The following is an 85449-nucleotide window of genomic DNA, read 5'->3' on the forward strand; positions in this document are numbered from 1 at the left end:
CGTTATTATATGAAATCATTTTTTCACCTCCTTTCAATGCATTTTTCTTCTATATAATAGGAGCAGGCTGCCGCCTTACCCTCTATTAACCTTGTAAGCGTTATTTCTGCTGGCTGGAAGTTCCCACATTATAGACCTTTGCCAACTCTTCGGTCACCTTTGCAGCAAAATCCGGAGTCATTTCAGTCAAAATTTCGGCTGTTGTCTCCTTTTTGAGATTTTTCATTATCTCAATTATCAAAGACATCTTTCCTGTTCCCATCTGTTCCATAACTCCAGCTACAGCCGATGCATCCATATTTTCATAAATAGATACATATTTCTTCACTTCATCGTTCATTTTCTGATCCTTGAGCACCTTTTCATATAAATCGGCAGCTACCTTGGGATCAATCTTGTCAAAGTAATCCTTATATGCTTTCGGATCTCCTTTAGCTATAACGGCCGACATCTCATCGTAGTCTTTCTTTAATGCTTCATACTCGGCGGCCTGTTTCTGCTGGGCTGCTTCAGCTGTCTGTCTCTGCTGCTGCAGAAGTGATGAATCGGTGTCCTTTGCGGATAGCTGGCTGCTCAGTTTTTCAACCTGGCCATTCAGTTCATCCACCTGCTTTTCAAGTGCTGATTTATCAGCTCTTACCTGGGTATATTTCTGTCTTACCTGCTCTTCAGTCATATTTTTTTCGTCTTCAGGTTCCGGCTTGTCCGGAAGCGCCAAATTCATTACCGGTATCTTTTGTATGGTATCTCTCATATTGTCGGCAATCCCGTTAACATTGTTCTTAATGGCAAAAAAGAATGCGCCTCCCACAATCAAAAAAACAAGTAATAAAGCTGCCACAATGGATAAAACATAAAACAGAATACTGTTCTTCTGAGGACCTTCCTTATCAGTAACCGGCTTTTTATTTAATTTTTTTGAACTTTCTTCAACTTCCGGTATTTCGGCATTTTTTTTATCGGGCATTTTTCTCTCCTGAACCGTCTTTGAATTTATAGCTGTTTAATTCATCTATTAAAAGCTGTTCTGATTTATTTTCTTCTTTTAAATATTCCTCATATTTTTTTTCTTTCAGTTTCTCTATGATTTTGCGTTCCTGCATTGCCTTGATGAGAGCTCCTCTATTTATATCGACATCATTTTGTGCATTATTTACATTTTCTTTCTGTGATACAATCTTATTTTTCATCAAAGCAAAGAAACCGTTATAATTCTTCACCTGGTATACGGGAATCCCCTGATCAACTGCCGAAGAAAGACTAGTCATTGATGCTTCTTTAATATCCTCCAGTTCATTCAGGCATTCCCTCTGGTACTCCAGTTCTCTTGCGGCCCGGGCAAGGTTGTTTTTTGCATTGTCTTCAATTTGAGTTCTGAGTTTAAGCACTGATTCAAGTCTGAAACCAAATTTCTGCACTCCCACACCTCCCGGCAATTCCGCTCTTCTAAATTCCAAGCTTTAATATACAGCAGATATTGTTTGTGATCACTTAAGCAGATTCAATATATTTTCATGTACTTCATCAAAGGACACCTTGTGATCTGTTTCCTGCTGCAAAAAAGCAGTTATATCATCAATACATTCTATGGCATAGTCAATCTTGTCATTGCTGCCTTTTACATAGGCTCCGATGTTTATGAGATCTTCCGCATCCTTGTGGATGGCCATGGTCTTTTTTATATCCGAAGCACTTTTTTTATGCTCTTTATCGATAATATCACCCATTACCCTGCTGACGCTGGCCAGCACATCTATTGAAGGATAGTGATTTTTATTGGCAAGGGCTCTCGACAGCACAATGTGACCGTCCAATATTCCCCTTGCTGTATCTGTAACCGGCTCTGTCATATCATCACCGTCAACCAGAACGGTATACAGGCCGGTAATGGAACCCTTCTCATCAGTTCCCGCTCTCTCCAGCAGTTTGGGGAAAACTGAAAATACCGATGGAGTATACCCACGCGACACAGGAGGTTCTCCTATGGAAAGCCCGACTTCCCTCTGGGCCATTGCATATCTGGTCAGGGAATCCATCAGGAGCAGTACATCCTTTCCCCTGTCCCTGAAATATTCGGCTATGGCCGTGGCAACCATTGCGCCTTTCAGTCTTATGAGTGCAGGCTGATCGGAGGTTGCAACCACTACTACAGATCTTGCCAAACCTTCTTCAGTCAGATCTCTTTCTATAAATTCCCGGACTTCTCTTCCTCGTTCCCCTATAAGTGCGATTACATTGATATCGGCTTTGGTATTACGTGCTATCATACCCATCAGAGTACTTTTACCGACGCCGCTGCCTGCGAAAATCCCCACTCTCTGACCCTTGCCGATTGTAAGGAGTCCATCTATCGCTCTGACCCCTAAAGGCAAAGGTTCGGTTATTCTCTTCCTTGTCATGGGATTCGGAGGCTTATTGTCGGTCCTGTAAAAATTTTTGGTGTTCACAGGGCCCTTATCATCCATAGGTCTGCCAAGCCCGTCCAGAACTCTGCCTATAAGTTCTTCTCCAACTGCTACCTTCAGGATGTCACCATTTGCGGTAACTGTACATCCGGGGCTTATTCCCGTCATGTCCCCCAGTGGCATGAGAAGTACCTTTTCCTCCTTAAACCCTACTACTTCCGCCTTAAGCGGTCCGCCCTTCGACACGTGTATATGGCATAAATCGCCGATACTGGCCTGGGGACCATCAGCCTCTATAGTAAGACCTACAACCTTTGATACTTTACCTATATAGTCAATATAATCTTTAGTCTCTAACGCATCTCGGTACTTTTTAAGGTCTATCACTATAATCGTGACCTCCCGGACAAAAGTTTAGTAAATAGTTCAAGGTACACATATGCGTACCTTAACCGATTTTTTCTTCCAGCAGCTCTTCAAAATCATCAACAATTTTCTCAAATTTTGTATCGGCGCCGGCATCTATGCTTCCAAAAGGTGTTTCTATGACACAGCCGCCTTCCTTTAAGGACAGATCTTTTTTTATCTCAATTTCTTCAGATCTCTGAAGCATGTTGGCAAGCTGCTCCTTATTTTCATCGACATAATCAAAGTCCTGCTCGGATAACTTAAGCATGGCCTTATGATCCTTTGAACACTTTTCAAAGGCCTCCTTCACCAGCAGCAGGATATTTTCCTTACATTGAAGTTCTTTGCTTATGACTTTTCTGGCAATATCAATGATTGTATTGACCGCATCTGACTCCAACGAATCCAATACCTGTCTGTATTCCATTCCTGCCTGCTCTTTTATTTCCCTTGCCTCCCGGAGCAAGCCCTCATACTCTTCCTGAGCCTGGGCAATGCCGGCATTATAACCTTCTTCTCCGGCCTCCTGTAATGCCTTATCCCTTAATTCCTGCACTTCAACCGAAGCTTTTGATATAATATCCTTAGCCTCCAGAAGTGCTTCCTTTATTATGTAATCTGCTTCGATTTTTGCTTTATTTAAGATTTCTTCTCCCATAGCCTGGTAATCCACTTTCGGAAGCTCTTCCTGCCGTGCCGGACCGATCTCCCTGCCGGGATTATTTACCCGTAAAACCGGAGGCTGATAGGTTACAGGTGATTTTACTAAAAATGGGATTCCCAAATTAACCTGATTATTTTTAAATATCTTGTTATTAGACAATTATTTCATCTCCTCCGCCTCTGGAAATAACTATCTCACCTGCATCCTCTAACTTACGGATGATATTGACAATCTTCTGCTGCGCTTCTTCAACATCCTTAAGTCTAACAGGTCCCATAAATTCAAGGTCTTCCCTTATCATTTCACTCAAGCGCTTGGACATATTTGCAAATATAAGCTTCTGCACATCGTCGGTGGCACCCTTGAGAGCAACTGCAAGCTGATTGTTGTCAACTTCTCTGAGAAATCTCTGAATTGATCTGCCATCCAAGGTGAGTATATCTTCGAATACAAACATACGTCTTTTAATTTCTTCGGCCAGATCTGTATCTTCAATTTCAAGAGTTTCCATAATAAACTTTTCAGTACCCCTGTCAACAGAGTTCAATATGTCGACTATGGATTGAACACCGCCGGCAGCTGTATAATCTTCGGTTACAAGTGAAGACAGCTTCTTTTCAAGTATTCGTTCCACTTCCTTTATTACATCAGGTGAGGTTCTGTCCATTGTTGCGACTCTTCTGGCAACATCGGCCTGCTTGTCCTGCGGTAAGGCCGAAAGGACAACGGATGCCTGGTGCGGCTTTAAATATGCCAATATCAGCGCAATTGTCTGCGGGTGCTCACCCTGAATAAAGTTTAAAAGCTGGGATGGGTCGGTTTTTCTTACAAAATCAAAAGGCCGGACCTGTAAGGAAACAGTGAGTTTATTTATAATATCAACAGCTTTCTGAGTACCCAACGCCTTTTCAAGTATATCCTTTGCGTAGCCGATACCACCTTCGGCAATATACTCCTGAGCAAGGCATATCTGGTAGAATTCATCCAGAATCCTTTCTTTTTCATCAGGAGTTACCGCACGTATATTGGCTATTTCCAGTGTAAGCTGCTCTATTTCGTCTTCCTTTAAGTGTTTAAATATCTCGGCAGACTTTTCAGGTCCTAACGAAATCAGCAGCATGGCCGCTTTTTCCTTGCCGGTATATTCTGTCTTGGTGCTATTTCTCGTCAAGTTTTCCACCCCACAAATAATAGACTCAATTATTCATAATCATCAGTTAACCAATTGCGGAGTAATTGAGCAACCGCATCAGGTTTTTGCTTGACAAATTTCTCAAGCTGCTTCTTAACTTCCGATCTTTCTTCTATATCAATCTCAGGAATAGGCTCCTGCTTAACTTCCACATTATACTTTGACGGAATTACTATTTCTTCTGCACCTGCAAGTAAAGGTTCGAGTTCCTGCTTCTTTGCTTTCCTTGGCAAGGCTACAATTACAAGCGCTATCAGCATCAGTATCAGGAGTGCCGGTAATCCATATGTAGAAAGTAAAACCTGTATGGTTTCTGCCATAGTAGGTGTTTCCTGAACAGGCGCTGCAACCTTAAGCTTTGTAACTGCCAGATTTTCCACCGGAATTCCAGTCGCTTTACTTGCCAGATCCTTTACCTGGGTGATCAAATCATCAGTCAACTTTGAATCATCGGGAACGCGACTTCCATACAATAACGTAATAGCAGCAGTTGTCCTCTCCGGAATAACCTCTCCCAGAGATTTCTCAATTTGCTTTGAAGTCTCATTATATGCCCAGTTTTCAGTTGTATCGGATTTTTTGTATGATTTTGAATCAGAAGAACCCATAGGATATGAAGGGGTCGTGCCGGGATTTGAATTAACTCCTGCAGCAGTATCGGTGGAATCACCGTTCTTCAGATCTTCCTTTACCTCTTTCCTGCTGACTATAGCACCGGTTTCCATTCCATCAGGATTTGAAATTTCTTTTGAAGATTGGGATAATGTATCGAAATCCAGAACAGGATTTACTACAACCTTGGCTGCATCAAAACTGTCAAACTGATCATTCAATACTTCTCTAAGATTTTTTTCAAGATCGCTTTTTACTTTCTTTTTCATGTCATACTGTGTTGATGTTTTCTGCATGCCGGTTTCATCCTGCTCTATACTGAGAGGATTTCCATCCTGATCCACAATAGTGACATTTTCAATATCAAGGCCTTCTACACTGCTGGCAACCACCTTCACCATACTTTCTGCCTGTTTAGGTGTTATGTCACCAATTTTCGTAATTACTACAGAGGCTTTGACGTTTTTAGTGTCTGTATCATCAATAAAAAGCGTTTTTTCAGGTTTTGTGATTGTAACACTTGCGTCTTTAACATTTTGAAAAAGCTTTAACTGTCTGGCAATATCGGATTCATCAAGCTGCTGCCATATATGCTTTTTGTCACTTTCAGTAGTGTTGATTTTTATACTGCTCAAGGCATCGGCAAAAGTAAGACCATTTTTGGGGTATCCGGCTGAAACCAATTCAAAGTGAGCTGTATCACTATCTTTCATATTAACTATTATTCCGGATTTATCATCTGTCAGCTTGTATGATATACCTTTTTCAGTCAGAATTTTTTGCATTTCCGCGACATCAGCAGGTTCGGCATTATTTATGACAGTTGTATAAGACGGTCTTGTAAGTAAGAACAGTCCTAATCCAACCGCAACAACGACTATTCCTGATGTGATATAGATTCTGATTTTTTGTGACTTATCTAAGCCTTTCCAAAATTCCTGAATCGGCTTTAATATTCGAGATAAAAATTCTGGCAAATCTACCACCTCGATTTATAGTTATTTTGTCTTTTGTACTGGCTCTGATGCCCAATAACATATTGAATAAACGTATTAAGTAAACTAAATTTGCATTCTCATTATTTCTGAATAAGCATCAAGTATTTTATTCCTGATCTGCATTGTAAACTGCAATGCAACACTGGCCTTTTCACCGGCAAGGAGCACTTCGGGAATATTATCCGTTTTGCCGAGAGCAAAGTCCTCTTTTAACTGGTCTGAATTGTTCTCCAGATCGGTTACTTTCATAAGGGCGGAGTTCAGATATTCACCAAAGCTTATACCGGGAGCTTTACTCTCCTCATTTATATTGCTCAGCCCTACGCTATCAGGGATTAATTGCTTAACTTCCGAAATACTGTTAACTGACATATGTATCCTCCGAATTATTTACCAATTTCCAGAGCTTTCAGTGCCATGGATTTAGTTGCATTTATTGAAGTAACATTAGCTTCATAGGAACGTGTAGCTGAAATCATATTTACCATTTCTGTGACTATATCAACATTCGGCATGCTTACATAACCATCTTTATCTGCATCGGGATGACCGGGATCATACACCTTTTTAAAATCGGTAGGGTCTTCAATTATCTTGCTGACACGTACGCCCTGTCCGTCGGTCAGATTGCTGCTGGCATTGGAGAGTATTGAGGAAAAGGAATCTTCTCCTGTACGCTCCTCAAATATGACTTCTCTTCTTCTATAGGGTGAACCATCCTTTGTTCTGGTAGTATTGATGTTTGCAATATTTTGAGATATTGTGTCCATTCTGAGTCTCTGGGCTGTCAGGCCCGAAGCACCGATATCAAGCGAAGTAAAAAAACCCATTTTTAACTTCTCCCTTCTGAAATAACACTCTTTATCCTGCTGTAACTGCCATTGATCATTTGAATAAGGGCATTGTATTTAATCTGATTTTTAGCCAGATTAGCCATCTCACTGTCTATATCAACATTGTTTCCATCAATCCTCATACTGGAATCGGAATTATCCTCAACCAGCGCCGGCTCAATTTTTTCAACATTGCCGCTGTTTATCGGAATATGTCTTTTATCGGTAAGATTGCCTTCCAGACTAGTCTTTCCCATTGAATCGTTAAGAAATTCTTCAAAAGCAATATCCTTACGTTTATATTCAGGAGTGTCAACATTCGCCAAATTTTGCGATATAACATCATTTCTGGCCCAAGCTGCATTCAGCGATTTTTCCAAAACACTACTTTTACCGTATAAATTTTGTATCAACTCAAAAGCACCCCCACAAAAATATTACATAATCGAATATTATTAGATAAATTCTAGCATATTAATTTTAAAAAGACAATAAATATAGATAGAATGTGACTTAATATAGGACTAATTACTCAACCCAATTTTTAACATTTGCATATATATGGGATAAAATACTCAGTGATTTGACAGCATTTTCTGCATTTCTTTTCCTTTTATCGCGGATATCCGAGCTTATATTACTAAATAAACCAAAATTTACATTCATTGGCTGGAAGTTTTTAATGCTCGGATCGGATATATAATTACTTAACGCACCGATTGCCGTATTGGATGGAAATTCCACCCTCTCCTTGTCCAATATCCGGGCAGCCGCATTTATTCCTGCCAAAAAACCCGAGGATGTGGATTCAATATATCCCTCCACTCCTGTTATCTGTCCTGCAAAATATACGGAATTGTTCTTTTTCAGATTATAGGTATTATCAAGAAGCTTTGGTGAATTTATATAAGTATTTCTGTGCATAACGCCATATCTGACGAATTCTGCCTTCTCAAGGCCCGGAATAAGACTGAATACTCTTTTTTGTTCGGGCCATTTTAAATGGGTTTGAAAACCTACAATATTATATAGAGTTCCGATTTTGTTATCCTGTCTCAATTGAACAACAGCATACGGCCTTATGTTTGTCCTGGTATCCATGAGCCCAACCGGCTTCAGCGGGCCGAAGCGCATGGTATCAGGTCCCCTTTGGGCCATACTTTCTATGGGCATGCAGCCTTCGAATACCACGTTTTTTTCAAATTCCTTTATATCGGCAAGCTCGGCACTCACTAAAGCGTTGTAGAAGTTTTCATACTCTTCCCGGTTCATGGGACAGTTTATATAGTCCTCTGATCCACGTCCATACCTTGCAGCTTTAAAAGCCCTGTCCATATTTATTGAATCATATGAAACAATCGGTGCAGCGGCATCAAAAAAGTGCAGGTAATCCTCTCCCAGCATTTCCCGTATGGAATTGAACATTCCCTCGGAGGTCAGCGGCCCCGTCGCAATTATGGTGATGTTATCATCCGGGATACCTGTCTGCTCCCCGAAAATGATCTCGATATTGTCCATTTCCCTTATTGCTTTTGTAATATATTCTGCAAAGCCCTCACGGTCCACGGCAAGAGCTCCGCCTGCAGGTACTCTTGTAGCATCGGCCGCCTTCAATATTAACGAGTCCATGGTTCTTAATTCTTCCTTTAACAGGCCAACCGCATTTTCAAGCTGATCCGACCGGAGCGAGTTGCTGCATACCAATTCCGCAAAATTCGGGGAATGGTGGGCAGGAGAATATTTTTGGGGCTTCATTTCATAGAGCTTAACAGGTATCCCCCGCTTTGCCAGCTGATAAGCAGCCTCACAACCTGCCAGACCCGCTCCTATCACATTAACTGTTTTGTTCATATACCCTCCGTATGATACATTACTTATTCAAATAATGTACTATCAATATTATAAAATATACATGTTATAAATAAATTAGCCTTATGTTAAAACCTTTATTAAAAATTTAATATTCCCATACACTAAAGAAACCGAAAGGCTTTTATGCACTTCCGGTTTTATTATATCATTTAGTTATCCTTTTGGACTGAAGCTATTTGGTCTTTTTTGCAGTATCTTCACTGTTGCTTGGGCATTTTTCATTGCTGCATTTAAGTTCGTTCTTCCTGCCCGAAGACTTTTTCAGCATAAAACTGCCACATATACTGCAGGTTTCGTTGCTTGGCATATCCCAGCTCATAAACGAGCATTCGGGATTCCTTTCGCAGCCGATGTACTTTCTGCCCTTTTTTGTCTTTTTGTATAATACTTTCCCATGACAGAGAGGACACAATACTCCGGCTTCTTCAACAATAGCCTTTGTGTTCCGGCACTCCGGGAATCCGGGACAGGCCAGGAATTTTCCGAATCTGCCATGCTTAACAACCATGTTTCTGCCGCATTTATCACATATTACATCTGAAATTTCTTCAGGTACTTCAACGTCACCAATGGATTCCTCAGCCTGTTTCAGCACTCCTGCAAATGAGGAATAGAAATCCTTCATTACGTCCTTCCAGGGCTTTTCTCCGTCTTCCACAGCATCCAGTTCATTTTCCATCTGGGCTGTAAATTCCGCATCTACAATATCCACAAAATGCTTTTTCATTATATCGTTCACTATTTTTCCAAGCTCTGTGGGCAGCAGGAATTTCTTTTCCTTTATCACATAACCTCTGGACAGAATAGTAGTTATAGTGGGAGCGTAAGTACTCGGTCTGCCTATGCCTCTTTCTTCAAGTGATCTTACCAGGGTTGCCTCGGTATATCTGGCAGGCGGCTGTGTAAAATGTTGCTTGGGAGTATTTTTCTTAAGCTCCAGAACATCTCCCTGCACCAATTCAGGCAGATTGTTGTTCTCCTCCTCGTCGCGCTCTTCGTCACTGCTGCCTTCGGTATCCCTGCCTTCAATATAAAGTACCATAAAGCCCGGGAATTTAACTTTGGAGCCGTTTGCCTTAAAGATGTACCTGCCTGCCGATATATCGGCACTTACGGTGTCATAAACCGCAGAGGACATCTGGCTTGCTATAAATCTGCTCCAGATCAGCTTATACAGCTTGTATTGTTCAGCGCTCAGCGATTCCTTTATGTCATCGGGTGCCATATCTATATAGGTAGGACGGATAGCTTCGTGGGCATCCTGTGAAGCCGACTTGTTCTTATATATCTTGGGAGTCTGAGGAATATAAGCCTGCCCGTATTTCTTACTGATATATTCCCTGGCTTCACTTTGGGCCTCGGCAGATATTCTGGTGGAGTCGGTTCTCATATAGGTTATTAAACCGACCGAACCATGTCCTTTAATATCAACACCTTCGTACAGCTGCTGGGCCACCATCATTGTCCTCTTGGTTGTGAAACCAAGCTTTCTGGAGGCTTCCTGCTGCATTGTGCTTGTTATGAACGGAGCCGCTGCCGCGCGCTTTTTTTCCTGTTCCTTTACTTTTTTAACAATGTATTGGCTTTTTTCTATTTCCTTTAAAATTGAATTGACCTGTTCCTCATTGCTGAGCTCAAGTCTTTCATTTTCAGTACCGTAAAACTTTGCTTCGAAGTTCGGACTTACTTTGGGTTTGGCAAGCTTGGATATAATGGTCCAATACTCCTGGGAAACAAAATTATCAATTTCTTCCTCTCTGTCGCAAATCATTTTTGTTGCAACAGATTGAACCCTACCGGCACTCAAACCCTTCTTTACCTTTTTCCAAAGCAAGGGGCTTATCTTATACCCGACAATTCTGTCAAGAACTCTTCGGGCCTGCTGTGCATCAACAAGATCCATATCAATTTTTCTGGGCTGCTTTATTGCACTTTTAACAGCATTCTGAGTTATCTCATTAAAGGACACCCTGCATTTCTGACCGTTATCTATATTCAAAAGATTAGCCAAATGCCAGGAAATCGCCTCACCCTCACGGTCAGGGTCAGTAGCCAGATAAACTTTTTTTGCAGACTTTGCTTCCTTCTTAAGCTTGGATATAACATCACCCTTGCCTCTTATGGTGATGTATTTGGGCTCAAAGTTGTTTTCTATATCTACTCCAATTTGACTTTTAGGCAAATCCCTTACATGACCAACCGATGCTTCCACCTTATAGCCTTTTCCCAAAAACTTGCCAATCGATTTAACTTTTCCGGGAGACTCCACAATAACCAGGTTATCAGCCATTTTATTCCTCCGTGTTAATTCATGTGCTTTTTGATATTACAATTTTTATCAGACAAATACTAATTTAAACTGCTTTTTTAAATCTGTCAACCTTACATTGAGGTTTTGTACTGATAAAATAGTAAATTCTGTAATTATTTATGAATATTTTTATAATTTTTATACTACATACTTAATTCTGGAATTATTCTTTCATCACTTAATCAAATTATGCACATATTAAATAAAATTATGACATCGGGCTGATATTTATATATGCCCCGTGTTCTGTAACATCTAAAACGTATATTGCCGGCGAGGAAAATTTTTGCAGCATAAGTCAGAGGACGAAAGCAATACTGTACGTATTGGCAAGGGCGGCAACGAAATTCTGCGGGAATTTAACGTCGGCAATATGTGCCTTTTAGATGTTGCAGGCCGCTAGAGGTACATTTCAAAAATTTTCCCAGGCTGCTGGGTGATGACACCCTTCATTTCAAGCATAAAAAGAATATTGTTTATCTCCTTTACGGAAATATTGCTCCTTTCAATTATTTCATCAATATGGCGGATACCTTTTTGAATTATTTTTACAACGCGTATTTCTTCTGTACTCAAACCCATATAGGCCTTCAGTCCGGTATTTATGCCTGTTCCGGGAGTTTGCCCTGAAGGTTCATTTATTTTTACATCCTCCCTATAGTCAAATTCCTCCAGTATATCCTCTACTCCCAGTACTATTTTTGCACCCTCCCGTATCAGCCGGTTTGTACCCTTGCTGTAGGAGCAGTCAATATTTCCCGGAACGGCGAATACTTCCCTTCCCTGCTCCAGCGCAAAGCCGGCGGTTATCAGTGAGCCGCTTCTGCCGGCGGCTTCCACTATGAGAACGCCGGAGGATATTCCGCTGATTATTCTGTTCCTGGCCGGGAAGTTGTGTTGGAGCGGAGGAGTCCCTGGAGGGTACTCGGAGAGTATAAGTCCGCCCGAATTTAATATGTTTTCATAGAGCCGGAAATTCTCGGGCGGGTAGATGTAGTCAAGTCCGCAGCCCAAGACTGCCGCTGTCCTCCCGCCTGCGTCCAGACAGCCCTCATGGGCAATGCTGTCGATTCCTCTTGCCAGACCGCTGACTATCTGGACACCTCTCATAGAAAGCTCATAGGATAGCTTTTTGGCTGCTGAAGCGCCGTAATTTGTTGTCCTTCTCGATCCGACCACTGCTATTGAAAATTCAGACAGCCTGAGCTTTCCCCGGTAATACAGGGCGACAGGAGGATCATAAATATGTTTCAGCTTTTCGGGGTAATTGCTGTCGAAGATGGTAGCTATTTTAATATCATTTTTAAGCATTAAATCGTTTACTGAATTTACCCTATCCCTTTTTTCCTTATTCAGAATCTCTTCTATATTTTTCGGTGAAAGCTGTTTATATGCTCTAAGTTCCTGCTCTGTAAGGTAAAAAATTATTTTGGGCTCCCTGTAAGCCTCCAGCAGCTGTCGGGCTTTGACAGGGCCCAAGCCCGACAAGGATGAGAACCATATCCAATAATCAATGTCTCTCATTGCACTCTCCTCTATTGTTTTTTGTATTAATATTTCGAAACCAGCCTGTCAAAGCTCCTGTACTGTATTGCCTCTGCAACATGCCAGGATTTTATTGCATCAGCTCCTTCCATGTCGGCTATAGTCCGTGCAACCTTCAGGATTCTGTCATGTGCCCTGGCACTCAGGCCCAGCTTTTCGAACGCCCTCCTCAGCAATTTTGAGGTCACCCGGTCAAGCTCACAGTATTTTCTTATAAGGGCAGGGGATAATTCGGAGTTTGAAAAGATGCCAAGACCCCGGTACCTCTCCAGCTGTACACTTCTCGCCTTATTGACCCGTTCCCTGATCACAGCCGAAGTTTCCTCCTCACCGGCCTTTTCCAGGTCATCGTACTTTACAGGCCGTACTTCCGTATGTATATCGATCCTGTCCATTATAGGACGGCTGAACCTTCCAAGATACCGCTGAAGCATTTTGGGAGTACAGCTGCACTTCCTGGAGGGATCTAAATAGAAACCGCATTTGCAGGGGTTTGCCGCGCAAACCAGCATTGTTCTGGCAGGATAGGTAATACTGTTGTTTGCTCTGGAAATACATATTTCTCCGTCCTCCAGAGGCTGCCTGAGGACTTCGGCAGCCTCCGGGCCGAACTCGGGAAATTCATCCAGGAAGAGAACACCGTAGTGAGCCAGGCTTATTTCACCAGGCTTTATTGGTTTCCCGCCTCCTACCAATGAAATGTCTGAAATTGTGTGGTGGGGATTTCTGAAGGGTCTGGCCGAAATGAGTGAGGATTTGTGGGGAAGAAGGCCTGATACACTGTATATTTTGGTCAATTCCAGAGCCTCGTCGAAAGTCATCCGGGGCAGGATGGTGGGAAGTCTTTTGGCCAGCATGGTTTTTCCGCTGCCGGGAGTGCCCGCCATCAGGAGGTTATGTGCCCCGCAGGCCGCAATCTCCATCGCACGCTTAACACTTGCCTGCCCTTTCACATCGCTGAAATCCATAGAGTCGGAAATACTCTGTGAAAATATGTTGTTGATATCTACTGTATAGGCCGGAATGACTTCCTGTCCGTTGAGGTGCCTGACAACTTCTATAAGACTTTTTACGGGAATTATGTTTATATCCTTTAATACGGCTGCCTCGTCAGCATTTGCGTCAGGCACGAATACATTTTTTATCCCGTTGGATCTCGCACAGCAAGCCATGGATAATATGCCCTGTACAGCCTTAATCCGGCCGTCAAGTGATAATTCTCCCAGAAACATATAGGAGCCCAGCTCTGTTGACGGAATTATTTCCGACGCAGCCAGAATGCCCATTGCCACTGCCACGTCATAAAACGAGCCCTCCTTGCGTAGATTGGCAGGGGCAAGATTGATTGTTATGCGCCTGACAGGAAAATCAATACCGCTGTTTTTGACGGCAGCTCTGACCCTTTCCCGGGATTCCCTGACAGCAGTATCCCCCAGGCCCACAATATCAAAGCTGGGAATTCCGTTGCTGATGTCAGTTTCAACTTCCACTATGCAGCCGTCAATTCCTGTAAGTGCGCAACTGTTGATTTTTGAAACCATAAAAATTTCCTTTCTGTATGTATTCGTTATGTACTTATTTTTTCAATTGGATGTTGTTGCCTGAAAGAATTATAAAGAAACGATAGATTGGTCAGAATTCAGACTTGCATGGATATTGGCCTGAAATGGATATACTTGAATTCAATATGACATTATATAACATTCTTACTATACCAAGCCTTAAAAGCATTATAAAAATACTAAAGATTTTTTAGGAATTTATTTTGGGAATTAATTAAGATTGGTTTTATTGGATTTATTGAAAAAATGAAATTTCTCAATAAATTAATTTTAATACAGTCTGTAGACATTACTTGAATTATATCACATGATTTGTAAAATATCACCTTTTTTTATAAATTTTTATTAATTACAAAAAAGCCATGCATATAACATCGTTTCCCGTGCTTATATACATGGCTCAAAACTCTTAACATATTAATAGTTTAATATTTTATTATTTTAATACTTTATCAACCTTGGTGTGACCAATACTCCCATTTTTCTCAGCTGATATTCATAGGACCATTTCTTCCCCTCCGTACGCCAGCTGTTGGGACCGTGCCACTTTTCAGAAGAGTCTGAATTGTGCAGGGCCCCGAAAGCATTATATCGGTTGCCGCAGCATAAAATATCAATGCTGTGTTTTCCCTTGTCCAACTCCCCCAAATCAATGGTATACGGAGCAAAGGCAACTATCCCCCGCTCCTTTCCATCCACAAAGACCTTCATGACCGTTGAGCGGTATGATGAGAAATCCAGTTTATAATTACCGCTATCTACATTTATTACATTATGGTACTTTATATTACCGGTGTAGAATGGGAAGCCCTGACTGCCATAATCACCAAAATTGATGGTTTGCGGCATATCTATCAGCTTTGCGGCACTTCCGGCGATACTGACTCCAAATGAGCCCAGCAAATAGCACCATTCCACATTGGTCCTTGAATAGAAGTCTATGTATAGTATTATTCGATTTGTGCCCTTTTTTATTGCAGGGAGCTTCACTTTTTGAATGCATTTATCAACAAAATAACCCTCGGTTTCTTTTTTGACACTTTCACCGTTGACAATAATCTCTGTTCCTGAAATGTTTTCAAGTGCCAGATAGCAGTCCCTGATTTCAATCTCCGATTCAAAACTGTATCTCAGCCCCAGGATATGCTTTTTCTCTTCCTGCCTTTCAACCGACCAGGGCTGGGCCCAGGCTTCCATACGCAGGGGATAGCCAAGCAGTTCTCTGAACCTGTTATCTATCCTCAAAACCTCGTCCCTGGAATTCCATTCCTTACCGTCAAATGAATACTCAGCACAATCCAGAACCAGTGAATTAGGCTCCGAAAGGCTGAAGGAAACCGGCTGTGAAAGCTCTGTAATCCTTTGCACATTACATTCATATGATTTTTCCGGCTCCCGTGCCCGTCCTTCCTCAAGCAGCAGCAGAAGGCTGTCATGGTCATAAAAGGAACGGGAAATTACAGTTTTTCCGTTGTCATATTCTGCGGCAAAAGGGTGGATTTTTCCTGTTAATGTATCGTAAAGCGTTGGTTTCCAGACTCCACTCACAATTATTTTCAATTTGTCCTCCCGGGGTATATCGGGATTTTCCGCAGGTTTGGCATTACATATAAAGAGCCACCTGTATTTGCCGTCTTTTCGAAGCTGGTAAATATATCTGTCCGGTCTTTGGCCGTTCGTATTGATGATATCGACGTCTCTGCTGCCGGAAATTGCACTGTGGATTTTATTATAATTGAATTGGATACATTCGCATTCCTTTACAAAAGCCTGAACCTCCTGTGAAGGCCCGGCATCCAGCAGAGTTGGCGTTTCTCCGGTGAAGACAAGCCTGCCTCCCGCTTTTTTGAAGGCTTTAAGCTGCTGCAGGGTTGTACTGCGCAGAGTTATACAGTTGGGAACTATTATGGTTTCATATTCCATTTCACCCACTGCCAATTTCCCGTCATATGCCTTTGGTGCTTGTGACGGCAGAAGTGATTCCGCAATGAAATCAAAATCCACCAGACCAAACAAAAGCCAGTTTGTGATCGCATAAAAATTATCATCCAGCTCTTTTTTTCTTCCTGCGGTTTTATCGTTGGGCCCATAGTACAGCCAGTATGATTCGACAGGATGAATCACTCCAACCCTGACCTCTGCCTTACCCCTGGTCAGTGCCGAATTCAGCCTTGCAAAGTGGTCTTCAATATAACTGTATTCCTTATACCATGGGGATTGATAGCCGATACTGGCAGGGTAATCGCGTTTTGCTTCCCCATTCATCGATACCCACGTCAGATGGTGAACCCGCAGTGTCACACCGAGAGCCGCCTGCCAATCACCCTGCAGCTTGTGGTTCCTGAAATCAAAATCCCAGTTTGTAACTCCGTACAGTTCACTTAAAACACCGGTTCTGCCGTACTGGTGCGCGGCTGATTGGGCCTGCTTTGCCGTTGTATATTCCCTCCAGTCGCAAAGCATATCAATACCGGGCATATCAAACGAGCGGTATGACCGCATGGCTTCTCCGAGAGCGGCTGTTTGCGACTGTAAAGTCGGCTCCTCCATCATATGCCCTGTAAGCTTTATATTATGGGCTTTACACCAATTTCCGACGGTGTCGGCAAAAGCTGAAGAAAATCTTTCGGCAACATGATCGTGATAATTATATCTTGCAGCAGAAATCTTATCATCGGGCAATTCCCAGACCAGTTCCGGCAAATGATCAATAATACTTTCACCATATACCGACTTGTATGTTTCCTCAAAATCATCGGTAAACGGCAATGCAATATTAGTTCTGTCAGTGGAAAATTTCAGCGTCTGTTTATGTGTAAATTGAGGCTCATCAGTGAAAATTGAGGGAATTGCCGTACCAAAATCGTCACCGAACTTCTCATAGTATTTTTCGTGGGTCACCTCTATAAATCTTTCAATGGCTTTTTTATCCAGAGTATTAACATAGGCCTGGTTGTTGAACCAGGGATTATCTTCGGCTATAACCAGGGTTGCCTCCCATACCGCCGTCCCGCCGGGTGCGGTTTCAGAAGCCTGCAGCCGTTTATATTCCTGCAGAAACCCGTCTTTCAGAGTGACCGCAAATCTGGCAATGACGGATTTGCCATCACCTTCCTGCCTGCCGGCGATATCCTCCGAATTCGTTGGAATGCTGTCATTCTCATTAACATCCGCCGGACCAAAACTCAGATATCTTGCCCGGTGCTTTCTGTCTTTTGTGACCAGGCCGCCGCCCGAACCCGAAGGCCAGCGGTCTTCATCGTAGAGATAGCACAGCATTTCCTCTTTTTTGGCCTTTTCGTTACATGCTCCCACAAGCTCCATATATTCCTCACCCAGATATTCCGTTTCCAGCCCTGAGCGGCAATGTATATGGAAGCCTCCTATCCCCATTGCCTTAAAAATATCAATTTGCCTCAAAAGCTCATCCTTTTCAAGCTTTGTATTCCATGCCCAAAATGGTGCTCCTCTGAACTTTGCAGGAGGATTTTTGAAAAGTTCTTCATTATAATCGTCATTATAATTGTTCATGGCATATCTCCTATTCTTTTACCGAACCGATGGTCACACCCGAGATAAAATACTTTTGCATAAAGGGATATACAAATAAAATCGGTATTGTTGCAAAAACAATCATTGCTCCGCGGAAGGAACGGTCCGATAATTGTTTCAGCCTGTTCACATCAGCGGCACTGAAATTGCTGAAATCTATTGTGGTAAGCATATTGTGAAGCAGCGTTTGCAGCGGCCATTTATTTCTGTCATTTATATATATCGTAGCTCCGAACCAATCATTCCAATGTCCGACCAGCTGGAAAAGAGAAAGTGTTGCAATGGATGCCATTGAGAGCGGAATTACAATTTTTAAAAGAATAACAAATTCATTTGCCCCATCAATGGAAGCCGATTCAAAAATACTCTTATTTATCCCTCTGAAAAAATTCATCATCATCACTACATTAAATATCGGCACACAGCCCGGAAGAATCAATGACCAGATACTATCCAGCATATGAAGGTTTTTTACCAATATAAACAGAGGTATCAAGCCTCCGCTTACCATCATCGGAATTATGAAGAAAAAGCTTAAAAATTTTCTTCCCTTAAGCTCACGGTTTTCTTTTGAAAGCGGATATGCCGCCAAAATTGTTACAAGCATATTGACCGAACAACCTACAATAGTCCTAAAAACCGATACACCCAGCGCTTTTATAAAAGCCGAATTGCTGAACATTGTTTCATACGCCGCAAAATTGAATCCTTTGGGCCAGAACCGTACCGAGTTTGAAGTGGCGGACACCGTATCACTTAGCGAAAGAGCGATAACATGGATCATTGGCAATATGCAGGTCAAAGTAATAATGGCAAGGAGAAAATAATTGAAAAAATTAAAAATCCTCTCTCCCTTTGTATAGGTTATATTCATTGTTATCTGCCCCCTAAAAAATTCTGTAATCGGTATATTTTGTTGCCAAAAAATTAGCTAACAGTGTCAGTGTCAATGCAATAATTGATTTGAACAGACCAATAGCGGTTGATAGTGAATATTGTGCCTGCAGAAGTCCCTGACGATATATGAAAGTGTCCAGTATGTCACCCGTTTGATAAACCGCAGGGTTATAGAGCACAAGTATCTGCTCGAAGCCGGCATTCAATATATTTCCTATACTCAGAACAGCCAGCATAACTATAATTGAACTTATTCCCGGTAAAGTGACATTCCATATCCTTCTGAACAGACTTGCCCCGTCCATGATTGCCGCCTCATAAATCTCGGGATTTATATTGGTCATTGCAGCCAGATAAATTATTGCTCCCCATCCGAACTCTTTCCATGTTTCAAGAATAATTACTGTGGGCTGGAACCATTGGTTGCTGCCTAAAAAGAATATGGGCTTAATTCCGAAAAGACCTATAAACTGGTTTATAATTCCCCTGGTCAAAAGCATATCTGTAAATATTCCGCCGATAATAACCCAGGACAGGAAATGGGGAAAGTATGTTATTGTCTGTACAGTCTTTTTGTAGACTTTATTTTTGATTTCATTTAAAAGCAGTGCAAATATTATGGAAAAGATCTGTCCGAAAACAATTTTGCCAACAGCAATAACAAATGTATTTCGTAATATAAATTTAAAATCAGGCATATTAACAGCTGTTTCAAACCACTTTAAACCGACCCATTCACTTCCCCAGAAACCTCTTGCGGGACTGTAATTTTTAAAAGCTATCACAACGCCATACAAAGGAACATAGTTGAAAAGGATTACAAAAAAAACCGGTATTACAAGCATGGCATACAATGGCCATTTTTGCTTGATGTATGTTGTGTGCATTGTCGCTCCGTCTCCTGCTGTCTTATTTGTACATGGGCGGCCGGATTGGCCCTCCCATGTACAAATAAACAACAAATTTATAGTTAAAAAACAATTGGTTCAATTAAAGCCCCTTGGCCCATTCATTTACTTCTTTGGTTATCTGATCTCCGCCGTTCTTTTTCCAGTTCTGAACGAATTCATCAAAAGCAGTGATGGGCAGTGACCCCATTATTATACGGGTATAGGTTTCCAGCTCCAATTTATCGAGATATTGCTTCTTTTCTGTCATGGTCGGAGTTGCAGCTCCTGAAAAGGCGTCTGCCGAAAATTCGTCGGTTTTTTCAAATTCGCTCCAGTAGTTGTATGTACTTGCAAAGGTTGTAAGCATTTTAGGGTTGGTATTGGTCCACTCGGCGTACATATTCTTTCCTTCACCGATCAGAACCGAAGTATCATTCTTGTTTACAGCGTCGGCCATGGATGCCAGTGCGCCGTTTGCTATACTGACCGGTCCTCCGGTAAATCCAAACAAGACTGTATAATGTGTATAGAAACTGTTCATAAATCCACAGCCTTCAAGGTCTGCCGGATAATCATATTTCCAGAGCTGTCTCGGCTGAGCCGCACCGGGATAATCCCTGGCAACCTGGTCAACATTTAACGGTTTTCTCTCTTCGGTTACAGGGTACTTAAATTCATATCCGTATTCGGTTTTCATCTTTTCACGGAGATCCGTGTAATTTCTATAGAAGGAATCCCAGTTTTCATTTAAAAGATACATTACAGCCTCAGGATTCCTGCAGGCCTTGGTTATTGCTCTCGATCCATCAAACCAGGGGTTTGCCATTACTCCTGTCTTACCGTCTTCCCCGGTTAAATTTGGCATACAGGTCACATTGGAACCCGATACCTTGCTCCACATTCCGTTAAAGGGCGCTGCTATACTTGCCCAATGCCCATAATAGGTCAGTATATTTCCCTGGACAACATCTTCCTGAAGCTTGGAATTGTCTTTTACGGCAAATTCCGGATCAATATAGCCCTTTTTATACCATTCGGCCAATTTTACAAGAGCCTCGCGGGCTTCAGGCTGTATGCTTCCATAAACTATCTCTCCGTTGCCGGTTTTGACCCAGTGCTTTGGATAAGCCTTATATGCCGCCATAGGTATTGCCTGTGCGCTCAAGGTGTTATCCATACCGAGGCCATAGCCCTTTGGATACTGCTGATGGTATTTTTCAAGAACATTTTCATATTCGGCAAGGGTTTTAGGTACAGCTATGCCCATCTGGTTTAAAATATCATCCCGGATGAAGTTTGTGTTATAATAATCCATCAATTCCTTCATAACGGGAAAACCGTATATTTGTCCGGCTTTTGTAAAAGGCAGGAACAAAGAACCTTTTGTTCTTTCTTTCGCTTCCTCAATAGCCCACTTTATCAATGGAGAGGCATAATCTTCAATCAGATTATTTAAAGGCAGGATCTGATCCTCCGCAACATATTTCGCCAGCTGTTCTTTAGTTGGACTGATAACATCCGGGAGATCTCCGCTTGCAAAAGCCAGATCAAGTTTTTGCTGGTCGGTTGCTCCGTCGGGTGCAACCCATTTAAGTTTCCATATAATACCCAGGTGTTCCTTCTGCCATTGAGTCCAGGCATTATTTTCAGCTGTCCCGCCATCCTGATACATGGTATCGGCACCGACAACCGCATGTGTTGTAAGAGTTATAGGTTCATCATATTTTTTAAAATAACTCTTTTCCCCGGATGTTCCCGAGGCCTGCGCACTTGTACCGGAACTTGAGCTTTGGGTTTCAGAAGCCGTTGTTCCCGAATCAGAGCCACAAGCAGAAAACAACAAAGAACCTGCAATTAACACGCCTGCCACCGAAATCAATTTTCTTTTCATGCCTAATATTCCTCCTCCAAATATAAAATATTGTCTGCTACTTTATCAATGTTAACAACAGAAAGATTTTGAGTACATGATTTAATCATATTTTATTTGCACTAATCAGACATCATATACAAAATAGACAAAAATAAGCCGATTTTACTTTAAAAATTTTATGTAAAGTGTTAATATTGTCATGCGAAATATTACTTACTTAAATATATTGCTCATACTCAGGAGGATTTTATGAAGGGCCTTCAAAAGTTATTGCACTCTTCCATTATAAGAATTCTGGCGGGGGGTTTTCTGCTTGTAATAGTTCCTACCATAGCTCTGTGCCTTATATACAGCTATTCCAGCATGGATATGCTGCGTGACGAGTATGACATTTCCTATGCAAACAATACAAAGTTAATTTCAGATCAGTTTTCCGACAAATTAAGAGATCTTGAAATGACAGCTGCTCCGCTTTTAGTGGATGAAGATCTGGTCAAAATGTCGGTCATGGATAAAAACAGCCTGGATTTGTGGAGTTATACCATTTTTAAATCGAGGCTGTCCCTCTATTTCGCATCCCGGTTTATTGCCTCAAATGTATCGGTCATTCTTCCCATTCAGCAGCGTGTTATTTCCACAAAATACGGTGTTGACTCCTTCAGCAAATATAATACCCTTGGAGATTTGCAGGAATTGAACAGAGATCAGCCCATATGGGCTGTCAGGCCTTCACTGAGAAACCCCAATGAAATGTGCTACTCTATTATCAAAGGCTATGCCTACCCCAGGCAGAGCCGCCCGCTTATTTCCATAGAAATAAGCGAGTCGGAAATCGTGGGGCAGCTTAAGGCTTTATTTGGAGACAATGACAAAATCATGGCTTCTTTTCTTATAGACATAAATGGCAAAGTCTTTAAGCTGGACAAGGATAATATATTAAATCAAAATATTCTTCAGAATATTTTGGAGCAGAACAACAACAATACAAAATCCGAACCCTTTACATATAAGGACAAAGACGGCCTTTACCGTATAGTTTTCAGCAAACTGGATACTTACCAATGTATAATCGGAATCATATATAATGAAAAAGAGATCCTCAGTCCCGTTACCCGTATGATGTCGTTCCTGGTAGCCATCCTGATTTTTGCCGCCATTGCGGTTGCCTTTTATATTATTGTTTCATACAGAAAAATATATTCCCCGGCCAATGTACTGGTGGATGCCATGAAAAGGGTGGCTGAGGGAGATTTTCAGTCTCATACCCATATCATCAATAATTCGGAATTTGGCATGATGTCGGTACAGTTTAATAACATGGTGGATCAACTGGATAAATCCTTAAAAGAAAAATATCTGGCACAGGAGAATTTAAACAAAGCACATTTAAAGTTTTTAAAATCTCAAATAAAGCCCCATTTCCTGTACAACTGTCTTTATAGCATTTATAATATGATAAAAAGCGAGGACCTGGATAATGCCGCAGATATGACCATGTATCTCGGACACTTCTACCAGAAGATTACTCATTTTGACGATAAGGACACAACAATCCTGCGGGAAATGGAAAATATTAAACTTTATCTCAAAATACATCAACTGCGCTCCCCCGAAAAGTTTGATTACAACTGTCTGATTGATGCCGGGCTTGAAGAGATGATCATTCCCTCCCTTTCACTGCAGACCATAGTTGAAAACGCCATTTCACACGCATTTGTTAATCATAACAGGAAAAATTTCATAGATATAAAAGCTATATGTGTAAACGAAAATGTACAGCTGATTGTTGAAGACAATGGAATAGGCTTAAGCCAGGAACAACTCGGGAATATTTTAAACCAGCTAAACCTGGATTTCTCAGATTCAGATAAGACACACGGCATCCAAAATGTTTTCTCCCGCTTCAGGCTGATGTACGGCGGGGAAGTGGAATTAAACATCAGCACTGATGTGGGTCGCGGAACAAAATTTACCTTCAGTATTCCAAAAACAATAATAAAACAGGAACAGGAGCTGCTGAAAAATGTATAATTTATTGCTGGTAGATGATGAAAAGAGCATACTTGACGGTCTGTATTACAATATCGATTGGAACGAACTTGAAATCAGAGATGTTTTCCGTGCTGCCGATGTCCCCTCTGCATTGGAAATACTGGGAAGCCATCATATAGACATAGTGATTACCGACATCCGCATGCCAGGAACCGACGGTCTGACATTATGTGACAGGATACTTAAGCTGAATTCGTATACAAAAATAATTATTTTGTCCGGCTATAAGGATTTTGACTATGCCCAGCGGGCAATCAATATCAAAGTTTTTCGCTATGTTCTTAAACCCCTGGAATATGAAGCTCTTAAATTAATAGTTGGAGAAGCATTAACTGAGATTAAGCAGGATTTGCAACAAAGCTTCATAGTTGAAGAAGCCAAGAAAAAAATAGACCAGATAAGACCTTTTATACAGGAGAGATATCTCAATCTATGGCTTGAAAAAGGTATGGAAGCTCCCTGGAAAATCTCCGGTGCTCTGGCCGAAACCGGTTTAGACATATATCCGGGGGATTACGGCTTTTTTGTTACCATAAAAGTAGATGAATGGATCTCCCAGCCTGTTAATTCAAGTATCGTGAATATTGCATTAAAAGATTTATCCTTTCAGCTTTTATGTGAAAATTGCAGAACCATAACCTATCACAGCATGACTGACAGCTACAATCTCCTTTTTTTAAGCCAGGACCGCGGATGGCTAAACTTATTATTCAAACAAATTGTAGACCGGCTTGAGTTTTTCCAGCTTTCCATCACCGAATCACTGGGCTGCACAGTCTCCATATTCTGGGATTTCCCTGTTGAGCTGGCTAAAATAGGAGAAGCCTATCAGGGCATATCAGAGCGTATAAGGAGGCGGATCGGCTTGCTGTCGGGCGGAATACTCGGGCCGGAAGCAGACGATAAAAAGCAGTCCAGCGAACTAAAAACGCTGCTTAAGCGCCCCTCCTTGTTAACCCTGCTAAGTACTTTTCAAAGGGAAAAATTAACCGGGAGGATAGCAGAAATATTCAAGGAGCTCAGACAGCCCGAATATCAGACCCAGGATAATATTTTGCAGACATATCACGCTGTAACAGGTACTCTCATATCGGATTCCCTGCAAAGAAATGTCCGCATCAACCAGTGGGGAAAAAATTATAAGGAGTTTTTTGAAGATTCAAATACCCTCATATCACTTGAGGTTTTTGAGGAATTATGTTATGGGGCCATCAATCAATACATGGATTATATTGCAAATATGCAGCTGACTCAGAACAGAAAAGTTGTTGAAAAAATAAAATATATGATAAAGGAGCAGATTTCCTCTGATATATCTGTAAGCAGCCTTTCAAGAGCCTTTAACTACAATTCCAACTATCTCTCCCGTATCTTCAAACTGGAGACTGGAACCGCACTGCAGGACTATATCATACAGGTGCGTATTGAAAAGGCAAAGGCTTTATTGGCCCAGGGTGAACGTGTAAGTGATGTCTCTGCCAAAGTGGGATATGAAAATTTCCCTCATTTTAGCAGGATTTTTAAGAAAATAGTCGGAGTAAGTCCAAAACAGTATCAGGTAAATTTTACGGGCTAATCCCGTTTTTTGATCCTATAAATATAAAAGCTACTTCTGTTTATTTAATAAGAAGCAGCTCACAACCCGTGGTCTGTAACACCTAAAAGTCACATATTGCCGGCGGTTAAATTCCTATTTTTCGTCTCTCAGCAGATTTTTCAGCTCATCCATGAATGTATTGATATCTTTAAACTGGCGATATACCGATGCAAATCTTACATATGCCACTTCGTCCATGTTTTTAAGCTTTGCCATTACCATCTCACCGATATCCTCGGTAGTTACTTCCCTGATGAGGGAGTTATGGAGCTGGGTTTCTATATTTTCAACCATTTTCTCCAGATCATTAATTGATATGGGCCTTTTTTCACACGCCCTTAAAAGTCCGTTCATTAACTTCTCCCTGTCAAAGGGCTGCCTGGATTTGTCCTTTTTTATTACCATCAAAGGAAGGCTTTCAACTTTTTCATAGGTAGTAAATCTTTTGGAACACTTTATGCACTCTCTTCTTCTTCGAATAGCCGAGCCTTCATCGGTAGGTCTGGAATCAATAACCTTATCTTCAATAAAACCGCAAAATGGACACTTCATTTTCTTCTCCTCCATAATTCAATATCCATTTTACCTTATTTGAAAAAATTTGTATACCTTTTTTGAATACTGCTAAAAAGTCCGGCTGCCTGCCCCACCTCTCAGATATACTTCTTCATGTGCATCAGTGCCGTCTTCTCCAGCCTGGATACCTGTGCCTGTGAAATTCCTATCTCATCGGCAACCTCCATTTGAGTGCGGCCTTCAAAAAATCTTAGATTCAGAATAAGTTTTTCCCTGTCATTGAGCTTTCTCATAGCCTCCTTCAGGGTTATTGTCTCCAGCCAGTTCTCATCAATATTCTTGTCGTCACTGACCTGATCCATTACGAATATTGCATCTCCGCCGTCATGATATACCGATTCGAATAATGAAATGGGATCCTGTATGGCATCCAGAGCAAATACAATATCCTCCTTGGGAAGCTGAAGTTCGGCTGCAAGCTCTGCGATGGTGGGCTCCTTGGAATTTTTCGTAGTCAGTCTTTCCTTGGCCTGCAAAGCCTTATAAGCAATATCTCTCAAGGATCTGCTGACCCTTATGGAATTGTTGTCTCTTAAATATCTCCGGATTTCACCAATTATCATGGGAACGGCATAGGTTGAGAATTTAACATTTTGAGAAACATCAAAATTATCGATAGCTTTAATTAATCCGATGCAGCCAACCTGAAACAGATCGTCCACATATTCGCCTCTGTTATTGAACCTCTGAATCACACTTAAGACCAACCTGAGATTGCCTTTGATGAATTCATCCCTTGCAGAATTATCACCCTTATGCATTCTTTCAAACAGCACTTTTTTCTGTTCATTTGTCAAAACAGGAAGTTTTGAAGTATTAACACCACAGATTTCAACTTTATTAATAAGCATATAAAAACCTCCCGAGCTATAATAACAAAGTCAATTATTAAGATTGACTTTGTCAATATCATTATTGCCATGGAGGTACTTTTTATACTGTTCACACAAGTAAAATATTTTCGTCAAAGGCCTTGACAAAGCCTATTTTAAGGCCTTTTGCAGTCCTGTCAGGTCATGCGGCTGATTTCCTTTTTCAACCGGCTTATTATTCTTTTTTCAAGACGGGATATGTAGGATTGGGAGATTCCAAGCATATCGGCTACCTCTTTCTGAGTTTTTTCCACACCATTTGTAAGGCCGAATCTCAATTCCATAATCCTTTTTTCCCGGATGGATAATTTTTTCATGGCAGTATTAAGAAGCTCCTTGTCAACTTCGTCCTCAATGCTTCTATGAATCATATCATTTTCAGTTCCCAGAATATCCGATAGCAGCAATTCATTTCCGTCCCAATCGATATTCAGAGGTTCATCAATTGAGATCTCAGCTTTCACCCTGTTATTTCTCCTGAGATACATTAGTATTTCATTCTCAATGCACCGTGATGCATAAGTTGCCAGCTTTATATTTTTTGAAGGATTAAAGGTATTTATAGCCTTAATCAGTCCGATTGTGCCAATGGAAATAAGGTCTTCAACGCCAACACCGGTGTTCTCAAACTTTCTTGCTATATAGACAACCAGCCTTAAATTTCTTTCGATCAGAATGCTTTTTACGCCGTAATCACTCTGTTCAAGCTTATGCAGAAGATAGGTCTCCTCATCAACGGTAAGCGGTGGCGGCAGGGCCTCACTGCCCCCTATGTAATGAACAGGAAATATCCCTCCTAATTTCAGCTTTCTTAAAAGCTTCTCATAGCTTATAAGAAAGCACATTTTCAGTCTGGTAAAAAATTTCATTTGGCTGTCCCCTTTCAAATGTGGATAAATTGGTAAAGCGTAATTAAAATGCAGGTAAATATCCTGTGTGCATTTGTATGTTACATATGGCTAAGCGACTAATTCCGGTCCCAGTAATGCCTTGTACTTATCATTTCCGGATAAGGATCTGTTGTATATTCCCACAATTACATTTTTTATGTCACGTTTTTCTTCTTCCTCTCCAACTTCAATAAAATCCGGTTTAAAACCTATAAGCATGCCATTTTCTTTTCCCAAAGAACTAAAGGGGATCAGCCTGAACCTGGAAAACCACCTGGAGGTTGATATTGTTGCAGTTACACAATTGAGATCATCCTCCTTGGAGTTCTCAAAAATACTTCTTATTTCCGACGGCAGAAGTTCTTCCAATGCTTTAAATTCAACTACCATAACCGGAATATTTGTAAGCGGGTCCCTCAGTGAATTACCTGTATCCACCAGAGCCGGCAAACCGATTATTCTATTATCAAAAGCTATCTTCACAGGGATAAGCAGCTTATCCTTGTTGATCCTGCTTTGAATAACCTCCATGAAAATCTTGACGATTATGCCTACCGTCACAATTCCAAAGAACATCAAACTGCCCTTGGACTGTCCGAAAACATATATTATGCCATTTCTTACAAACCCGCCCTGCTGGTTGAAATACAAAAAGGCCAGGGCTGCCCCTGCAAATATGAAGGTAGATATGTAGAAGATCACCAATGTCTTTAAGAACGGCAAAACCTTCCGCGGCGAAAAGGTTATTGCTATTATGAAAACAGACAGCAGTATTTTGGCAAATGCCGTATAATATACCTTCATTCCCGGCTGCAATATTATGAATATCACATAAAGTGCTCCGACTATTGCTCCTGCAAATAATCTGAGAGTACTGACCCTTACCCGGGAGAACCTGGCTGTAACATAAAGTATCAAATAATTTATAACTAAATTTTCAAGTAACAGAATATCCAAATATATTTCCACTTTGTTTCCCTCACCCAATAGTAAAATAACGCATAAACACTATTAGTCCATACTTTACTATTATTCAAGCGCCTTTGTTTTTATGCCGAGTTATTACATCAACCTTCTTTTTTATCCATTCCTAATTATACATAGTTAATTTACAAAAGTTTGTCAAAAACAAATGTAGAAAAAGAAATATTGTGTGACAAGAAAACTCACCGGGCTCATTTCTTTATCAAAATAATATATAAATTCCTATACTGAAGAAACTAAAATAAGCAGCATATGCTCCTGCCAACCTGCCAGGGAGCATATGCTGCTTATTTCAGATCTTCCTATCCAGTACAATATTCTATATATTCTACTAGTTCATTTGCCTGACTATGCTGTAGTATACTTTGGATGTAAATATATAACTCAGTCCGTACAACACTGCAAAAATACAGGATACAACAACACCCGTCACAATTATTAATGTCCGGTTGTACAGGAACAGTACACCCAGCAGTTCTGTGATCATTCCAAACCCGGCCAGTGTATGAAGGACTGCAAATACCAGCGGCAGGAAGAATACCAGGAGAATCTGGCGTTTGATGGTGCCTTTTACCTCCGCATCACTCATGCCTACCTTCTGCATGATATTGAATTTATCCCTGTCATCAAAACCTTCGGTTATCTGCTTGTAGTACATTATCAAGAGCAGGCACATACTGAATATGATACCGAAGAATATTCCAAGAAACAGCAATCCTCCGTTCATTGAAACTGTTTCGCCACGGCCCGCTATTCCATTCTTTAATAAAACGACTTCTTTTTTATCCTTGAACCAGCCGCTTAAGAGATTTGCAAATTCTTTTTTATTCTTATCCTCTCCATTTACCTGAAAGGCTATGGAATCAGTAAAATCCTTTTCCGGGTTGCCTGCCTCCGCCATAATCTTTTTTGCTGTATTTTGATCCTTCACAATGAAATAATAATCCTGGCCAAACCGCGCGACCGAAGATTTTCGATCAAAGTTCGTTTGGGTCAATTCCTTTTTTACCGTGTAGGTATCACTGCCAAAAAGTACACTGCTGAAACCGAAATCAGCCCCTGTGGAATATACCAGAACCTCATTTTCCCCAAGTTCTACGTTCTGACGCTCCATCTGATTATACTCCTGAAGCGTAATCAGCTTTATGGTTTCAACATTGGATTGAAACCCGTTCCCTGATTTTTTAACAAATTTGTTATCAGTTTTAAGTGCATTGGTATCCATATAGGCATAGGAAATTTTATCATAGACATTTACATGTGCTTCCCCGGACAGCTGGGACAGCATGGAATCCAATCGGTTTCTGTCTATGGAAGCGCCTGTCCTATAATCAATCCGAAAATCAAAGGGGTATTGAAAATCAAGTACACCGGATGTTCCAAACCACAGAGCGGCCGTACATAACAATGTAATTATGGTCATGGTACTGAATATGCATATATTGGCCAGGCTGGCAGCACTTTTCTTCATTCGGTACAGCATTCCCGATATGGTGGTGTAATTTGCCTTGCGGTAATAAAAGTTCCTGTTTTCCTTGAGTATGCGGAGCAGCGCAAGTATCCCGGCCTTGAAGAAAAAGTGTGTTCCCAGTACTACCAGAGCAACTGCCAGAAGAAAATCAGTGAAAATACCTGAATCAACTTTTGAGACTATGGCGATATAATATCCCGCCGCAAGTAATACTATTCCCAGCAGAGCAGATATCCAGAGGCGTTTCGGGGGTTTTTCCCCTGATTTTGCCCCCTTCATCAAATCATTGGGATTCGATTTGAATACCTGCACCAGATTCACTATCAAATTGAGCAGACTGATCCCTACAAAGTAATAAAATGATATTTTAAGAGCAACGAAACTAAAAGTAAATCCAGTGTCTACCGGCAATCGTGTAAGATTCAGCAGCACAAGGAACAGCAGTTTTGAAAAAACTACTCCAAGAATGATTCCGCCTGTAAATATAACAAGAAAAATATACATGGTCTCAAAGAACATCATAATGGCTATATGCTTTTTCTCAAGCCCGAGAATACTGTATAATCCCAGCTCCAGCTTCCTTCTCTTTATAAGAAAACTGTTTGAGTACAATAAAAACGGTACCAATATAACGCCCAGGAGAAAAAGGCCAATCCCCATAAGAACCACTAAATAAGCACTATGAGGAAGCTTTTTCATCAACTCATTATTCATTATGGATGAAAAAACGAAGAATACAAAAACTGAGAATATTCCTGCAAGCATATATGGAAAGTACGTTATTCCATTTTTCTTAATACCCACAAAAGCCAGCTTTGGCAGAAGAAACATCTTATTCATACTGTGTTCCTCCTGTTTGCAGCACTGTCATGGTATCGGCTATTTTCTTAAACATTTCCTCCTTGGTGGCGTTTGCACGGTATATCTGATTGAAGACACAGCCGTCCTTGATGAACAGAACTCTGCCGGCATGGCTTGCAGCCTGTATACTGTGGGTTACCATCAATATTGTCTGACCCTCTGCATTTATTTCCGAAAAAAGTCTTAGCAATCTGGCAGAAGCCTTGGAGTCAAGAGCACCGGTAGGTTCATCTGCCAGAACAATCTTGGGATTTGTTATCAGGGCCCTGGCTGCCGCTGCCCTCTGCTTCTCACCGCCCGATACCTCATATGGATATTTTTGCAGCAGCTGGTCAATTCCCAGCTTTTTGGCCAACGGTTCCAGTCTCCTGTGCATTTCATCATAGGAATGGCCCGATAAAACAAGGGGCAAAAAAATGTTATCCTGCAAGGAAAACGTATCCAATAGATTAAAATCCTGAAAAACAAAGCCCAGATTATCCCTTCGGAAAGCCGAAAGCTCACCTTGCTTTATTTTTGACAAATCCCTGCCGTCCAGCATGACCTGTCCGCTGGTGGCCTTATCAATAGAAGCCAGAATATTCAGAAGCGTTGTCTTGCCGGAGCCCGACTCTCCCATTATTGCCACATATTCACCTTTCTCAACCGAGAAGGTGACACTGTCCAAAGCCTGTACCTTATTTCCTCCAAAGCGTGAAGTGTATATCTTCTTTACATTTTTAATTTCTAAAAGTGCCATGTTAACCTCCATAAATCGTATTGTTGCTTTGAGCCGAACAGCGGCCATAATATTTCCGGAACTGGCCGTGTGCTTTTTCATTTGTCAATAAAAATACCTTATGGATATATTATGGAATATTTAGAAATTGGCTGCCATAGACCTGACTTACATTTCCACGGTTAACCTTACATTTCTGTAAGGTATGTTTTTGTTCTCTTAAAAAGTCCTGACCGAGACATCTATGCAGGCTTTTGTACCCCTGCCCACCTCTGAAAAAACCTCTATTCTATGGGACAATTTGTCCAGGACCTGTTTGCATAAATAAAGACCAATTCCGGTAGATCTCTTGTCAAACCGTCCGTTATATCCTGTAAAGCCTTTTTCAAAAATCCTCGGCAAATCTTCAGACTTGATTCCAATGCCGGTATCCTGAATAACAAGCCATTCTTTATTATTGTTTTTTTCCAGACTTATTGTTATACCTCCGACTGGAGTATACTTGACAGCATTGGTAATAAGCTGTTCTATAACAAATAAAAGCCACTTTTCGTCGGTTATGACCTTACAGTCAAAGTCCATGATATCAATGGAAAGCCTACTGTTGATAAACAATACGGCATTTCTTTTAACAGCCTGGTTGACAATATCCTTTAGCCGGTATTCCCTCAAAATCATATCGGAAGACATGCTTTCCAGCCTGAGATAATGCATTACCATTTCTATATATTGTTCGATTTTAAACAATTCTTCCTGCAAGGCATAAGAACTTATCTCCTTCTCATCATTCTGGAGCATGAGCCTCATTGCCGCCAGAGGTGTTTTTATCTGATGGGCCCACAGCGAGTAATAATCCTTCATTTCCGACTCTTTGAGATTTGTATTGAACTGTAATTGCTGCATATCCTCATACAAGCCCCTGATAATCTCCTGATATTGTGTTTCCTTCCGGTCGGTTGCCTGAGGCAGCAGTTCAATCACATTTTCAAGATTTGAACACATTTCTTCAGTTTTTACTATCCTGTCAGCATACTCCGTAAAATCCCATACACTGATGCACAGACTTATAAAAATGGAGATATAGACACCGTAAAGTAGCTTGTCCAGATTTTCCAACTGATACAGTGCACATATGGCACCAAAAATGAGCTGGTACAGAAGAAACATCAAGATTACTTTTCGCCTGTCCCTGACATATTGCAGTAACATTCCTAAAGAGTGCCTGTCCCTCATATTAACCTCCATGAGCCACATTCGTGGCCACAAAATGTTATGCAAGTATTTATCCTTTATCGCAATGTGGCGAATAAAGGAGGTTAATTGGCCATGTGCGCTTTCAAAGTATTGGTAAATACTTTGAATATTTCGCACGGCCATAAATTCACAGGTTAGTTTGGAAGGCGAACGCAAGTGAAGTCTTTCAAGCTAACCACCTATAATATATCCCAGACCTTTTTTAGTCTGTATAAAATTTTCAATGGAAGCGTCCTCCAATTTTTTGCGCAATCTGGTCATGTTTACCGTAAGTGTGTTGTCATCCACAAAGCAATCATTATCCCACAGGCGCTTCATAATTTGCTCCCGACTCACTATCCTTCCAATATTTTCATAGAGCAGCTGTATGATCCTCTGCTCATTCTTGGTAAGCTCCAGCTTTTGATCACGGTATATCAGAGTCCCGTCCATAGAATTGAACAAAACGCCATTATGCTCCTGGTAAGCCGTCTGTTCATTGTAAGCATAAGTTCTTCTTAATATTGCCTGGACCTTGGCTGTAAGCACCTCAAAATCAAAGGGCTTTGAAATAAAGTCATCTCCCCCCATATTTACAGCCATTACGATATTCATATTATCACCGGCGGAGGAAATAAAAATCACAGGGATCTTGGATAGCTTTCTGATCTCGGTACACCAGTAAAAACCGTTATAAAATGGGAGGGATATATCCATCAATACCAACTGGGGATCAAACTTTATAAATTCTCCCACAACATTGTTGAAATCACCGACACGATGCACGTCATAGCCCCACCTTTGCAGATGCTTTTTGATCTCTGCCGAAATTACACCGTCATCTTCAACAAGAAAAATTTTATACATGGTACACTTCCTTTGAAAATTTATTCAAACTCTATAATCAGCATAAACTTGCAACTGCAAAGCTGTGTAACAATTTTACAAGTTAACTTAACGTGTTGTGCTAGTTATTTTAATTTTTGCTTTACCTTTTTAATTTTTTTATATCAAATGGTAACTTCCGTACTAACTTCATGAAATAAGGATGCCCCCAAAACAATTACGAAAATTGTATCGCCTCATTTAAAGCGGTTTTGCCGTCGCTCAAACTCGACCTCCTGTCTTGATTTGAAGCTCAAAGCAACGTCCTGTTGCTTTGCCGGCAAAACCACTTTACCTTCGTCGACAATTTACCGCAATTGTTTTTAACTGTGCATCTTATTTCATGAAGTTGTACTCACGTACCAGTTGATTCTGATTAAATCTATCTGTAAAGCAAAACAAAATTTTAATTAGCACAACGGGTCAACTTATTAAAAAGGAAGTGCACATTCCACTTTAACAGTAGTCTGCGGCACTTCCCAGATATTTTACCATATTCTTAATATTCCATTATTTAAATCTGTTCCTTCTCAGGAAGGTTGGTATGTCCAGCTCGTTATCAGAAGAAACTGCATTGGCATTATTCTTTTCAGCAGTTGCTGCTGCGTAGCTGCTGCTGTCATGAGCCGGAACAGCCGTCGATACCTGCTTTGGCTTTTCAGCAGGTTTGTCAAATTTCTTTAGAACCGGACTGTTCTCAAAACCTGTGGCTATAACCGTTATCATCAATTCATCCTTAAGGTTGTCGTCAATAACAGCTCCAAATATGATATTTGCTTCGGGATCTGCCGACTTCTGAACAAGCTCTGCTGCCGTGTTAACTTCAAACAAACCCAGATCGGGACCACCGGTAATATTCACCAGTACTCTTCTTGCCCCTTCGATTGAAGTTTCCAGCAGAGGACTCTGAATTGCCTGTCTTGCCGCTTCTTCTGCCCTGCTTTCACCATTGGCTCTTCCTATACCCATATGGGCAAGGCCGGAACTCAGCATTATAGTCTTAACATCTGCAAAGTCAAGATTTACCAAGCCAGGTACGGCTATCAAATCGGATATACCCTGAACACCCTGTCGAAGCACATCATCAGCCATTCTAAAAGCTTCCACCATAGTAGTGCGCTTTTCCACAACCTGAAGCAATCTGTCATTTGGAATGGTGACAAGTGAATCCACTGAATTTTTAAGGTTCTCTATTCCTCTTTCAGCATGCTGCATACGCGTTCTGCTTTCAAACATAAAGGGTTTTGTAACAACCGCTACTGTCAGAATTCCCATTTCCCTGGCCAGCTGTGCTACCACGGGAGCAGCACCCGTACCGGTTCCGCCGCCCATACCTGCGGTTACAAATACCATGTCTGCACCTTTTATTGCCTGGGCGATTTCATCTCTGCTTTCATTTGCCGCCTTTTCTCCGATATCGGGATTAGCACCTGCTCCAAGACCCTTTGTAAGCTTGTCTCCAATTTGAATCTTGGTGTTTGCCTTGGATAAAAACAAAGCCTGTTTATCTGTATTTATAGCTATAAAATCCACACCTCTAAGTCCTGCATCAATCATCCTGTTAACGGCATTGTTTCCTCCTCCGCCGCATCCTACTACCTTTATCTGGGCAAAATGATCCATATCAATCTCGAAATCTAGCAAAGTAAATCCCCCTTTAGCATTGGTAAATTAGACTTGAATTGCCTACCTGTGTATATTGATTAAATGGTTAATAATCCAAAAAAGTTATAAAAAGCACATAATAATAATATAGTAAAAATGTAATTTAGGCAAGTTTTGTTTATATTGCCTAATAAAAAAAATCTTTCAAAGCACTGATAACCTTCTTGAGAAAGGTTCGTTCCCTGACCTTTTTATTGGCTTTGGGAATACTCTTTATACTGATGGTGCTTGCTTCCTTGTCCTGCCGGGCTATATACTTCACCATCCCTGCTGCAGTACAGTAATCAAGTGTGGGTATGTTTTTCACTTTTGGAGCGGCAACCCTGACAGGGATGTCAAAAATGTCATATGCTATCTGCATGGCACCATCCAGGGTGGATATCCCGTTTCCCGAAAGTACAACTCCCGCACCATAGCTGCCGGGGCAATTTGTATAGACAAGGTCTTTGCAGAGGCTGAATATTTCATATACTCTTGCCTCTATAACTTCTATCGCATCGGAAACCTTTATATTTTTCTTGAAACTCTCGCTCAGATCATTAACAGATATTTCCTGGTCATTTTTGATAAGTGTGGTCAATGCCAGTTGGAATTGTCTTTTGATTTTTTCAGATTCGGCATAAGTCATTTTCAGCGCTATCGATAAATCATTTGTGATATGATCCCCGCCTACAGGAAGGCATCTGTTCATCACAAGCTTTTCATCCTTATACACACTGATCTCGGTGGTCCCCCCGCCAATATCAATGAGTATGACGCCCATATCTTTTTCATCAGGGAGCAGAATGCATTCTCCCGCGGCAAAACCTTCGGCAATGAGTCCGTCCACCTTGATTCCCGCTTTTTCCATACTTCTGACAATGTTCTGTATGGAAATAATTTTCCCAACCACGACGTCAAAATCCCCTTCAAGCTTGGTTCCCTTCATTCCCACAGGATCGTTTATCCCATCATAACCGTCGACAATAAACTGTCTGGGAACCACATCGATTATCTCACTGTCATCAGGTATTGAAATGGTTCCGGCCGCATAAAGCAGCTTTTCCACATCATGCCTGGAGATTTCCCTGGAATCGCTGGCTATATTCGTATATGTCTTATGATTGATGATATCAACATGCAGACCGGAGATGTTGACGTAGGCTGAACCAACCTTCAATTCTGCCTGGGCTTCCGCTTTTTTTACAGAACTTTGTATTGAATTGGAGGTAGCTTCAATGTCAACAATTATTCCTTTTTTTATACCCGAACAGCTTTCAATACCTTTGCCTAAAATTTCAACTTCACCTGTATTATTGGTTTTTCCAATTACGGTGCTTACTTTTGAAGTTCCTATATCCACTCCTACAATAACATCAGACACGAAACTGCCCCCCTAATTTATGCATCAAAAATGCCTCGAAATGCGCTTAAAGATCCTCTTTTACTATATTATCTTTTTTGAGAAATTTATTCAATAGATATCTTCTAATTAAAGCAAAGTTTAAAAAGAGCCTGTTTCCAAATGCAAATATTGCGGCAAGATATATCTGAATTCCCAGTTTGTCTCCAATATATGCCAGACCTGCGGCCAGCAAAGCATTTCCAAAAAATCCGGATAAAAATATTCTCATTTCGAATTTTTTGTTTATGGTGGCAACTATTCCCCCGAATACCGAGTCCATGGCGGCCAGAATTGCAACAGCCACATATGTAAAGTATTGGGACGGAATGGTAATTGGAATGAACAGTCCAATAAGTATTCCTAAAATTAATCCTAATATTGGTATCATAGCATTTTACTCCTTTTCTCTCTTGTTGTCTGTTAAATATTTTTAGATTGGCATTAGCTTTACTTGATTATATGTATAATTCCGCCTGTAAAACCATTACTCTCCCGGTACAAAGTACGGGTTGCTCCCCTTTGTAAAATCCAGAGTACCTTTTTGCGTTTCATTGATATTATTAACAAATAAATGTCTAAAAACACTTATCTGATAATCCGTATACTCCAAATCTCCAAATTTGGCGGTAACTCTTTTGTCAAACTGGACAGACATATATGGTACATCGGACAAATCAACCGAAGTAATTTTTTTATATAATTTTAATTTTTCATCCTTATCACTTTTTGCAATAAGATCGCAAAAGCTTATCAGATCTATTAAGGGATTCTCTCCTTTAAATTTTATAGCCTGTCCCAATTTATAGCTATCCACCGAAATACCTATTATTTTAAAATAATCCTTCAATTTCGGAGATTTGCTGTCAAGGAGCTCCAGCACATAACCATCCTTGTCAATAAGGAGATTTGTCCCTCCATTATCAAGAACTGCAAACGGCGTTCTTTCCTGCACCTTTATTTTAATTGATTTTGGTAAGGCCGGCCTTATGCTCACAGACTTAACATACGGCATAGAATTCAATACTTCCTGTTCCAGTTCGCTAAAGCTTAAAGTCAGCAGATTCTTTGGTTTTTCTCCCAGCATGTTGAATACATTTTTCCCGGGAACAAGGCCGGTACTTAGAATCAATTCATTTGCTGAATATTTTTTATTGCCTGCTGTTTCTATTTTATCGACGATAAAAAACGATGATCTGGCAAATATGATTATCCCCGCAGCAATCAGAACAAATAGGAAAAACCGCCGGATTCTTCTCATTCTTCTGCGCACTTTTTTACTTACTTTCTTTTTCTTTACATTTGAAGCTGGTGGTGTTTTTTTCATTTGTTAATTCCTTAATATATCTGCTCCTAATGAAGCCAGTTTTTCTTCCACTTTGTAATAGCCCCTGTCAATATGATCCAGACCGGATACAAAAGTTTCTCCGTTTGCAGCAAGGCCTGCCAGTATCAATGCGGCTCCGCCCCGCAGATCCCTTGCCGCCACCTGGGCCCCGTTCAGCCTGCCGACTCCCTTTATAACAGCCATACGGCCATCTATTCTTATATTTGCTCCCATCTTTAAAAGCTCATCCACATGCTTATATCTACTCTCAAATATGGTTTCTATTATTATGCTCGTGCCTTTGCACAAGGTGAGCAAAGCCATTATCTGAGCCTGCATATCTGTAGGAAAACCGGGATATGGTAAAGTCCTGATAACTTCAACCGATTCCAGCTTTGACCCTGAAACAATTTGAATATCGTTTCTTTTAATATTGATCTGACAGCCAATATCCCGTAAAACCGACGCTATTGAAATAATGTGTTCGGGGATAATATCCTTGATAACAACATTTCCGCCTGTAATTGCCGAAGCAACCATATATGTACCAGTAATGATCCTGTCAGGAATTACGTTGTATTCTACATTATTAAATTTCTTCTCGAAGCCCCTGATCCGTATGACACTTGAACCTGCTCCGGTTACCCTGGCGCCTATCTTTTGCAGGAAGTTCTGCAGATCAACTATTTCGGGTTCTTTGGCAGCATTTCTGATAATTGTATCCCCCCGTGCATAAACAGCTGCTATCATGGCATTTTCAGTAGCGCCTACACTGGGATAATCCAGATATATGTCACAGCCAATGAGTCCGTCAGTTTCACAGGTGATATATCCGCCATTGGCGTCATTGATTTTGGCTCCCAGACTTCTTAAAGCTTTTAAATGGAGATCTATTGGCCTGGGGCCTATTTCACAACCACCCGGATGTGTTAATCTACGGGCATTTACCAGGATAATTATATCATAAAAATGTATTGCCCATCAAATAAGATGTTAATAAATCTGTTAATAATAAGTATATAGGTAATTTAGTTTATTTTATTTAGTAATATTGTATTAATGTTTTGTATATTGCGGTATGGTGTTATAATGTTTTATATTAATATACTATGAGGCATCTGCCAATAAATTGTATTATTATGGTATTAAACGATTAGGAGCATTTATGAAATTGAGACAGGTAATATCTATTTTTATATCAAAATTTGCCATAAAAGTACTCCGGCTTATAAAAAAGGGCGGAACTACTCTCCCCGGCAAACTGGCCTTTAAAATTTACCCCGGCATACTCAGATCAATTGCCGGGAACTTTGAAATAATCATGGTAACAGGTACAAACGGCAAAACCACAACCACCAGAATTATAGAAGAGATTTTGAAAAACAACAATATAGACTACATAACCAATAAATCCGGAGCAAATCTTTTAAGCGGAATAACAACCATATTTATTCAGGCTGTGACTCTCACAGGAAAGCCCAGGCACAGGGTGGCACTTATTGAAAGCGATGAAGCCGCCTTTAATCAGGTCACCAAACATCTCCAGCCCAAAGCTGTTGTCGTGACCAACTTTTTCAGGGATCAGCTTGACAGGTACGGTGAGCTTTACTCAACCCTGAACGCCGTCAAATCAGGCCTTGAGAGGGTAGGTGACAATACATCCCTTATTCTTAATGCCGATGATTCCATGTGTGCATCTTTGGGCAGAGAAACAAATAAACCTGTATTTTACTATGGTATTGCTCCGGAGGCCGGAGCCGGTGATACCGGAAATTCAGGCGACATTAATACCGATGCCATGTTCTGTATAAACTGTAAAAACAAATACGAATATACAAATCATATCTATGGTCACCTGGGGGGATTCTACTGTACCGGCTGCGGTTACAAAAGACCTGCTGCCAGCCTTGAATGTACCGGCATCCAGGAAACAGGCAGCAGCCATACCACAATAAACTGGAAATCCGCTCCTCCCCTTTCCGAAACTTTGCAGGAATATACCACCCGGATCAATCTTCCCGGCCTGTATAACGTTTACAATGCAATGGCAGCAGCCACATGCGGCCTTGCTTTAAACTACAGTGCCAATACGGTGATCAGTGCCATGCAGTCTTTTGAATGCGGGTTTGGAAGAATGGAATCCATAACGGTTGGAGATAAAACAATAAAACTTATCCTTGTAAAAAATCCCACAGGGTTCAACCAGGTATTGAGCTTTCTTGCTCTTGACGAGCAGCAGTTGAATGCGGCATTTCTCATAAATGACAAGCTGGCCGACGGCACTGATATTTCCTGGCTTTGGGACGTGGATTTCGAGCAGCTTAACAAAAACCCCGATAAAATAGGCAATCTGTTTGCCTCCGGACTCCGCGGCGAGGATATGGCCGTCAGACTGAAATACAGCGGTCTGGACACCAGAAAAATAAGGATTATAAAGGACTACCAGCTGCTGCTGGAACGCGGTCTGGAGCAAACTCCGCCCGGAGGCTGCTTCCACATATTGCCCACCTATACTGCAATGCTAGATATTCGTGGTATCCTAAAGAAAAAGTACAATTTAAAGGAGTTCTGGAAATAACGTGAAAAACGCGAAACATAAAGAAGTGTGAACATTGTTCATTTCGCGTTGCAAAAACCCTCAGCGGGGTTTTCATTACTAATGAGACGCTGCACAAGCAGCTGATTGGAGATTTTATGTATGATTTGAACATTTGTCATTTATATCCTGATCTGCTCAATACCTATGGGGACAGAGGCAATATCCTGGCCCTGCAGAGACGAGCCCAGTGGCATGGAATAAACACACAGGTAACCAATATTACCATCGGTGACTCTTTTGATTCATCAGAGTACGATATTATTTTCCTGGGCGGCGGACAGGACTACGAACAGGAAATCATCCAGGCTGATGTGTTAAATCAGAAAGGCAGTGAAATAAAGTCAGCCATAGACAATATGAAGGTCTTCCTGTGCATTTGCGGAGGATATCAGTTAATGGGCAAGTACTACAAGACCTGGGACGGCAAGGATATAGAGTTTCTTGGAGCACTGGACCTGTGGACGGTGGGCGGAAAGGAACGCATGATAGGAAACATCGTGTTTGAAAGCGATTTTATATCGGAAGACGGAAAGCCTTTAAAAATAGTAGGTTTTGAGAACCACTCGGGGAGAACTTATCTTGGAGAGGGTATCAGACCCCTAGGTAAAGTTCTTTCTGGCAGTGGCAATAACGGAACCGACGGTTATGAAGGCGCAGTGTACAATAATGTTTACTGCTCCTATTCACATGGCAGCCTTCTTCCAAAAAATCCGCAGCTGACGGACCATTTGCTCACTCTGGCACTAAAACAGAAATACACTGATTTTGATACTTTGGGACAATTGGACGACACCTTTGAGACCGCTGCCAGATCCTCGGTTATTGAAAGAATACTTAAAAATATATAGATTATTTTTTGGGAAATAGTAATAAATTCAAAAAAGTAGTTGACATTAAAAAAAGTAACATGTTAAGATATCTATTAATATAATAATCGTAAGCTTAAATGTGATGAATGGGAAAACTGATTCTTTAAGAAATAAATCAGTTGGCAGAGCATATGATTCCTCAAAGCGAGCAGTAGGCGGTGAAAGTACTGCAGGATAATATATTTGTGAGTTCTCCCATGAACAGTATGATTGAACTTTATTCGTAGGTCATACCGGGTCCTTCCCGTTATAGTAGGAGTGTATCGGATATATATGATTATACTCCCGTACATGATTGAGATGGTTTTTTACCAATTTGGGTGGTACCGCGTGGATTATAAGTCCTCGTCCCTTGTTTAAGGGATTGAGGGCTTTTTTATATTCTTTACTTTTTTAAAACAATAATATTATGACTTCAAGGAGGTTTTTTATGATTATCGTAATGAGTCAGAACGCAACCAAACAGGATATTGCAAACGTGGAAAACAAACTTACCGAGCTGGGCTTCAAAACACATCCCATATACGGTGACATCAAGACAGTAATCGGTGCAATCGGGGACAAGAGATTGCTGAATATACACTCAGTCTCACAAATGCCCGGTGTGGAAACCCTTGTGCCCATTATGAAGCCTTACAAACTGGCCAGTAATGAGCTGCAGCAGTCTCCCACAGTCATCGAAGTAGGCGATGTCAGGATCGGTGGAAATGAAATTGTAGTTATGGCAGGTCCATGTGCAATAGAAAATGAAAATGATTTTGTGGAAACTGCAAAAAAAGTCAGGAATGCCGGTGCCAAAATATTAAGAGGCGGTGCTTTTAAACCGCGAAGCTCCCCCTATGCCTTCCAGGGACTTGAGGAAGACGGCCTGAAAATAATGGTGGCCGGCCGTGAAGCCACCGGCTTGAAGCTGGTTACCGAAGTGGTTGACACAAGAGATGTGGAACTGGTCAACAAATACACCGACATATTCCAGATCGGTGCCAGAAACATGCAGAATTTCAGATTGTTAAGCGAGGTTGGCATGACCAGCAAACCTGTACTTTTAAAGAGAGGTCTGTCGGCTACAATAGAGGAATGGCTTATGGCGGCCGAGTATATCATTGCCGAAGGAAACCACAATGTTATTCTATGCGAACGCGGAATCCGCACCTTTGAAACCATGACCAGAAACACTCTTGACCTGAGTGCCATCCCTGCAATCAAGGAAGTCTCACACCTTCCCATAGTAGTTGATCCCAGCCATGCCACCGGCAACTGGAAATTCGTGCCGGCACTTGCCAAGGGTGCTGTTGCCACTGGGGCTGACGGCTTGATCATCGAAGTGCATCCCAACCCGCCCTGTGCTCTTTGTGACGGGCCGCAGTCATTAAGGCCTGAGAAATTTGAAACCCTGATGCAGGAACTGAGACTTGTGGCACAGTCTGTGCAAAGAACTATATAAATGCTCACAAAGTACATGCCTGAAATTTGTACAGCTCGTGCAAATGTTCCGGCTGCAATTTCAGGCGTACTTTTAACGGGTAATGGAGCTTTACTCTTTACCTTTCAGTTTGACTGATTTGTTAGAATTGTAATACGTGCGGATTTTAAAGCATGGTCATTCATAGGATACTTGAATACTCTTCCCCGGTAACCGGTTCCAGCGTAAATTCATGTATCCCCATAAACACGACCTTCAGACATTGGGCATCGCCGTAAGCTTCTCTGTCCGGGCCGTCGAGCAATACATACACCTGGGTATTATCATTGACCCTGATGTTTATTCTGTCAAAGATGTCCTTCTGCAAAAGGTCCAGTACAGAATCCATATTTTTGACAACCGAATGATTGGATTTAGGTTCGAGTACAACCGGTATTTTTGTATTGTTGGGATTTAGGAGTTTAACATGCAATATACCGGGATCAAGAATATTGTCCGTAGGGTATAAAAGGTCTCTTTCAAAAAGGAACGAGCTCATTTTTAACCTCCATGCCGGCGTAATTTGATACCGGTAAGGGGCCTGTCGTTCAAGGCCCCTTACCCGATATATTTTACACTCAAATTTTTATGGTATTATATATAAAAATACCACTATTTATTATTGTCGTAAAGCTTTTTATACATGCTGAAATATTTGCTGATTTTTTCTACATAATTTCTTGTTTCCTCAAAGGGAATCCGGTCAAGTGTCTTACCGTTTTTACTTACATTTTCATCCTTCAGCCATTTGGAAACATTTCCACTGCCTGCATTATAGGCTACCAATGCAAGTTCAGTATTCTGATTGTATTGTTTCAGCAGCCTGGCAATATACCAGCAGCCGATATTTATATTTGTTTCAGGTTCCAGCAGCTGTTCTGCTGCAAAATCCTCAAGCCCGATTTTTTCAGCTGCCCACTCTCCCGTAGAGTCCATGATCTGCATAAGACCTTTTGCATCCCTCGGAGAAACAGCATTAGGATCAAAGCCGCTCTCTGCTTTGATCATGGAGTAAACAAGATGCTTATCCAGATCATACTCATCGGAATATTTTTCAACATATTCGGAATAATCGGTAGGATACATATAATACAGCGCATACTTGACAGCGCTGATTGAAAATACAACCAGTAACACAAGAATCAAAAATATAATAAATGTTTTAAATTTGCCTGAAGTCTTCCTTCTTTTCAAAAAATCACCCTAACAGCCCGGTCAATTGACTTTTTACGTCCTCTTTCAAATGAGAATAATCATAGTTATTATATATTACAGTATCGGCAATTTTTATATATTCCTGCTCGTCAAGCTGGGAATTTATTCTCGAGACGGCTTCGTCGCGGGACATGCCGCTTCTTTCCATGATACGCCTGATACGCAACTCCCTGTTTGCCGTGATTGTCCAAACCCTGTGGCACAAATCCAGAAAACCATTTTTTATAGGTATTGGAGCATCAATAACAATGATTTTAGTCCTTTTTATCTGCTGTTCTTTCACATTATCATTTATTCTTTCTGCAACATATTTATGCAAAATGCCGTTTAATTTCTGCAGCTTTTCATTATCGTTAAAAACAATATTGGCCAGTTTTTTGCGTTCAAGCTGTCCCCGGGCATCAAGTATGTCCCTGCCAAATACCTCCGACAACTCCTCCAGAGCCTTTTCGCCTGGCATTACCACATCCCTGCTGATCTTATCCGCATCAATGACCACTGCCCCAAATTCCTCCAGAATACGGCTGACGGTGCTTTTCCCGCTGCCTATTCCTCCGGTCACACCCAGTACTACCGAGCCGCTATTTTGTTTCATACCAGCTCTCACCACTCTTTACGTCAACAGTCATTGGTACTTTCAGCTCCATAGCATTCTCCATACACTGCTTGAGCAGGACCGATACCTCCTGGAGCTCTGACTTCTCAGCTTCTACTATAAGTTCATCGTGTACCTGAAGGATCAGCCTTGATTTAAGCTTTCTTTTCTTCAGTTCGCTGTACACCTTTACCATGGATATCTTGATTATATCTGCCGCACTTCCCTGAATAGGAGTGTTCATGGCAACTCTTTCACCAAAGGATCTCATATTGAAGTTGCTTGATTTCAATTCCGGCAGATATCTTCTTCTGTTAAAAAGTGTTGTTACAAACCCCAGTTCCTTACCCTTTGCCACGGTATCGCTCATATATTCCTTAACCTTGGAATACTTGGCAAGATAGTCGTCAATGTATTTTTTTGCTTCCTTCCTGGTAACCCCGATATCCTTTGAAAGGCTGAAATCACCGATGCCATAAACAATTCCGAAATTAACGGCCTTTGCCCGCGATCTCATGATTGATGTAACTTCTCCCGCAGGAATACCAAATACCTTGGAAGCTGTGGTAGTATGAATATCCTCATTGTTGCTAAATGCTGAAATCATATTTTCATCGCCTGTTATATGTGCCAGAACCCTCAGCTCGATCTGGGAATAGTCGGCATCCAGCAGTACATAATTTTCATCCGATGGTATGAATACTTTCCTGATCTTTCTTCCCATTTCCAGCTTTATGGGTATATTCTGCAAATTCGGTTCGGTGCTGCTTATTCTTCCTGTAGCCGTAACAGTCTGATTAAAGCTGGAGTGTATCTTGCAGGTATTTGGGTCAAGTATTGCCAGCAAGCCGTCGGCGTAGGTGGATTTCAGCTTCATCAGCGACCTGTATTCCAGTATCCTTTCGACTATTTCATGCTTCTGGGACAGCTGTTCCAATACTTCGGCATCTGTGGAATAGCCGGTCTTGGTCTTTTTAACTACAGGCAGATTTAGCTTCTCAAACAAAATGCTTCCCAGCTGCTTGGGAGAATTTATATTGAAGTTTTCGCCTGCCAGCATATATATTTCGTTTTCAAGTATGACAAGTCTTGAATCCATTTCTTTTGAATATGCCTTCAAGCCTTCAATATCCACTTTAAAGCCCCACAGTTCCATGTCTGCCAGTACTTCCACCAAAGGCAGCTCAATATTGTAATACAGCTCGTGCTGTCCGTTGCCTTCTATAATGGGGGCATATTTTTCTGCCAGTTCATAGATTACGGTAACACAGGCTGCACATACCGTCGAAGGATTGACATCCAGTCCCTGCTGCAGCTTTTTTCCGTGCTTGTCGTACAAAATTTCTGCAGGCAATATGCTCTTTTTAAGATTTTCCTCTGCAAGCTCGGAAATAGTATAGCTGTTTCTGGTTGGCTCAAGGATATACGCACCTATCATGGTATCAAACGCTATGCCCTTTATATCAATACTTTTTGTCTTGCAGAATTTTATTAATTTTTTCAGATCGTGGCCGTATTTTTTTATTTCTGCTGATTCAAGCACCTCGCGCAGAACGTCTATGGCCGTGTCTCCCGTGAACTCATTGTTGAAAACCATTACAGCCGGGGCATATTCCTCCTTGCAGGCATAAATACATAAATCATCAAGCCTGTTATCCGAAGGATCGGTATGATAGTATACCGCCATTTTTTTGCTGAGTCTGATTGCCTCAATGCAGGATTCCAGTTCACCAACAGTGTCTGCATCCACATGTTCCATATTTAACGACTCTGTTACCTCCACCATGGGAGTGTCACTTAAGCCGAATCTTTCAATAAAAGTTTTGAATTCCAGCTTTTTGAAAATGCTGTAAAGTCTCTCCCTGTCAAAATCCGTCCTTATATATTGCTGAATGTCGGTTGTTATACAGGGCATCTTTCTTTCAATTGTAGCCAGCCTTTTGCTTAGAAAAGCCAGTTCTTTGTTTGCCTCAAGCTTTTCCCTCACACCTTTTTTCTCGACCCTGTCTATATTTTCATATAATTCTTCAATACTGTGAAACTTTTGAATAAGATCCAGAGCCGTCTTCTCACCAATGCCGGGTACACCGGGTATATTATCCGAAGTGTCTCCCATCAAACCCTTAACATCAATAAGCATTTTAGGGGTAACACCATATTTTTCTACCACCTTCTGATAATCGTACTCATCAGTCTCCGTTTTGTTTCCTCTTGTAACAGGAAGTTTTATCCTTGTGGACTGGGAAGCAAGCTGCAAGGAATCCCTGTCACCTGTCAGGAGAATTGCTTCCATACCGTTCTCTTCGGCACACAGGGAAATAGACCCCAGTATGTCATCAGCCTCAAAGCCCGGAGTCTCAATCCTCTTTATATTCATGGCATCCAGCACCTGTTTGATAATGGGGACCTGCACTGCCAGTTCATCGGGCATTCCCTTCCGCTGTGCCTTGTACTTGTCGTATTCCAGATGTCTGAAGGTTGGTTCCTTCATATCAAATGCCACACATAGATATTTTGGATTTTCTTCAGAAAGAAATTTTGTAAGTATATTTATAAAACCAAATACCGCGTTTGTTTGAATACCTTCGGAGGTAGACAGCATTGTATTTCTGCTCAAACCGTAAAAGGCCCTGTTCAAAATGCTGTTACCGTCAACGATCATTATTTTTTCCGAGTTCATCAATGTCCTCCGGCCTTACTTTTTCACGAAAAAAATCCTGACCGTTATCTTGCCGCTTTGGGCAATAATTTTATCCGTCTGTTCAACCAGGGTTGACTTTTCCGCTTCAAGAGCAGTTGTATCCTGCCCTTTATTTAAGGCTTCACTTATTTTATTTTCAATATCGTTTTTCTGAATTTCCAGGTTATTGTACTCTTCAGTAACGTCAGTTTTTATTATATCAGTTTTTGCTTGTAATTCCAGCTTATATTTCAATAATGCTTCGCTCTTTAAGGAACCATACTCACTTAAGGGAATAATGTAGTCGGTATAGGCTACAATGTCCTTATAGTTTGCGGCAAAGCCCTCCATGAGGCCTGAGGCCTGCTCAACCGCCTCCTGCTCCCCCATGAGCTTTTTCAGCTTTTCCACTTCTGTTTCGTCAAGTGAAATAGTTAAATTCAACTCAACGTAGTTTTTATAATAAAGCGTTTTTGTGTCATCTGCCGGCTCAGCCAGGGAAAAAGCAATTACTTTTTCCGACTGGTTTTCGCCACCGTCCGCTGCGGTATTGCCGGTGCTTTCTGCCACACTTGAGTTTTCAGATTTTTCCCGGGAATCAGCCTTGACAGATGCTTTTACTTTAAAATCCCTCATGCTTTCGGATTCGACCACACCTTTCAAATTGCTGTTGCTGACGCCGCTTCTGGCAGCAGCCTCCTTCTGTGCAGACTCGTCCTGTGCGGTCTCCTGAGTCTGAGCACTGTCTGCTGCCGCAACTTTGGGTTTTGGCACAGCTTTGTCATCTGCAGCACCTGAACCGTTTGCCTCCTCGTTATGGGCATTTCGGTCAGTATCGGAGCCCGACTGCTGCTGTATATCTGCCGTACCGGCTGTGGCCTGAGGCGCCGCGCTTTCACTGTAACCGGTTTTGTCTATTCCCGGCAGCATATCGGGCAGCAGTTTAAAAGCCAAAAGTGAGATAACCACCACGGCAGCCGTTGAAAGGGCGGCCATAAGCTTTTTATTAAAAAACAGAAGTTTACTTTTATTATTGTACTCTTTTTTGCTGACTTCTATAAGTTTCGAATGGAGAGATGAAGAAAAGTCATCAGGCAATTCAACGGTTTCTTCGTCATTAACAAGCTGAATAAAATATGACTCTTCCTTGAGTTTCTGAGCGCATTGCGGGCATTCTTCGATATGTTTTAAGAATTCTTCTTTATCATTTTGTTCCAATTGATCGTCAATATATAGTGAAATATATAAATCGCTGTTATCACAGAAAATCATGTTATCCCTCCTTCCATTAACTATTTGACGTAGTCGGTAAATAAATGTTCCTTATCCCTGCACAATAATTCCCGCAATTCAGACCTTGCCCTGCTTATACGCGATTTAACCGTTCCCACGGGAGTCTCCAGCGTTTCTGAAATTTGTTCATAGCTAAGCCCCATAAAATCCCGGAGTACAATTATCATTCTGTTTTTTTCATTCATTTTCTCCAAAGCTTCTTTTATTGCTGCCTTTTGCGCATTGGTTTCGGCAATTTTTTCAGGCTCCGGCATACTTGAAACCAACCTGTCCTTCACAGTTATATCTTCAAAGGTGGCCTGTTCCATTGATACGGTATTTTTATTCTTATTATTTTTTCTGATAAAATCAAGGCATGTATTTGTAGCAATACGATAAATCCACGTTGAAAAGGAGGAATTACCCTTAAAATCCTTTATGTATCTGAATGCCTTGATAAATGTCTCCTGTGCCTGCTCCAATGCATCATCAGGATTGTTCAGCATTCTGTAGCATATATTGTATACTTTGGTATAGTAGCTGCCGGAAAGTTCCTCAAATGCCTGTACATTGCCTTGCCGCGCTTTGGTCAGCAATCTATTTTCCACATCAAATCCCATTTTGGTCCTACTTTCCTCTTAGCGCCTGCTTAAGATCTCATTGCACTCGTCATTTTGGCGGATTTTGCGCCATGCTGCGTTAAATTTTTTTGCTTTTGTTACAAAAGTCATTATATCATAGCCCTATGTTAAGCCGCAAACCAATAAGGTTAATTTTGGGCATTATATTTGTGAACTATTAACATTTTTTTCAACAAAATTTGCGACTTTTTTAATTATTTATTGAAAGGTATTTTATCTTTCTTATAGAATTAAATATTAAACATAATATTGTAGAATTTACATAACCATAACTTATTTAAAAGGAGTTTTTATGATTAGTACTATTCTTGTGACCGATGACAATGTGCTGGACAATGCAATTCTAAGAAATTACCTGTACAAGGAACGTGTAAATATTGTCTCGGCATTAAACGGCAGGGAAGCTCTTGACATGGTGGAAAGCCGTAATGTGGATATAATCATACTTGATATGGTGATGCCTGTTTTAGACGGTCAGGGTTTTCTTGAGGAATTTTCAAAAACAACATATTACAAGGAGATTCCAATAATTGTTGCATCCGGAGTAGAGAATGATGAACTGGAGAAAATCTTTCATTATGATATCTATGACTTCATATTAAAACCTTTGAATCATACCAATAAATTTGTTCTGATAAATAAGATAAGGAAGGCGCTGCAGTTTAGAAAAATGCTTCTGGAATTAAAAAAGCAGGATATCACTTTAGATAGTATAAAGTAACACAACCACCCGGATAGCTTATAGTAACTTTACCCTCTCTGGCCAGAAGAGGTCCCATTAGTATTATTGACGACCGCATTTCCGAAGCGAGACTTTCGGGTACAATTGTAGAAGATATTGTTGAAGAATCAATTATAGCGACATTATCTTCTACTTTTACTTTGCATCCGATAGTCTTGAGTATATCCAGGATAACTTCCACATCGCTGAACATGGGACAATTTTTAATAATATTCTCTCCCGCATTAAGAATTGTCGCAGCCAGTATTGGCAGTACTGAATTTTTTGCACCTTCGATACCTATCTCACCTTTAAGCTTTTTACCTCCTTTTATTATTAGTTTGTTCATAATAAAACACACCTCCGTTACGCTGGGACATTATTGATGAATTTAACTGCACGACTTTCCCTCCTTAAAAATAAAAACACTGAAGTAAAAATTTATATTAAGAAATTATATTAAGAAATTATTTGGTATTTTTATTACTGGAATTCAGCCCTTTATAATAAAAATCTTAACAAATAACAAAGGCGGCAAAAGCCACTTATGTTGCATCTTTATACAAATGCAGATATATGTTTCCTATGCCCCTGCAATATTATTTTATGCTTTTTACACCAAATTGTTACTAACATTGAATATGGTTTAAAATCAGCCGGTAATGAGGCTGAAAAGCCGGTTAAACCCATAATAATAAAATAGGCAGCTACTTAAAAGTAACTGCCCTTCCTATGCCGGTTATTGAGACATTTGAGACTGGATGCCCTTAATTTTCTGCTGCGCTGAGGATATTTCCTGCTGGCTGGCGCTTTGAACCGAATACCAGCCCTTTTGAGACATAATGTCGAAGACCTGTTTTTGTGCGTCAAATGTTTTTGTTAGAATACTCTCGGCATCATTTCTCAACATGGGACATACGCTCTCCAATATCAAATTTGTCAATGAGGATGCAGCAAGTTTGTGTTCCCCTAAAACCGATGCCATAATTTCCTTATCAGTTAAATTAGCCATGATTTCCTCCTTTTACTGAGCAGCCGTATCAATATGCTTCATCAGCAGTTGTAAATTGTTCTTTTCATCACTTGCAAGCTTGTTGCACAGGTTTTTTATCTGACTGTCCTGCGCCAGCTGTGCACAGCCCTGCAAGTATTTTATATTGTCCTCGCACATGCTGATATTGTCCTGAATCAGCATTAACTCCTTACTTGTAAGTGGCATATAAATCCTCCTCTATTCATAAAGTTTATTTAAAGTATTTTTGAACAATATTTATTTTCCACAATTCTTACTTTCATATTCCTTTTAATTTTTTGAAGTATAAAAAATGATGCACACCATACATCAGACTGTTTTCCGACATATGGTGTGCATTATTTTTACCAGCTGCTAAACGACCTTTATTTTGACAAAGCTCTTCTTACCCTTTTGCAGCATGATTTCACCATCTGCAAGATCACCGGTCCCCACTGTATAGTCAAAGCTTGTAATCTTATTGTCATTGAGTGAAACTCCGCCCTGCTGAACTGCTCTTCTGGCCTCACTCTTTGAAGGAGTCAGTTCGGCCAGCAGCAATAAATCCGTTATCTTGATTCCCGCTTCCAGTTCGGCTGCTTTAATCTCAATGAACGGTATATTTTCGGAGTTCCCCTTACCTCCGAATATTGCTTCGGCAGCATCTTTAGCCTTAAGAGCCTCTGCCTCTCCATGTACAATTTTTGTAACTTCATAAGCCAGTATGGCTTTTGCCTGGTTGATCCCTGCATCTGTCAGCGCTCCAAGTCTTCTGACCTCATCCATGGGGAGGAAAGTCAGCAGTGCAAGACATTTTTCCACATCATTGTCACTGATGTTTCTCCAGTACTGATAGAATTCATAAGGTGTGGTCTTTTCCGGATCCAGCCACACAGCTCCGCTTTCCGTTTTACCCATCTTCTTGCCTTCGCTGGTGGTCAGAAGTGTAAAGGTCATGCCGTAAACGCTCTTTCCATCGGATTTCCTGACCAGTTCCAGGCCGCCAAGAATATTTGACCACTGATCGTCCCCGCCAAGTTCCATCTGGCAGTCATATTTTCTATTCAGTACGAGGAAATCGTAGCTCTGCATCAGCATGTAGTTGAACTCAAGGAAGGTCAGCCCCTTTTCCATTCTGCTCTTGAAACATTCTGCAGTCAGCATCCTGTTTACAGAAAAATGTACTCCCACATCTCTTAAAAATTCAACATAATTGAGACCAAGCAGCCAGTCTCCGTTGTCAACCATTATTGCCCTGTCATTTGAAAAATCAATAAACCTGGAAATCTGTGTTTTAAATCTTTCAACATTATGCTGTACTATTTCCCTGGTCATCATTTTCCTCATGTCATTTTTACCGCTGGGGTCTCCCACGAGGGCTGTTCCCCCTCCGATGAGCACAATCGGCCGGTGTCCTGCCTGCTGCATGTGAGCCATTACCATCAGCTGGAGAAAGTGTCCCACATGCAGACTGTCTGCGGTAGGGTCAAAGCCTATATAAAAAGTCACACTTTTCTCGCTCAAAAGTTTCTTAATCTCATCTTCATGGGTGACCTGAGCTATAAAGCCTCTTTCCTGCAATAAATCATAAACATTGCTCATTGTTTTCTCTCCTTCTAAACAGTATTTACCAAATTACATAAAAATATTGATATCAGGGAACGAATAAAGTTTTCAATTCCCTGACAATAATAAAAGCCCTTTATCCTGTATAAGGACGAAGAGCTCGTGGTACCACCTTAATTTGCATCTATAAAACCCGGCACGGCGGATTATAATAAGATAAGTCCACCTGGCTTTAAAGACGCCTTTGATGCTGTAACGGGCAATCCCGGCAAAAAGCAGCTCATAATCTGTAATTCACACATTCCATACAACTCAGTCTTCCCACCAGCCAGACTGCTCTCTGAACCTGTATGGACGGCTACTGGGGAACGAATTCATCGGTCCCGTAATTAATCCCGGCCTTTAAAATTATTCCTCATAATTTTATCAACAAAAATCTAATAATGCAATACATTATCCTAAAAAGAATTCCTTCAGTTCCCGCTGCTGAGTATATGAAGATGCTGCTATGATATAATCGCCTTCCTGTTCCATAAGATCTGCAATTATGGAGGTGCGCCCGCCTTTCAGGAGCAGCCCATAATAACTGCCTGCATTGAATCCTTCCGAAAAAAGAGTAAAAATAATGAGCATTATAATATGCAACCAGCTATATATAATGCCCCATAGTAAAGAATACCCATTAATTATATCACTTTAACATTAATTACATGAAACCTTAAATTACAAGGATTATCGGTGCTATGAATTATTAAAGTGTAAATTGGCTGGATATTTGTGCAAATATCTCTCTTTTTCTTCAAATAGCTAATAATATCGTACTTCTCAGGTAAAAAATTGTCAGGCTCAATACAACTAAAAAATTCAAGTATTTTTTTCGGCTATTATTAAATAATAAACTTATCATTTCAAATGGAAAGAGGTTAATAAAATTGTTAGTTGTTTTTATAAGAACTTTGGTTTTATATATTATTGTTATTATTGCAATGAGAATAATGGGAAAAAGGCAGATAGGAGAATTGCAGCCTTTTGAGCTTGCTGTTGCCATTATGATCTCTGAGCTTGCCTCTGTACCCATGCAAAATACCGGCATTCCCCTGGTGAACGGCATCATACCCATATTGACAATGCTGGCTGCCCAAATATTTATTTCCTTTGTAGCCTTGAAAAGTACAAAAGCCAGAGAAATTATCTGCGGCAGGCCAAGTATTCTTATTTCAGCCGGCAAAATCAATGAACAGGTATTCCGTAACGAGCTGTATACCTTGAATGATTTGCTTGAACAGCTTCGAAGCAAGGATATATATGATATCGCAGACGTGGAATATGCAATTTTGGAGACCAACGGACAATTGAGTGTGGTACCGAAGGCAGCTAAAAGAAATGTGACTCCGGAGGATTTAAATCTGTCAGTCAAGTATGAGGCACCGGCAATTGATTTGATAATCGACGGACAGCTGATAACAAAAAATTTAAAAAGGACAAACCTGGATAAAGAGACTCTCGAGATGGAATTGAACAAAATAGGAATAAACAGGATAGGGGATGTTTTCTTTGCAAGTGTCGATTCAGACGGAAAATTATTCTGCCAGGCAAAGGAAAAAAAATAATTCCAAAGGAGTGAGCTTCACATTATGAACACCAATACAAAAACAATTATCCTCATTTCCATATTATTGATAGTCATAATTCTTTCAGGTTCATTAACACTTTATTACCTTGAAAGATCGGCAGGAATCCTGGAATATTCAGTTATTTCGGCCAGTAAATCAGTCTCGGACAAACAATGGACTTCTGCAGAAAAGCAGCTTGAGGAATTCAATAAAAACTGGGATAGGACAAAATATTACTGGGCCATGCTTGTAGACCATTTTGAAATTGATAATATTGACGATTCCTTTACCAAAACCAAAATGTATGTGGAAAGCGAGGATTACTCCTCTGCACTGGCTGAACTGGAGGCTTTGAAGTATTATATACTGCACATACCCAAAAAGGAAAGCTTTAGTTTTGAGAATATCTTCTAAATTATTTAAAGCCCCTCTCTACCAGGAATATAATAAAAAAGATATAAAACAGGCCTCCTGATAACAGCGGTATTGGACTCAGCTGCCTCTTTACCTTTATCCAGAGGAAGGTTACCAGCGCCGAGCACAGTGCAAGCAATGCACTTACCAGAGTGATGGTATCAAGTCTCCAGCATGTGGCAAGGATACCGATGGAAACAGGTATACAGCTCTGGAATACCATCGCACCTGTTATATTTCCCAGGGAAAGGGTATCCTTGCTTTTGCTGATCCATATGACACTGTTAAACTTTTCAGGCAGCTCGGTTGCTATGGGAGTTATGACTATTGACAGTGCCAGTGTTGATATTCCAAAACCCTTTGAGACCACTTCAATATTACTGACGAAAAGTTCGGCCCCCACAATGATCACTGTCAGCGCAACCATGACCTGAAGTGATATAACAAAAATATTGGCTTTTGTATTAAAAGCCCTTGCAAAGGTGAGGTCATCAATCTCCTCATCACTGGAACGGTCACCGTTAACGGTTTTAAAAACATAGTACACATAACACCCTATTAGTATGAAGGCCAATGCATTTTTAACCACCCCAAAAGTGATGATTGAAGCTAAAATCATTCCTGTATAAATTATAACAAAAAATGAGATATCCCTGCTTAATATCTCAAGATTTACATTGAGTATATATCCTGTTTTACGCCTGCCGGCAAATACAACAGCACTTAAACCGGTAATGAAGAAGGCCAGTGTGGAAAGCATAAATGGTGCACCTACAATTGCTCCGATGCCTATGTCCACAGATTCCGGGCCTTTTGAAAACAGGAGTGCAATGATGGGAATCAGCGTTTCAGGCAAGCAGGTGCCTACAGCCGAAAAAATACTGCCCACCACACCGTCTCCCACATTAAGTTTTTTACCCAGCCATTCTATTCCGTTAGTAAACAATTCACAACCGGTAAGTATTATCCCAAGACTTAAAACAAGTATAATAATATTCTGCAGCATTTTTCATCCCTATTCCCTTCAGACGTTGCCTTCGGTATTTCCGTCATTTTGCCACTGTATACCAAACCCGTGATTTGTATCAGTTAACTTATGTGCTTGTATAATAATATGAGAGGGGCAGCCGAAATCATTACAAAAATATATTCAACAATTATTTAACTGATAATTGTTGAATATATGGGAAATAAAGCAGCATGGAATTTCTATTAATATGGATTAACAGATGTGGCAGCTATACATTATAATGCGGATAAAAGGCTGGGTGGGCCAAAATCCAAGCCTTCATCCCGGATATCATAATTTTATAATCCGGTACCTGATAATCAAAATCATGACGGGTATTGATGAGACTTTTATCTACCAGATCATTAAAATACTTGTCTATATACACATCATTTCTATTAAAAACTTCTTTAAAGAGCAAAAGCAGCTCATATTTATTTATGCTTTGGGTCGGAACCAAATGGTATATCCCGGACAGATCATTTATTACAGCCTGTTCCACGGCTTTTGCCAGCTCAATGGTTGTAATGCCGGTCCAAATTGCATTTACATAGCCGTTTATTTTTCCTTTGGACTTCATGAACCAATTAAAAAGTCCAATCCCGTCATAATTTATATCGGGCCCGATTATGGAGGTTCTGAACGTTAAATTACGGCCTTCACCTATCTCCCCTATGGCCTTGGTCCGGTCATAACATGAGTCTCCGTCTTTAAAGGAGTTTTCTGTATAGAAACCTGTTTTGCCTGAAAATACGCAATCGGTACTTAAATGGACAATTTTGGTGCGGGAGTCTCTAAACCGGACTTCCAAAAAGTGCGGCAGATAGGAATTCAACAAAATTGCCCTGTCCTTAAAGTCGGCGGCATTCCGGTTTAAAATACCAATACAATTTATAATGACATCGAAGTCCTCTTTATCCAGATATGCTCCAAGCTTAATAAAATCAGCCGCATCACACAAATATGATTTTTCATTCAGCTTTTTCTTATGTGCAAGATTAAAAACATCATAGGCTCCGCTCTCTTCAAAGAAGGCAGTCATAACATGCCCTGCCATGCCTTTGGAACCCAATACCAATATTTTTTTCCTGCCCATCTGCTAATCCGCCCTCCTCCACACCGTCCGGTTGACATAATCCGTGTAGCTCATGATAATTTTTACCACCTTATCAGATACATTGGAAACATTGTAGTCCTCAACCGGCTTTCCTGCTGGGGCTTTGCCGCCCGCACCGCCTGTTGCAATATCCACCGACTGCAATACCCTGTGTGCCTTGAGACCGGATAATATGAGCACCCCTTCATCCATGCCCTCAGGCCTCTCATGGGCATTTCGGATGGTAACGGCAGGAAAGGAAAGCAGGGAAGCCTCTTCCATAATGGTTCCGCTGTCTGATATTACACAAAATGCATTTGTCTGGAGTTTTATGTAGTCAAAGAAACCCAATGGTTTAATCCACTGGATTTTAGGATCTAAGAGAGCTTTATCCAGCAGCATTACTTTCTTCATGGTTCTTGGATGAGTTGATACAATAATTCTTTTACCGTATTCTGAGGCAATGGCATTCAAGCTTTCAATAAAAGCCTTGAAATTCATATCCGAATCAATATTTTCCTCCCTATGTGCGCTGACCACAAAATATTCTTTTGGCTGAAGCTTCATCCTGGCCAGTACCTGGGATTTATCAATGTCATTTTTATAAAATTCCAACACTTCCAGCATTGATGAACCGGTTTTTATGACAGTCTCACCTCTAATGCCCTCCTGGAGCAAATACCTTCTTGCATGCTCCGATATTGGCATATTGATATCGCTTAAATGATCCACTATTTTACGGTTTATTTCTTCGGGTACTCTCTGGTCAAAGCAGCGGTTTCCGGCTTCCATATGAAAGATGGGTATCTTTTTCCTCTTGGCGGCGATGACGGACAGGCAGCTGTTTGTATCTCCATAAATCAGGACTGCATCAGGCTTCTCGGCTTCTAAAACTTCATCTGCCTTGATCAGAACCTTTGCAATTGTCTCAACAGGTGATTTTCCGGCAGAATTTAAATAGTACTGAGGCTTTCTTATACGCATTTCTTCAAAAAATATCTCATTAAGTTCATAGTCAAAATTCTGCCCGGTATGGACAAGTATATGCTCGGTACATTTATCAAGCCTGTCAATGACTCTGCTCAATTTAATGATTTCCGGCCGGGTGCCCACTATGGTCATCACTTTCAGCATATGTCAAACCCCTTTTATTTGTTTTAATTCCTTTTGGATATAATCCAGGCTCAGGAGCAGTTTCTTTAGCTCATCACCGGTGAGCCTCCGGGTATTATGGGAATTGTAATCGTTTAAACCGGCCGTTCTGCTGTTGCCGCAGCTGATATACTTATCATAGTTGAGATCCCTGTTGTCTGCCGGTATTCTGTAGTAATCCCCCAGATCTTCAGCTATTGACATCTCTTCCCTTGTCAATAATGTCTCGTATAATTTTTCGCCGTGGCGTGTGCCTATGATCCTTATTTCATTCCCGGCATTGAAAATATCCTTCAGTGCCTCAGCCAGCTCCAGTATCGTTGCAGCGGGTGCTTTTTGGACAAATATGTCCCCCGGCTTTGCATTATTGAAGGCATAAAGTACTAAATCAATGGCATTTTCCAGTGACATCATAAACCTTGTCATATTTGGATCTGTGACAGTCAAAGGCACCCCTTCGGCTATCTGCCGGACAAACAACGGTATAACCGACCCTCTGGAAGCCATTACGTTGCCGTACCTGGTTCCGCACAAAACCGTTTCATCTTCATTTATATTTCTTGAGGTAGCCACCATTACCTTTTCCAGCAGCGCTTTGGACATTCCCATGGCGTTGATCGGGTAGACAGCCTTGTCGGTGCTTAATACAATTACCTTCTTTACTTTATTTTCAATAGCTGTATTCAGAAGATTCTCAGTTCCGATTATATTGGTCCTGACTGCCTCCATGGGATAAAACTCGCAGGAGGGCACCTGTTTTAACGCAGCCGCATGGAAAACAAAGTCCACTCCCTTTAAGGCTTTGTATATGGAGTTGTAATCTCTCACATCTCCGATATAAAATTTAACCTTCTCATTGTTCAGTTCACGGCGCATGTCATACTGCTTTTTCTCGTCTCTGCTGAATATACGGATTTCTTTAATATCGGTATTAATAAATCTATTAAGTACGGCATTGCCGAAAGAACCGGTCCCTCCGGTGATAAGCAAAGTTTTTCCGGTAAACATACAATCTCCCATCCCGCCAGGTTGTGCAAAATAGTTGCTATATGGCGTAACAAACCGTTTCGTGCAGGCCATTTGAATAATGTCTGATATAAATATTATAGGAGGCCGGCAGGGTCCGGATAAGCAAGGGCAGCTCCCATATATCGGCAGCTTTATGATAAATTGATATGGCAAGCTTTGGATGATTTTCAGCGATTGTGTTTTTCATTCCATAAAGAGCTTCTTTTTCAGCCCCTTCAATATCCAGCTTTATATATGTCGGTTTATGCTCCCCTACCACATCATCAAGCCTGACCAGTGAGATATTATCCCCGCCGGTATCGGAAATAGCCGAGGCGCTGTTTCCATGGCTGTCAAAGCTTATTTCTCCGGCTTTCGAATACAGGCCCGCATTAAACAGCTTCAGACGGTTACAATACATATGCGCAACACTTTTTGTTAAATTGCTGAAATTTTGTTTATCTGGTTCAAAACCATATATGTAATCAAATTTATTATCAACGCTGTTAACAAAATCAGCTATGGTCTCTCCGTTGTACACTCCTCCGTCAACAAAGCACTCCCTGTCGGTCAAGGCAAATATATCCGAAGGAAAATACTGTTTCTGACTTATAATATTATCAAAGATTGAAAAATCCATGGTAATCCTGTGTTTCAAAATATTCATGAATACTGATTTGGAAAGGCTGTCGGCCAAAAATTCATATACGGCGTCAATTTTATCCCGGTTCTCTTTAAGCAGGGAGATATTATAAAAATTCTTTTCCCACATCATTACAGGGAAATATTGAACCTTCTTATAACCCAGGCTTATGAGCCTATGATAAATATCCATAGGGTTGGGAAGACATATGAGGACAATATATCCATATCCCGCATCCCGTCCGAGTTCTTCAAGGGATATGACCTTTATTCCGTTGACATATGTTCCCTGTTTGGTTTTGTTATCATCAACAAAGCAGTGTATGTTACAGGCTTTTTCTTTTAAAATGCAGCTTGTAACATATCCGATGCCTCCGGCACCATATAACACTATATTACCTTTCTGAAAGGATTCAATTAAGTCAGTGTATATTTTATCTTTATCTCCGGTTTCCATGCCGCATATCTGTTCCAACATTTCCATCATATTGATTACCCTTTACGATTCATTCAGAAGATTTTTATACTCTGTTTCCAGCTCAACCAATTCATTTCGTAAAGTATCTCCCTGTGTCAGCCCCTGGTGAATATACAGCATTCCTTCGTCTATAAAGACACGCATGCATACCTTTATCTGCTCTTTACTGATAGTGTGTTTTAAATGGCGGGGTATTCCCCTAAAATTCATATATTCGGTTATTTTTTTATAAAAATGTGAAGCGATTGAATAGTTTTTAAGCTGTTCCCTGTTTTCTGAGCTGCTCCACTCTATGGCAGGCAAATATGCAGCTTCATTAAAATTTTCAATGATATAGTCATACACTACCAGGGATGACTTGATTCTTTCCTCCAGGTTATGGGAACAGTTGTTTTGGTGCAGCCTGTAATAAATCAGGCTTTCATTTATCATTCCGTATTTCATGCCATTCCTGATAAAATTAAGTGAGTTTATGGTATCGCAGGAATGGTCATTATTCCTGTATATACTCCAGGTAATACCGCTTTTTCGGAAAAAATCAAGTCTGTACAAACCGTTCATGGGAATAACCCCAGAGGCGTTTGCAAATATGCTGCCGACCATATCATCAAGTGTGGGATTAGAATAATTCCAACAGGATGTGAATTCATTATTTTCATTTATGATCTTAAAATTGCAATAAACATAATCATTATTGGTTTTTTCCAAATAGTCAACGAATTTTTCAATGGCATCGGCCTGAACATAGTCATCGGATGCAATCCATTGAAAATACTTTCCTCCCGCCTGCTGAATAATTTCCTGAATGGCCTGCGAAGGACCGCCGCTGTTTTTCTCATGATAAATGCACCTTACGTTTTCATTGCATTTCTCCAATTCCCTAAGTATCTCAATGGAGCCATCGGTAGAGCAGTCATCGATAATAATTATTTCTAAATTCCTGTACGACTGGTTAAGATATGACTCAACACAATTCTCTAAAAATTTAATACAATTATAATTAATGATCCCTACAGTAACCACTGGCAAGCACAAAGGACTTTCCTCCCACACCTCTTATTTGTATTAAGCCGGTTTTCAATATACCAGGCGTAAATCATATTTATTTAGTAATAAGTTATGGATTGAAAGTAAATTTTGTTACAGAAATTTAAATTTTATTAGGTTTATTACTTTCGCCTGAAAGCCTATAATCACTTCTATGTTGTAAAATACAGCCCAGCCATATTTGACAAATTATAAAAGCAGGGTTGCTGAACTGCCCCTGCTCATGATTTAAAAAATAACAAAATAAAAGCAAGGGTTATAACCTTGCCTATGTATTAACTATTTTATTTTTTGAGTTTACTTTCGGTATCTGTCCTGAATTCCATCAAGTCGGCAACCGCATCATTGATGCTTGCTATTTTACCATCCAGTTCATTAAAACGCTTCATTGTCTGCTTCTCAAAGGCATCCAGTTTATCAGACAATTTAATTTGAGATAATTCCAAATTTTTTTGTCCCTGAAATAATTCTTCCTGTCCTTTAAATAATTCTTTTTGCCCTTGAAATAATTCTTTTTGTCCTTGAACTAATCCTTCTTGACCCTGGAATAATTCTTTTTGCCCTTGAACTAATCCTTCTTGACCCTGGAATAATTCTTTTTGCCCTTGAACTAATCCTTCTTGACCCTGGAATAATTCTTTTTGTCCTTGAACTAATCCTTCTTGACCTAGTTTCAATCCCTTTATATCTGACTCCATACCGCTTAACTTCTCAAGAATGAGTTTTAACGTTTCTTCCATGAGCATACCCCTCCAGAAAATAATTATATCATGGGTAGAAAGTTATATCTATACTTTTTCAAGCTTTATACCACATATTTACTTATGTTCTTATATCTTTCTTTAACTATGCAATAATGCAATAAATATCATCCTAAAAGAATTTCTTCCCTTTCCCTGAAATATTTCGCAGACTGCATCACAAGGCTGTCAAGAGATGCTTTGTCCGGTTTCCCATACATTGCAGGATAAGGTGCTCCTCCAGGTCCAAGTGGTTCGGGGGTTACATACCGACCTTCGGTGTTATAACCAATCAGATATAATGCCATAATTATTGTATCAAGGTCCATAGCTCCGTCTCCTAATGCACACCTGTTACTGTCGGCCATATGGAGATTAACCAGCTTCTCCCCCGCCTCAATTATTGCCTCTCCTATGTGGCTTTCCTCCGACTGCATATGATATACATCTCCATTAATATGAGCTATACCGGGATGATTTACCGCTTTTATATACTTTATGGCATCATCCACTGTATGTATGAAACTGATTTCGGCGGAACGCACAGGCTCAATTGCAGCTTTCACATCATACTTGACAAATATGTCAGCGATGCCTCTTATAGTCTCTACACTTCTCTCAAATTCCATATTGTCATACGCCAAAGGCCTGCCGCAGTCGCCCGGCAATACCAGCATATATGAGCCTCCCACGGCAGCAGTGAATGGGACTTCCCGTCTTATATAATCTATCGCTCCCTGTCTTTGTATCGCTCTGTTGCTTGACAGGTCATTGTCGTCGGAAAACATGCCGCAAACTCCTGCAACCTTTATGTCAAATTTGCCAAGTACTTTTAAAACCTCATCGGCATTATATCCAAGATCCGTACTGTAGTGGTTGCCATGGAGTTCTATATACTTGATGCCTGCCTTAAAAAGACGTTCAGCCGATTCTTCCAGATTTTCAACACCAAAGCCCCAATTACTCCAGGACAGATTCAGCCTTCTCTTAAGCTTTTCAGGGTTATTTTTCTTTAATTTAAGAAAGGCCCTCTTTATTTTCTCATTTGTAATTTCATAATTTTGCTTCTTCATCATTTTCCACTTCCCTTCATTACTGCATATTCTTACCCAAGATTTGTTTTATCGATATTTAAATGACCGGTATTCAAAATAGGCTTTATATTAAAAAGTCTTCTTGTACAAATTCAATTTCCAGGGTATCTAGTGCAGTGTTAAGCTGCTCTATGCTGTCGGAGCTCATAAGAGCCAGCATTTGAGGTTCACGCGTCAGGATATAACCCAGCAGTACCTGTGTAATATCCGTATTGTACTTTGACATGAGCTTCTTGATATGTATCATCAACTCCAGGTTGCCTTTTGTGTAATAAGGGCTCTCCTTAACCGCCTGTTCTCCTTTTGCATTCAGAATGTGGAAGAAGGCGCTGCAAAGACTCATATATGCAGTCAGCACATTACCGGTATTCTGAGTGTGGTACCTGAGCATTCCGGCATCTGCAGTAATCATTGTTGGGTCTGGAAAAGGCTTCATACTGTCTGAACCATAGTTGAAAAGCGCCTGATTCATCACAAAGCCTCTGTAGCCCATTTTTGTGCAATACTCGTCGGCCTGTCTCATACGCTCGGTTGTCCAGTTCGAGCAGGCGTAATATTGGATTTTGCCTGCTTTCACAAGGCTCTCCATTGTCTCGATCAACTCCGGTACCGGACGGTTTACGTCATCTCTGTGGTAACAGTAAATGTCGATGCAATCTACCGACAGCGCCTTTAAACTGAGCGATATGTCATATTCGATATCCTTTTTTGAAAGGCGGCTTATGTTCATCGTTTTCAAGGATGGATGACCGCCTTTTGTGATTATCACAATATCGTCACGATGGCCGCGATGACGGATCCAGTCCCCCACAACGCGCTCTGCTCTGCCGGTCTCAGGTTCCACCCAATCCGAATATACCCTGGCACAGTCGATCAGATTGCCTCCCTTTTCAACATAACTCTCAAGTATTTTGAACGCGTCCTTTCCATCCCAGGAAAGCCCGGCGTTGACAGTTCCAAGGCCTATACGGCTGACTGTCAGATCTGTGCCTCTTATTTTTAAATATTTATTCATCCGAACATATCCTCCACTAAATAATATCTTCAAACCAATTATAGGTTTTTACGCTGTGCTTTTCGCAGTACATATCCCATACAAAGCCAAACGGGTAGGATTTAAGTTCTTCAAAAAGTGCCAGCCGGCCTGTGAAATTTCCCTCGTGCTCGTACTTCACAAGCTTTTCCCTCGGTTCAAGCAAAGCCAAGAGCATGGCTTTTTTAGCATTTCGTGCGCCAATAGCCGTTGCTGCAATGCGGTTGATGCTCGCATCGAAGAAATCAAGCCCAACATGAACACGATCCAGAGCATTGCAGTATACGATCTCCCTCATAATTGCCTTTGTCTCGTCGTCCAGCATTACCACATGGTCGCTGTCCCATCTTACCGGTCTGCTGACATGCAGCAGGATCTCCTGATTGAAAGCCAGATATGAAGATAATTTCGCCGATACCTCTTCAGTGGGATGAAAATGCCCTGTATCCATGCAAATAATACAGTTTTTCCTGCATGCTACATAATTGCTGTAAAACTCATGCGAACCGGTTACATAGCTTTCACTGCCCAAACCGAACAATTTACTTTCCACCGAATCAATATTATATTTCGGATCGATACTTCGGGCGAATATTTCATCCAGTGACTGTTTCAGGCGCAAACGTGGCGAAAGCTTGTCGACAGTATAATCTTTATAGCCGTCGGGTATCCAGTGATTGGTGATACAGGTCTGTTCCAATTCCTTCCCGAAATACTCCCCAATCTCCCGGCAGCATATTCCGTGCTCCACCCAAAACTTCCTTATTTCCTCATTGGCACTTGACAGGGTAAAGCCGTCTTCGGCTTTTGGATGACTGAAATAAGTCGGGTTGAAGTCCAGTCCTATATTTCTGTATTTGGCGAAATCCACCCAGAATTTGAAATGCTTTGGTTCCAAGCTGTTCCGCGGTACATCGCCGTCTCCCGGCCTATCAAGATAAACTGCATGAAGAGCGAGCTTTTTTCTTCCGGGTATAAGTCCAAGCGCCCTGTCAATCTGCTCAATGTACTGCTCGCGGCTTTCAGGTTTTCCCGGTGCACCTCCAAAAGCGGCAATACCTCCGCTCAAAACGGCATCCGGGTTCTCAAAACCTTTTAAATCATCTATCTGCCAGCAGTGCACCGAAAGTGAAACGCCGTCAAGGCGCTCCATCGCTTTGTCAGTGTCCACTCCCAATTCGGCATAAACCGACTTTGCAGCCTCGTAGTTTTGCAAAATACTGCCCATTATAAAAATCCTCCCTTTCTACTCCGCTTTAACCATAGCAGTCATAATAGCCATTTCAGATTGTGAGGTATCCATCCGGGTGTACTGTACTTTCAGTGGAACATCGGATTTTATTACGATAGCATAAGGCGTATCCATTGGTACTGTTTGCCCAGCATTGTTTTTTTGCCTATCCATTCTGATATGTGCAGTTCTTTCCGGCTCGACAACCGAGTTAAAGCCTTCCAGCTTTTCCCTGTCCTCAAAATACAATGTCATGGATAGGTGCGCAGGCTTTCGGCCGGCGTTCAGCACACAAACCGACTCGTGACTGGGAAAACATCCATTGCTTTTTGAATGCCAGTAGGCATCCGGGATCGAATAAGTATACATCAATCATTACCACCTGTTTTTAATATTAAGCCATTAAACCGGCTTGCCCTCAACTTTTTCACGATACAAAGGCAGATATACCTCCTGATCCCTGATGACACAGCCTGACTTCGTGTGCCCTTTTTGGATAAGGTCATAGCATTTATCACAGGTGATACAGCATTTGCTGCGCTCCATCTTCTGATTATTTATAAGATCCTTTGCAAAATCAGGATAAGCAAACGCCTGCCTGCCAAATCCGGCAATATCAAACCAGTTTTGTTTTATTCCCCCGGCACTTACATTGCCTCCAAACTGCTCAAACCATGTCAGACCCGTTGCAACAAACACTCCTTCGGGTACAGCTGCTTTAATCTCCCTGGTGGCTTTCAGCAGAGCGTATGTACCGGCATAGGGGTTGATCTCCGATCCCTCGATCTCGGCAAGATAACCACGGCCGTATGGCTGATAGCGAGGCATCATTGTAGATATATTGATGAGCTTGACATCTTTCTTTACCAGCAGCTTGCACAACTCGACCGGTTCTGTCAGATCCGGTTTCATTACGCCTTCTTCCTTAACCATGCCCCAGCCATGAGGATATGGAATGCAGTCATAGGCATTCAAGCGCACACAGATATCTATTGCATTCCCAACCTTTTTACGTATTCCGTCAATTATTTCAAAAACAGCTCTTGTTCTGTTTTCAAAACTTCCGCCATATTTTCCCGGTCTGTTGAACGCCGCCAGCAGTTCCCTCAAAATATATTCATGGCAAATCTTTACATCAACAGAATCAAAACCAGCCTCGGCAGCTAACACAGCACCTTTTATAAAACCATCGATTATTTCTTCAATTTTTTCATCGGTAGCAATGGTCAGTGTGCCTGCACGCCCGTCAATAGAATTATGATGATCTATATAAGGATTTTTCACAACAGCCAGCGGTTCCGGGTCCCAGTTTGCGTTTACACTTCTTCTTCCCGAATGTGTCAGCTGCAGTACATTGTATGGTTTGCGTCCGAAGCAGTCAACCGCAGTCTTATTGCTCTGGTCCAGCAGCCTCTTGATTTCCTTGATCGTACTTCCCTTAATTATCATCTGCAGCGGATTGCATCTTCCGTCATCGGCAACGGTAATGGATTCATACCATATTAAGCCGGCACCGCCTCTTGCAAATCTGTCATATCTTCTGAAAATAAGCTCTGAAGGCGAGCCGTCCACCATACCGTCAAAACCTTCAAGCGGCTGGATTGCCAAACGGTTGGGTATAACCTTGTCTCCCAGCCTGACAGGCTGTTCCAATATGGATATGTCTTCTGATACAGGATACGGGTATCCTGCATTGTTCATGATATCTGAGAACTGATCCAGAGTCTGCATTTTTGCGAAATTAAAAGGCTTTAATACTTTTCTCATATTAACCTCCATACTGTAATGAAATTTGTTCTCTCCTCATCCGCTTTAAGGCGAATAAAGGAGGTTAAAATAACTGCTAATTTTATAATTTTGAAAAAACTTCTTCTTTAATATATTTCACACATTGGGGAGAAACAGCCTCATAGTCCTGAAGATAAATATCCACTGAAACACCGCCGTCAAATCCGGCGGATTTAAGCTTGCGGTAAGCCGAAACGAGATCTATTTCCCCATCCCACGGAAGTTTATGACAATGCTCGCCCATACACATGTTATCTATATGTGAATGTACTATATATTGCTTGGATCTCTCAATCGCTTTGATTATATCAACTTCACTCAGGTAAATATGACCCACGTCAAAGTTGAGCTTTAAAGCAGGTGAGTTTATCCTGTCTGCCATGGCCAGAAAGATGTCCAGGTTTCTGAACAGCTGTCCCGGTTCAACCTCTATAGCTATGTATACGCCGTATTCTTCTGCCATCTTAGCAAGCTCACGCGTCCTGATCTCCAGTTCTTTATACAGGGACGGATTGTTTTCACGAAGTTCAAAGGGTGTAAATGTTGACATAATAACAATATTTGTACCATATCTGGGTGCAGCTTTTAATAAACTCTTTTGTACATCAAAAATAAAATCATCCGTAACATAGTTTGCGTGGGCCGCGAGAGCTGTAATTTTAAAATTGTCAAGCTCTCTGCATAATTCAACCGTATGGGAGATGATATAATGGTCCAGATAATCAGTCATAACAAAAGATGACATTCCATGTATAAGACTTAATTCGATTCCATCATAACCAAACTCCTTAAATTTCCGGATATTGTACTCCAGTGATCGATTGGGCATTACCTGGTTTCTGCCTGCGAGTATCATAGTTTTCAACCTCCTTATTTATTCAATTTTAAAAGTCTGAAATTTTTTAATTATTTGCCGCAATATTGAGTAGGTATCTTTCCTGTAGACTTCTTGAACATATTGATAAAGTTCCTGTAGCTTTCAAAGCCGACCATCGCTGCAATCTCATATAAAAGCAGGTTACTGCTGTCCATCAGTTGTATTGCACGTTTGATACGCAGTTCATTTAAGTATTCGGTTAGGGTTTTTCCTGTTTCCGATTTAAAAACATGAGAAATATAGCTCGGATTCCGTTCCATCGCCTCAGCTAAATCCCCTAAAGTAACAGTGCCATAGAAATGGTTATCTACATACGCCATACATCTTTTAACAAGCGGACTGTAAACTTCCATACCTTCATTTATGTTTTCTTCCTGCAGGTAATTTTGATCAGCAACATGAACTACCGGGTTTTCGGGTACATAGGCAATACTTTTGCAGACAAGCTGAATCAACTCGCTGATATTAACAGGTTTAATCAAATAGTCGATAACTTGAAGTTTAAGTGCGGCTCTGACATAGTCGAAATTATCATAGCTGGAAATAACAATAAATTTAATATTTTTATCAATACTTGCCGCCTTCTGAATAAATTCGATTCCCATCATTCCAGGCATCTTAATGTCAGTAATGATTAACGATATGGAATTCGTTTTAACAATATCAAGAGCCTTCCAAGCATTCTCCGCAGTAAAAGCCCTGGTGATCGAATAAGCGCTCCAATTAATTGTATTAGCCAATCCTTCTCTGATTTGCTCTTCATCGTCTACAATCAGTATATTCATAGAACAGACTAACCTCCAGTTCTGAAATTGATCTTTCACCCCTGATATGCCATGACACATGCAGTATCAGAGTGAAATAATATCCTGATAGCGTACCGGATCAGCGGGCATTGTTACAACTACCCTGGTGCCTATGCCGGATGTACTGTAAAACCTAACACCTCCGTGGTATTCGCTGCCAAAACAAAGTGTAATCCTATCATGTAAGTTTTTTAATGCACTAATCCTCGGAGTAACCAGCTCCCCCTTAATTATCGAACGCACAACCTGTTCATCCGTTCCCTTTCCGTCATCGGTTATATCAATAACCAGATCTCCGTTATTTTTTTCTATTATCAGATATATAGTACATTCTCCCATTTTATTTTCAAACCCATGTTCAATTGAATTTTCCAGTAACGGCTGCAGTACAAAGGTAAGTATCCTGTATCCATAAAGTTCCTCAGGAACTTCCGCAATATATTTTAGCCGGTTACCAAAGCGTTTCTGCTGAAGTTTGAAGTAAACCATCGCAGCATCAAGTTCATCGGCAATAGTCGAAACAGGTGAATTGGTATAAAGATTTTTATGCATCATCTTTGAAAGGATTTCAATATAATATTCTACTTCGCTGTCCCCGTTTTTTCGCGCTGTCCAGCGGATATTGTCCAGGGTATTCAATAGAAAATGCGGGTGTATCTGAAGTCTGAGCGATTCAAGTTTCATCTCATTCTCCTTCAGTTTCGCATTCAACATATTTTCCATGAGGGTCTTAAGACTTCTGGTCATCTGATTAAATGAAACCGCCAGCATTCCTACTTCATCCCTGCTGAGGACTTCAACCTGGATATCAAGATTTCCATTTTTCACCTCAACCATTTTACTAACAAGCCTTCTTATGGGTTTTATGATAAAGCGGGAAGTAAAAACGGTAAAAGTAAAAACAAAAACAAGCAGTATTATTATTATATATACCGTATAAGAAGATATATTGAGGGAGGAATGGTAAAGCAGCGTAGAATCTATCTGAGCTACAACGTACATATCATAATCCGATACCTGCTTTATAATATAACTGAAATCACTATAAGAATCATAATACATTTCATTGCTTGCCCGTGATAGATTTTCCGGTTTAATATACTGCAGTTTCTTTCCGATATCTGTTTTGTTTTTTGCTGACATGACCATTCCCTGTCCGTCGCAAAGATAGACGTTAAGTTTGTTTTCCTGAGTATTTAAGGATTCAATTACATTGAAAAGTACATCCTCGGTCAAGGCCAACCTCATGGTTCCGACCTGCTTGAAAGTATTAGGGTTATTGATTGTTCGAATAAGTGAAATAACATAAAAACTCTGCCGAGGGTTCTGTACATTACTAGATTCATAAATACCGCTCCATAAAGGACGGCCTCCCATGTTGTGGGCCCTTTGAAACCAGTAGGACATATTATTGTCGGAAATCTGGTTATCAGCTGTCTGAATGATTGCCTTATCATTTAAATCATAAAACGCAATGGAATATATATCCGGATCAACAAGAAAATGAGAAATCAGCATACGGAATCTTGCCAGCTTTGAAGTATAATCAGGCATAAGATTTTTTTCATTATTCTCTACAAGCAGTGAATACAACTCATCAAAGGCAAGAAACGAGTATGAGGTCAGCTCAACTTTTTTAAAAATTTCCTTATAGCTGTTTACCGACATGTCTATCATATTCTCATAAGTATAAAGGGATTGGTCCTCAATCGTTTTCAGCGCCGGAGAAATGATAAAAAACCACATAGCCGCAATACATACAACATACACTGCAAAAAGAATCACTGTGTATTTCTTATATAAATTCATATCACAACACATCCCATAGTGGAATTAGATAAAAAGATATGCTTGTCCCTTATAGTTAAGCACTATTATACCATTTTTAGTTATCAAGGTACAGAATCTTCATTTATCTTTGCTATCTCGTCACACATTTAACCTTTAACGGCCCCTGCGGATAAACCCTGGATAAAGTATTTCTGGGAATAAACAAAAACTACGAAGAGCGGAGCAATAATTGTTATAATTGCAGCTCCGAACGGCCCCCATTCAATTCCGTACTCGCCTTTAAAATTCAGCAGTCCAACCGGTAAGGTCTGTATTTTATTTGATGATGAAGAAGCTATATTTGCCCATAGGAATTCTCCCCAAATACTGACAAAGTTGAATACAATTACAGTTGCTATGGCCGGAGTGACGAGAGGTGTAATAATCGTGAAAAACGTTCTTAATTCACCGCTTCCGTCAACACGAGCCGATTCCAATATTTCAGAAGGTATCGTGGCATAAAATTTCTTGAAAATGTAAATACTAAAAGGTAGCTGCCATGCTGCATATGGAATAATTAACATAAGGAGTGTCTTCGTCAATTTAAATTTTATCAACTGAATATAAAGAGGGACATATACAGCAACTCCTGGTATAAAATTCAAGCCCATCAGAATTGAAACAATCAACTCACTTTTGGGAATATGAAGCTTTGCAAGAGCATACCCGGCAAGCATTGAAAACAAAAGAGAAATTGCAACGGCACTGACCGTTACTATTATACTGTTCCCGGCATATAACTGAATCTGTCCTTCATACCAGGCATACACATAGTTATTCCATCTCACAACCTGTGGAAACCCCCAAATATTCGTATAAAATTCCTTATTGTTTTTTAATGAAACCATCATTATAAAAACGATGGGGTATAAAATAACCAGGGAAAAAAGTATTGATACTGCTATTGCAGCTATCCTCATAGACATATTTGATTTAGTACTCATATTCTTCACCCCTAAAAACGCGATTAAGTATAATTAAGAAAATGAATACCACTATCACAAAGACTACTGATAGAGCCGATGCATATCCAAAGCTGGTATACGCATATGCATTTTCTACAATCCACATTGGCATGACTACCGTGAGTTTTGACGGACCACCGCCGGTCAATGCTACAACGGTATCATAAATTTTCAGTCCTCCAAGCATTGTAAACATTGTACTAAGCTCAATCATAGGCTTTATCAGCGGTAAATATATACGAAATAAAATCTGCCTGTTGTTGGCACCGTCCAAATACGCGGATTCAATGAGTGCTGCAGGTATATTCTGAAGACCTGCAAAGCACAGTACCATCGGCAGTCCGAACTGTCTCCATACGGTTACCGCTACAATAGAAGGTAATACCGTTTTGGAATTGACAAGCCATGCCGTTTGCAGCTTCCCCAGACCGATTGCTTCCAGAATTCCGTTTAAAAGACCTATATCCTCGGTAAAAATAAAAAGGAACATAAGTCCGGTAATAGTCGGCGCAATCATATTCGGAGCGAATAGTATTGTTCTGCAGACATTGCCTAAAAAACGTCTGATGTACAAATTCAGCCAGGCCAGCATAACTCCAAGAGCCACACTGATTATCGAAGAGAAAAATGCAAAGTAAATGGTGTTTTTCAATGCTCGGAAAAAAATCTTATCGCCAAGCAGATTTTGATAATTAACAAGACCGACAAACTTTCTTTCACCAAAACCTGTCCATGACGAAAGAGACAGCGGTATAACATCTGCAAGAGGGTATGCCATAAAGAGCAGGTACAGACCAATTGCAGGCATCAGGAACAATACACCCATGAATGTATACTTACGCTTCATATGTTTTGAACGATTCATCTCGGTACACCTTCCGATCATTTAAACCTGGGAACTGTACCGGCTTACCGATACAGCCTCCCGGTTTATAGGTTTTTTAACTATTTGGCTTGTGATTTAATCACCAGGCGCAGATTTTCCATTTCCTTTAATGTATCATCTATTGAACGAGTATTGCTGCAAGGGCCGCTAAACACTTCCTGCTTTATAAATGACTGCATTTTAGAACCCATTCTGCAAGGGTTTAACCCAGCTATAATATTGCCTGTGGCAGAATAGCCAACCAGTTCCTTCAAGCCTTCAGAAATATTCAAGTTTAAAGTTGTTGCCGGAACAGTACGTGTATCGGCTACAATCTGCTGGCCTTCCTGACTGGTCATATACTTGATGAATTTTATACTGGAATCAATATTTTTTTTAGGAGCATTCGAAGGAATAAAGTACACATCGGTTTCCATGTTCTCATAGGATTTCATTCCGGCTTTCTTAACAGGCTTTAGCATAACGCCGATATCGAAATCGCAGGACGCCTCGTGTATACCAAGAGCTCCTGAATAGTTGAAGATAAACATGCATCTTCCCTGAGCAAATCCGGCATTGGAATCGTCAGGACTTGTATTGATTCCGCCTTCTCCCGGATACCAGTAACCCTTGTTATACCAGCCTTTTACCAATTCTATAACTTCTTTGATGGCATCCGACTCGGGGGTATCAACAAACGACACATCACCATTTGCCGCCGACCATGCAGTGCCCGGTTTGATCTCTTCCAAAAGCGAATATGTAAGGCCATACATACAGTCTTGCATACTCACCGAGTTGGTCGTAAATCCGAAAATGTTATCCTTCTTAAGGGTTTCAAAAATTTTTGTCATCTCATCCCAGGTTTCAGGTTCCTTAAAACCGTACTTGTCCATCATTGTTTTGTTGTAAAAAACAACGTGGTAAGTGGCTGATATTGGGATACCCCAGACCTCTCCATTTATACCCGTACTGGTTTTTAAAACGGCCTCTGTTATGTCTTTTCTCCATGCTCCGTCATCTGCATCCAGATATGATTTTAAATCAGTGCACATTCCTATATCAGAGAATGTATTGAGCCGAGTCCCCCAGTATTGAGCCAAATCGACCGGATCACCGGCGGCTATACCAGTTTTGATAACCTGTTCACGTGTTGCCGTTTCGTTGGTAACAACCTCAACTTTGATGTCCGGATTGGCTTTTTCAAAGCCTGCTACCAATTCATTTGTTAAGTCTCCGGCGCCTACACCAAAGGTAATCGTTTTTGTCTCACCTGAACCTGCTGTTGACGCAGCTTGATTGGTTCCAGTGCTTTGTGTGGATTCGGAGGCTCCCGATTGTCCTGAGCATCCGCCAAGCAGTGAAACAATAATTAAAACACACAATAGTAAGGAAAAGTACTTTTTCATTGATTTGCCCCTTTCTCTTTAATAAAAACAGAGATTTTCTTAATTAACTACAAATCCGGATTTTATAAATTAATTATATCTATTATGTAAAGGAAAGTAAGTATCGTAAGTTTTGAAAAAATGTATTTATTTTAGGTACAAATATAAGCAGCAAATTCAGCTAAAACTTGTGCATTTTGCACAAGTTTCTCCTTTCCACACATCTCTGGCATCCTCTTATCGCATGGTAACTATATATAAAATTAAACTCATTTGTGGTTTGTAGGAATAATTAAGATTTTAAACAAATAAAAAAAAGAAAAAACTGTCTATTAGACAGTTTTAATTTGGTGGGCAATACAGGACTCGAACCTGTGACTTTCACCACGTCAAGATGACACTCTACCAGCTGAGTTAATTGCCCTTACATAAATTTGATACAACAACTATAATATATGGAGTTAATGACTTTGTCAAGATATCAATTCTTCTTTTTTATCTTTAAAACACCAGGAGAAATATGCGGCACAGCAAAGGATCATAAATCCCGATATTCCAAAAACAATTAACATATTGTCCAAAACTGCCACCTTAATATCTATCTTTATACCGCTCAAAGCTCCCACCACAAATGAGCCCATAAGAGCGCTGAAAAAACCGGCCGCTCCGGCTAAAGCCGCATTAAAGCCTATAAATACCGTCCTTCCCTCCTGAGGAGCATATTTAAACTGAATATTAAACAGGGACATATTAACTCCTGCCCAGCCTATACCCGCAAGCACCTGAACAAAAGGAATTATAACAAAATAGGTATTATGGTTAATGAAGCTCCAGGTAACATGAACTACGCCCAATACTGCCATTGAAGCAACCGTGGTAAATTCCCAGCTCTTCTTTTCCGAGATCCTGCCCCATATTCTTGCCGAATAAGATTGAACACAGGATAATATTATTCCAATAACCATTATATACGTATATGAGAGTTTCAAGCCATTAACCATATATACCGAGAAAAACGGCAGCGAAAACTGTACGCTTAAATTCCATAGAATATTGAGCAGCACAACCTTTCGAAACTGCTTGTCCCTCAGAGGAATGGAAATAAGACCTTTTATGTCCAGATTTTGATCATATGGCTTGACCTCAGGTTCCCTGATCCTTTTCAAGGTTAAAACATTAAACAGTGTAATAACCAACGCAACCGAAAATACCACCACAAATCCCAGATAATCTTGCCGGTTTGATTTAAACAGGTCCAAAACCCTGCCCATCACCAGGGATAGTACTGCTGCCGAGGCAAGTATACACATATCCCTCATGCCAAAATATCTTCCCCGCAGCTTATCAGGAACAAGGCTGATTATCCAGCTGGCAGCGGCAGGTGTCAAAAATCCTGCCGCACAATAAGCCAGAAAATACATGCCTCCTAAAATCAGCAGCCTTGCAGGCTTACTGTCGGTTACAAAAGGGATAAACATCATCAGGCATAAAAGTGTCCTGTAAAACAGGCATAAAGCCACAATAAGAGGTCTTCTCCTTGACAGTTTCTCAAACACGAGAGGACTGAACAACTGTATTATATTAGCCAACAGCGGAAGGGCCACTATTATTCCGTTAAACTGCTCATTAGCTCCCAGGTAACTGGCATAGCCAACTAAAAAGGCACCGCTGGTCAATGTAAAAATAGCATTTGCAAGACATCCCTCAAGCACAAATCTCCGTCTGCTGAGTTCCAGGTTATCGTCAGTTACAGTCCTATTGATAAGACCAAGTTTGTCAAAAATATACCTTATGCCCATGTATGTAGCCCCCACTATAAATATGCTGCGACAAAATTATACGACGAAAAATTTTATATGAAATAATTATGACTTGGCAGATCGTTCGCTTTTATACTCCAGATCCATATACAACTGGGCTATGAGTCTCTGAAGAATCAATCCTGCAATAGTGCTGAAAAAAGAAGCCAGATAAGCTGATCCAAGTGTACTGCCTGATATCACCAAAGCAATGGGTAATTCAAACATCAGATAAAATCCAATAAAAACACTGGCTATTTGAACTTTTTTATTCCTTGTAATATCACTGCTGGCTGTAAATGCATCAGCTACATTTAATTTTAAATCCACAACATAGCAGAAACCAAAAATAAAGACGATATATGCAATTATTCCGGGGATGATAAAGAACATCAAGCCCATCATGACCAATAATCCAAAGAGTATATTGTAGATTATAAGCCTGCCCAGATGCTTGAAAGCTCCCTTAAATCCGGATAAAATACCTGTTGTCTTTCCCCTCAGCTCTGAAATATATGAATACAGATATACAGATAAGAACAGGTTAGTTATCACTTTTATTACCAGTGTAACCCCCAATACCAAAAGAGCAGGTGAAATCACTTTTTCAGCCGCATTTCCCTGTTGTGCAGTGGTTACCGTTGTCAATGCCGACATAAGTAAATCAAAATCCTCAGAAGATATCTGATTCAATATTCTATGCTGAATATAACTCCCTGCCATCTGACAAAAAAGTACAAGCACAAAAATCAATCGGGCAAGTCCCTCACTTTTCAGTTTATAAAATTTAATACAGACAGGAAGATATTCAAAAAATCGTTTTACTCCTGAAGAATTATCCATAATACCTTTCCTCCCGGAAATTATGTAAATACAGCAAAAAGCCATACATAAATCAAAATGCAATTCAATTTAAAACATACTAGCTTAGTATACCTTATTGTCCTGAAAAAACAAGCTTATAAGTAAACTAAACTGCTCTAAAATTTTAGTTAATTAAATTCAAATCAGGAAGCCTCCGTTAGGACTTATCACCTGACCTGTTATAAAATCAGACCTGTCTGACGCCAGGAAATATACTGTCTCTGCAACATCAATTCCTCTCCCTATCACGCCAAGGGGAGTCTGATCCTTCAGATCTTCAATAGCAGCCTGGTCCAAACCGGAATTCATATCTGTAGCTATTACCCCCGGTGCAACACAATTAACCTGAATGTTTGACGGACCCAATTCCTTGGCAAGAGCTTTTGTCATCCCAATGACAGCAGCTTTTGTTGATGAATAGAGCACCTCACAGGATGCACCGGCAATACCCCATATGGATGAAATATTGATTATCTTTCCCCGCTGCTTCCTTATCATAGCCGGTAATACCCCCCGTGCGCAGAGAAACATACCTTTAACATTGACCTCGAACATCCTGTCCCACTCTCCCGACGAAATGTCGGTAAACAGCTGCTGCCTCGCTATACCCGCATTGTTGATCAATATATCTATGTCGCCGAAACATTTATTTATGCTGTTTAGCATATTTTCCACCTGTTCCTCCTGCGAAACATCCGCCTGTACGGCAATTGCCCTGCAATCGGCTTTTTGCAGCTCCTCCAGCAGGCATTCCGCCTCCTGGCTGCTGGTGTTGTAATTTATAGCGACATTATAGTCCCGGGCAGCAAAAAGCCGGGCAATATCCTGCCCGATCCCTCTGGATGCACCTGTGACCAAAACGGTTTGCCCCATATCAATCTCCCATTTTCATAAAATATATTTGCAATATACCGTCGTCCATCACTCACGTCCGGTAATTGTATTGAAAAAGGCCTGTTTTTCTGCCTTATCCTTAAACTGGCCGAAGTAATCGGCAACTTCAACAGCAAAATCCACAAAGGATATACCCTTGGAGGTAATAACACTGCCATCCCGGACCACCCTTGCATTGACAAAATTCTCCCTGGGGAAGGGATCTTCTTCCTTAAACTGTGCCCTTCTCATTTCATTCCATTCCACTATGGACGTAGTATATTTGACCTTATCAAGTATACCTGCCTTTGCCAGAAAACGCGGGCCTGCGCAGATTGCAGCCAGAAGTTTTCCGCTGTTGTAAAATCCCCTGATCAATTCAAGCATTTCCTCTCTTACCACAGGATTCCAGCCTCCCGGTATGATGAAGCCTTCATAGTCTTCAACCTTTGCCCCGGCCACTGTAACCGAAGGTAAAAATACCATGCCTCCCTTGCTTTTCACGGGTTCCATATGGTAAGCACACGGAACTATCTCCTTTGAGAGTTCATGTCCTAACAGGTGGGTTGCATATATGACTTCAAAATCAGCCATATCATTATACATAAACACTAATATTTTGCCCATGGTCCATCTCACTCCATTCTTCATTTTATTGATTTCTATTTTCTTCACCGGACACCTGCAATACAACTGTTGATTTGTTGAGTTCATTGCACCGGTTTTATTTTGTTTGTATTTCAAGTAAATCCAGGTAACCCACAGCTTCCTGCCGTGAGTCTCCGCACATTTCCACCGAAGGTCCCAGGCTGGAGCAAACAGCAGGCCTTTCCGGTTTTCCAAAGAGCTTGCACCTGTAATTATCGTCAAGCTGTATACATTTTACACCGGCAGGTTTTCCGTGAGGCATCCCCGGAATCGGCGATGAAATTGACGGTGATATACAGCAGGCTCCGCAGCCATCTCTGCAGTCCATATTCCGGCGGCACCTCCTTCTTCCCAATGGCCAGGGCATTTCAGCTTCTATGCAGCCAAAAAATTATTCATGTTATTGGTTGTTGTCCGGTTACCATTCACTGTAAGGCTTTCTCACCAGATGAGAGTTCCCGTATTTCCTGTCAAAAGTAACTTCTTCACCCAGCCAATCAGGTCTTTCAAAAAACTGTTCCTCAGATTTCAATTCTATCTCGGCTACAACAAGTCCTTTATTTACTCCGAGGAATTCGTCGATAACCCACTCATTTCCCCCATATACTGCAAAATGACGTATCTTCTCTATCAGCGGCCTTATACAAAGGTTGTCAAGTATCATATCCGCTTCGTCCGCCGGAATTTCATATTCAAATTCATCCCTTGTAAAGGACTGTGCCTTCCCTTTTACAGTTATAAAACCCTTATTGTCATAAGTCCTTATACGCACCGTTCTGCCGCTCTCTACAGACAAATAACCCTGTTTGAACAATACCGGCTTTGCATGTATTTTGTAATCATCATTTTTAACCAGAAATTTCCGTTCTATTTCTACCGGCATTTATGTTTCTCCTCTTTGGAATCAATCAATTAATTCTCAATGATATAATTATAGCTCAGTGCAAAATGTTTTTCTATTAGCAAATATAACGAAAGAATAATTGTTGACATTGAAAAGGCAAATGCTTGTTTTTCAGGACGATGAAAAGCCGCACATCACACTGGATATGCGGCATAAAAACATAAATTTTAAACTCCCCTTAACTGTCTATCCCTTTAATCCGGTAGTTACAATTCCTTCTACAAAATATCTCTGGGCAAACATATAAATTATCAGAATTGGAATGAGACAGAACACAGAAGCCGCCATGAGCAGATCAAACCTGGTAGTGTGTTCTCCTCTGAAGGCACTCAGTCCCAGCTGGATAGTAAATTTGCTTGTTGAATTTATATATACCAACGGGTATAAAAAGTCATTGTAATAGCTCTGGAACGTAAAGACAGTAATTGTCGCTATAATAGGCTTTGACAGTGGAACAAAAATATTGGCCCACGCTCTTAACCTTCCGCAGCCGTCAATGGTAGCCGAATCCTCAAGATCCTGCGGTATGGTCATAAAAAACTGTCTTCCCAGAAATACCGGCAGTCCGTACCCGAATAACATCGGAATTATAATAGGCCAGAGCGAATCCTGAAAACCCAGGTTTTTGAAAAATATAAACCTTGGTATCAGGACAACCGAGTCAGGTATCATCAAAGATAAAAGGAACAAAGCGAACAAAAAATCCCTGCCCCAGAATTTTATGCGTGCAAATGAGTACGCAGCAAGAGTTGCACTCAATACGGTAAAAAATGTTCCGGGAATTACTATTGTAAATGTATTTATGAACATACGTGTAAAGCTGAGACCATATGCATTCCATGCCTTGACATAATTATCAAACCTCCATTCGGAGGGAAAAATTGCAGGCGGGAATGTCATTATCTCGGTTCTCGATTTGAAGGAACACAAAATCATCCATATCAAAGGAATCAAATCAAATAAAACAAATAAAACAAGTATAATATATGCTATTACCAATACTGCCTTCTTTTTATTTCTACTCCTTGTATTAACTGCATTATCCACAAAAAGCCACCCTCTCCGCTACAGATAGTCAATTAGGTTTCATACTGAACTTTACTGCCTAAAACATACTTCTGCAGCACTGTTACAATCATTATAATAATAGCCATGATTATTGCTATTGCGCTTGCATACCCCATTTCATTATGGGTAAATGCTTTTGTATACAAATAATAAACCAGCGTGTTGGTGGAATTTCCCGGGCCCCCTCTTGTCATTGTAAAAATTTCGGTAAATACCTGAAACGCATTTATTATTGCATATACCACCACAAAATAAATGGCAGGCATTATTAAAGGAAGCTTTATAAACCAGATTTTCTGATATGACTTGATACCATCCAGCTCCGACGCCTCATAAACCGATCTGGGTACAGCCTGCAGTCCCGCTAATAAAACAACCATGTTATAGCCTGCCATTTTCCACACACTCATTAATGCAATGCTGAAAATGGCCAGATTAGGATTGGTAAGCCAGCCCACTGGTCCTATTCCAAATAAGGATAATCCGTAATTTATCAAACCGAATTCGGTATTATAAAGCCAGGTAAACAGCAGTGCAATTACAATAAGCGGGCATACAACAGGAAGGTAAAAGATGGCTCTGAATGCATTGACACCTTTTATCGGCAGCTCGGCTATTAACGCAAGGCCGAAAGATATTATCAAGGACAGCGGGACATATATTACAACCCATTTTAATGTATTTTTCAGGCTTATGAGAAATACTTCATCGCTGATGAGTTTTGTATAATTGTCAAAGCCTATGAATTTGGCATCGGATAAAATATTCCAATCTGTAAAACTGTAAAATATAGAACAAACAAGCGGATATAAGGTAAAAACGAATAGTCCGATCAGAGCAGGTGCTGCAAACGCATATCCATCAATATTCCGTTTCAGAACCGTCTTTTTGCTAGCTTTCATATTGCCACCTCTTTAGGTGACAATATAAGAAGGAAAACCTCCTTCTTATATTGTCTATAAAATTTAAATTATTCTACTTAAACAATTCAGTATTTGCTTTTTTGTCTATATTGGCAGCTGCCTGTTCCATTGTCTGACTCCCGTTGAAAGCATTGTCCAGTTCAGGAGTTATAATATCCTGGAATTTTGTGTATAAGCCCGTTGCTGCCGCATTGTATTGAGTTTCTGTTTCTATGTATGAAGCCGTTGCCTTAAACGGTGCTGCATCAGGAGGAGTAGTAACTATCTTTTCATTATCAAGCATTTTCTTATAAGGAGGCATTGACAATCCTCCGGCCATTGTTATTCCAAGACCTTCCTCACTCAGAAAATATCTGATAAGGCCAATGGCCGCATCCTTGTTCCCACTCTTTTCACCCATAGCCAGAGTACCTGAAATAACAGGATTTATACGAGTCGTACCCTTTGGCATTTCAATTGCCGTCCATTCAAAATCAGCATCATTTCTACAGGTTGGGACAAACCATCTGCCCGAAGGATACATGGCAATTTTACCCGTCAGGAATAATTGGTCCGAACCCTGTCCGATTGACGACAGTGCCGAAGGCGACGGTGCCGTCTTGTTTTTGATGATATCATACATGACGTTCATACCTTTTAAGACCGACGGATCACTGAAGTTTGACTTGCCGTCCTTGAACCATTGTCCCCCGTATGATGAAGCGAAAGTCATCCAGAATGCCCAGTAGTTGTCTGCTTCAGCCCCATACTGAACAATCTTGCCGTTCTCGGTTACAGTAAGTTTCTTTGCCAGATCCGTATATTGCTCCATGGTCCAATCACTGGTCGGTATCTCAATATTAGCCTTTTTAAAAAGATCAACGTTCACATACATATTTATTGCTGCCCAATCCTTGGGAATGGTATATGTTTTACCGTCAACCTGTCCATACTTCAAAAGTCCGTCAACCAAATCGTCCGTCAGTTCAGGGTATTTTTGAATATATGGATCCAGTACGGCACAAGCTCCTGATTTAACATACTCAGGTACTTTGGATTGAAGCAGCCAGTATACATCCGGTGTCGAATTTCCGGCTACCATGGTGGAAAGCTTGGTATAATAGTCATTTGGGGTAAACATATAGTTTACTTTAACTTTTGGATTCTTAGCCTGGAAATTCTCCAGTACTTTCTCATAAAGCAATCTTTCGTCTTCCTCGCCCCAGCTCATGAAACTGATTTTACCGCTAAGTTCCTGAGCCGTTCCGGCATCGGACGACACACTTTGCGATTGACCTGCAGATGCATCCCCTGTGCCTGATGCAGCCGATACACCTGCTTTGTCATCCGAACCACAGCCTGCAATAACAAAAGAAAACACACACAGAGTTGCAAGTAATAATGCCAAATACCTTTTCATGGTAATCCCCCTTTAATTTTTATTTAGGCCTGATTAAATAATAACTTCCCCATTTTAAGACCGGCTTTATTATTTAATCCTGCCTTAATTGCCGCTGTTTAAAGCGGCAAAGAAAACCAAAATAAATGCTTCTGTTATATTTTTTTATTATTCTATCGAAAAGTATGTGGTATATATCTCATCCTTAACATTATAAAGAGGTATAAATTTCACATTTACGTCCTGATTTACGGTGTAAAATGAAACATCCTCCCACGCATTCTTATTGCACCCAATCAGAAGATCTTCAGTAGACAGGCCTTTTTTGTACAATGTTCTTGCCTCGGCTGTAAGGCCTGCAAGAACAACCGGTCCGTACATGAATGCCACAAGGTTCGGGTTATCATCAGCAGGGCAGACCCATATCTTTTTTATAAATTCAAGCTGGACTATGTTGTCATGCCATGTTTGTTCAATTGTTATAAAACCGTTTTTGACCTCTAAATCCTTCAACCTGTGTCCGTCCACTTTCACACTGAAGTTATCACCGGCCCACCATGGTATTCTGAATGTCAGCGGCAATTTTACAGACTGCCCGGTCTTTATGCTGATGTGTATATTGCTGTTGTCAGGCAGCTTCCACGTTTCTTTCCCTTTTAAATAATTCTGCTCTATTTCAACACTGGTTCCATTTTTGTCATATACCAGCTTTGAAGGAATATACTGTGCAAAGACAAGTTCTTCTCCGTTTTTATATATACTTAAATCTGTATAGAGAGTATGTGCCTGCAAAAGAGTTCCGTGACAGCACCAAAAATCATGAGTGGGTGAACCCCATTTCTTTTTTGCACCGCAGTGAAGCGGCAGATAGTATATTACCATGCCGGTCTCAATATTTTGCTGTGCAAATAACCCATTATATATATTTCTCTCGATATAATCCAGATATTTGACTTCCTTCGTCCATCTGTAAAGAAAATCCGCAAGCCTTATCATATTGTATACGACACAGTGCTCCTGATTTGTCTCGCTGAGCATAGTGCTCTGTACCCCGGGCTGGGTCCATACTTCAGCGGTTGTCTGTCCTCCCGTGCAGAAGTATCCCAGATCCTCCACCGTTTGTTTCCAGTATGCTTCTACGATTTTTCTGTATCTTTCGATTCCGGTCACTTCATAAATCCGTGCTGCACCGTGTATTTCAACAATAGTTGTATTGGCATGTTTTCCGCTTACGGTCTCTATCCCGTTCAATAAATTTTCAAAAAGCCTTGGTCTGTCATAGCGTTTGATCAATTCCAGATATTTATCATTTTTTGTTATTCCATACAGGTCTGCCCATACCTCAAGCATTGCACCGGTTTCAACATCAAGAATGTCATCCATTTGTTCCCTGGTAAAATTACCGCTCCAATCCAAAAACCAGTCGGCCCAGGTGTCCGCAATTTTCAATGAAGTCTCGTCGCCTGCATACCTGTACATATCCACTAAACCCATTAATGTTTTGTGGACCGTATATTGAGGTGCCCAGACCTTCTTTTTTCTGACAACCCATTCCATATATTGTTCAGGAATGGAACCGGCCCATATCCCGCCATTTTCCTGCTGGCATACGGCAAGCTGTTTTACTATATTAACAGCTTTTCCCCGGACTTCTTCATCACCGGTCTGTTTATATACCCTGGCAGCTGCCGAAAGCCAGTGTCCCAGGAAGTGTCCCCTCAACTGACAGCACGGGGACTCCCAGCCCCAATGGATATCGGGTATGGTATTTTTATCCGTCTCAATGATTCTGCCAAAAATACCTGCCTGCATATAATAGTTTTGTAAGAGTTTTTCATTTTTCAGGCTCATAAGATAGGCTTTATTGATATCAAATCTTTCTGTAAAAACGCTGGGTGTCAATTCCATCTGCTTTGCGCCAAGATATTCTGGCATTGGAAATACCCTCCTTGAATAGCGAGATTTGTGTAAGACATGTCTAAATTTCAAAATTATTATATCATCATGAAATTCTTTTTATCAGTAGTAAAAAAGTTAGAATAGGTGGCTAAAACCTACTTTTATATGAGAACATTGATGTCAGCAGGATTTTAAGTTATAAGATAACATTGGTATAACCATATAATTTTAATTTCAGGGAAAGATACACTTTTTTACTTATGGAAGTAAATAATGGTTTATGATATACTAAATTTATGTTTACATATGCTTAGTTTTGAAATTAATTATAGGTGGTGAACTTTGTGAAATTTGTAAAGTTTGACATAAGTACTCCTCTCTCCTATATTTCAAGTGGCAGATTCATATCTAAAGGAGAATGGTGTCATGCTAAACGCAATATTGACAGCTTTGTCATAATATATGGAATTGAGGGAACGGCATATATTCAGCAGGCTCAAGAGTGTTTTGAAATTTCTCCGGGCAGTACGCTGCTCCTTATGCCGCAAACCGTACATGAGGGCTATAAGGTTTCAGAAGAAGTTGTCTCTTATTATTGGTGTCATTTCTACTCCCAAACTCCCTATGAGATATTGGATGAAAAAGATCTTTCAAATGAGTTTTCACTGATGAGATTTAACAATTTTGATCAGCAAGTTGTACTGTTGCCATTATTCCAAGCATTTGAATCAATCGAAATAATTCATATTTTATTCAGACAATTGATTCACTCCCAAAGCTTTAACCGCCATACAAAATATCAAACCAATTTGTTTCTGACCTCATTGGCCCTTGAAATTACAGAGCTGACTATTTTAAACTACTATAAATCAAATATGGGCAATGACATTAACAGCAGTGTTTTTAATTCGGTTTTGGAATGGATACGTATAAATATAAAAAAATCAATTCATATATCCGATATTGCAGATAAATATAATTATAATGTGGACTACTTTAACCGGATATTCAAACAAAAGACCGGAATGAGCCTATTGAGATATATTAATGACAGAAAGTTGTCAAAAGCCAAAGAAATGCTGGTAAATACCAATTACAGCATTAAGGAAATCTCCTATCACCTGGGATTTGATGACGAGAAATATTTTATGAAGTTATTCAAAAAACATGAACATCTGACTCCAACGCAGTATAGAAATGCATTTTATTACACACATTTAAACAACCACTGATGCAAGATTATAAAGAAAAAGCCGAAC

Annotated in this window: 78 protein-coding genes and 1 tRNA gene; 9 read left to right on the forward strand and 70 right to left on the reverse strand. The window is 40.7% G+C overall.

The window, feature by feature from the left end; genetic code table 11:
• Window positions 1–100: 100 nt before the first annotated feature.
• From CTER_RS15300 to CTER_RS15380, 17 genes are all read right to left on the reverse strand, one after another.
• Window positions 101–967 carry a MotE family protein gene (locus CTER_RS15300; protein WP_004626983.1) on the reverse strand — a complete coding sequence of 289 codons (867 nt, stop codon included), beginning with the start codon at window positions 965–967 and terminating at the stop codon, window positions 101–103.
• Window positions 957–1418: a flagellar export protein FliJ gene (fliJ, locus tag CTER_RS15305; RefSeq protein ID WP_004626987.1), complete on the reverse strand. Its 462-nt coding sequence runs from the start codon at window positions 1416–1418 to the stop codon at window positions 957–959. Before fliJ ends, CTER_RS15300 begins: the two co-directional genes overlap by 11 nt.
• 69 nt (window positions 1419–1487) lie before the next feature.
• Complete coding sequence (fliI, locus tag CTER_RS15310) at window positions 1488–2792, reverse strand: flagellar protein export ATPase FliI (protein ID WP_004626999.1); 1305 nt, start codon at window positions 2790–2792, stop codon at window positions 1488–1490.
• Between the two features lie 61 nt (window positions 2793–2853).
• Entirely contained in the window at window positions 2854–3636 is a 783-nt protein-coding gene (locus CTER_RS15315) for a FliH/SctL family protein (RefSeq protein ID WP_004626985.1), read from the reverse strand.
• A complete protein-coding gene (gene fliG, locus CTER_RS15320; protein ID WP_004626989.1) occupies window positions 3629–4648 on the reverse strand; it encodes a flagellar motor switch protein FliG in 1020 nt (339 codons plus the stop codon). Before fliG ends, CTER_RS15315 begins: the two co-directional genes overlap by 8 nt.
• 29 nt (window positions 4649–4677) lie before the next feature.
• The gene (fliF, locus tag CTER_RS15325; protein WP_004626905.1) at window positions 4678–6258 is read right to left on the reverse strand and encodes a flagellar basal-body MS-ring/collar protein FliF; all 1581 of its coding nucleotides are present in this window, start codon (window positions 6256–6258) and stop codon (window positions 4678–4680) included.
• Window positions 6259–6342: 84 nt separating this feature from the next.
• The gene (fliE, locus tag CTER_RS15330) at window positions 6343–6651 is read right to left on the reverse strand and encodes a flagellar hook-basal body complex protein FliE (RefSeq protein ID WP_004626862.1); all 309 of its coding nucleotides are present in this window, start codon (window positions 6649–6651) and stop codon (window positions 6343–6345) included.
• 14 nt (window positions 6652–6665) lie between these two features.
• Complete coding sequence (gene flgC, locus CTER_RS15335) at window positions 6666–7109, reverse strand: flagellar basal body rod protein FlgC (RefSeq protein WP_004626921.1); 444 nt, start codon at window positions 7107–7109, stop codon at window positions 6666–6668.
• 2 nt (window positions 7110–7111) lie between these two features.
• Window positions 7112–7525, reverse strand: a complete 414-nt coding sequence (gene flgB / locus CTER_RS15340; protein ID WP_004626917.1) for a flagellar basal body rod protein FlgB — start codon at window positions 7523–7525, stop codon at window positions 7112–7114.
• A gap of 115 nt (window positions 7526–7640) precedes the next feature.
• Complete coding sequence (gene trmFO / locus CTER_RS15345; RefSeq protein ID WP_004627010.1) at window positions 7641–8963, reverse strand: methylenetetrahydrofolate--tRNA-(uracil(54)-C(5))-methyltransferase (FADH(2)-oxidizing) TrmFO; 1323 nt, start codon at window positions 8961–8963, stop codon at window positions 7641–7643.
• Between the two features lie 193 nt (window positions 8964–9156).
• Window positions 9157–11274, reverse strand: coding sequence for a type I DNA topoisomerase (topA, locus tag CTER_RS15350; protein ID WP_004627000.1), 2118 nt, complete (start codon window positions 11272–11274; stop codon window positions 9157–9159).
• 420 nt (window positions 11275–11694) lie between these two features.
• Entirely contained in the window at window positions 11695–12819 is a 1125-nt protein-coding gene (dprA, locus tag CTER_RS15355) for a DNA-processing protein DprA (RefSeq protein ID WP_004626877.1), read from the reverse strand.
• Window positions 12820–12845: 26 nt separating this feature from the next.
• Window positions 12846–14381: a YifB family Mg chelatase-like AAA ATPase gene (locus CTER_RS15360; protein ID WP_004626966.1), complete on the reverse strand. Its 1536-nt coding sequence runs from the start codon at window positions 14379–14381 to the stop codon at window positions 12846–12848.
• A gap of 462 nt (window positions 14382–14843) precedes the next feature.
• Window positions 14844–17933, reverse strand: coding sequence for a glycosyl hydrolase family 2 protein (locus CTER_RS15365; RefSeq protein WP_004626863.1), 3090 nt, complete (start codon window positions 17931–17933; stop codon window positions 14844–14846).
• Window positions 17934–17943: 10 nt separating this feature from the next.
• Window positions 17944–18828, reverse strand: coding sequence for a carbohydrate ABC transporter permease (locus CTER_RS15370; protein ID WP_004626980.1), 885 nt, complete (start codon window positions 18826–18828; stop codon window positions 17944–17946).
• Window positions 18829–18841: 13 nt separating this feature from the next.
• Entirely contained in the window at window positions 18842–19738 is an 897-nt protein-coding gene (locus tag CTER_RS15375; protein WP_004626880.1) for an ABC transporter permease, read from the reverse strand.
• A gap of 103 nt (window positions 19739–19841) precedes the next feature.
• Window positions 19842–21632, reverse strand: coding sequence for a type 2 periplasmic-binding domain-containing protein (locus CTER_RS15380; RefSeq protein ID WP_004626944.1), 1791 nt, complete (start codon window positions 21630–21632; stop codon window positions 19842–19844).
• A gap of 231 nt (window positions 21633–21863) precedes the next feature.
• On the opposite strand from CTER_RS15380, the gene CTER_RS15385 reads away from it, so the two are divergent.
• A complete protein-coding gene (locus tag CTER_RS15385; protein WP_004626995.1) occupies window positions 21864–23645 on the forward strand; it encodes a sensor histidine kinase in 1782 nt (593 codons plus the stop codon).
• On the forward strand, window positions 23638–25242 hold the full coding sequence (locus tag CTER_RS15390) for a response regulator transcription factor (RefSeq protein ID WP_004626961.1): 1605 nt from the start codon (window positions 23638–23640) through the stop codon (window positions 25240–25242). The genes CTER_RS15385 and CTER_RS15390 overlap by 8 nt, the downstream gene beginning before the upstream one ends.
• A gap of 114 nt (window positions 25243–25356) precedes the next feature.
• Here CTER_RS15390 and nrdR read toward each other — a convergent pair whose 3' ends face one another.
• The 13 genes from nrdR to murA all read right to left on the reverse strand — a co-directional run bounded on the left by nrdR (window position 25357) and on the right by murA (window position 39101).
• A complete protein-coding gene (gene nrdR / locus CTER_RS15395; protein ID WP_004626895.1) occupies window positions 25357–25815 on the reverse strand; it encodes a transcriptional regulator NrdR in 459 nt (152 codons plus the stop codon).
• A 101-nt stretch (window positions 25816–25916) separates the two neighbouring features.
• Window positions 25917–26690 (reverse strand): RNA polymerase sporulation sigma factor SigG, encoded by a 774-nt coding sequence (sigG, locus tag CTER_RS15400; protein ID WP_004626884.1) that lies wholly within the window; start codon window positions 26688–26690, stop codon window positions 25917–25919.
• A 158-nt stretch (window positions 26691–26848) separates the two neighbouring features.
• Window positions 26849–27580, reverse strand: coding sequence for an RNA polymerase sporulation sigma factor SigE (gene sigE, locus CTER_RS15405; protein WP_004626955.1), 732 nt, complete (start codon window positions 27578–27580; stop codon window positions 26849–26851).
• A 90-nt stretch (window positions 27581–27670) separates the two neighbouring features.
• Window positions 27671–28570 (reverse strand): sigma-E processing peptidase SpoIIGA, encoded by a 900-nt coding sequence (gene spoIIGA / locus CTER_RS15410; RefSeq protein WP_004627014.1) that lies wholly within the window; start codon window positions 28568–28570, stop codon window positions 27671–27673.
• Between the two features lie 346 nt (window positions 28571–28916).
• Window positions 28917–30896: an ABC transporter permease gene (locus tag CTER_RS15415; RefSeq protein WP_004627015.1), complete on the reverse strand. Its 1980-nt coding sequence runs from the start codon at window positions 30894–30896 to the stop codon at window positions 28917–28919.
• Window positions 30889–31656: an ABC transporter ATP-binding protein gene (locus CTER_RS15420; protein ID WP_004626870.1), complete on the reverse strand. Its 768-nt coding sequence runs from the start codon at window positions 31654–31656 to the stop codon at window positions 30889–30891. The genes CTER_RS15415 and CTER_RS15420 overlap by 8 nt, the downstream gene beginning before the upstream one ends.
• Before the next feature lie 198 nt (window positions 31657–31854).
• Entirely contained in the window at window positions 31855–32868 is a 1014-nt protein-coding gene (locus CTER_RS15425; protein ID WP_004626996.1) for a sensor histidine kinase, read from the reverse strand.
• Window positions 32869–33060: 192 nt separating this feature from the next.
• Complete coding sequence (locus tag CTER_RS15430) at window positions 33061–33735, reverse strand: response regulator transcription factor (RefSeq protein ID WP_004626941.1); 675 nt, start codon at window positions 33733–33735, stop codon at window positions 33061–33063.
• Window positions 33736–34263: 528 nt separating this feature from the next.
• Window positions 34264–35397 (reverse strand): cell division protein FtsZ, encoded by a 1134-nt coding sequence (gene ftsZ / locus CTER_RS15435; protein WP_004627003.1) that lies wholly within the window; start codon window positions 35395–35397, stop codon window positions 34264–34266.
• Between the two features lie 148 nt (window positions 35398–35545).
• On the reverse strand, window positions 35546–36781 hold the full coding sequence (ftsA, locus tag CTER_RS15440; RefSeq protein WP_004626977.1) for a cell division protein FtsA: 1236 nt from the start codon (window positions 36779–36781) through the stop codon (window positions 35546–35548).
• 46 nt (window positions 36782–36827) lie between these two features.
• The gene (locus tag CTER_RS15445) at window positions 36828–37190 is read right to left on the reverse strand and encodes a small basic family protein (RefSeq protein WP_004626973.1); all 363 of its coding nucleotides are present in this window, start codon (window positions 37188–37190) and stop codon (window positions 36828–36830) included.
• A 96-nt stretch (window positions 37191–37286) separates the two neighbouring features.
• A complete protein-coding gene (locus CTER_RS15450; RefSeq protein WP_004626874.1) occupies window positions 37287–38126 on the reverse strand; it encodes a cell division protein FtsQ/DivIB in 840 nt (279 codons plus the stop codon).
• A gap of 3 nt (window positions 38127–38129) precedes the next feature.
• On the reverse strand, window positions 38130–39101 hold the full coding sequence (gene murA, locus CTER_RS15455) for a UDP-N-acetylglucosamine 1-carboxyvinyltransferase (protein WP_341349538.1): 972 nt from the start codon (window positions 39099–39101) through the stop codon (window positions 38130–38132).
• Window positions 39102–39291: 190 nt separating this feature from the next.
• Between murA and CTER_RS15460 the strand changes: the two genes are divergently transcribed.
• The 3 genes from CTER_RS15460 to aroF all read left to right on the forward strand — a co-directional run bounded on the left by CTER_RS15460 (window position 39292) and on the right by aroF (window position 43038).
• Window positions 39292–40704, forward strand: a complete 1413-nt coding sequence (locus tag CTER_RS15460; protein WP_004626946.1) for a MurT ligase domain-containing protein — start codon at window positions 39292–39294, stop codon at window positions 40702–40704.
• A gap of 116 nt (window positions 40705–40820) precedes the next feature.
• Entirely contained in the window at window positions 40821–41573 is a 753-nt protein-coding gene (locus tag CTER_RS15465; protein ID WP_004626924.1) for a type 1 glutamine amidotransferase, read from the forward strand.
• A 451-nt stretch (window positions 41574–42024) separates the two neighbouring features.
• Window positions 42025–43038, forward strand: coding sequence for a 3-deoxy-7-phosphoheptulonate synthase (aroF, locus tag CTER_RS15470; protein WP_004626947.1), 1014 nt, complete (start codon window positions 42025–42027; stop codon window positions 43036–43038).
• A gap of 160 nt (window positions 43039–43198) precedes the next feature.
• On the opposite strand, the gene CTER_RS15475 is transcribed toward aroF, so the two are convergent.
• The 6 genes from CTER_RS15475 to CTER_RS15500 all read right to left on the reverse strand — a co-directional run bounded on the left by CTER_RS15475 (window position 43199) and on the right by CTER_RS15500 (window position 49438).
• Window positions 43199–43555 carry a hypothetical protein gene (locus CTER_RS15475; RefSeq protein ID WP_004626964.1) on the reverse strand — a complete coding sequence of 119 codons (357 nt, stop codon included), beginning with the start codon at window positions 43553–43555 and terminating at the stop codon, window positions 43199–43201.
• A 113-nt stretch (window positions 43556–43668) separates the two neighbouring features.
• Window positions 43669–44250 carry a lytic transglycosylase domain-containing protein gene (locus tag CTER_RS15480; RefSeq protein WP_004626958.1) on the reverse strand — a complete coding sequence of 194 codons (582 nt, stop codon included), beginning with the start codon at window positions 44248–44250 and terminating at the stop codon, window positions 43669–43671.
• Window positions 44251–44254: 4 nt separating this feature from the next.
• On the reverse strand, window positions 44255–44866 hold the full coding sequence (coaE, locus tag CTER_RS15485) for a dephospho-CoA kinase (RefSeq protein WP_004626902.1): 612 nt from the start codon (window positions 44864–44866) through the stop codon (window positions 44255–44257).
• Entirely contained in the window at window positions 44853–47546 is a 2694-nt protein-coding gene (gene polA, locus CTER_RS15490; RefSeq protein WP_004626920.1) for a DNA polymerase I, read from the reverse strand. The genes coaE and polA overlap by 14 nt, the downstream gene beginning before the upstream one ends.
• 15 nt (window positions 47547–47561) lie before the next feature.
• Window positions 47562–48818, reverse strand: coding sequence for an anti-sigma factor family protein (locus CTER_RS15495; protein WP_004626887.1), 1257 nt, complete (start codon window positions 48816–48818; stop codon window positions 47562–47564).
• A 20-nt stretch (window positions 48819–48838) separates the two neighbouring features.
• The gene (locus tag CTER_RS15500) at window positions 48839–49438 is read right to left on the reverse strand and encodes an RNA polymerase sigma factor (RefSeq protein WP_004626916.1); all 600 of its coding nucleotides are present in this window, start codon (window positions 49436–49438) and stop codon (window positions 48839–48841) included.
• Between the two features lie 313 nt (window positions 49439–49751).
• Here CTER_RS15500 and CTER_RS15505 point away from each other — a divergent pair, with 313 nt between their 5' ends.
• Window positions 49752–50180, forward strand: coding sequence for a response regulator (locus tag CTER_RS15505; RefSeq protein WP_004626935.1), 429 nt, complete (start codon window positions 49752–49754; stop codon window positions 50178–50180).
• Here the strand turns inward: CTER_RS15505 and CTER_RS15510 are convergent.
• The 5 genes from CTER_RS15510 to CTER_RS15530 all read right to left on the reverse strand — a co-directional run bounded on the left by CTER_RS15510 (window position 50158) and on the right by CTER_RS15530 (window position 53391).
• Window positions 50158–50529, reverse strand: coding sequence for a UDP-N-acetylglucosamine enolpyruvyl transferase (locus tag CTER_RS15510; RefSeq protein ID WP_004626899.1), 372 nt, complete (start codon window positions 50527–50529; stop codon window positions 50158–50160). The two genes, CTER_RS15505 and CTER_RS15510, sit on opposite strands and share 23 nt — an antisense overlap.
• 390 nt (window positions 50530–50919) lie before the next feature.
• The gene (locus tag CTER_RS15515) at window positions 50920–51192 is read right to left on the reverse strand and encodes a spore coat protein (protein WP_004626931.1); all 273 of its coding nucleotides are present in this window, start codon (window positions 51190–51192) and stop codon (window positions 50920–50922) included.
• A gap of 12 nt (window positions 51193–51204) precedes the next feature.
• A complete protein-coding gene (locus CTER_RS15520; protein WP_004626934.1) occupies window positions 51205–51399 on the reverse strand; it encodes a hypothetical protein in 195 nt (64 codons plus the stop codon).
• A gap of 168 nt (window positions 51400–51567) precedes the next feature.
• The gene (tyrS, locus tag CTER_RS15525) at window positions 51568–52794 is read right to left on the reverse strand and encodes a tyrosine--tRNA ligase (protein ID WP_004626913.1); all 1227 of its coding nucleotides are present in this window, start codon (window positions 52792–52794) and stop codon (window positions 51568–51570) included.
• Between the two features lie 417 nt (window positions 52795–53211).
• Entirely contained in the window at window positions 53212–53391 is a 180-nt protein-coding gene (locus tag CTER_RS15530) for a hypothetical protein (protein WP_040761345.1), read from the reverse strand.
• 299 nt (window positions 53392–53690) lie between these two features.
• Between CTER_RS15530 and CTER_RS15535 the strand changes: the two genes are divergently transcribed.
• Together CTER_RS15535 and CTER_RS15540 are read left to right on the forward strand one after the other, a co-directional pair.
• Window positions 53691–54368 carry a YetF domain-containing protein gene (locus CTER_RS15535; RefSeq protein ID WP_004626891.1) on the forward strand — a complete coding sequence of 226 codons (678 nt, stop codon included), beginning with the start codon at window positions 53691–53693 and terminating at the stop codon, window positions 54366–54368.
• Window positions 54369–54392: 24 nt separating this feature from the next.
• Window positions 54393–54785, forward strand: a complete 393-nt coding sequence (locus CTER_RS15540; RefSeq protein ID WP_004626911.1) for a DUF4363 family protein — start codon at window positions 54393–54395, stop codon at window positions 54783–54785.
• A gap of 1 nt (window position 54786) precedes the next feature.
• Here the strand turns inward: CTER_RS15540 and CTER_RS15545 are convergent, their stop codons facing one another.
• From CTER_RS15545 to CTER_RS15685, 29 genes are all read right to left on the reverse strand, one after another.
• A complete protein-coding gene (locus CTER_RS15545; protein ID WP_004626888.1) occupies window positions 54787–55791 on the reverse strand; it encodes a sodium:calcium antiporter in 1005 nt (334 codons plus the stop codon).
• A 232-nt stretch (window positions 55792–56023) separates the two neighbouring features.
• Window positions 56024–56890, reverse strand: coding sequence for a sugar nucleotide-binding protein (locus CTER_RS15550; RefSeq protein WP_004626875.1), 867 nt, complete (start codon window positions 56888–56890; stop codon window positions 56024–56026).
• Between the two features lie 3 nt (window positions 56891–56893).
• The gene (gene wecB, locus CTER_RS15555; protein ID WP_004626939.1) at window positions 56894–58024 is read right to left on the reverse strand and encodes a non-hydrolyzing UDP-N-acetylglucosamine 2-epimerase; all 1131 of its coding nucleotides are present in this window, start codon (window positions 58022–58024) and stop codon (window positions 56894–56896) included.
• Between the two features lie 3 nt (window positions 58025–58027).
• On the reverse strand, window positions 58028–59050 hold the full coding sequence (locus CTER_RS15560; RefSeq protein ID WP_004626903.1) for a polysaccharide biosynthesis protein: 1023 nt from the start codon (window positions 59048–59050) through the stop codon (window positions 58028–58030).
• 37 nt (window positions 59051–59087) lie between these two features.
• Entirely contained in the window at window positions 59088–60179 is a 1092-nt protein-coding gene (locus CTER_RS15565; protein WP_004626872.1) for an FkbM family methyltransferase, read from the reverse strand.
• Between the two features lie 12 nt (window positions 60180–60191).
• Complete coding sequence (locus CTER_RS15570; RefSeq protein WP_004626926.1) at window positions 60192–61205, reverse strand: glycosyltransferase family 2 protein; 1014 nt, start codon at window positions 61203–61205, stop codon at window positions 60192–60194.
• A 296-nt stretch (window positions 61206–61501) separates the two neighbouring features.
• Window positions 61502–61957, reverse strand: coding sequence for a hypothetical protein (locus tag CTER_RS15575; RefSeq protein WP_004626969.1), 456 nt, complete (start codon window positions 61955–61957; stop codon window positions 61502–61504).
• 128 nt (window positions 61958–62085) lie between these two features.
• A complete protein-coding gene (locus CTER_RS15580; protein WP_004627011.1) occupies window positions 62086–63033 on the reverse strand; it encodes a sugar phosphate isomerase/epimerase family protein in 948 nt (315 codons plus the stop codon).
• An 82-nt stretch (window positions 63034–63115) separates the two neighbouring features.
• Complete coding sequence (locus CTER_RS15585; protein ID WP_004626928.1) at window positions 63116–64066, reverse strand: aldo/keto reductase; 951 nt, start codon at window positions 64064–64066, stop codon at window positions 63116–63118.
• Window positions 64067–64082: 16 nt separating this feature from the next.
• Complete coding sequence (locus tag CTER_RS15590; protein WP_004626898.1) at window positions 64083–65312, reverse strand: L-rhamnose isomerase; 1230 nt, start codon at window positions 65310–65312, stop codon at window positions 64083–64085.
• An 18-nt stretch (window positions 65313–65330) separates the two neighbouring features.
• A complete protein-coding gene (locus tag CTER_RS15595) occupies window positions 65331–65684 on the reverse strand; it encodes a sensory rhodopsin transducer (protein ID WP_004627006.1) in 354 nt (117 codons plus the stop codon).
• Window positions 65685–65717: 33 nt separating this feature from the next.
• Window positions 65718–67082 carry an oxidoreductase gene (locus CTER_RS15600; RefSeq protein ID WP_004627016.1) on the reverse strand — a complete coding sequence of 455 codons (1365 nt, stop codon included), beginning with the start codon at window positions 67080–67082 and terminating at the stop codon, window positions 65718–65720.
• Between the two features lie 82 nt (window positions 67083–67164).
• Entirely contained in the window at window positions 67165–67959 is a 795-nt protein-coding gene (locus tag CTER_RS15605) for a sugar phosphate isomerase/epimerase family protein (protein WP_004626974.1), read from the reverse strand.
• A gap of 50 nt (window positions 67960–68009) precedes the next feature.
• Window positions 68010–68765 (reverse strand): response regulator transcription factor, encoded by a 756-nt coding sequence (locus CTER_RS15610; protein WP_004626992.1) that lies wholly within the window; start codon window positions 68763–68765, stop codon window positions 68010–68012.
• A 66-nt stretch (window positions 68766–68831) separates the two neighbouring features.
• Complete coding sequence (locus tag CTER_RS15615) at window positions 68832–70595, reverse strand: sensor histidine kinase (protein WP_004626938.1); 1764 nt, start codon at window positions 70593–70595, stop codon at window positions 68832–68834.
• Between the two features lie 128 nt (window positions 70596–70723).
• The gene (locus tag CTER_RS15620) at window positions 70724–71560 is read right to left on the reverse strand and encodes a carbohydrate ABC transporter permease (protein WP_004626929.1); all 837 of its coding nucleotides are present in this window, start codon (window positions 71558–71560) and stop codon (window positions 70724–70726) included.
• A complete protein-coding gene (locus tag CTER_RS15625; RefSeq protein WP_117387235.1) occupies window positions 71550–72446 on the reverse strand; it encodes a carbohydrate ABC transporter permease in 897 nt (298 codons plus the stop codon). Before CTER_RS15625 ends, CTER_RS15620 begins: the two co-directional genes overlap by 11 nt.
• 80 nt (window positions 72447–72526) lie before the next feature.
• Window positions 72527–73855, reverse strand: a complete 1329-nt coding sequence (locus CTER_RS15630) for an ABC transporter substrate-binding protein (protein WP_004626957.1) — start codon at window positions 73853–73855, stop codon at window positions 72527–72529.
• A gap of 327 nt (window positions 73856–74182) precedes the next feature.
• A tRNA-Val gene (locus CTER_RS15635) sits at window positions 74183–74258 on the reverse strand.
• Between the two features lie 49 nt (window positions 74259–74307).
• A complete protein-coding gene (locus CTER_RS15640; protein WP_004626949.1) occupies window positions 74308–75633 on the reverse strand; it encodes an MFS transporter in 1326 nt (441 codons plus the stop codon).
• A 66-nt stretch (window positions 75634–75699) separates the two neighbouring features.
• On the reverse strand, window positions 75700–76476 hold the full coding sequence (locus tag CTER_RS15645; RefSeq protein WP_004626982.1) for a YciC family protein: 777 nt from the start codon (window positions 76474–76476) through the stop codon (window positions 75700–75702).
• Window positions 76477–76635: 159 nt separating this feature from the next.
• On the reverse strand, window positions 76636–77370 hold the full coding sequence (gene ymfI / locus CTER_RS15650; protein ID WP_004627007.1) for an elongation factor P 5-aminopentanone reductase: 735 nt from the start codon (window positions 77368–77370) through the stop codon (window positions 76636–76638).
• Window positions 77371–77418: 48 nt separating this feature from the next.
• Complete coding sequence (locus CTER_RS28595; RefSeq protein ID WP_242834994.1) at window positions 77419–78045, reverse strand: DJ-1/PfpI family protein; 627 nt, start codon at window positions 78043–78045, stop codon at window positions 77419–77421.
• Window positions 78046–78094: 49 nt separating this feature from the next.
• Entirely contained in the window at window positions 78095–78346 is a 252-nt protein-coding gene (locus CTER_RS28600) for a YkgJ family cysteine cluster protein (protein WP_004626971.1), read from the reverse strand.
• Window positions 78347–78436: 90 nt separating this feature from the next.
• The gene (locus CTER_RS15665) at window positions 78437–78901 is read right to left on the reverse strand and encodes a CYTH domain-containing protein (protein WP_004626867.1); all 465 of its coding nucleotides are present in this window, start codon (window positions 78899–78901) and stop codon (window positions 78437–78439) included.
• A gap of 207 nt (window positions 78902–79108) precedes the next feature.
• On the reverse strand, window positions 79109–79969 hold the full coding sequence (locus CTER_RS15670; RefSeq protein WP_004626866.1) for a carbohydrate ABC transporter permease: 861 nt from the start codon (window positions 79967–79969) through the stop codon (window positions 79109–79111).
• A 32-nt stretch (window positions 79970–80001) separates the two neighbouring features.
• Window positions 80002–80892 (reverse strand): carbohydrate ABC transporter permease, encoded by an 891-nt coding sequence (locus CTER_RS15675; protein WP_004626978.1) that lies wholly within the window; start codon window positions 80890–80892, stop codon window positions 80002–80004.
• 73 nt (window positions 80893–80965) lie between these two features.
• Window positions 80966–82312: an ABC transporter substrate-binding protein gene (locus CTER_RS15680; protein WP_004626894.1), complete on the reverse strand. Its 1347-nt coding sequence runs from the start codon at window positions 82310–82312 to the stop codon at window positions 80966–80968.
• A 147-nt stretch (window positions 82313–82459) separates the two neighbouring features.
• The gene (locus CTER_RS15685) at window positions 82460–84226 is read right to left on the reverse strand and encodes a beta-L-arabinofuranosidase domain-containing protein (protein WP_004626883.1); all 1767 of its coding nucleotides are present in this window, start codon (window positions 84224–84226) and stop codon (window positions 82460–82462) included.
• Between the two features lie 308 nt (window positions 84227–84534).
• Here CTER_RS15685 and CTER_RS15690 point away from each other — a divergent pair, with 308 nt between their 5' ends.
• Window positions 84535–85422, forward strand: coding sequence for an AraC family transcriptional regulator (locus CTER_RS15690; protein ID WP_004626881.1), 888 nt, complete (start codon window positions 84535–84537; stop codon window positions 85420–85422).
• Window positions 85423–85449: the final 27 nt, after the last annotated feature.

Origin of the sequence: Ruminiclostridium cellobioparum subsp. termitidis CT1112 (genome assembly GCF_000350485.1) — a bacterium.
GTDB classification, from domain to species: Bacteria; Bacillota; Clostridia; order Acetivibrionales; family DSM-1351; genus Ruminiclostridium; species Ruminiclostridium termitidis.

Bases quoted from the DNA above. Each gene is read 5' to 3' on its own strand.
- CTER_RS15680 (WP_004626894.1), bottom strand. From the start codon at position 82,312: ATGAAAAGGTATTTGGCATTATTACTTGCAACTCTGTGTGTGTTTTCT.
- CTER_RS15415 (WP_004627015.1), bottom strand. From the start codon at position 30,896: ATGAATAAGATGTTTCTTCTGCCAAAGCTGGCTTTTGTGGGTATTAAG.
- polA (WP_004626920.1), bottom strand. From the start codon at position 47,546: ATGAACTCGGAAAAAATAATGATCGTTGACGGTAACAGCATTTTGAAC.
- CTER_RS15390 (WP_004626961.1), top strand. From the start codon at position 23,638: ATGTATAATTTATTGCTGGTAGATGATGAAAAGAGCATACTTGACGGT.
- CTER_RS15665 (WP_004626867.1), bottom strand. From the start codon at position 78,901: ATGCCGGTAGAAATAGAACGGAAATTTCTGGTTAAAAATGATGATTAC.
- wecB (WP_004626939.1), bottom strand. From the start codon at position 58,024: ATGCTGAAAGTGATGACCATAGTGGGCACCCGGCCGGAAATCATTAAA.
- CTER_RS15600 (WP_004627016.1), bottom strand. From the start codon at position 67,082: ATGAGAAAAGTATTAAAGCCTTTTAATTTCGCAAAAATGCAGACTCTG.
- CTER_RS15640 (WP_004626949.1), bottom strand. From the start codon at position 75,633: ATGGGCATAAGGTATATTTTTGACAAACTTGGTCTTATCAATAGGACT.
- CTER_RS15370 (WP_004626980.1), bottom strand. From the start codon at position 18,828: ATGAATATAACCTATACAAAGGGAGAGAGGATTTTTAATTTTTTCAAT.
- CTER_RS15560 (WP_004626903.1), bottom strand. From the start codon at position 59,050: ATGTTTACCGGAAAAACTTTGCTTATCACCGGAGGGACCGGTTCTTTC.
- topA (WP_004627000.1), bottom strand. From the start codon at position 11,274: ATGGCTGATAACCTGGTTATTGTGGAGTCTCCCGGAAAAGTTAAATCG.
- CTER_RS28600 (WP_004626971.1), bottom strand. From the start codon at position 78,346: ATGGACTGCAGAGATGGCTGCGGAGCCTGCTGTATATCACCGTCAATT.
- trmFO (WP_004627010.1), bottom strand. From the start codon at position 8,963: ATGAACAAAACAGTTAATGTGATAGGAGCGGGTCTGGCAGGTTGTGAG.
- CTER_RS15385 (WP_004626995.1), top strand. From the start codon at position 21,864: ATGAAGGGCCTTCAAAAGTTATTGCACTCTTCCATTATAAGAATTCTG.
- CTER_RS15500 (WP_004626916.1), bottom strand. From the start codon at position 49,438: ATGGGATTTGATGTGGAAAATAGATTGCTGACCAAAGCGCGGCAAGGC.
- CTER_RS15515 (WP_004626931.1), bottom strand. From the start codon at position 51,192: ATGGCTAATTTAACTGATAAGGAAATTATGGCATCGGTTTTAGGGGAA.
- CTER_RS15365 (WP_004626863.1), bottom strand. From the start codon at position 17,933: ATGAACAATTATAATGACGATTATAATGAAGAACTTTTCAAAAATCCT.
- CTER_RS15495 (WP_004626887.1), bottom strand. From the start codon at position 48,818: ATGATTTTCTGTGATAACAGCGATTTATATATTTCACTATATATTGAC.
- CTER_RS15625 (WP_117387235.1), bottom strand. From the start codon at position 72,446: ATGAATCGTTCAAAACATATGAAGCGTAAGTATACATTCATGGGTGTA.
- CTER_RS15505 (WP_004626935.1), top strand. From the start codon at position 49,752: ATGATTAGTACTATTCTTGTGACCGATGACAATGTGCTGGACAATGCA.
- sigG (WP_004626884.1), bottom strand. From the start codon at position 26,690: ATGCTTATTAATAAAGTTGAAATCTGTGGTGTTAATACTTCAAAACTT.
- CTER_RS15585 (WP_004626928.1), bottom strand. From the start codon at position 64,066: ATGAATAAATATTTAAAAATAAGAGGCACAGATCTGACAGTCAGCCGT.
- CTER_RS15550 (WP_004626875.1), bottom strand. From the start codon at position 56,890: ATGGGCAGGAAAAAAATATTGGTATTGGGTTCCAAAGGCATGGCAGGG.
- coaE (WP_004626902.1), bottom strand. From the start codon at position 44,866: ATGAAACAAAATAGCGGCTCGGTAGTACTGGGTGTGACCGGAGGAATA.
- nrdR (WP_004626895.1), bottom strand. From the start codon at position 25,815: ATGAAGTGTCCATTTTGCGGTTTTATTGAAGATAAGGTTATTGATTCC.
- ymfI (WP_004627007.1), bottom strand. From the start codon at position 77,370: ATGGGGCAAACCGTTTTGGTCACAGGTGCATCCAGAGGGATCGGGCAG.
- dprA (WP_004626877.1), bottom strand. From the start codon at position 12,819: ATGAGAGACATTGATTATTGGATATGGTTCTCATCCTTGTCGGGCTTG.
- CTER_RS15450 (WP_004626874.1), bottom strand. From the start codon at position 38,126: ATGAAAAAAACACCACCAGCTTCAAATGTAAAGAAAAAGAAAGTAAGT.
- tyrS (WP_004626913.1), bottom strand. From the start codon at position 52,794: ATGAGCAATGTTTATGATTTATTGCAGGAAAGAGGCTTTATAGCTCAG.
- fliE (WP_004626862.1), bottom strand. From the start codon at position 6,651: ATGTCAGTTAACAGTATTTCGGAAGTTAAGCAATTAATCCCTGATAGC.
- CTER_RS15475 (WP_004626964.1), bottom strand. From the start codon at position 43,555: ATGAGCTCGTTCCTTTTTGAAAGAGACCTTTTATACCCTACGGACAAT.
- CTER_RS15590 (WP_004626898.1), bottom strand. From the start codon at position 65,312: ATGGGCAGTATTTTGCAAAACTACGAGGCTGCAAAGTCGGTTTATGCC.
- CTER_RS15430 (WP_004626941.1), bottom strand. From the start codon at position 33,735: ATGTATAAAATTTTTCTTGTTGAAGATGACGGTGTAATTTCGGCAGAG.
- CTER_RS15575 (WP_004626969.1), bottom strand. From the start codon at position 61,957: ATGGAAGAAACGTTAAAACTCATTCTTGAGAAGTTAAGCGGTATGGAG.
- CTER_RS15565 (WP_004626872.1), bottom strand. From the start codon at position 60,179: ATGATGGAAATGTTGGAACAGATATGCGGCATGGAAACCGGAGATAAA.
- CTER_RS15375 (WP_004626880.1), bottom strand. From the start codon at position 19,738: ATGCACACAACATACATCAAGCAAAAATGGCCATTGTATGCCATGCTT.
- CTER_RS15520 (WP_004626934.1), bottom strand. From the start codon at position 51,399: ATGCCACTTACAAGTAAGGAGTTAATGCTGATTCAGGACAATATCAGC.
- CTER_RS15540 (WP_004626911.1), top strand. From the start codon at position 54,393: ATGAACACCAATACAAAAACAATTATCCTCATTTCCATATTATTGATA.
- CTER_RS15510 (WP_004626899.1), bottom strand. From the start codon at position 50,529: ATGAACAAACTAATAATAAAAGGAGGTAAAAAGCTTAAAGGTGAGATA.
- aroF (WP_004626947.1), top strand. From the start codon at position 42,025: ATGATTATCGTAATGAGTCAGAACGCAACCAAACAGGATATTGCAAAC.
- CTER_RS15605 (WP_004626974.1), bottom strand. From the start codon at position 67,959: ATGATACTCGCAGGCAGAAACCAGGTAATGCCCAATCGATCACTGGAG.
- CTER_RS15380 (WP_004626944.1), bottom strand. From the start codon at position 21,632: ATGAAAAGAAAATTGATTTCGGTGGCAGGCGTGTTAATTGCAGGTTCT.
- CTER_RS15610 (WP_004626992.1), bottom strand. From the start codon at position 68,765: ATGAATATACTGATTGTAGACGATGAAGAGCAAATCAGAGAAGGATTG.
- CTER_RS15685 (WP_004626883.1), bottom strand. From the start codon at position 84,226: ATGCCAGAATATCTTGGCGCAAAGCAGATGGAATTGACACCCAGCGTT.
- CTER_RS15580 (WP_004627011.1), bottom strand. From the start codon at position 63,033: ATGATGAAGAAGCAAAATTATGAAATTACAAATGAGAAAATAAAGAGG.
- CTER_RS15445 (WP_004626973.1), bottom strand. From the start codon at position 37,190: ATGATACCAATATTAGGATTAATTTTAGGAATACTTATTGGACTGTTC.
- CTER_RS15675 (WP_004626978.1), bottom strand. From the start codon at position 80,892: ATGAAAGCTAGCAAAAAGACGGTTCTGAAACGGAATATTGATGGATAT.
- CTER_RS15620 (WP_004626929.1), bottom strand. From the start codon at position 71,560: ATGAGTACTAAATCAAATATGTCTATGAGGATAGCTGCAATAGCAGTA.
- CTER_RS15530 (WP_040761345.1), bottom strand. From the start codon at position 53,391: ATGCTCATTATTTTTACTCTTTTTTCGGAAGGATTCAATGCAGGCAGT.
- CTER_RS15420 (WP_004626870.1), bottom strand. From the start codon at position 31,656: ATGGCACTTTTAGAAATTAAAAATGTAAAGAAGATATACACTTCACGC.
- flgC (WP_004626921.1), bottom strand. From the start codon at position 7,109: ATGGGTTTTTTTACTTCGCTTGATATCGGTGCTTCGGGCCTGACAGCC.
- CTER_RS15425 (WP_004626996.1), bottom strand. From the start codon at position 32,868: ATGAGGGACAGGCACTCTTTAGGAATGTTACTGCAATATGTCAGGGAC.
- CTER_RS15300 (WP_004626983.1), bottom strand. From the start codon at position 967: ATGCCCGATAAAAAAAATGCCGAAATACCGGAAGTTGAAGAAAGTTCA.
- CTER_RS15360 (WP_004626966.1), bottom strand. From the start codon at position 14,381: ATGGTTTCAAAAATCAACAGTTGCGCACTTACAGGAATTGACGGCTGC.
- CTER_RS15645 (WP_004626982.1), bottom strand. From the start codon at position 76,476: ATGGATAATTCTTCAGGAGTAAAACGATTTTTTGAATATCTTCCTGTC.
- CTER_RS15545 (WP_004626888.1), bottom strand. From the start codon at position 55,791: ATGCTGCAGAATATTATTATACTTGTTTTAAGTCTTGGGATAATACTT.
- CTER_RS15465 (WP_004626924.1), top strand. From the start codon at position 40,821: ATGTATGATTTGAACATTTGTCATTTATATCCTGATCTGCTCAATACC.
- CTER_RS15595 (WP_004627006.1), bottom strand. From the start codon at position 65,684: ATGTATACTTATTCGATCCCGGATGCCTACTGGCATTCAAAAAGCAAT.
- CTER_RS15630 (WP_004626957.1), bottom strand. From the start codon at position 73,855: ATGAAAAAGTACTTTTCCTTACTATTGTGTGTTTTAATTATTGTTTCA.
- CTER_RS15615 (WP_004626938.1), bottom strand. From the start codon at position 70,595: ATGAATTTATATAAGAAATACACAGTGATTCTTTTTGCAGTGTATGTT.
- CTER_RS15460 (WP_004626946.1), top strand. From the start codon at position 39,292: ATGAAATTGAGACAGGTAATATCTATTTTTATATCAAAATTTGCCATA.
- sigE (WP_004626955.1), bottom strand. From the start codon at position 27,580: ATGAAATTTTTTACCAGACTGAAAATGTGCTTTCTTATAAGCTATGAG.